This window comes from Lactobacillus kimbladii (assembly GCF_014323605.1).
GTDB classification, from domain to species: Bacteria; Bacillota; Bacilli; order Lactobacillales; family Lactobacillaceae; genus Lactobacillus; species Lactobacillus kimbladii_B.
In genome coordinates this window covers 112,456-227,798 of the sequence record NZ_SCMB01000001.1, presented here as the reverse complement: position 1 = coordinate 227,798, position 115,343 = coordinate 112,456, and the positions used below count along the sequence as shown (strand labels likewise).

The following is a 115,343-nucleotide window of genomic DNA, read 5'->3' as shown; positions in this document are numbered from 1 at the left end:
TTAAAAGAATTGACGACAAAAAGAAAGTCATTGTGGCAGAGCCAGGTTCGTTAATAGCGCACACCGATTTTGACCGCTTTTAGTTTATAAGATGATATACTAAAATATAATAATAATCTAGGAAAATAAAAGAGGCTAAAATTAATGAAAAAGTTTGTAATTGTTCTGGCAGCGGGCAAGGGGACCCGGATGAAATCAAAATTGTACAAGGTTTTACATCAAGTATGCGGCAAGTCAATGGTCGAATACGTTGTTGAAGCAGCGCAAGCAATAAAACCAGACAAAATAGTTACAATTGTGGGTAATGGTGCAGAAGAAGTTAAAAAGGTTCTTGCTGATAAGTCTGAGTTTGTTTTACAAAAAAAGCAACTTGGTACAGGTGATGCCGTTTTAACTGCTGCAGATGAGCTAGCAGCAGAAAAGGGTGCTACTTTAGTAATTACGGGTGATACACCATTATTTACAAGCCAAACTTTTCAAAAATTATTTAATTACCATCAAAGCAAAGGCAATGCTGCTACTGTTTTGACCGCTCAAGCTCCAAATCCTTATGGTTATGGTCGCATTATTCGAGACGATCAAGATAATGTTTTAAGAATTGTTGAACAAAAAGATGGTACACCAAGTGAATTAAAAATCGACGAAATCAATACCGGTGTTTTTTGTTTTGACAATCAGTTGTTATTTAGTGCATTAAAAAAGGTCGATAATCATAATGCTCAAGGAGAATATTATTTAACTGATGTGCTGGAAATTTTGCGTAATGAAGGTCAAAGAATTGGTGCATACAAAATGCCAGATTTCAGCGAGAGCCTGGGAGTTAATGATCGATCAGCTTTGACTCAAGCTACCAAAATTATGCAAAAAAGGATTAATAAAATGCATATGGCAAATGGTGTAACTTTCATTGATCCTGATACGGCTTATATTGATGTGGATGTTAAAATTGGCTGTGATACGCAGATTGAAGGCAATGTCGTAATTAAAGGCAATACTGAAATTGGGAGCGACTGTTTAATAACTTCTGGCTCCAGGATTATTGATTCCAAAGTTGGTAACAATGTTACTGTAACTTCTTCAACAGTTGAACAAGCTGAGATGGATGAATTTTCAGATGTTGGCCCTAATTCCCATTTGCGCCCTAAAGCAATCCTAAGAAAGGGTGTCCATATCGGAAACTTTGTAGAAATTAAAAATGCTGAAATTGGTGAAAATTCTAAAGTAGGTCATTTGACTTATATCGGGGATGCTACTTTGGGTAAAGATGTTAATGTTGGCTGTGGCACTATTTTTGCTAATTATGACGGCGTGAAAAAAGATCATACTAACGTGGGTGATCGTGCGTTCATTGGCTCTGGTGCTACTTTAGTTGCACCAGTTAATATTGCTGACCACGCTTTTGTGGCAGCAGATTCGACAATAACTAAAGATGTAGCCAAATATGATATGGCGATTGCTCGCGGTCGTCAGGTAAATAAACCAGATTACTGGCATAAATTGCCCCTATCTAATGATCCTGACTGGAAATAAAAAAGAACTAAAAATGAGCTGGAAGATTTTCCAGCTCATTTTATTTGCAGCATAACTAAAAAAATAGCTCCAGAGTTTTAAACTTCTGGAGCTATTGATGTAAAATTAATTATTTAAAATTAGCTTTTTTAACAAACTTATTTTTAGCAATAATATAGTATTGCTTGTTGTTTATTTTGACAGGATCGCCATAAGTTTTAACTGCTTTACCTTTCTTCAAACCTTTTTTACTAATTCGATTGCCATGTTGACTATAAATATAAGCGTTACGCCTTAATTTGATCTTTTTGGAATCTATATTAGCAGCAGAGATGAATAGACCATCTTCCAGTTCGTAGAATGACCTGCCATTAATCGATTGCTTGTTAGCGGTATTTACACTTGAACCAACAAGAATTACTAACTTATTGGCACGTTTTCCTTGCTTATCATACAAATATGAATTGTGCATAATTTCTTTTTCGACCACTGGATGTGGCTTTTCAGTAATCGGAGCTGTGGTAACAGTAGCAACAGATGCTTTTTGGACTGCAATATTTGCGGCTTTAACAAAACGGTTTTGAGCAATAATAAAGTACTTCTTGCCCCGAATGGTTACTGCACTGCCATACGTATTAATATTATTGCCTTTTCTTAACACACTAGCTTTCTTAATCCGTTTGCCATGTTTATTGTAAACATAAGCATTATGTTTTAATTTTCGACTGGTTGAAACTACGTTGCTAGTAGCAACATAGTAGACTTGGTTCTTATTGCCCCTATCAACCAGAATGTAATAGTGTTTCCCATTAATTACTTTTGTACCGTACGAAGTAATGATTGAACCGGCACCAAGGACAACCTTATTTACACGCTTGCCATTTTCATCATATAGGTAGGCATTGTGCATTAAAGCCAATTCTTCGCTATGGCTTAAATCAAGTTCTGGTTCTTCTTTTTCTTCTTTGTCAGCAGTATTAATCGGGTTGGGGTTGAATGGAGCAGGGGCAGAACTAGTATTAATGCTATTGCTATGGTTATCATCATTTTCTTGACTATTGTCGTTACTATCAAGAATATGGTTAATTGTATCAGAATCTGTACTATCGAGATAAAGTTGATTAATTGCATCATCACGGAGTTTAGTAATGGTTTTACTATCATTAACTTCAGGCTGATTAATAGCATCTTTAGCAGTATTCATATCAGTATCAATTTGGTTAATAATAGTTTTCTTTTCCTGCTCAGTGTAATTGCTAGAGGACTGAATTTCACTTTTAGCTGCTTTTTGTGCCTCCGCTAGAGCCCAAGCAGCGATTGCCTTTTCACCGGCTAATTCTGTTACAGCGAGTTTATCCGCGTTGGCAGGATCATTGAGAGCATTTTTAGCATTTTCGTATGCTTGATCAACGCTAGTGGTGTTTGCTTTATCCTTAAACCTGTCTGTAAGAGCTTTAACAGCGGAATCATAGGCAGCTTTCAGTCTTTCTTTTTGCACTTTGCTATTGTTGTTTAAGACATCGTCAAGCTCTTTACTATCGCTTACAATAATACTGCTTATTCTGTCAACTGCATCCTTTCTAGCAGTTTCTATTCCGGTTGAATCTTGAACTTGAGCAATAGTGCCCGTTTGATCCGAGTTGGCTTTAGCTGCTTCTTGGTCAATGAGGTCTTTTATTGCCTGTTTTTCAGTATCAGTATAATCACTACTGTCCTGATGTATTAATTTATCAACTTGGTTTTTAGCGTTAGTAGCGGTGTCAATTACTGAACCTTTAGCTATTTCTTTTTCAGCTGCAATCTTATCAGCTGCAATATCTGCAGGTGAATCACCATTGACACGTGAATGCTCCTGATAGGCTTTATCAACGCTGGTGGTATCGGCATTTTCACCAAACTTGTCTTTTAGTTCAGCAACTGCTTTTTGGTGTTTATCAGCCAAATCGTTATTTGCTTCTGCTTTAAGTAAACTAATGGATTCATTTTTAGCAGCATTACCGGCGCTGTCAATATCAGCTTTGGCAGTTTCTGTGATTTTATCAATTTGGTTCTTTTTGTCAGTTGTATCGCCTTTAGGAGCATTAACTGCATCAATTTTATCCTTAGCCTTTTGGCTATCATTTTTAATTTGCTCTTTCAGCCGGTCTTTTGATTCAGTAGATAATTTATCATTACCGTCAATTTCCTTAGTAACTTTATCAGCTTCTTCGTCAATGTCAGCTTTAGCATTTTCCTTATTGATAATAGTCATAGCCTCATCATAAGCAGCACTGACAGTCTGGATATTTAGAGCTTCATCAATAGTTTTTATTTGTTCATCAATGTGATCTTGCACTTCTTGAGCCAGTTTATCTTTTAATCTGTCTTTTAATGTCTTGTAGGCGTTTTTGATGCCAGTCACGCCATCAGCACCTGCAAAAGCATTTTTTTGCTCATCATTAAACCATTCTGGTTCAGTGCCGGTCTCAGGTTTAGTTAACAGACGATCAATGTTTTGACCAATGGTTGCTTCATCTGGGATGTTGCTAATTGCTTTAGTCTTTTCTATATCCTGGAAACTCTGTTGATAAGCATCATCAATTGCAGCTTTAGCTGCCTTCTTCTGCTTGGCAGTTAATTGAGACTGATCAATTATATTATGGGCCTTAGTTTGTTTATCCTTTAGAATACCTTCAGCTTTTGTCTTTTGACCAGCTAGGGCGGCTTGATCTTTAATGGCACTGAACTTGTCAACTGCTTGATCTCGTTTGCCATTTATTTGGTCTTTAGGCTCTGTTTCAGATTGTTGAACAGAATTAATGTCAGTTTTTGCTTGTTCAACAATAGTTTTAATCTGGTCTTTCTGCTTTTGCTGATCCTCTGGTGACAAACCTGATTTTTCTATTGCGTCATTTGCTTCTTTTTGAGCTTGTTCGATCTGAGAGATTGCCTCTTGTTTAGCTTTGACTATTTCTGCTTTTTCTTGCGCAACTTGGAAAATACGGTCGATTTCTTTTTTACCGAAATTAGGAATTTCATCCTGTTGAGCTTTACCTTGTTGGGCATTTTGAGCTTGTGCTAGTGCATTTTCGTAAGTATTATCAAGTTTAACATCCGCAATCTTATCTATAGTTCTATTGACGGCTTCATCAAGTTGCTTTTGCAGTCCTTCAATTTGGTCTTGCTCTAGATTAGTTGCCACACTGGCAATTTCCCCTTTATTTTTAAGGTATTCCTTAAACTTGTTAATCAGAGTATTCTTTTCCGCAGTCAGTTGACTAGGCAACTTGGCCTGATCAATATTTGTTTTGGCATCTTGTTCTAACTGGGACAGCTTATCACTTGTACCGGCATAAATTAAACTAATAAAGTTATTTAAAACTCGTTCAATATCATTATATCCGCTAGTGACATCATTACCGGCTAAGTCTAAACCATCAATATCAGTTTTGGCACTTGCAGCATATTCTTTCAGACCCTTAACTATTTGATTTTTATTATCAAAGTCATCACCTAATTTGCTAATTGTGGTAATGCCTTCATTTGCACCTGTTTGAATTTGCGTAATAGTGTTTTGCTTATTATTTCTAGCGGCAATAATATTAGCAGCAGCTTTCTTTTGCTCTTGGTCTATTTGGGCTTTCATTTTTTCAGCGACAGCTCTGTCTTCAGTTTTATCAGCTTTAGCTTTAGCGCTAGTGGCAGCAATTTGTAGATCGTTTAGAGCTTTAGTTAAGGCTTCTTCTTTATCAATATCACTGCCAATGTTGTTAAGAGTAGTCTCACTTTTACTTCTGGCATCATTGATTTTATCTTGAGCAGTTGCAGCAGAAATCTTGGTTTTAACAGTGCTTAAAGCTGCGCTAATAGCATTGCTTAATTCGTCAACCTGATTTTGATCAAGTTTATTTTGCAGCAAGTCATCGTTTAAGCGTTGATTCAATTTTTTCGCTTGTTCAACCAGTTTATTGTATGCGACATTTTGTTCTTGCAGTAAAGCAACATTATTCTGGGCATTTTGCACCATACCATTAATTGCACCTTCACCTGCTGTCTTAGCTTTTTCAACTTCAGCTGGAGTTTGCGCTTGATTAATATTTTGGATAGCCGTTTCTTTATTTGAATTAATTTGTTCAATCAATTTGGCTTTTTCTTCGTCACTTAAGGCTGACTGGTCAATGCTATTGATATCATTCTTAGCTGTTTCGACAATATCTTCTAAATATTTATTGGCATTATTCTTAGCAGCTTGTAATTGGGCAGCACTCAAAGCTTTGTCAATGTTAATAATTCCAGTATTCTTAGCAGAATCTATATCGGTTTCAGTTTGTTGACCATTAACTTGGTTAACAGCTAAATTTTTAGCATCCGTTGCCTGACTCTTATATTTGTCCTTTTCCTCGTCGCTTAAACCTGCAATTTGGTCAATTTGAGATAAGATTCCCAGGACATCAGGATTATTAGTTTGACCGTTGAGTTCTTCAGTAAGCTTTTTGATAGCAGCAGCTTTAGCCTGTTTAATTTCCTGAGCATATTTATCATCTGCAGTAGACTTAATAGCTTTTATCTGCTTAATAGCAGTATCTTTAATGTCCAAGACTGAATTACTTTCTTCGGCCGCATCAATGGCTGAATTAGCAGTATCAATAATTGAATCAACGCTATCTTGATCTGCCTTATCTTTCAGGCTATTCTTGACTTCGTTTGCGGCATCTTTAATAGCTTTTCTAGCTTGCGCTTTGGTAATTGCCAAGTTGCCGCTGGCTTCAGCTTTATTAATGGCAGTAATAGTATCGGTAGTTACTTTATTGACGTCATTTTTGGTTTTGACGTTTTGTAATTTGTTGATAGCATCAGCAGCAGCCTGATTAATATCTGTGATTGCCTGATTATATCGGGATTTAGCATCAGCCTGTTCTTCTTCGCTCAGCGAATTATAGGAGGAATTCAACCTATTAATTGCTTCAAGAGCAGCGTTTTTTATAGTTTTTTCGCTGTTATTTTTGGCCTCTGCCAAATCTGCAGCAGTAGCATCTGCTATTACTTGGTCAATAGCATTTTTGCCGTCGCCTTTAGCTTGGTCAACTGCATCATTAGTCTTTTGCAACTCTATATTTTGCTTAGCCTTATCCCGTTCGTCATTTATTTTTGAGATAGTCTCGGTCTTATCAGCATCAGACATTGAAGACTGATTAACGTTGTCAATTGCTTGTGTAGCAATTTTATCAATTTCGTTCTTGGCGTTATTAATATTGGTATCAAGGCTTTGAGCATCGCGGATTACCTTACGCATGTTATCGTTGCCTGTTTGCTTTTCAGTATCAACTTGATCAATAGGAGCATTCTTAACTTTGTTAACTGCATCATTGTAGTAATCGTTTAACTGCTTAATTAGCCCGTCTTTTGTACTACTATTGACATTTTGTAAACCTGAAATTTTATCGTTTACATCGTTGTAAACGCTCAATAATTCTTTCAGGGCAGCATTTCTAGTTGACTGGAGGGCTACTTTATCGCGAATTTTATTTAAGGCCTCGCGACTAGCATTAGCTGCTGCAGCAATTTCTTCCTTAGTCGTGGCATTTTGAATATTAGTTTTTGCTGTCGTTAATGCTGTAGCAATTTCTCCATAATAGTTATTCTTTTCCTGACCGGAAAGGTTAGGATTTTGTTCGATATCCGCACGAATTGTTTCAGCTAAAGAAATTAGTCCATTATCTTGGTTAGTTAATGCCTCATTTTTTTGTTGCTCTAAGAATTTTGCTTCTTCGCTTGCAATACTGCCAGCAACATTAGCCATAGCAGCAACGCCGTCATCTCTATCTTTAACTACTTGGTCAATGGTAAAGTCATTATAAACCTTGCTGGTTGCTGTTTCGTAGAAGCCATTAATCTTACTTGTTAAGGCGTCTTTTTGCTCGCTATTAATTTTATTATCTTCAAAAGCCTGATTGATAGTGGCTAAGTCCTTTTCTCTCTCGGCTTGCAAAGCTTTATTTGCTTGAGATTTAGCGACTGCCAATTGAGCAGCTGCCAAGTCCTTGTTGATCCTATCTTTAGCAGCTTGCTTGGCAGAATTAATACCATCAGTGTCTTTAGCTGCATTAATATCTGCCTTGGCATTAGCTAAGTCTTTAGCAATCAGTTCTTTAAAATGTTGTTTATCTTCTGGGCTTAAATCGGAGTCAGCAAAGCCATCAATTTTGTCTTTAGCTGCTTGAGCTGCATTTTCAATTTCTGTAATTGCAGTTTTGTGTTGTTGATCTAAATTATTCGTAGCAGCGTTCGCGGCATTATTCTGATAGTCTGTAATATTTTTAATAGCATTGTCTCGATCTGTTTCAATTGCATTTTCATCTTCGTCTTGAGAAACATTGGCAATCCCTTTATCGGCTGCAGCGTTAATTAGATCTTGATACTTAGTACTATCTGCATCACTCAGGTTCTTATTGCCCTTAATTTCAGCAATTGCTTTGTCTCTAGCAGTTTGAATATCCGTAATAGCTTGATTGCGTTGGCCCTTGATGTTCTGTTCGTTAAGCAAATCGTTTAATGCAGCAGTACCTTCTTTGGTAGCTTTGTCAATGTCTGCTGGAGTTTCTCCGTTATCAATACGGTCGTAATATCCCTGATCTCCAGTAAGCAAATCATTGGCTTTATTTACAGCTTCATCTTTATTTTTAGCCGTTAAGTTAGGGTTATTTTGAATTTTAGCTATAACATCTTTTTTGATTGCTTCTAGTTGGTTTTTAGCAGCAGTTTTATAGGCGTCTAAAACATTCTTTTTACCATCAATGATGTCTTGTTTAATATCGGTAAGTGAGTCATGGCTATCAATCGTGTTGGCAGCATTAGTGACCGCGTTATCAATATTAGTTTCTTGGTCAACCCCTAAATTACTTTTTGCTTCATCTGCGTCTTGTTTAACTTGCGCTTTAGCAGCCGTCTTATAAGCGTCTAAAACATTCTTTTTACCGTTAATAATGTCTTGTTTAATATCAGTAGCAGAATTGTGACTGTCAATCGTGTTACCGGCATTGGTGACTGCGTCATCAATATTAGTTTCTTTAGTTACTCCTAAGTTGGTCTTAGCAGTATCTGCATCTGCATTAACTTGTGCTTTAGCATCTTCTTTAAAAGCGTTTAAAATATTATCCTTTGTCGATTTTAGTATTTGGGTAATATTTTGGCTACTGGCAGCATTATCTTCAATTTTATTAATTGCACTTAATGCATCTGCCATAGCTGTCTCGGCATTGTCTACTTTGCCGAGGACATTTTCATAGCCTTTGGTATAACCAACAATTTCTGATTTAGCAGCAGCTTTATTGATTAAACTTTCAGCAGCAGCTTTTCTCTTATTGATAATTTCGTCATCATCAGTGCCGTAAATAGATTTACTGGTATCACCAGTTGTAGTTGTCGTATCAGCAACCACTTGCTCTATTTCATCAAAATATTGTTTTTGTTCATCTTCAGATAAACCAGAGTTTTTAATCCGCTCTTTAGCTTGGGCAGCTGCTTCTTTAATATCTTTTGCTGCCTGGTCTTTTTGCTTACCGGTATGGGTACCCTTAATATGATCAAGACCCTTATTAACGTCTTCTTTCGGATTATTGCTGCTAATAATATCTTTAATTGCCTGATTTAAGGCATTTTGAATGTCTTCTTTATCATCTGCATGCTGCGTAATTTGTTCTTTAGCAGCATCTTCTAAAGTTTTGACGGCAGCAATAGTATCCTGAACGCCTTGAATTGCATCTTTTGCTTCTTTTTGATGGTTGTCGATAGCTTTTTCATTATCGTCTTGATCAAGATCACCTTCGGTAGCAACGATTTCTTTTGGTCGCTTTAGCCGATCTTTTAAGCCGGTAATCAATTCGTCAACTGGCGATTGGACGTTGTCATCTTTAGCAGCTTCAGCAATAGCATTTTCCACGTTTGAAATTGCTTGCTTGATATCTGTTCTGGCATTTTCACGATAATCTTTACCAATTTGGTTGATGGCATCAATCCCGTCACTTACAACCTGATCGAGGTTAGTAGCGTTTGTTTCGGGAGCATCAACAGTGCTTATTGCCTTATCTTTTGCTGCATTTATTTTTTCTGACTGTGAAGGAAACTTAGAAATTTGTTCTTTAGCCTGGCTATCTAACTTATCTTTTGCATCCTTTTTGGTATTTTCATACTCTGCTTGACCTTTAGCCGTTTGTGCAGCCTTTTCTATCAAGTCTAAAACGGTCTTTTTTCTATTATTTACTTCGCTAATCGCAGTCTTGGAAGGTTGCACCCCGTAAACTGATTTGCCGGAATCATAATTGCTGTCCGTACTATTTGCAGCATACTTAGCGGCTTTATTCAGTGCGTCAGTAAATGCTTTTTCCTGATCTGCAGTCAAATTATTTGGCTTATCGGCTTTAGCTTTGTTAATGGCATCTTTAATTGCCTGAGCTGCTTCTTGTTGTATTGCACTAAATGGTTTAATTCCCAGACTAACTGTAGTAGGGCGAACGCCACTGGCAACGTCTAACGGACTGTATTCAATAAAGTTCGCATGTGGAGTTAGTTGAATTGTAGCGTCTTTAGCCATTTTAGTGGTGATTTCAGCAGGAATAGTAATGGTAAAGGTGCCGTCTGGAGCTACTTTAGCGGCAAATTTTGTTGGTAAAAATGCCAAATCATTTGCTTCACCGCGATAAGTATCAACTGTCTCAGCGTATGGATTAGCTATTGTGGAATCAATAACAGCTTGACCATTTTTGTATACACCACTATCTTTAAACCTGGCTAAAACATAGGCTTCAGTACCACCGGGTAAGACATTCTTAAAAAAGTTATCACTATCAGGACCATCTTTTGCAGGATCATAGTATAATACATGACCTTTGACTAGTTTTGAACCATCTTCTTGACTGGTTACTGTCACATCTTCTGGGTCTATGTCTAAGAACCCACTTTGATTAGCCGGCGTAAATCTGATATTATTGTAGCCTGGATTATCCTTGCTGGAAAAAGTTGCTTCGACGATAGCCCGAAAGAGCTGGTCATACCTTTGATGATTGTACTTTTGCAGCAATTTCTGGAAGTTTTCAGGCGCTTTATTGAGAATAGCATTAAGCTGTGGACTATCTTTTTTGGCTTTTTCTAAGTCGAAGATTCTTTGACCGTTTAAAACTTCCAAATTGTTAACTGCAACAGTTTTAGCGGTTTTTTCAACTTGTAAGACATGGAAAGGCGGTAGCACTATATTGTTGTTGCTATCAACTGATCCATTCAAAAGATCACTAAGGTTTAAGTATTGACGAACATTTGTCACGGTAATTTTGTTTTCACCGATAATACTGGTGCGGTCGTTGTTGTTCAGATGAGCATCTAAAACAAGAGATGTTGGGTTATTGACAATCAATTGCCCGGTGTTTGCCACATCAACCAGCTTTATTGCACCTGTACCGGCATTACCAACTAATTGAATTTCAAAACCACCGTTTTGGACATTGGCTGTACCATCAATTTGCACTAGCGAACCAGTATAATTGCCCATGTTTTGCCCAGTAATCTTGAGAGCACCGCCGGAGTTAATGGCAAAGTCACCCCCAATATAAATCAAATTTTGTTTATCTCTTGTAGAAATATTACCATTTGTGTTGACGTTAATAATGCCGCCTCTACCAATATTAACTTTTGATTTGGCATTATCTAGGTAAATAGCTCTGGCTTGACCGTTATTTTGTTTGCCCGCATAATTAATTCCTTCACTTTGTCCGATGTTAATGTTCACCTGACCATGAACAGTTACTTGTGCATCATCACTAATAAAGATGGCACTGACTGGATTGCCGTGTTCACTGTTATTAGCATCATTTGTGCCGTCGTACGTTTTAAGTGGGGTTAGGTTAACAACTGCTCCTTCTTCAACATTTAAGGAGTTGCCTTCTCCTCTCATTTCAATCAAGGTGCCGCCAAATGTTGAACCGTCAAAGTGGCAACCCGCTTTAAAAGTAATGCTATTATTGCTATTGGTAAATTCTAAAAGTTGCTGATTGCTACCATCAAATAACCAACCGACACTACTTGGAATTTTGACAGTTTCCGCGTGAATTTGTCCTTCAAAAATAATATCGGTATTATTTCTGGTAAAGACTAACTGTGAACCATAAAAGATAATATTTCTAAAAGTAACTCTAGCTTTTTGGTCTCTATTCATATTAGAGGTATTAATGACACCATAATAGTCAGTACTCTTCAGTATCAGGTTTTCGTAAGTCATATCTAAAGAAGAATTACTGGCAAGAGCGGGATCGATACCCTTAAAGTCAAGAGTGTACTTCGCATTACCAGCAGACTTAATTAATAATTTTCTGCCTTGAAAGTTGGAGTGGCGTTTGTTTTTGTCAGCACTAATATTATTGGTGATATCGATCTCGCTTACACTACTATCTGTTAGAGCACTAATAAAGTCCTTCCAGTTACCTACGCTTCTTTTTTCGCCAACATCTCTTAAATCTCTGTTGGTGATTTTAGTAGTTAAGCTGTCTTGCTTTTGTTCGGTTTGATCCCTATCTGCAGTATCAACTGCGGTAGGATCAGCCGTTTTATTTTGGCCGCTCTGCTCATTATCGTTTTGCACATTGTCAGTGACAGAATTCTGCTTGTCATCTTTAACCGCATTGATGTCTTCGCTGTCCGTTTTGGCCTCTGCATTACTTTGCTCACTATTGCTGCTATTTTCCCTTAAAAAAGAACTTAAGCCAGAAAACGTTCCTAAATTGGGTTCGCTTTCTGACTTAGTGGTTTTGGTTATATTATTAGTAGCAGTAGTTGAATTTTGAGCAGCATCATCCCTAGGGGTGGGAGTGGGAGTTGCCTGAGCATCAATTTTTGCTGTTACTTTTGACTTTTTGCTTATTTGTTGGGGTGGAATAACAGTATCAGCACTAACTGTTTTACTGCTAAGTCCTAGGTAAGTAAAGCCAAGCAATACTGAGGCAGCGCCAATACTCAATTTACGAATTGAGAAATGGTCTTGCTTAGCTTGCATTGCCATTTTTTTCACCCGTTCATTGTTATTATTCTTTCCTAACATACAAATGTCCTTTCTTATTTTCAACTACTATACAATTATCAATTTAATAGATGCCTATATAAATGTCAATTATTGCGATTATAATATCATTAGTTTATAAATTAAAAACTTAAAGAAATTAAACTGAGTAAAAATTTATATATAGTGTAAAAATAAGCGCAAACAAGGTGATGAATTTATGCTAGCAGAGAAGCTAATAATGAAATTGATATTATAAAATAAATTTAATGTAAGTATATATGTATATAGTATTTTAAGTATATTGCATTTTTAAATCTCAAATCTTTTAAAAAACAGAAGCAAAATATAAAAGCTAATTGAATGAAAAACTTATAGTTTAGTTTTAAAAAATTTTGCAGTTTTTTTACATTTATGCAAGAGTATTAAGAAAAGGTTAGCAATGCTTTACTTTATTTGTATCAGCCATTTTTTAGTATACAATATTATGTATTGATAGAATTTTTATAAATAACGAGGTAGAGAAGCAAAATGAACTTTAGTCATAAATTTATGATGGTATCGGCTGCTGCGTTAATTGGTGTCAGCCCTGTAATAGGAGCAGGTCAATTTACTGTTGTGCAAGCGGCTGACAAGGTTTCAACTAAGAAAAACAACAATTCAAAGCAAAATACGATTAAGTTAAGTCATAATGCGTATGTTTATGACAAAAATGGTAAAAGGTTAAAGACTTATATGGGTAGTGCTAAGAATACAAAAATTGGTAAAGGCATCACCTTGACATTTAGTGAGAAAGTTACAATTAAAAATAAGGAATATTATAATTTGGGTGGCAATGCTTACGTTAAGGCAGCCAATGTTGGCTATGTCAATGGCAAGAAGGTTGTAAAACCTGCAGCTAAAGCGAAAGCCAAGATAAAGCATAATGCCTACATTTATGATGCAAAAGGTAAAACCGAGAAAAAGAAGATAAAAAAGGGGCAAACAGTTACAGTTGACCAGCTTATTTATATCGGCAAAAAGTTGTTTTACAGAATCAGCGGTCAAAGCAACCAGTTTATTAAGGCAGCTAATGTTGGAAAAACGACAGGTGCTAAGTTAAAGCCAGTTAATAAAAAGCCAAGTAAAGATGATAATTCACCAAGTGACAACCAGAACGATCCTACTGTGATCACATTAAGTCATAATGCTTATATTTATGATGGCAATGGTCATTCGACTAAAACTTTGATTAGAAAAGACGAAAAGATTACAGTTGATCAACTTAAATATATCGGCAAAAAGCTGTTTTATCGTATTAAAGACGATAACTTCCCTGGCGAAGAGCAATGGGTTAAGAAAAATAACGTCGGTATAGTTTCTGGCAAACAATTGCAGCCGACAAATTCTAAGCCAGAAGATGATACGGATATCACAATAATTACTTTGGCACGCACTACTAATGTATATAACAGCAAAGGTGTGGCTCAACCAACAAAAACTTTTGCTAAAGGTCACAGAGCACGAGTTACCGAATTAAGGTACATTTGGGTAAAAGATGATAATAAGGCTGAATTATTCTACAAATTACAAAGTGACAAGAATGGTTATATTAAACAAGACGATATTAGTAAAGTTAGTGGTGTTAAACTTACGCCAGTCAATACTCCTGATACAGCTAAAGATGAAACAGTTACTGCTGGTTCAACTGATAAAAAGAGCTTACAAGACTTGTTAGCTCAAGATGCGGCAGTTAAAGCAAGTGATTCATATAAACTTTCTGCCAAAGTTCTGCGTAGTGCTTATGATTCGGCCATTTCAACTGGTAGTCAAGTTAATACAGCTATTGCGACTGTAGCGCAAGTTAGTGATACAGTAAACCAAATAAATAATGCGAAGGCTGCTCTAAATGGCAAAAAAGTTGTCGTTAGTGATTTAAAAAATTTGACTATCAATGAATCTAATGAAATAGTTGATTTGGTTGCCAGTGTAAACGGCGTTGATAAAAGTGCAGTTCAGTTTAGCAACAATAATACAGTTTTGACTGTTACAAGTGCTAATGGTTTCCAGCAAACTTTAAATATTTCAGACTATGTTGCAACAAATAATTAGTGCTCTGGCATTTCAAAATAAGACGACATCTTTTGGAGATGTCGTTTTTCTATATGATTTTGTAGTGAATTAGTTAGGTACTTCATTTACTAAAACCATTTTTATGTAATATTATTGAAACGTTTCAAATAAATGAAATGAGGTTAGGAAATGGTAAAAAAGATTTTCACGAAAAAACTTTTTGTAGGTCAGCTCTACATCTAGTATGCAAACTGATGTAGCTGTCAAAAAGGGAGATAAGGAAAGTCAGTTTATGACGTTCATAGAGCAAAAGATGGCAGTTCAATTAAGGTATAGATATTGATAAATATCACCGCTATCCAAAAGATCTGGATATATTTATTGATTTAGGGATTAATTGCTATCGTTTCCAAACCTCTTGAAGTAGGGTTAATCTTTTAGGAGATGGTAATTTTATGCCATTCAGTTATTATCAAAGTTCAACAATGTAGTTTATGTGTGCAAGCAGGTATGCTGTACCATGTAATTATCAAAAGAGAATGATTAGGCCTATAGATACAGTGCATTTTGCAACGACTAAAAAGAATTAAGACACGATTATTGGGCATTAAACCATATGTTTAATCAGGTGAATTATGAAAATCAGTTACTTATTAACTAAATGCAGACTTAATTTATTATAAATTAGGAGATGAATATTATGTTATCAAATTCCAGTCAAACTATAGAAAATGAACAAACTATCAGAGATTACTTTAACTCTTGGATTAAAAAAGATTTTTCTAATCTTGATAGTTGGTTTAACCAGGATGTCTATTACCGTGAATGCTATGGCGCTACTTATGAAGGGTTAGATGAGTTAAAAGCCTATATTAATTCGAAGTCTAAAGAGCAGACAGTTTTAAAATGGGATATTTTTAAAATTGAACAAACTGATACTGGTAAATTTGTTGTTACTTGGTATTTTGATGCTGTAGAAAAAGAGGAATATTGCTTCGATGGGGTGTCACTAATAGAGTTTACTGGGAATAAGATAAAGAAGGTTGTGGAATATTCAACTAAACATGAAATCTTTCGTCCATTTAAAGAAAAAATCTAAATCAAAGTCTTTCTCATTGAGGGTGACAAACAATAGATGCATCTTTTTATTAAATAATAATTAAAAAGATGCATTTTATTAGTAAAAAAATATGGTATATACCATTTTGATCACCTGACTAATATCGGTTAGAGAATATTGAACTATATTGGTGTAGACCAAAGCCATAAAACGTACAGCATCAACAATTCCCGACTGCAAAAAGGTAAACGGTTCCATCTGCTATGGTATAATGCAAGTGTAGTGAAATATTAGTAGGAGGAATTATTATGAATGCTATAATTAGCTGGCTAAACAAGCATCTCGTTCCTGTTGCAGTTAAGATCGGTTCTGTTCGCTGGCTTGTTGCATTGCGTGATGCCTTTATCTCAATTATGCCGATTATGTTGGCTGGTTCAGTAGCTAGTGTCTTAAATGCTATCTTTAGGGATGTTCCCACTAACCTAGGATGGACGGGCGTTGTTAACTCAATGCAATGGCTTATCAATATCAATGCGTTGGTATGGACAGGTTCTACTGCAATTTTAGGCCTGCTGTTTGCCTTTACATTTGGCTATCACATGTGTGTTCAATATAAAGTTGAACCGATCGCAGGGGGCTTGCTGACATTAGGTACCTTTATCATGAGCTTGCCTCAGAGCTTTTCAGCTGACTTAAAAAATGTTCTTACCAAGGGTGATATAAAAACCTTAACTGCTGCTAATATGGCTGTTAATGGTAAGAATATTAGTGCTTGGGGCTGGTTCAATTTTAATAAGTACTTTGGTGCTTACGGCTTCTTTACCATAATGATTATGGGTGCTATTTCTGTTGCAGTTTACATTGCTTTAGTTAAGAGACATATTACTATTAAAATGCCTGACAGTGTTCCACCCGCAGTTTCCAATGCCTTTACAGGTATTATTCCTGCAACTGCTGGTTTGTTCGTTGTTGGTATTATTAACTATCTATTCAGTCTTAGAAATACAACGGTGATTGACTTAATTGCCAAAACAATTCAAGAGCCGTTAATGAAGATGGGCCAAGGTTATGGTTCATTATTACTCATAGTGTTCCTAGTTCAACTATTTTGGTTCTTTGGTATTCATGGCACCAATGTCTTGGCTCCGGTCACAGAAAGTATTTGGACTACCGCATTGATTGCCAATACTAATGCCCATAAGATGCAAAAGGCATTACCGTATATGTGGACTAGAAGTGACTTTGACCTTTATGTTTGGATCGGTGGTGCAGGTTCAACTCTGTTACTTATTTTAGCCGTTCTTGCTTTTTCAAAGCGTGAAGATGAACGTGCCGTTGCTAAGATTTCACTTGTACCTGGGATCTTCAACATTAATGAACCTATGATGTTTGGTATGCCAATCGTTTTAAACCCAATTTACATTATTCCATTTGTTCTTGCTCCATTAGTTATGGTATCAATTGCATATGGTGCCTTAAGTCTTGGCTTGGTAAACAGAGTTGCCGTACAGACAACCTGGGCAATGCCGCCATTCCTTAATGCTATCATTGCTACTATTGACTGGCGTTCAGTTATTTTACAAATTGTCAATATGGTCGTTGGTTTCTTGATTTATGTGCCATTTGTAATTGCTTCTAATAACGTGGACCCTCAAAAAGTTAATAAAGTTTAAGGAGCAATAATTTTATGAAACAGTTGGGTATTTCACTTTATCCTGAGCAAAGTACATTTGAGCGGGATAAAGAGTATATGGATTTGGCTCATAAGTATGGTTACAGGAGAATTTTCACCTCACTTTTGCAGTTAAAAAGTGCAAGTGGTGAAGATATACTTGCAAAATTAAAAAAAGATGTTGCTTATGCAAACGATTTGGGTTTTAAAACTGTAGTCGATATTAATCCCGTTTTGTTTAAAGACCTAAAAATTGATTATAATGATCTAGTTTTCTTTCATGATCTCGGAGTCTGGGGCTTGCGGTTAGATGAGGGCTTTAGTGGCATGGAAGAAGCTGCCATGACTCGTAATCAATATGGACTCAAGATTGAACTGAATATGAGTCGGGGTACAAATTGTCTTGACAGTATTATGGCTTATGATCCGGAGAATGATAACCTAATTGGTTGTCATAACTTTTATCCACAAGAATATACGGGTTTAAGTGAAAAGATTTTTAATGAATATTCACAAAAGTATCGTGATTATGGATTGCATACTGCTGCGTTTATTTCATCTAAAAATGCTAAATTTGGTCCGTGGCCTGTTCATGAAGGGCTTCCAACAATGGAGAGCGATCGTAAGCGCAATATTTTTAGTCAGGTTACTCACTTACGCTTGAGCAAAATGATTGATGACATTATTATTGGCAACGCTTTTGCCAGTGAAGATGAGTTAGCTGCTGCAGCAAATGCTTTTAACAGTTCATTTCCTACTTTAGAAATCGATTTTGAAGATGATGTTTTACCAATTGAGCAAACGATTTGCTTAAAAGAGCCTCATTTGTATCGCGGTGATGCTTCTGCATTTCTGTTACGCGACACGCAGCCTCGTGTTGTTTATGCTAAAGAAGATATTCCAGCTCATAATAATGACAAAGCTTCTTTTGCAAGAGGAGATATAGTTGTTGTTAATGATAAATACCCGAGGTATAAAGGAGAGCTTCAAATTGTTTTAACACCGTTTGCTAATGATGGCAGACGTAATCTTGTAGGACACTTACATCCCGATGACTTAGACTTGTTAAAATCTATTGAACCTTGGAGTACGTTTATATTGCAAAAAAGTTAATTACATTGACTTAATTATTAAAAGTCGTGGACACTAATCCACGACTTTTTTAGTTACTCATAATCTCCGTATATATAATATAATAATGACTGTAAGTGATTTCACATGTCAAGGAAAAAATAAATGGAATGAAAAAGATTGGATTTAGCATTAACGGTGTACCAAATATCATAAGCTTGGAAATTCCAAATAATGCTTATACATTGCTTGGTACGCTTCCGTTGTTAGAATAGCAATCAAAATGGCAAAGATAATTCCACGTCCATCCCAATAACTAATATCTGCAAAGTTTCAGTAAAGCCAAGTTTTTTAGGATCAAAAACTAACAAAAAAATCCTGCTAAATAAAACATAATAGGTAATAGAGGATTTTCTTTGTAATGCTGGCATAAAAAGTAGGTAATATCTACGCAAATAAAAACAGACATTGCGCTCATCGAAACGGAACTTAACCAAGAAAGTGTTAAAGCATTCGTTTGAACAAAGTGAGCCAAAGCTATTAATAAGCCATCTAGTGTAAAGGTACCTAACACTCAGTTGTTAGCATAATTATCAACATTCCGCATGGCAATTTTAGTTTCAACCGTTTCATCTATAACATCAATTGGAGAATAACTATGAACAATGCCTATTTGTCCCTGAAATTTTTTCTGACCAAATTTTGAATGGCTAATTCATTTGCATGCATTATGTTAAAGCCGCAAGTGATCGTGTATTACAAATCATGCTCAGTTGGCAGATAGTTGCCGATAAAATAGCTACTGACAGTAAACCATTTGGGTTCGTTAAAAGTTGTCCAGAGTTTAATCTTGTCACCAAAAGCTTTAAAACAAACTTCAGCTGGGCAAAAGCACGTTGGTGTCGAGATTGAACCAGCCACCAACTACTGTGGCAGATCCCAGTGTAAAGTGACACAAAGGCGTTATGTCATTTTTAAGGCAACAATTAATTAGTTTATTGTAAAACTCAATTCCTTTCGGACTAATATCCCCGGCACGATTTTTGATAATGCGTGGCCAAGACAAAGAAAAACGGTATGCATTTTGACCACCATCTTTCATCATTTTGATATCCTCTTCAAAATGATGATAATGATCGCTAGCTACATCACCGTTTTCTAAATTATTTTCATGTAAATAATGATCCCACATGGATTCAGCCTTATCATCAACATTCCATGCACCATCACACTAATAGGATGCTGTAGCGCTACCAAAAGGAAGTTACTATTCATATAGCTAAAATAACTGGTGAAAATATTTTTTATTTGCAAGAGTAAAAGCTGAATATGTGAAGTACTTAAATTTGACAGTCATTTTTTCAAACAGTATCAACTGTTATTTTGGTATTCACTGGAGTTTAGCTAAAAACTTATATAATTTACTTCATAAACTAAGATTCAGGGCTTGAATGTCGTTCGTTAAAGTTGAATAATAATATCAGAAGTAACTTTTTCAGACAACTTTTGGTAAAATAATAAGTTGTTAACAATTTTAATACGGAGGAAATTATGTCTTATAAAGACAATATGATGTTGTTTGCCCTCAATTCCAATGTTCCGCTGGCGGAAAAAATTGCACAGCGGGTGGGGGTACCCCTGAGTAAGTCCAGTGTTCAACGCTTTAGCGATGGTGAAATTCAAATTAACATTGACGAATCTGTCCGGGGTAAAGATGTCTATTTGATTCAGTCAACCAGTGTACCGGTTAATGATAACCTAATGGAATTATTAATCATGATTGATGCTGTGCGTCGTGCCAGTGCTCAAACAATTAATATCGTGATTCCTTATTATGGTTATGCTCGCCAAGATCGTAAGACTAGACCACGTGAACCAATCACTGCTAAGTTAGTTGCTGACATGTTACAAGAAGCTGGAGCTACCAGGGTCTTGTCACTTGATTTACATGCACCACAAATTCAAGGATTCTTTGATATCCCTGTTGACAACTTAATGGGTGCACCACTACTTGCTGATTACTTTTTGAGAAACAATTTGCAAAAAGATGCTGTTGTCGTTTCACCTGATCATGGTGGCGTAACGCGTGCTCGCAAGTTAGCAGAGTTCTTAAAAACGCCAATTGCCATTGTTGATAAACGCCGTCCACGTGCCAATGTTTCTGAAGTAATGAACATCATTGGCAATGTCAAGGGTAAACGTGCAATCATTATTGATGACATGATTGATACTGCGGGTACGATTACTCTAGCTGCCCAAGCTTTAATAGATGCTGGGGCAACTGAAGTTTATGCCAGTGCTACGCACGCAGTTTTATCAGGACCTGCTATTCAAAGATTGAATGATTCTCCGATTAAAAATCTGGTTCTAACTGATTCTATTAATCAACCAGTAGAAAAGAAATTGGAAAAAACTCTTCTGGTATCTGTTGGTCCGCTTATTGGGGATGCAATTAAATGCATTCAAAAACATGAACCACTTAGTCCATTGTTTAACACCAGATATGAAAAAGATAAACATTAATTGAATACAGAATTTACTAAGATCTGCTTAACTTAAGCAGATCTTTTAGTTTGGCAGAATTACCACTTAGTCAGCTTTATTGACCCCTTAGTGAAATTCTATTGCATTTAAAATAAAATTAAAGTTTAATAAAAACATACCAAAGATGAAAGGATAAAAGAGCAATGTCACTTAAAGAACTTTTTAAAACCAATATTTTTCGTGGTGTTTTTATTTTAATAATTTTCTTATGTTATGCCGTTTGTGGAACATTGGCAACATACCTTTTTAAATATGCAATCAATGATTTAACCAAAGGCAATTGGGATAGATTTGTATTTTGGTTAGTCATTGATTTTACTGTCTCAATCCTTACTGTTTTGTCCTTACCACTGGGAACCTTTTTATTTAATAAGCAAGTTCAAGAATGCTTACATAATATTCGTTCTCAAATAATGCGGCGGTATTACAATTCTGGCGGTTATAAGGTATCAGAAATACAAAATGAGTTAGGCAATAATCTCAAGATTTTAACAGACGATTATGCTACGCCTTGGATTCAAATTTGGACCAACTTGTTAAGTCTTATCTTCGCAATTGGTACATTGATAACTCTTCACTGGTCATTAATTTTATTTGTTGCTGTAGCGGCAATTATTGTGTTGACTCTACCTAAAATTATGACAAAAAAGTTATCTAATTCCACAGCCGCAGCAGCCAAGAAAAACGCACAGCTTTTAAATACAATTGAAAATTGGTTTTCTGGTTTAAGTGAATTGCGCAGATACAGTGCAAGTGGCCGATTAGATAGAGCACTTGGTCAAGATAGTCGGAAACTGGCAGAAGCCAATGTTTATAGAAAAAAAGTACAAGGGATCTCGATTAGTATTAACGGCTTAGGTAATGCTATTGGTCAAATTGGGTCAAGTTTATTCAGTGGACTACTATTTTTTAATCATATAATCACTTTGGGTGATTGGTTTATAACAGGTAGCTTTGCTTCGACCATTTTTAATGGTCTCTGGGAAGTTATCAACGCAATGACGCAAATGAGATCAACCAAAAAGTTACGTCAGGAAATTGCTGATTTAACAAAACCAATACCTGAAAAAAAGCCTGGAACGGTTGTTTATGGTGTTGAATGTCACAATTTGAAAGTGCAATATCAAAATGGAGAAAGTATATCTTATCCTGATTTTACTATTAAGAAAGGCGATAAGGTCTTACTTTCAGGAGATTCAGGCACAGGTAAGTCAACTCTATTCAAAGTCCTGCTGGGACAACTTAAGCCCAAAACTGGTGAGGTCTACTTTACTGCTCAAGACGGGACTAAAATTCCGCCTCAGCAAGCTCGACTAGGTTACATAGCACAAGATGCAACGCTCTTTCCTGATACTATTGCAAATAATATTACGATGTTTAACAGTAAACTGGTTGGCAAACTAAAAGAAGCTGTCCAAAAAGTTCAGTTGGTACCAGATTTAGCAAAGTTTCCAAATCAAATTAATACAACGGTTGATTTAGATCAAGGCAATTTATCAGGTGGACAAAGACAAAAAGTAGTTTTAGCCAGGGCTGAAATTCATGATGAACCATTTTTGTTACTTGATGAAGCAACTAGTGCAGTTGATAGTAAATCTACCAGTGAAATAATTGGCAATTTGCTCGATACCGATAAAACACTTTTAATGATTGCACATAACTTCAGTCCGAAACTAAAAGACAAGTTTGATTATCAAATCAATTTAAAATCAAATAAAAAATCAGGTAATCAAAATGACAATTAAAGAATTTTATAGGATAAATCCTTTACGCTTTATTGTTTTACTTTTAATCAATATTGGTTTATATGCACTGCCAATTCTTGGTACTGTACTCAGTATTATAGAAACTACGGCAATTCAACAAGGCAATTTTAAAATATTTTTAATTATTAATGTATGTGCTTTTGTATGTTTAATGGCAGATTATCTACTGCAAGGGCTGTCACAATATATTTTGTCTCAGCAGGAAGAGCAATATAATGTTGCAATCAGGGATAAAACCACTAAACATTTTTATGCAGATCAAAAAGACCATGCAGTAGCACAAGTTCAAAACCGGTTAACGAATGATATAGTTCAAAGTCAGCAAAATTATATTACTCCTTTTTTTAGCTTAATTGGGGGAGTAGTCATTATAGTTTCTACCATTATATTATTGGTTTCATTACATTGGAGTTTGCTTGTTACCATATCAATAATGGTACTAATCTCCTTAATTTTGCCAAAGCTGTTGGAGAAGCCCTTGCAAAATTCAATGATTCAAGTTTCTAAGACCAACCAAAAATATCTAGATTGCCTGGAGAAATGGCTTAATGGACTTGCAGAAATACAACGCTATTTTAGTGGTGCAAAATTATTTAAGGTAACGAGTAAAGCTGCTAAAAATTTAGAAGATGCTAATGTTAAACAGAATGGTGCTATGCAACTACTAACCGTAATAAATGGCCTAGTATCGGCAATTTTCTCTTTGATTTTATTTTCATTAGCTGGTTATTTGTTTCAACAAAAACTAGTTGTGTTTGGTGCCATTACCGGAGTGGGCAACTGCCAATCATATTTGAGACAGGGAATTCAGATTATAGTAACCTCTTATGGGAAAATGAAGGGGTCCGAAACTCTAAATAAAGAAATTGCTAAAACAGCGACACCAGTAGAAAAGGTGCAAACTACAAAAAAGGTAAGACCAGTCGCTATTAGCACTCACAATCTTAATTTAAAATTTCCCAATGGTGAAAGGTTGCAGTTTCCTGATATTAATATTGAACAAGGTGAAAAAATACTGTTGACTGGAGATTCAGGGGCTGGCAAATCAACATTGTTTAAACTTATTTTAGGACAAATCAAGCCAAGTTCTGGACAAATCATATTCAAAGATAAAGATGGTTCAAGGATTAATCCAGATATGAGTAAAATTGGCTATATTCCGCAAGACCCTGTGCTTTTTCCGGTAAGTATTGCTGATAACATGACTATGTTTTTCGATAAATTAAAAAGTGCACTGCCACAATTAGTTGAAAAAGTTCAACTTGCTGGCGATATTGCCAAGTTTGATGATGGTTTAGAACAAAAAATCGATTTAAACAAATTGAATATTTCTGGTGGTCAAAGACAAAAGATTGTTCTAGTACGAGCTTTAGTCCATCAAAGTGAAATTTTTTTGATTGATGAAGGAACCAGTGCTATTGACCAGCAAGCGACAATGCAAATTTTGCGGGAAATCACATCGAGTTCTGCTACAGTAATCTTTATTGCACACAGCTTTAATGATCAGATGAAAGAAATGTTTGACAGAGAAATTCACTTAACGAAAACATAAAGCAATAAAAAGGAGGTAAGATATTATGACAATTAAGGACTTTTATAAGCAAAACCCTTTGCGCTTCATGATACTAATTTTGATTACCGTTTTAGAGTGGACTTTACCAATTGTAACTACACAATTAATTATGCTTGAAACCACAGCAATTCAGCAACAGAAATTCCAACAGTTTTTAATTATAAATGTCATTTCATTTATGCCTTTCCTATTTCAATATATAATACAAGGACTGCATGCGTTCCTTCTGTCAAAACAACAAGAGGAATTTAATTTTCATATCAGAAAAAGATCTGTATCTCACTTTTATGCGGATCAAAAAGAGCATTCTGTTGCCCAGATTCAAAATCGATTAACAAATGACCTGAATCAGAGCCAAGAAAATTATTTTGCACCATTTTTTAGTCTAATTGGTGGTGTTATTAATTTAGTATCTGTAGTTGTTCTGCTTATTTCATTACACTGGAGTTTACTTCTCACAATTATTTTGATGGTGGCTATTTCGTTAGTGTTACCAAAATTATTAGAAAAGCCACTACAAAATTCAATGACCAAGATATCAAAGAGTAATAATCAATATCTCGATTGCTTAGAAAAGTGGCTTAATGGCCTTGAAGAACTACAACGTTATTTTGCCGGAGGAAAACTATTTAAAGTAACTAATGATGCAGCTAAAGAGCTAGAAGATGCTTATGTCAAGCAAAATGGGGTTTCGCAATTACTAAGTATAATTAATGGATTGGTATCAGTTTCTTTTTCATTAATTTTATTCTTACTAGCGGGTTATTTGTTCCAAGCTAAAATAGTAGCATTTGGTGCAATCACTGGAGTAGGCAATTGTAATTTCTACTTAAGGCAAAGTATTCAAATCATAGTTAGTCGCTATGGACAAATAAAGGGCTCCAAAACTTTAAATCAGGAGATTGCTCAAACGGCTGCGCCAGTTAAAAAAGAGCAAGCTGAAGAAGTAGCAATTCCAGCATCACTTAGTACCCATGATCTTAGCTTGCAATTTCCTAATGGTGAAAGCCTAATTTTTCCAGACATTAATATTAAGTCAGGTGAAAAAGTGCTTCTGACTGGTGATTCTGGAGCTGGGAAATCAACCTTGTTTAAACTCATTCTAGGAGAAATCAAACCAACTTCAGGGCAAATTATTTTTAAAGACAAAGATGGTGCTGTGGTTAACCCAGATATGAGTAAAATTGGCTATATTCCCCAAGATCCTGTACTTTTTCCGGTAAGTATTGCTGACAACATGACGATGTTTGTAGACAAATTAAAGAGCGCTTTACCGTCATTGGTTGAAAAAGTACAATTAGCAGGTGATATTGCCAAATTTGATGAAGGATTAAATCAAAAAATCGATTTGAACAAGTTAAATATCTCAGGAGGACAAAGACAAAAAATTGTTCTGGTGCGGGCTTTAGTTCATCAAAGTGAAATAATTTTGATTGATGAAGGAACTAGTGCAATCGATCAGCAAGCTACTATGCAAATCTTGCATGAAGTTAAGTCTACTCCTGCTACCGTTATTTTTATCGCTCACAGTTTTAATGAACAAATGAAACAGCTTTTCGACAGAGAAATTCATTTGGTCAAAAAAGTTAAAGATTGAAAAGAATTATACTTTTAACTTAAATCATAACAAAAGTCGTAAAAGCAGCTGAATCAGCGATTCAGCTGCTTTTACGACTTTTGTTTTCTCAAGTATCGCAAAGTGCCATTTTTAATGTAACGCTGAAATTTTTGGTATAACGGATCAAAAATTTGGGGTTCATCGCTATTTGACATCATGATTTTAGGAAAGAAGAAGCGTTCATCACCTTGCAATGTACCATTCAATGAACGTACAAGAGGACTCAAATGTGATAATTCGATTAATTGCCCATCGTCTTGCATAATTTCAATTTGACTGTTAGCATTTTTACCAGTCGGTTTATAAGCATCATAAGGTTCATCAAAAGCTGAATTGGTATCGGTGTAATAATTTGGATCAAAACCAGCCTGTTTGATTAAATCTTTTAATTTTGGCAGCAGATTTTTGGTTTCTGGATTGATACAAACACTGGCTAAAGGTTTTCTGAAGAGATAGCGCCTAGTTAAATCAGATAGAATTGGATCGCTGGCTTTTGTCCACATTGAAAAATTAGTTTCCATTACGCCATCATCTAGCTCCAAGTAATCATCAAGCGTCCAGTCATTAGCCAGAAATTTTGCTAAACTAGGAGTAACTGGCAAATTCCCTTGTTTGTAAATGATTTTGGCTCTTTCAAGCAAATGCTGTAAAATAACTTCCATCGAACGACCGACTCTGTGGAAATAAACCTGTTGATACATTTGATAACGAGAAACAATATAATCTTCAACAGCATGCATTCCCGCCATTGTAAAGCAAATTCCCTCACTATATGGGCGAATTTCTTGCAAAATTCTAGATAAATCGAACTTTCCATAAGTAACTCCAGTGAAGTAAGCATCGCGTTGCAAGTAGTCCATTCTATCGGCATCTGCTTGACTAGAAATCATTTTGACTACTTGTGGGTTAGGGTAAGTTTTAGCAATAACGCTGGCTACAAGACCTGGAAAATTTGGTGAAACTGTCCGCAGGACTTGATTAATTTCTGTGTTTGAGTCAGTGATAATCTTTTGACCAATTTTTTCATGGTTTGTATCAAAAAGATGTTCGAAAGTATGTGAATACGGTCCATGTCCAATATCATGGAGAAGTGCAGCACATTCGACTAATAATCTGTTATTATCGTCCCATAGACCATCACCAGGCCTGTGTGATGGATATTTTTTTGCAAAAATATTGCAAATTCTGCGAGTTAATTCATAAACGCCCAGATTATGTTCAAAACGTGTGTGTGTTGCACCAGGGAAAACATATGCAATGGGACCAAGTTGCTTAATTCTGCGCATTCTTTGAAAATCCTGGGTTTTCAGGATATCAAGTATAACTTTGTCTTCAATGTGGATGTACTCGTGAACTGGATCTCTTAAAACTACTTCTTTTTTAAGTTTAATGTTATGAAAATTTGGCATATGAAACCTTCTAAGATAGCTGAATTAATTTGATATTACTTACTTAATTATAGCAAACTTAAGAGTTTTAGTTTAATATCATTGTTCTTTTGCTTTTTTTTATTAAAATTAAATAATAAGTTTTGCCAGTTTTGGCAAATGTGCTCATAATTATAATGGCATAAATAACAATAAAGAGATAGGTGATTAAATGAACTATATAGGCAAAAAACTAAAAAGTTTACGCCAAGAGTTAGGATTGACGCAAACAGAAATGGCAGCTGACGTCATTTCTGTTTCATTTTATTCTAAAGTAGAACGAGGCCTAAATGATATCGGGACAAATGACTTTCTAAAAATTTTGCAAAAACATGATGTTGATCCGAAAGATTTTTTCAATGACTATGAAAATAAAAAAGAAAGTAAGAAAAAGTTGATTATTCTGATAAACAAATTCATGAAAGTAGCTTACACAGAAAATAATTATGAAATGACAAAAATTATTAAAGATTTTGAAAAAATTAACCCACAAACTCCGTTTGTTAAATTTTCGATTATGCTTGCTAAGCTAATTGTCAAAACTCAGGATAAATCAGGTTTAAAAAAATTAACTAGTGACCAAAAAAATAGTATTAGAAATTTAATTTTTAAAGAAAGCTATAGTGATGAAGAATATTATAGAATTATACTTATTGCCAACTTAATGCAGGTATACAGCGTAGATGAAGCTACTTTTTTTGTTAAAAATATTATAAGACGTTATCAAAATATAAATAAACTAGATAAAAAAATTGAAGTTGCTTTAAGTGTTTTACTTATTAATTATGTAGATTGGTGCTTTAAGAAAAATAAATTTGATTTATGTAAAGAGCCTCTAAATTATATAAAACAGATGCCTAACAATATAGAGCTGGCCTTTTCTAAAATTTTGGGACTTTATTTTGCAGAGTTAATTGGTGGAAATAAGGAAAAAGGTGAAAATATCAAAGAAGTTTTATATGAATCTGGCTATAAATCAATAGTCAAAAGAATGTAAAAAATATTTCAAATATGAAAACTTAAATACTTGCAGATGCATATGTTATAAAATGGATTTAAAAATAAATTAGTGAGAAATTTGAAGGGAGGGAAGATCATGAATCTTTTAAGAGGATTAATTATAATAATGCCGGATCCGTAACGGATAAAAATAAATAATTTTGAAAGCTAATTTTGCTACAGTTTGGGTGAGATTAGCTTTTTTGTGTACACTATTTTGTGAAATAAAATTAAGTACGTTTAATAACTTTTCTTAATTATTTAGTTACCTTACTCACAATATCTGAATTTAGAATTATAATTAAGTTGTCTATATCAGAGACTTTTATATGGAGTCTTAGTAATGAATAATGAACACAATTTTAAATGGGATGCTGTTTATGATGTGATAGTTTTAAGTTTTGGTGGAGCTGGTGCCACATCTGCCAGGTTTGCGGCAGACAGTGGTGCTAAAGTTTTATTAGTCGACCACAGTGCGCCAGAAGGTCATGAGGGTGGTAATACACGCTATGCTGGCCAAATGGTGGGGGCTGGTACAGATTATGAAGCTTTAAAAAAGTACCATGAAAATTTGGCGGCACCTTTGAAGCCAGACAAAGAACCATTCATCAATTTAATTGAAGGAATGGCTAATATGAGTGAATATTTTGAAAAATATTTAGGTGTTAAACCAGTTAGCATGAAGAAATTGCTGGCTGGGACTCCTTCGACCAAATATGTGACCGAATATCCTGAATTGCCTTATGTTGATTACTTAGTTCATAATGGCACAAGTGATGCTGCTTTGTGGAAACTTTTACGCCAAAAAGTACTAGATCGTTCAGAAAAAATTACTGTTTGGTACAGTAGTCCAGCTAAACATTTGATCCAAGATGGTGGTTCAAAAATTGTTTTAGGTGCTCAAATTGAACGAGATCATGTCTTACGCAACATTAAAGCAAATAACGGCGTAGTTTTGGCTGTCGGTGGTTTTGAAAATAATAAGGGAATGATCCAGACGTTTTTACAGTCTTCTTATTTGTCACCAATTGGTTCTCTGTACAATAAGGGTGATGGCATTAAAATGTTGGAAGAAGTAAATGCGCAGTTGTGGAATATGCGGTCATTTGAATCACTTGGTCAATTTCATGGCCTTTCACCAAGGCAAAAAGAAGGCATTCGTTCGACATATGCTCTAAATGTTTTTTGGTTAGAAATAGCAAAAGGTAGTGCAATCGTTGTTGGTGAAGATGGTAGTCGTTACTTCAATGAAGCAGAACTAAATCGACATGGTCATATTTATAATCATGGTGATTGGGTAGTGCCGTTGAATCAAAACCATCCGTATATGATTTTTGACCAGGAAAAATATGAAGAACTTCTAAATGAACCAGATGATGGTCTTAAAGTGCCTCATTTCTTGGATAATATTATTAAGGCTAATTCAATTGCTGATTTGGCTTCAGCAATTGGCAAGGATCCAGAAGTTTTGTCTCAAACAATTTCAGAGTTCAATTTTATGGCGCAACAAGGAAAAGACTATGCTTATCACCGCGATCCTGCTACTCTGCGTGCGTTTAGTCAAAATGGGCCATTTTATGCAATTGCCTTGAGACAAAATATGCTTAATACTCAAGGTGGCGGCCGGCGTGACGGTCATGCTCAAGTACTAGATCCAAATGGGACTCCAATCCCACATTTATTTGAAGCAGGAGAATTAGGTTCACCATTTGTTAATAAATATACTACTGGTGGTAATATTGCAGATTGTTTAATTTCTGGTAAAATCGCTGGAGAAAATGCTGCTGTTGCTAAACAGGATATGTCTAGAATCGGTACAGCGGATCTAAATAGTGCACCAATTAATGATAATTTTGTTGCTTCAAGTGATGAAGGCGCTCAAAAATTCAAAGTTGGCCCTAATCAATATTTAGGATATAGTAATCAAGGCATGGGTGATGGCGTGGTTGTCAGAACCACCTTGGATGAATCAGGCAAGATTGCGGATGTCGAAATTTTGAAGCAAACTGAAAGTGATGACTACGGCTCAAAAGCGGTTAAAGAGTTACCTCAAAAAATGGTTGAGCAAAACACCTACGATGTCGACGCTGTTTCTGGAGCATCAGAAACCAGCAGAGCAATAAAAGAAGCTTTCAAAGATTCTTTAAATAAGGCAGAGAGAAAGTAATAGATTTTCAAACGCACCTGTAAAATGCATTATTTGCAAGTGTGTTTGTTATACTAAAGGCTATAACTGTTTAAGGCAATATACATTTTTAAAAGACGAAGAGGTTTCGTCTTTTTTGTTTGCTAAAAATTTCTTACTTTCGTGACCTCGCCAGCATTAAAACTTTTTAAACCTGTTTCAGTTTCTAAAACTAAATTTGCCTGTTGCGTTAAGTCTGTCACCTTTCCTTGTATTATTTGTTTGCCCACTCGCAATACTACCTCATGATTCATTAGTGCCAGCTTCTTTTTGTATTTAGGTAAAAAATTGCTTTGATCAAAATGAGGAATAAATTCTAATAAATTTTCTGTAATTTGTGCGATAAATTGACAAATTTGCTTTTCACTAGGGATTTTTGTTAGTAAGTTGCCAGCTGTTTTTAATTCATTATGCAAATGATCCTGGTAAAGATTGCAGCCAATCCCAATAATGGCAACTTGGGGCTGTGATACTTCAACCAAAATACCAGCTATTTTTTTACCTTTAAAAAGCAGATCATTCACCCATTTGAATTGAGTATCTAGATGAAATACCTCTTTAATAGCCAAATACAGTTGCCATGCAATACCTGTAGTTAATAATCCTTGATTCTGCCAGTTCAATTGCGGCACTTCGATAACTAGTGATAGATAAATACCTCCTTTTTGTGAAATAAAGTGCCGACTTTGTTTACCATAGCCGGAAGTTTGCTCATCACTTCCGTATAGCACGGGACCTGAATATCCCTTAGCAGCTAGTTTTTGTTTTGCATACAAGTTTGTGGAATCGATGCTTTCCCACCAATTAATTTCTAGTTGAAATTTGTTCAACAATATTTTGAGATATTCTTGTTTTTTTGAACTATTCATTAATAATCTATCCTTATACCCAATTAAATTTGTAAAAATACTTTGATATTCAAACTATTTGTTTTTAGAGTTTTTTAAAAAATACTTGCCTTGATAACGCAAATAAACTAATATTGCAAAAAGGAGTTTGACATTTAGTAAATAATACCATATCATACTCTAATAATTTATTTTGAATATAAAAGTATTTAAAGGAGATGCTAAATGTTGGTATAAAGCGAGATTATTTGAAATAAAAATTTAAATTATAGCTTTATATATATTTATAAATTAGTATCAAGAGTTTATTAGTACAGTTTATATAGTTGAGTAAGAGGTGATGCTATTGGAGATAAGTTTAAAACGCATCAATAATCTTTTGTCTACAGTTTATTCGGATATTATGAAAGTCGAAGAACGTGAATTGCGAAAAAGTGAATTTAAAGACATTTCACTAAGAGAATTACATGCAATCGATGCGATAACTATGTATGAACACAAGACCAGTTCCCAAGTAGCAAGTGAATTGATGGTAACAGCAGGTTCGCTGTCAACAATGGTCAATAATTTGGTGCGAAAGGGCTATGTCATGCGAATAAACGGTGAAGATGACAGGAGGATAATCCGACTGGGCTTAACTAGTCGGGGTCGTTTAATTTATCGGGCGCACGATTCATTTCACCGCCATATGGTAAAAAAGTTTATTGCAGGCTTTGATAATGAACAGGTGGCAATTATTGAACGTGCTCTGTTGAACCTGCGTGCTTTTCTTGAATTTCCGGCCCGAATTGACTATAAAAGGAGCGTTAACTGATGAGCTTAAGAATTAGTCAAACTGCTCATTACGTTCCCTCTAAGGTAATTACCAATGATGACTTAGCGCAGATAATGACTACCTCAGATGAATGGATCTCTTCAAGGACAGGAATTAAAGAAAGACATGTAGTTCAAGGTGAACAGACTTCGGATTTGGCTTTAACTGTTGCTCAACAGCTTTTACAAAAAGCTGATCTCAAGCCTGAACAATTAGATTTTATTATTGTGGCAACTATGTCGCCTGATTATCTGACACCTTCAATTGCAGCAATTGTGCAGGGGAAACTGCACGCTGGCAAAGCATTGGCATTTGATATTAATGCAGCTTGTTCTGGTTTTATTTATGCTTTGGCAATTGCAGATAAATTGCTAGCTGGATCCTATCAACGAGGATTAGTTATCGGAGCAGAAGTTTTGTCAAAGTTGATAGATTGGCAAGAGCGTTCAACTGCTGTTCTCTTTGGGGATGGCAGTGGTGGCGTGTTAGTTGAAAAAAGTTCTAAAGCAGAAGGAATAGTTGCTGAAGATTTGGCAGCTTTTGGAGAATTGGGAGCAAAATTAACCGCAGGGTACCAACCTTTATGTTCACCGTATAGTTCGGATAAGATTGCAAAACACAAGAAATACTTTGAGATGGATGGTAGAGCTGTTTATGACTTTGCTACTCATGAAGTACCTAATTCGATTAGGCGGGTTTTAGTTAAAGCAAACTGGAAAAAAGATGATGTGCAGTGGTTTTTGCTCCATCAAGCAAATGGACGCATTATTTCCGCAATAGCAAAGCATCTAAATATTCCGGAAGAAAAATTTTTGGAAAATATAGCCAAATATGGCAATACTTCTGCTGCCAGTGTGCCAATACTGCTGGATGAAGCAGTTAATTCTGGCATCATTAAGCGCAATCAAAAACTGATTTTAAGTGGCTTTGGCGGTGGTCTGACGGCTGCCAGCATTGCCTTAAATTTTTAAAAACAATAAAGATAATTTATTTAGAAAGAGAAATCAAATGACTGAAGAAGAAATTTTTAACAAAGTAAAAGAAATTATCGTTGCACAAACCGGAGAAGACGAAAGTGCTGTCACAGCCCAATCCAATATAAAAGACGATTTAAATGCTGACAGTCTTGACGTGTTTGAAGTGATTAATGAACTAGAAGATGAATTTGACATCAAGATTGAAAGTGAAGAAGGTATTGAAACGGTTCAGGATTTAGTTGATTTTGTTAAAAAACAACTGGCAGCGAAAGAAGGTTAACAAATGGAATTAAGTCCATTTATGAAAAAACTGGGTCTTAAATACCCAATTTTTCAAGGAGGCATGGCCTGGGTTGCAGATGGCAAGCTGGCTGCTGCAGTTTCAAATGCTGGTGGCTTAGGAATTATTGGTTCAGGCAATGCTCCGGGAAAAGTGGTGGCTGACGAGATTGAATCAGCTAAATCACTAACCAAAAAGCCTTTTGGTGTAAATGTGATGCTGCTTTCACCTTATGCAGATGAAGTGGTCAAGGTGATTTTGGCCAATAAAGACAGTGTTGCAGTTGTGACAACTGGAGCAGGCAATCCGGCAAAATACATAGAAAAATTAAAAGATGCTGGTATTAAAGTGATACCAGTTGTTGGTTCTGTTGCCTTGGCTAGAATGATGGAACGTGTAGGTGTTGACGCTGTTGTAGCCGAAGGGATGGAATCAGGGGGTCATATCGGAAAATTAACAACGATGGCCCTTGTACCACAAGTTGTAGATGCAGTTAAAATTCCCGTAATTGCAGCTGGAGGAATAGGCGATGGTCGCGGTATGGCTGCTGCATTCATGTTGGGTGCTGAGGGCGTGCAAATGGGCACTCGTTTTTTAGTAGCAACTGAATCAAAGATACATCCCAATTATAAAAAAGCTGTTTTACGTGCCAAAGATGCCAGTACTTTAGTCACTGGTGAATATGCGGGCCATCCTTTACGGGTGTTAAAAAATAAGATGGCTAAAACATATATTGGACTTGAAAAAGAAGAAGCATTAAAGCCACATCCTGATTACGACAAGTTGGAAGAACTGGGAACTGGTAGTCTGCGAAGAGCAGTAATTGAAGGCGATGCCGAAACCGGTTCATTTATGGCCGGAGAAATTGCAGGTATGGTAAAAAAGGAACAACCTGCTGCTGAAATTCTGGCTGAAGTTTATAGTCAGGCGGATAAATTGCTAAATGGGGAAAGATAGGCAAAATGATTTGTTTACTATTTAGCGGTCAAGGTGCTCAAAAAACTGGTATGACATATGATTTATTTCAAACTGAACCGCACTACCGCAAGATCGTTGCTACAGCAAGCAATATATTACATTTGGACTTGGCAGAATTATTATTTGATCCAAAAAAGGCAAATGAGCTGGCGCAAACGCGTTATGCCCAACCCGCTATTTTGACAATGAGTTACGGCTTGTACCAAATTATTAGCGAAAATGCTGATTTTAAAAAATTAGGTATCGGACTTAGCCTGGGTGAATATAGCGGTCTTGCCTGTGCTGACTACTTAGAATTTAAGTCAGCACTTCGTTTGATAAAAAGACGCGGTGAGCTTATGCAACAAGCAAGCAGTCAAAATCCAGGAATTATGGTGGCTGTCATGAAGAGTTCTTTAGCAAATGTTGAATTAGCTATCAAAGATGCCCAAAAAATAGGTCTGATTGGGATAGCAAATGTTAACACTCCTAATCAAATTGTTGTTGGTGGTGAAAAAGATGCAGTTCAAAATTTGCGTGAACAACTTGAAAAAGACGGTGCGCGTGTAGTTCCACTAAAAGTAAGCGGTGCTTTTCACACACCATTAATGAAATCAATTCAAGCAGCTTTGAAAACTGAATTGAACAAAGTTGATTGGCATAATGGCACTTTTCCAATTTATAGCACTACGACCCAAAAAGAGTTTGCACCTGACAACCTTGTTTCGACTTTAACGGAGCAGCTAGTTTCGACTACCTATTTTGCAAAAACTTTGGCTCAGCATAGTCAAGATATAACTGCGGTTGTTGAATTAGGACCAGGTAAAACTTTGCTTTCTTTTGCACGAAAAATTCTTAAAGGAATTCCAACTTATCAAACAGATAGCGTGGCCAATATGCAAGAAACAGTTTCTGCTTTAAAGGAGTTTAATTCATGAAGTTAAAAGATAGTGTGGTCTTGGTTACTGGTAGTTCACGCGGTATTGGTCTGGCAATTGCTCAAGCTTTTGCCAAACAGGGAGCAAAAATAGTTTTAAATGCCCGTAAACCAATTAGTTCTGAAGTCATTAGTCAGTTTGAAAAAGATCATGTTGAAGTGATGGATATTAGTGCCGATGTAACAAAAGAAGAAGATGTAAAAGAAATGATTGCGAAAATTATCAATCATTTTGAGCATCTGGATGTTGTGGTCAATAATGCCGGTATTGTCAAAGACGGACTGCTTAATCGCATGTCTAAAGCAGACTTTCAAAGTGTAGTTAACACCAATTTGATTGGCACCTTTAATGTCATTAAACAGTCACTGAGACCGATGTATAAGCAGAGAAACGGCTGTTTTATTAACTTAGCGAGTGTAGTTGGTTTGACAGGTAACATTGGTCAAGCTAATTATGCTGCTAGTAAAGCAGGAATTATTGGCTTAACTAAATCTGTTGCTAAAGAAGCAGCGCTGCGCAATTTGCGCTGTAACGCCATTGCTCCAGGGATGATTGATACACAAATGACCAGAAGTCTCAGTGAAAAGATCCAGCAACAATTAGTTAAGGAAATTCCACTGAAACGATTAGGCCAAATTGAAGAAATAGCACAAACCGCAGTTTTTTTAGCTCAAAATGACTATATTACTGGTCAGACGATAACCGTAGACGGCGGATTGACAATGCAGTAAGGAGTAAGTAATGACAAGAGTAGTAGTTACAGGTTTGGGTGCCTTAACACCTATTGGTAATGACGTTGCCAGTTTTGAAGCTGGACTCAATAGTCAAAAAATTGGTTTTGAGCCGATCACTTATTTTGATGCTGATTCAAGTGGGGTCACTCTGGCTGGGCAACTGGACAATTTTGACCCATTGCTTTTTTTAACTAAAAAAGATACTAAACGCATGGATGCATTCACACTATACGCTATGTATTCAACGGCACAAGCCATGGAACAAGCAGGAATTGATGAGAAAAATACCAATAGTGAACGTTTTGGCGTAATTTGGGGCACAGGAATTGGCGGACTAACTACCATCCAGGAACAAGTCATTAAATGGCACGAAAAAGGTCTGGATCGAGTGTCGCCAATGTTTATTCCGACTTCAATTGCTAACATGGCAGCAGGCAATATTTCTATTCGTTATCATGCTCAAGGAATCAGTACCACAATTGTGACTGCCTGTGCTTCGAGTACAAATGCAATCGGTGAAGCTTTCAGACAGATAAAAGATGGCTATGCTGATGTCATGATTGCCGGTGGCTCAGAAGCTGCAATCAATGAAAGTGGAATAGCCGGTTTTGCTGCAATTTCAACATTGTCCACGACAACGGATCCTGAAAAAGCAAGTATTCCCTTTGATCAAAATCGTAACGGTTTTGTGATGGGAGAAGGTGCAGGCTCTCTTGTTTTAGAATCGCTAGAACATGCTCAAAGTCGTGGCGCACATATTTTAGGTGAAATTGTCGGTTATGGGACTAGTTCCGATGCATACCATATTACGTCTCCTGATCCTAGTGGCAGCCAGGCTGCAAGAGCAATGGAACTGGCTCTTAGTGAAGCTCAAGTAAGCCCTGAGCAAGTGGGCTATATCAATGCTCATGGGACAAGTACCAAAGCAAATGATTGGGCTGAGTCTAAAGCAATTAATCAGGTTTTTGGTCAGAATAGCAATGTACTTGTTTCAAGTACTAAAAGCATGACAGGTCATTTACTAGGTGCAGCAGGGGCTATTGAAGTCATTGCCACAATTTTGGCCCTTAATTCAGAATTATTGCCGATTAATGTAGGAGTAACCCAGCAAGATCCTGACTGTAAAGTTAATTTGGTCAACAAACAAAATTGTCAACAAAAAATAGATTATGCCATCAGCAATTCATTTGGTTTTGGTGGACATAATGCGGTGATTGCATTAAAAAGGTGGGATGATTAAATGACTTTTGAAGAAATTGAAAAATTGATCGCAGAAATTAATCAAAGTGATATCACCAAACTGGATTTGGACTTTAAAGGTGGCCATATTAAGATTGACAAAAGTCAAGCTACACCGGTAGAAATTAGTGAAGAAAGGTCAAGTGGTCAACCAGCTGCTAAAGAGACGCATGCAACTGCTCATCAACCACTTGGCAAGATAGCTGCACCTAAGGAGAAAACTTTAAAAATTAAGGCACCACTTGTTGGCATAGTTTATTTACAAGCAAGTCCAAAAAAACCTCAATATAAAAAGCCGGGTGATCATGTCAATAAAGGTGATGTGGTGTGCGTTATTGAAGCAATGAAAATGATGACTGAAATTAAAAGCGACTTTACAGGTACTATTGATAAAATTTTAGTTACAAATGAACAAGTGGTTGAATATGATCAACCACTGATAACGGTTATTCCAGAATGAAGGAAGCAAATATGAGTGAACCAAAAAAGTTTCATACTTTAGATAGCGTGCAGATTCAGGCTATTTTGCCTCACCGGTTCCCAATGTTGTTAATTGATCAGGTCTTAGATTATGAGCCCGGTAAATATGCTGTTGCTCAAAAAAGCACCACAATTAATGAAAGCTATTTTCAGGGACATTTTCCGGGTAATCCAGTAATGCCGGGTGTTTTGATAACTGAGGCTTTAGCACAAACTGGTGCAGTTGCGTTGTTGACGATGCCAGAATTTAAAGGAAAAACTGTCTATTTTGGTGGTATCAAGAATGCTCGCTTTAGAACAATGGTTAAGCCGGGAGATACCTTGAATTTAACAGTTAAGTTGGATAAGTTGCGTGGAAATGCTGGGATTGGCGAGGCCAAAGCAACTGTTAAAGATAAAGTTGCCTGTACTGCCCAGTTAATATTTGCAATTCAGTAAAGTGTGACATTATGTTTAAAAAAATTTTGATAGCGAATCGTGGAGAAATAGCTATAAGGATAATTCGGGCTTTACGCGAAATGGGAATTAAGTCGGTTGCTGTTTATTCGACGGCCGATAAACATGCCCAACATGTTAAAGAAGCTGATGAGGCAATATGTATTGGTTCTCCCCAACCGGCCGATTCGTATTTAAATATGCAAAATATTGTCAGTGCGGCTGTCTTAACTGGAGCAGATGCAATTCATCCAGGATACGGTTTTTTATCAGAGAATCCTGAATTTGCTCAAATGTGTGAAGAATGCCACCTGGTTTTTATTGGTCCCAAGTCAAAAACCATTTCTTTAATGGGAAATAAAGCTAATGCCCGGGAAATGATGCGCAAGAATAATATACCTGTTATTCCTGGAAGTGATGGGATTGTTAAAAATGCTGCAGCTGCAGTGAAAATTGCAAATAAAGTGGGCTACCCCGTAATGCTCAAAGCTGTTGCCGGTGGTGGCGGAAAAGGAATAAGACGTGTGACTCAAGCTGCTGACTTAACAGAAGCATTTAACCAGGCACAAGAAGAAGCCAGAATTTCTTTTGGAGACGACAGAATGTATCTGGAAAAAATTATTTCACCAGCCAAACACGTTGAAGTACAGATTATGGCTGACAAATCCGGACATGTGGTGGCACTTCCCGAAAGAGATTGCTCAATGCAACGCAACCAGCAAAAAGTGATTGAAGAAACACCTTGTTCACAAATCAGTGCAAAAGAAAGAGACTATTTGCAACAGATAACTGTTAAAGCAATAAAGGCAATAAATTATGAAAATGTCGGTACTATCGAATTTTTAATGGATCCTGACCATCATTTCTATTTTATGGAGATGAATACTAGGATTCAGGTTGAACATTCAATTACTGAAGAAGTTGCTCAGATTGATCTCGTTAAAGAACAGGTTAATATTGCTGCAGGCAAAGATCTGAGCATATCTCAAGAAGATGTGCATGTCCACGGTGCTGCAATTGAAGCTCGCATTAATGCAGAGGATCCTAGCAAAAATTTTTGCCCCCAGGCTGGTAAGATCGCAAAAATGGTATTGCCTAGTGGACTGGGTATTAGGATTGAAAGTGGAGTTAACAGTGGGGATACCGTTTCACCATTTTATGATTCGATGATTGTTAAAATTATTGCACATGCAGCTAACAGGCAAATGGCAATTAAGCGTTTGATTGATGCACTAACAGAATTTGAGATTAAAGGTTTAGTTACTAACCGAGATTTTTTGATTGCTTTGCTTAACGATGATAAATTTCAGACCGGTACATATTTAACAACGTATATAGATCAAGAATTTTTACCCGATTATCTTTGGCAACTAAGACATAATGAAAAGGAAGCGCAGGTTAATGGCAATTAGATTTGCAAGTCATCCCCACAGTGCATTAAAAAAGTATCAGGAAAATGTTCCTAAAGGTATTTTTAGGATTTGCCCTAAATGTGGCAGTAAATTTTATTTTCATCGTGCTGGTAAATATCAGCTGTGCCCTAATTGTGGCTACGGTTTTCGGGTAACTGCCAGAGCTCGCTTGAAAATGCTGACAAAGGACTTTACGGAATGGGATGCAGATTTAGCGACTACTGATCCACTCGATTTTCCAGATTATCAGGCTACAATTAAAAAAATGCAGTCCAAAACTAAACTTAAGGATGCGGTTTTGACCGGTCAAGCCAATATTGCCGGTTACGAAACTGCTTTGGGTATTATGGATCCGGTGTTTATAATGGGCAGTCTAGGAACAGCCACTGGTGAGCGAATAACTCGCTTGTTTGAACAAGCAACCACCAAGAAATTACCTGTTGTTTTGTTCACTGCTTCAGGTGGTGCCAGAATGCAAGAGGGAATTCATTCACTAATGCAAATGGCTAAAATCTCACAGGCAGTTAATGACCATCGCGCAGCACATTTGCTTTATGTCAGCGTAATTATGGATCCAACAACTGGTGGTGTCACTGCCAGTTTTGCTTCGCAGGCAGACATTATTTTAGCTGAGCCTAAAGCTTTATTAGGTTTTGCCGGACGCAGAGTCATTGAACAGACTATTAATAAGAAACTGCCACCGGATTTTCAGACAGTTGAGAATGCTTACCAAAATGGCTTTATTGATAGTATTGTCCCTCGTGATGAACAGGTAGCCAAACTTGGTCAGATACTTAAAATTTTTGCTGCAGAAAAATGGGAGGCTCAAGTTCATGGCGAATGACAAAATTTTAGCCATCATGGATGGGGCAAGAAGTGACCATAAAAGTAACATGCATCGTCTGGTAATCCAACTGTTTCCCGATTTTTTTGAAATGCACGGAGACCGTACAAGTAGTGACGATGCCGCCATAATCGCGGGTTTTGCAACTATAAATGATATGAGTGTCTGCGTTATTGCAACTAATAAGGGCCAAGAATTAAAAGAGCGCATGGCAACTAATTTTGGCAGTCCCTTGCCCCAAGGTTATCGCAAAGCACTGCGGGTAATGAAAACAGCTGCCAAAATGAGTATTCCCATTGTCACTCTTATCAATACGCCTGGTGCATATCCAGGAGCAGAAGTTGAAAAGAATGGTCAAGGACAGGTTATTGCTGCTAATATTAGTGAGATGTTGCAGTTAAAGGTACCAATTCTAACTATTATTATTGGTGAAGCCGGCTCAGGTGGAGCGTTGGCCTTGGCTTGCAGTGATGAAGTCTGGATGCTGGAACACAGCATGTATACAGTTTTGTCACCTGAAGGATTTGCTTCAATTATGTGGAAAGATGCTAAACTAGCCACAAAAGCTGCAGAAATAATGCACATTGAACCTGAATGGTTAAAGAAACAGGGCATAGTTGAACGGGTTTTGCCTGAACAAGTTTTAGAAAACCAAGCAGAGGGACTAAAAGAATTAATAGGACAAAAACTAAAAACATTTCAAATTGAAAATTTGGTAGATTTACTAGATAAAAGACATGTAAGATACCGCAAGTTCTAAAAGAATTTAACCTAATTAATAAAAAATATATTGCTTTAAATATTTAATTAGTTTTTAATTAAAATAGAATTTTAACAGAACTAGCGCGAAACGAGAAAAATTATGCTAGAGAAAAAACCATACTTATTGTCACGCTTAGTTAGTGGCTTGGGCAACTCGCTTTATGGCATGGTTTTTATTTGGTGGATCCAAATTCAAACCAAAAGTTCAACTATGGTTGGCATTACTAATGCTATTTTCACAATAACTGCTGCTCTTTCTATTTTTTACGGTCCTTTTATTGACAGTCACTCTTTCAAGAAAACGAGCATCTATTCTATGGTGATTCAAGTAATCTTACTGTTTATGCTTACAGCTGTGATTATTTATTTTAGCCAAAGTTATATTTTAGCCATTATTATTGCTGGATTACTATCAATTTGTGATGAATTTTTTAACCCTGCTGATCGCGCTATTTTAAAAGAATCTATTCTGGATGAAACAGAAATGACCAGTATTATTTCCAAGATTAATATCGTGGATCAACTGGTAAATGTTGGTGGTTCTGCACTTTCTGGTGCATTATTGGCTTTTATGGCAAGCGGAGACATTATTTTAGCTTGTGCCTGCTTGAGTTTACTAGGGCTGTTATTGTTAATTGCAGCTCTGAGAAAAATACCTGTTCATAATGCAGTTAAAGAAAAAGAAAGTCAGACTGAAGGCTTAACTAAATATTGGCAAAAAATTTTAAGCGGCTACAGTTACATTAAGAAAAACGTCTTTTTATTGCACTATCTTTGGTCTGGCTTGCTTTATTCGTTTGCACAACCAGCAATGATTTTAATTTTACCGCGTATAGCCGCAAAAGCGGGACAGCCGGCACTTTATAGTACTTTCTACATATGCATACTGGCGGGAATAATACTGGGAGCCTTAATAGCCGGAAAAATGAAAGCAAGAATTATAACAGTTGGCTGGGCTTGGACTATTAGCGCCATACCGCTTATTTTGATGTTGTTTTCTTTAAAAAACATGGTACTTTTTGGTATTTTGCTTTTTCTTTTTGGTCCTGCTACCAGTATTCATAACGTTCTTGCAGAATCTGTCATTCAGACTTCCACAGCAGATAATTATTTGGGGCGGGTTTTAACCACAATCAGAACTTTTGCCAATATTGGTGGACCCGTTTCGTCAGTTGTTTCTGGCATAATTCTTGATCATGTTGGTGAAAAATTTATTATTGTTCTTTGTGCGAGCTTAATTATCATAGGCGGCACAAATATTTTGCTGGCAATACCCAAAAAAACTAATTAAAGTAATTGCTGGCTTAAAAAAATAATTTGATTTATAATATTTTTTGCTAAAATTAAATGAAAAATCAAGACATATTTGTCAATCAACATGGTTGGCTTTTTTATTTCAAAGAATCAAGTATATGACTAAAGTAAAAATTGATTTTACTAGCAAAATAACCCAAGGCAAAGATAGTGAAACTTTCAAGAAAACAGCTGATGGCGAATTAGTTGAATCTGCCGGCAATACCAGAGTTTCATATTTGGAAGATGGCAAAATTCCCGTTAAGATATTAATTAAAGTAGGTAATGTGATTATTAGGCGGGGAACTGACAGAAATAACTACTCACAACTCCATTTTGTCGTTGGCGAACGTAAAGACTGTCGCTATGTGGCACAAGGCTATCAAATGGATCTCAAAAGTACGACTGAATTTATTAAATTTTTCCCTAAAAATGATGGTTCAAGAGAACTTCAGATTGAATATAACCTATATAGTGGTCTATACTTAATAGGTAACTATGCCGTCACATTGATTTTTACTTGAACGCCTAGTAAAATAAGAAAGACTGTTTAAGAGAGAGGAATACATTGTGGGATTAAACGACTTTAAAAATAAAAATCGCAATGAATTATCAATGATTGAAGTTGCTCGCGCAATTTTAGAAGATAACAATAAGAGAATGGCTTTTGCAGATATTGTTAATGCAGTGCAAAAGTACTTAGGCGTCAGCGATGAAGAAATAAGGGAACGTTTGCCCCAATTCTACACTGACATGAATACCGATGGTGAATTCATTTCGATGGGTGAAAATGTGTGGGCTCTTCGTTCATGGTTTCCTTATGAATCTGTAGATGAAGAGGTTAATCACCCTGAAGACGAGGATGAAGAAGATACTCGGACACACCATAAAAAAGTTAATGCCTTTTTAGCAAGTGCTACAGGTAGCGATGATATCATTGACTATGATAATGATGATCCGGAAGACGAAGACTTGGATGCCACTGCTGATGACGAGCCGGATGATTTTGATGATGACGATGAATATGTCAATACCGATGATGACGATGATGAAGACTTGCCAGATGGCATTGAGGGTCAGTTGTCTGAATTGAATGATGATGACGACGAAGATGACGATGAATAATTTTCTTGACTTTGTCTCCCAAAATAGATAGTATTTTATTTGGGCACGTTATGTGCGTTTAAGCTCCCGTATGGGAGCTTTTTTATTTTTGATTATTCTTATTTTTTGCAAAGGAGTTTGGGCTAATGACAAAATATATCTTCGTTACTGGCGGTGTCGTTTCTTCACTAGGTAAGGGCATCACTGCCTCTAGCTTAGGTCGATTACTAAAAAACCGCGGTTTAAAGGTGACAATGCAAAAGTTTGATCCGTATATTAACATTGACCCCGGAACAATGAATCCTTATCAACATGGGGAAGTGTTTGTCACTGATGATGGTACTGAGGCGGACCTTGATTTAGGACACTACGAAAGAATCGTTGACGTACGCACCAGCAAATATTCGAATGTTACTACCGGTAAAATTTATAAAGAAGTACTGGAAAAAGAGCGGCGCGGGGACTACCACGGTGCAACTGTTCAGGTCATTCCCCATATTACAGACATGATTAAGCAAAAAATTATGCGTGCTGGTCTGACTACTGATTCAGACGTTGTTATTTCAGAAATTGGCGGTACTGTTGGTGATATCGAATCAACTCCTTTTATGGAAGCTATCAGACAGATGCGACGTGAAGTTGGTGAAGAAAATGTCATGTACATTCACTGTACTTTAGTACCTTACCTGCATGCAGCCCAAGAAATGAAAACAAAGCCGACACAACATTCAGTCGCTGAACTGCGTAGTATTGGAATTCAACCTAATATGTTGGTGTTACGTGCTGAAATGCCAATTGATCAGGAGCATAAGGATAAAATTTCCAATTTCACTGATGTGCCAGTTGATCGTATTATTGAATCAATTAATGCACCATCACTTTTTGACTTGCCATTAGCTTTTCAAAAGCAGGGGATGGATCAAAAGGTCTGTGATTTTCTCCATATTAAGAGTCCTAAGGATGAAGCTGATATGGCTGAATGGCAAAGGCTTGATGACCGGGTTAAAAATTTACAACACACTACCACGATTACTCTTGTTGGTAAGTATGTTGAACTTGAGGATGCCTATATTTCCGTTACAGACGCCTTGAAGCATGCTGGTTATGCCTACAATACTGATGTCAAAATTAATAAAGTGCAGGCAGAAGACGTGACTGAAGATAATATTGCCGACTTTATGAAAGATTCTGATGGTTTAATCGTTCCTGGTGGTTTTGGTTCACGCGGTTTTGAGGGAATGATTACAGCAATTAAATATGCTCGGGAAAACGATATTCCGTTTTTAGGAGTTTGCCTGGGGATGCAGATGGCGACTGTCGAGTTTGCGCGTGACGTTTTAGGGTATAAGGACGCTAATACCACCGAAGCAGATCCTAAGACTAAGCATAATGTAATTGACATTATGGCTGACAAACGTGATGAAGAAAATATTGGCGGAACCTTGCGTTTAGGTCTTTATCCAGCAACCTTGAAGAAGGGGACAAAGACTGCTGCTGCGTATGATAATCAAGATGTCATTCAGGAGCGTCACCGTCACCGGTACGAGTTTAATAATGAATATCGTGAAGCATTTGAAAAAGCAGGAATGACTTTTGCCGGAGTATCACCAGATAACCACTTAGTTGAAATTATTGAATTGACTAAAAACAAATTCTTCATTGCTGCACAATATCACCCTGAATTTTTGAGCCGACCACAAAGGCCGGAAGGATTATATAAAGCATTTATTGGTGCTGCATGTGGTCTTCCTGAAGAAAAGCTTTAATTGGCAAAGTTGAATAATACAAAAACCAGATTTTTGGGTGAGGGAAGGCAAAGGTCTTCTCTTGTTTTTTCTGTTAAATTCCTATAACATTATTATGACTAAACGAAATAGAAAAGGATTTTTTCGCCAATGAAGCAAATGATAATTCATGGTGGAAAGCCCCTGCAAGGTGATGTCTGGATCGGTGGTGCCAAAAACTCGACTGTTGCTTTAATTCCAGCATCAATATTGTCGCGTACACCAGTAACTTTGGAAGGTGTTCCAAGGATTGCAGATGTTGACAACTTAATGGATCTGCTCAGTGAAATGGATGTTGTGAGTGACTTTCACAATACAACATTGCGTATCAATCCAGAACACATTAAGATGAGCCCATTGCCAAGTGGTAAAATCAAGAGTTTGCGTGCATCCTATTATTTTATGGGTGCACTTCTTGGCCGTTTTGGTAAGGCTGTTGTGGGCTTCCCTGGTGGAGATGATATTGGTCCCCGCCCCATAGATCAACATATTAAGGGATTTGAAGCCTTAGGCGCATGTGTAAAAAATGAGAATGATCAAATAAAAATCACTTCCCCTGCAGAGGGACTTCATGGTGCTACTATTCATTTAGCAATGCCTTCTGTAGGTGCAACAATGAATATAATAATGGCATCAGTAACTGCTCAAGGACAAACTATTATTGATAATGCGGCTAAAGAACCTGAAATAATTGATTTAGCTACTTTTTTAAATAATATGGGTGCAGTCATTAGAGGTGCCGGGACCGATTCTATTAGGATTGAAGGCGTTGAACGTCTTGAAGCCAAGACTCCTCATACAATTATTCCGGATCGAATCGAAGCTGGCACTTATATTTCTCTTGCTGGTTGTATTGGTAACGGCATCTGTATTCACAATATTATTGAAGAACACCTTGATTCTTACTTAGCTAAAGTAGAAGAAATGGGTGTGGTAATTGATGCCACAGAGGATTCGCTTTTTGTTTATCCAGCCGGTGATTTGAAAATGACGCAAATTCGCACCGCATCTTATCCCGGATTTGCGACAGATTTGCAGCAGCCGGTGACTCCGCTTTTGCTTTCCGCCAAGTCTGGTGAAGGTGTCATCATTGACCAAATCTATCCCAAAAGAATTGGACACATTGAGCAATTACGCAAGATGGGTGCGGATATTAAGGTTGAGGACAATATTATTTTGGTTCATCCTACTGCTAAACTTCATGGTACTACGGTTTCTGCTGGAGAAATTCGTGCAGGAGCTTGTTTAATGATAGCAGGTTTGATGGCGGATGGTACAACCGTTATCAACAATGCTGGCAATATTTTACGAGGCTATGATCGCGTTCAAGAAAAACTACGTTTGCTGGGGGCAAACGTAAAAATTCAGGATGTGCCTAATGAATAATTTAATGGTAACTGAATAATAATTGAGTGGGCTAATCATAATGATTAGCCTTTTTGTTTATATTTTAAAATTATAAAAAGTACTTTATTTTTTCTTTTGTAATAAAAACGTAATATAATTACATTATTATTACTAAAGATGAAATAATGAGGTATAAAAATGAAAAAGTACTTTCAGAAATTTTCTAAAACTGTCATAGCTGCGGCTTTGCTAAGCCTTCCTGTCGGAGCAGTTTTTTCTGTAAACAATGTTGGAGCAAAAACTGTTACAAGCGCAGAAAAACTCTTTCACTATTCTAAAAAGACTTTGTCCAAAAAGTTTGCTAAGGTCGGTTATGTTTTTAAACTAACTGATGCCACAAAGGGAGCCTTATATAAGTCTACTGGTAAACCCTATAGTACTAAAGTCATTAAAAAGATTGTAAAGAACAATACACTTTTTAAAGTTAAAAAAGTTAGGCCAATTCATAATGGCATGTTTGTTGATTTAGTTTCAAAAGATGGTAAATATAAGGGTTCTACTACATATCTAACTGGTATATATAACAAAAATACAGAAGATGAAAAGCTGAAACCTTTGGTGCAGGCAGAGCTGGATGTTACGACAGCTAGAGATAATAATAAGCCAACTACAGAACTATTAGCTAAAGCTGAAACATTAGCTAATGAATTGACAGGACACGAAAAGAAAATCGCACTGACATCTATCAAAGAACTAAAAGAATTCGTTAAGTATGGGACTATGGGAGAAATACCAGTGCTATTAATTGGAAAGTATCCTGATTAATTAAAGGAATAGATCAAGTATAGAATTATGTGGTAATACAGCTACTACTGATTGAAAATTGTTCAAAGACTTAATATAGATAAGATAAATAATATAGTTTAAGTAAAATATAAAGCCTGAAGTATGATTGCTTCAGGCTTTTTTAGTAAATAGCTATTTTAATAAGGCTTGCAGGAAGGCGCACTTTTTCTTGAGAAAAATTTTTTAGATCTAGATTGAGAGTTATAATAAAAAAGTAATTAAAATGGAAGGTCAATTAAGGAGATATAAATGTTACTAGGATCAATTGAGGCTGGCGGTACAAAATTTGTATGTGCGGTCGGTAATGAGAATTATCAAATAAAGGATCAAACAACTTTTCCCACTACTACACCGGAGGAAACTTTACAAAAAACAGTTGATTATTTTAAGCAGTTTGATGTTGATGCAATCGGAATTGCGTCTTTTGGACCAATTGAAATACGGAAAACGGCACCTAATTATGGTTTCATTACTGATACCCCCAAAAAAGGTTGGAGCAATACTGACTTTGTCGGATTTTTGACAAAAACAATTAAAGTACCAGTTTTCTTTACTACTGATGTTAATGGTTCTGCTTTTGGCGAATACGTGATGTCACAGTTATCAAATGAAGATGTTGATTCACTTGTTTACTATACGATTGGCACTGGTGTCGGCGGCGGAGCTATTATTAATGGTAAATTAGTGGGTTCTTTAGGTCATCCCGAAATGGGGCATGTTAAAGTTAAACGCCATCCAGACGACTTGAATTTTGCTGGAGTTTGTCCTTTTCATAAAGATTGCTTGGAAGGCTTAGTTTCAGGCCCCACTTTTGAAGCACGCCTCAATAAATCTGGTAAGGATGTGCCGCTTTCTGATCCTGTTTGGGACATTATGAGTTATTATGTGGCACAGGCTGCCTTACAAGTTACCTTGATCTTACGCCCGGACAAAATTGTCTTTGGCGGTGGCGTTACCAGTGAAAAGTTTCTAGAAAAAGTACGGTGTGATTTTGCGACATTATTGAATAATTATGTGCACGTGCCACCATTAGAGCAATACATTACCATGCCAGAAATCAGTAATAATGGTTCTGCGACTGTTGGTGACTTTGCTTTGGCAAAAAGATTACTAAGAGAATAATCCATATAATCTTTTAAAAATCTTTTGAAATAAATATAGCATTAGAAAATTGATTAACAAAAAAGCGTTGAGTTTGTTCTCAGCGCTTTTTAATAAATAACTATGTTCTATGAATTTTTGAATTTGACCCTTATGAAAACGAACCTTTTACAATAGGGCGATTTAATAATTATTAGTCTAATAGGTCAAACTTAAGTGTTGCTAGATTATGACCTTCATTGACCATGTTACCCAGTAGTTCAATAGTGTTGTTGTAAACTTGATCAGCCATCTTTTGGTTAGCCTCAGTTAATAAATCTTCAGCTTCTTTACCTGAAAGACCAACTGCCTTTTTATCAGTTTCATGTTGAATGAAGTGACATTGGGCCAATGATTTTTGCTCAAAGTCATTTTCTAGTTCACCGTAGACCTTAAAGTTAGTGTCACCTAATTGTGCTGTTAATTTGTTCAACCAGAAAATTTTATTCAAATCGAACTTTGGACCAGTCTGGAAGCTGGCTGGAGTGTCATTAACGTTGGTATAGAATGGGACAAAGCTGTTAAAGGTATTTGGACCAAAGCAAAGCCATTGCACACCAGCAATCTCCTCTGGAACATCATTTCTAACTTGCAAAATATGGGTTTCAAAGTTACGGTTTAATGCAATTGGACGGTAAGTTTTCTTTTGCTCAGGGGTACCCTGATCACCGTATGGATCAAATGGGGTATCTTGATAGTGTGAACTTTCAACAAAACAAATATCCTCAATACTAATTTTGCGGTTAGCGTGGCAAATGAATGGTTGGTCTTGATCACTTGGCTTACCACCAAATTCTGGATCAAAGTAATTGTGAACAAACCAAGCACGAGGGTTGTTGTAGTGTGCGTCTTTGATAGTTGAACTACCAAAGATATGACGCATGTTGTAACCTTCACGGTCAGGATTTAAATGGTATTCCTTGATTAAGTCTTCTAAGGTATCATCTGCCAAGAAACCATCTTTACCAAAGTGGAATTCATCGATATTCAAACGGTTAGGAGCAACAACGTAGGCGTCATCAGGGATGCGGCGTGCAATCCAGTGGTGGCCACCAATAGTTTCCAGGTACCAAACTTCATCGTGGTCGGCAAAAGCCATACCGTTCATTTCGTAAGTACCGTATTTTTCCAGCAAATAACCGATGCGCTTAACGCCATCAAGAGCACTGTGGATATAAGGCAATGTTAAAGTAACAAAGTCTTCTTCTCCCAGACCACCGTGCACAAGAAGAGGATCAATCCCTTGTATACGTGCATTTGTAGTAATAGTTTCAGTAGCAGTCATTGCCACGTTTTCTGAGTTAATTCCGGCCGCAGCCCAGATGCCGCTTTCGCCAGAAACATCAGGTGCACTGGTATAACGTAAAGGCTTTTCTGCTAAATCTGCATCATCAATCTTTTGGTGACTAATGACACTTTCATAGTGCTTAGGTTGCTTTTCAGGGGTAATAAGTTCAAACCCTTCAGGAATTATTTCACGGCCACCGTCTTCACTTCTGGCAATCATGGCTGAACCGTCAATGGTGGCATTTTTACCGACAAGAATAGTCGTACATTCTGCTTTTTTCATTTAATCTTTCCTTTCAAAATTACTTAACCTATATTGTATTAAAAAAGGCGGGCTGTTTGCAAAAAAATGAGTAAACTTAAACCTAAATTATTATTACTTTTGACAACTATTGCTTCTAACTAAATTCTAATTTAGGATTGACGAAAAATGTAAAAGTTGATTTACTAAAATAGTCAAATATGTTTGACAGGAGAGTGAACTAGTGAAAAATAGAATTGCTCAATTGCGTAAAAAGCAGAGGTACTCACAGGCTCAGTTAGCCGCAGCTGCTCATGTTACTCGGCAAACAATCAACGCCATTGAAAATGATAAGTATGACCCATCTTTAGGACACGCTTTTCATTTGGCGCAGATATTAAGGGTAACGGTTGACGAATTGTTCTTATATGAAGGCGAAAAAAATGATTAATACAAAGAAGAATATTATTTATGGTACGTTTTCATACTGCTACCTCAATTGGCAAGAAAATCGAGTGAATTATGAATTATAGAAAGCCTAAAGACTAAAAGAGATATACATATGGAAACTAAGGAAATTTTACAAAAAAAATTAAAAGCGAACTTAACCCAAATAACGCATCAGTCATTAAACAGCACCTTTTTTGGTTATAGTGAAATTTATAAACAAGTGATTTTTGTTAAAGTCTTTGCACAAGCAGGAAAATTTTTAACTGAAAAAGCTGTTAACCAGCAAATAAATACTCGGGTATTAGACTCTTTTGCTATCAAACAGACGCAACAATTTGTTTTGGTCATGAAAGATTTGACACCAACTGATGTTAAAGGACAAATTACCCCTGATTTAGCATTTAAGATGGGAACACAGTTAGCTCGTTTTCACCGAAACGTAAAACCTTTTTTCTGGCATATATCTTAATAATCAATTGTTTGAGAAAGCAAAATCGGATAGCAATAGCTTGCAGAATGAAGAAATTAAAAGCAGATTGCTGCAAGTGTTAGCTTTATTTACAGCGCAAAAAGCGGATATTGAAAAAGACTTGATAGCACATGCAACTACAGTTTTACATGGGGATGTAGGTTTACGTAATTATAAAATTGTTGCTGGGCATCTTCGTTTAATTGATTTTGAGAGAGCTCGTATGGGGGTTAATTATCTGGATTTTATTAAGCTTTTTTACCAGGATTTTGGTTTAAAGAAAGAATTGATTGTTTCTTTTGTAAAAGGATATGAAAAGTGTGGTGAAAAAATTGCAGTCACTCCAGTGACACAGGTCTTTCTCATTTTTATTACAGCAATTGGGATTATGAAATATACTGAAAAAATTGAGGATAAGCCATTTAAGGAAATTGGTGAACAAATGCTGGCAACTTGTTTTTCATTTTTAGGCGTCAGAAAGAAAAATAGCGACAATGCTAGCATGACTGCTTTGATATTTACAAATTAAAAAAGTATCTTCTTAACAGGAAGATACTTTTTTGGTGCAAACAAAATTGTCTCAAGGGTAAAAACAATTTTATTTACATGATATTTGCAGTTTGAGTTTTTTGTTTTGCCTTTCTATCACCTCCTTTAAGTAAGAAATTCAGAATAGTAGCTGACAAGCTGGTAATTACGATCCCATTACTTAGAAATAATTGGACAGTAGCCGGCAGGTTTTTGAAAAATTGGGGATAAATAGTAACGCCGAGTCCAAGTCCCACTGAGATGGCAATAATTAAGACATTATTATTGTCACTGAGATCAACTTTAGTTAAAGTCTTAATGCCCTGAACAGCAATCATAGTAAACATGACCAGCATGGCACCACCCAAAACTGGGGTAGGAATGATTGTTACCATTGCGCCAATTTTAGGCAACAAACCCATAGCCATGAGTAATCCGCCGGCCCAATAAATCGGACGCTTGGTTTTAATACCGGATAATTGCAAAAGACCAACATTTTGAGAGAAAGTAGTGTAAGGAAACGCATTGAATAAACCGCCAAAAATTTGGGCGATACCTTCTGCACGATAACCTTTTTTCAAGTCTTCTTCGGTTACGTCATGGTGCAAAAGATCACCAATGGCAAAGAATACTCCGGTAGACTCAACCATTGACACTAAAGCAATAATGATCATTGTCAGGCTGGAAGACCATTCAAATTTCGGCACTCCAAAATAGAATAGTTGAGGTAAGTGGAACCAGGATGCTTCCATGACTGGAGTGAAGGAAACGAGTCCCATGCAAGCGGCAATGACAGTTCCGGCAACAAGACCGATTAAAACTGAAATTGATCTGATGAATCCTTTAGCCCAAATTTCTAATGCCAAGATAATGAACATGGTGCAAAAAGCCAGAAGGAGATTTTGACCACTGCCAAAACTTTTAGCAGCAGAATTGCCGCCACCCATATTTTGGATTGCGACCGGAACGAGGGTTAAGCCAATAGTGGTGATTAAGGTCCCTGTTACGACAGGTGGAAAGAATTTTTTGATTTTAGCAAAAACGCCTGAGATTAAAACGACAAAAATGCCGGCAACTATAATGGCACCATACATGTCGTTAATTGAGAATTTCTGCCCAATCATTTGCAAGGGGGCAACTGCTTGAATGGCGCAACCTAAAATGACTGGGAAGCCAATACCAAAGTACTTATTGCGCATTAATTGCAAAAGTGTCGCAAGGCCGCACATGAAAATGTCAATTGAAACTAGATAGGTCATTTGTGCAGGGGAAAATTTTAGTGCATTACCAATTAGAAGGGGTACAGCGACTGCCCCGGAATACATTGCTAATAAGTGCTGTAAACCTAAAACCGCTGCTTTTTGCTGGCTAACTTCTTTTTCTGCCATTATTTTTCCCCACAAAACGTACTTGACTATTGGTCAAACTAGCGATTTCTGCCAATGCTTCAAGGTGATACCCGTGATCTTTAATCCACTCGCTGCCACCTTGAAATGTTTTAGCAACTACGATACCGACACCAGTTACCTCAGCACCAGCTTGGTTAGCAATATTGATCATGCCTTTCACTGCTTCGCCATTTGCTAGAAAATCATCGATAATTAACAGGTGGTCATCTTTGTGCAGGAACTTTTGTTCAACGCAAATCTGATTGGTAACTTTTTTAGTGTAAGAATAAACATCTGCCCAATAAACCGCGTCATTCAGTGTTGCAGGCTTTTTCTTGCGAGCAAAGACCATTGGTACATGTAATTCATATGCTGTCATTATTCCAGGGGCAATTCCGGAAGCTTCGCAGGTCAACACTTTTGTGACACCACTATCCTTAAATAGTTGACTAAATTCTTCTCCGACTTTCTTCATTAGTTCGGGATCTACCTGATGATTTAGAAATGAGTTGATTTTTAAAACGTTACCGGGTAAAACTTCTCCGTCACTGCGAATCCGGTCTTCTAATAATTTCACTTTTTCCTCCTTCATCACAAAAGGGCTTTTTCTACCAAAACTATGGTAAAAAAAGCCCTTTAAAGCAGCAAATAGCCGCACAAAATGCTATATTATCCATAGTTCAGAATTTACGGTTCTGAGTAGAAACTGCCGACCTCATTACGGCAATATATAGATATTTATTTTCCTGTTGCAAGCATTGTAACAGAGTCGCATAATATGTGCAAGACCAATTTTAAAAGTAAATCTCGAATTATTTATATGATTACTTTTAAAAATATTCGTGAACTAATAGTGCTACGCTAAAAAATTGTTGACCACTGAACTATTTCTTAGTAAAGTTGATATTGTATTAAATAAGGTTAGTAAAGGAGCTTGGATGTCGTTGAAAAAGAATATTAGTGATTTTGATGAGATTATTGTGCTTGATTTTGGCAGTCAATATAATCAACTAATAACGAGGCGGTTGCGGGACTTTGGGATTTATTCCGAGTTGTTGCCGCATGATATTAGTATGGACCAAATAAGGCAGATTAATCCCAAGGGCATTATTTTTTCAGGTGGGCCCAACAGTATTTATGACCAAAACGCTTTGAAAGTAGATCCTGCAATTTTTAAATTGGGCATTCCTATCTTAGGCATTTGTTACGGGATGCAACTAATGGCTTCTTATTTAAACGGCAAGGTTGAAAAAGCGGATAATTCTGAATACGGTCGTGCCGACATTGAAGTTGAAGATACTAACTCCGTTTTATTTGCTGGGTTGCCCAAAGATGAATACGTGTGGATGAGTCATGGTGATTTGGTTACTGGTGCGCCTGCTAGCTTTGAAACGGTTGCTTCAAGTAAAAATTGCCCGATTGCCGCTATTGCTAACGATCAAGCCAAAATGTATGGTATTCAGTTCCATGCGGAAGTGCGCAATACGCAATATGGTCTTGATATTTTGCGTAATTTTGCCTTTAAAGTCTGCGGCGCTAAAGCTGATTGGTCAATGACAGATTTTATTGACTTGCAAATTTCTGAAATTAGAAAAACTGTGAAGGATAAGAAAGTAATTCTGGGACTATCAGGTGGAGTAGACTCCAGTGTCACGGCGACACTTTTGCACAAAGCAATTGGCAATCAGCTGACAGCTATTTTTGTGGATCACGGTATGTTGCGCAAAAATGAAGGCGATGAAGTTATGGCTGCCTTGAACCGTGATTTAGGCGTTAACATTATTCGTGTAAATGCCCAAGAGCGCTTTTTAAATAAACTGAAAGGTGTCACCGACCCTGAGCAAAAGCGGAAAATCATTGGCAAAGAGTTTATTGAGGTGTTTGCGGACGAAGCAAAGAAAATTAAAGATGTGGACTTTTTAGCCCAAGGCACCCTGTACACCGATGTGATTGAAAGCGGCACAAATACTGCCCAGACAATCAAGTCGCACCATAACGTTGGTGGGTTACCTAAAGATCTGAATTTTAAATTAATTGAACCTTTGCGCAAGTTATTTAAGGATGAAGTGCGTGAACTGGGTGAAAAATTAGGCATTCCGCATGATTTGGTTTGGCGTCAGCCATTCCCAGGACCTGGTCTTGGCATTCGCGTTATTGGCGAAGTAACTGAGGATAAACTCAAACTGGTGCGTGACAGTGATGCAATTTTGCGGGATGAAATTAAAAAGGCTGGTTTACAGGAAAAAGTATGGCAATACTTTACCGTTTTGCCCGGTATCAAATCCGTGGGCGTGATGGGTGACGGTCGCACTTACGACTATACTATTGGTATTCGTGCAGTTACATCAATTGATGGAATGACCGCTGATTTTGCTCGCTTGCCATGGGATGTTTTGCAAAAGATTTCAACGCGTATTGTTGATGAAGTGCCAAACATTAACCGTGTAGTCTATGATGTCACCAGTAAGCCACCTTCAACGATTGAGTGGGAATAAGACTCTATGAGTTAAAGCTAGAAAGGAAATTTAAAAGTATTTAAAAGCTTATTAAAAAAACTATGATTACCTTCTAAGCAAGATAGAAAAATTCTAGTGAGTACTAGAATTTTTTTGTTAAGCGTTTTTGTAAAGTATATAATCTAAATTATAGATTATGTATTTTATTAGGAATGTAAAAAAGTTCTAATTGAGGGAAATTACACATATAAAGATTGTAAATAGTATGGTGGAGGATATAAATTTGGCCACTTTTGATGAATTAATAAAACAAATTAATGATAATCTTGATCAACAACGAGATCGCGGAACAGCGTTTGAAAAGATGGTGGTTTCGTATTTAAAAAATGAGCCCGTTTATAAGCATAAGTTTGAAAGTGTATGGCTGTTAAACGAAGTTCCAGATAAATTTCATATTCCGAAAAAAGATTTAGGTGTTGACATTGTTGCTAAAGATTATGAAGGTAAGCTAACTGCAGTTCAGGCTAAGTTTTATAAAGGTAAGGTTGGCAAAGAAACTATAAATTCTTTTTTAGCTGAAACGGGTAAAGACTATTATTCTGCAGGAATCTTAGTGTCAACTTCCAATGAGCTCAATAAAAATGCAGAAGCCGCTATGCAATTTATGACCAAACCAATAACTATTATTGGCCTGAATCAACTTAAAAATGCAAATATTAATTGGCAGAAATTTTCATTTGCTAAGGAAAATAATGATTTATCTAATAAAATAGTTAAAAAACCGCGTCAATATCAAAAAGAAGCGGTTGAAAAGGCAATTACTTATTTTAAAAATCATAGTCGTGGCAAATTGATTATGGCACCAGGAACAGGAAAAACCTTTACCAGTTTAAAAATCACCGAAGCTTTGATGCAAGACCAGCATAAAACTAAGTTCAATGTTTTGTATTTGGTACCTAGTATTCAACTCTTATCTCAAACTTTATTTAGTTGGAATGATGATGTTTCGGAGAATATTCATATTACCTCATTGTCAGTCGTCTCAGATCGCAAGGCTAATCAAAGAAAAAATAATAATGAGGACGATTTTGGCGCTAAAGACATTGGTTTTGAGCCAACCACTAATGTTGAAGAGTTAATGGCTCATTATAAGCAATTACAGCAACTTGATTTAGGTCGCAATATGACTGTTGTTTTTAGTACCTATCAATCAATTGATGTTATTAAGAATGCTCAAGAAAAAGGTTATCCTGAATTTGATTTGATTATTGCCGATGAAGCTCATAGAACTACTGGAGCTACTAAATTGGGTGATGATACAGCTTTCACTGAGGTACATTCAAACAATAATGTTAAAGGTAAACTACGTCTTTATCAAACTGCTACTCCTAGAATTTACGATCAAAATTCTAAGAAAAAAGCAGAGCAAAATAGCATTGTTGTATCATCAATGGATGATGAAAGATTTTATGGTAAAGAAATTTATCGTTTAGGTTTTGGTGATGCTGTTACACAGGGTTATTTATCAGATTACAAAGTAATGGTTCTTGCAACTAATAAAAACTATATTGACAAAAATATGGTACAAATGTTAGCTCGTGATAATAAAATAGAGCCTAATGATATTGGCAAAATCATAGGTGTTTGGAATGCAATGGTTAAACGAGATGGCTTAACTGGTGAAATTCAAGGTAAACCAATGAAGAGAGCAATAGCTTTCACTGATAAGATTAAAAATTCGAAAATCATCGCTAATGAGTTTGAAACTGTTGTTAATGAATATTTAGCCCCGAATGCTACTAATAGCTATCGAATTGATGTTCATCACGTTGATGGTGGTTTAAATGCCTTGCAAAAAGAAGATGAGATTAACTGGTTAGCTGATGAAAAGATTGAAGAAAATCATGCGCGTGTTCTTTCAAATGTTCGTTTTTTAACTGAAGGAATTGATGTTCCTAACTTAGATGGCATTATTTTCTTTAGTCCTAAAAAATCTCAAATTGATATAGTTCAAGCTGTTGGCCGAATTATGCGTAAATATGAAGGTAAGGAATATGGTTATATAATTTTACCAATTGTGGTTTCTGACATAAGTAATCCCAACTTAGCTTTAAATAATAATAAAGAATATAAAGCGGTATGGCAGGTATTGAACGCTTTACGCTCTACAGATGAAAGATTTGAAGCGGAAGTTAATAAGCTTGATTTAAATAAGAAAAAATCTGGAAGAATTAATTTTATTGGAGTCAATTCAAGTCCCGATAATGATGTGAAAGAAGACGAAAGCTATGATCATGGACATGAGCAGCTATCATTAGCTTTAGCTAAAGAATGGAAAGAAATGGGTGATGCATTTTACGGCAAAGTAGTTCAGCATGTAGGTGATAGACGCTATTTAGAGGATTGGTCTGAAGATGTTGCTGATATTGCTAAGAAGTATATTCTTCAAATTAATGGTTTAATCGCTAATGACTCCGGAGCTAAAGCAGCTTTTGATAAGTTTCTTACTAGTCTCCAATACAATATTAATGATTCAATAAACCAAGAACAAGCCATTCAAATGTTGGCACAGCATCTAATTACTGAGCCTGTATTTGATGCTTTATTTGGCGATTATAGTTTTGTACAAAATAATGTTGTCTCAAGATCAATTAATGATGTGATTTCAGCTTTCAAAATATTCGGTTTTGCAAAAGAAACTGAAAAGCTAAAGCCATTTTATGATTCAATTAAATCACGCGCTTCAGGAATTGATAATGCAGCTGGAAAACAAAAATTGATTGTTGCATTATACGAAACTTTTTTTAAAAAAGGGTTTAAAAAGACAACCGAGGCAATGGGAATTGTATTTACTCCAATTGAAGTAGTTGATTTTATTATTAATTCAGTTGATGATGCTTTAAAGAAATATTTTAATAAGTCATTAGCCGATGAGAATGTTCACATTCTTGATCCATTTGTTGGCACAGGAACGTTTATTACACGGACTTTACAATATTTCAAAGAGCAAATGGATCAAGGAAAAATTAGTTATGATGATATCTTGCGCAAATATATGCATGAACTTCATGCTAATGAAATTGTTCTATTGAGCTATTATATTGCCGCAATTAATATTGAAGCTGTATTTGATGAAGTAAATGGTCCAGATCATGGCTATGTACCATTTGATGGAATTGTTTTGACTGATACATTTGAAAGTACGGAACGCGAAGGCGTATTAGATGATGATATGTTTGATGATAATGATCACCGGTTAAAAGAACAAATGAGGCAGCCAATTACTGTAATAATGTCTAATCCACCGTACTCTGCTGGACAAAAAAATCAAAATGATGACAATCAGAATGTACATTATCCTAAGTTAGATAAAAAAATTCAACAAATATATGTTGCTAATAGTAGTTCAGGCTATAGTAAAGGCACCTATGATACCTATATCAAAGCCTTTAGATGGGCAAGCGATCGAATTAATGATAAGGGAATTATTGGTTTTATAACGAACGGAAGTTTTCTTGACAGCAGTAGTACTGATGGCTTTCGGGCCTCTCTATATAAGGAGTTTAACTATCTTTATATTTTTAATTTAAGAGGTAATGCTAGAACCTCTGGTGAAAAGCGTCGTCAAGAAAAAGATAATATTTTTGGGCAAGGTACTAGAACTCCTATTGCTATTAGTATTCTAATAAAAGATGGATCTGATAATCATCAAATTTTTTATCATGATATTGGAGACTATTTAAGCCGAAAAGAAAAGCTTAATATAATTAAGAAGTTTGGTACTATTTTAAATCCAAACATTGATTGGGATAAAATTGAACCAGATAACAATAATGATTGGATCAATAGGAAAGATCCAAATTATCAAAAATATACATGGATTTCGGATGATAATAACTCTTTAAAAGGAGTATTTATTACCCATGCACTAGGTATAGTTAGTAATCGAGATATGTGGGTGTATGGATACTCAGCTGAAAAAGTCTATGAAAATGTAAAAAAACTAATTGATAATTATAATAATGAATTAACTAACTTTGAAAACTGTAAAAATAAGAAAAATTTTCAACTAAACCGTGATACACATAAAATTAAATGGACAAGAAAGTTAGAAAGAAATTTTTATAATTTTTGTAAGATAGATCCTGATAAAAGTAAAATTCGAACGATTATGTATAGACCATTTACAAAAAAATTCTTGTATTATGACCGTAATTTGGTTGAAGAAACTAGACTTTATTATAATCATTTTGGTGAAAGCAATCTAGTAATATTTACAACTGGCCGGAGTTCATCAAAAGCTTTTTCAGTCTTAGTTACAAATTTAATTCCAGATATGCAGGCAATGATGAATGGTCAGGGCTTTATGCGTTACGATAATTCAGATAAAATTGATGAATTAATACCTAATAAAGATAATGTAAATAAAGCTTTTGCTGATAAAATTGGCTTTTCACTTGATGACACTTTTGCTTATGTTTATGGCTTGTTAAATTCAAAGGAATATCAAGAAAAGTATGCTAATGACTTAAAGAAAGATTTAGCGCGTATTCCAATTGTTAAAAATAAAGAAAAATACGTTGAAATTGGTAAGAAACTAATGGATCTTCATCTTAATTATGAAGAAGTAAATGTTTATGACAAAGTAGAAATTATTTATAATGGTGAATATGATTATAAAGTTAAGAAAATGAAGTTTGCCAAAAAGCACAATAATAAAGGTAAAATGGTTAATGATAAAACCACGATTATTTTTAACGACAGTATTACAATATCCAACATTCCAGATAAAGCATATGAATATGTAGTTAATGGACGTTCAGCAATTGAATGGATTATGGACCAATATCAAATTAAAACTGATGAAAAATCTGGTATTACAGATGACCCTAACGACTTTAGTGATGATCCAAAATATATTTTTAATTTGCTTTTGCGTATCATCAATGTGTCAGTGCAAACAGTTGATTTGATTAATGAATTACCACGTTTTGAAGTTGATGAATAGAAATAGGGTAGTGTAATCTATTACACTACTTTTTATTTAGCTTTTTCCTTTGCAATATTCATTGATTAGTGAATTTATAATTTTGTCGGTTATTTTTCAGAATATTTATTCGATTTTTATACTGAAAAGCTCAATTTTAGAATAATGCTAATATCTAAAGGTAGATTAATTTTTAAAGCACATAAATTTTATACTATAATGATAATTTATTAAATTATAGTTAAGCAAAGATAAATAAAAAAGTTAGTATACTATTTTTGATTTTAAATTTTTATATGTTGGTTTTTGAGAAAAGGAGCAGCAAATATGACAAAAAACACATTGTTTCAACATGGGACTATGCAAATGTTGGTTGAAGGTCTACTGGAAGGTACTTTACAGCTGTCAGAATTGTTAAAACACGGCAATATCGGCATAGGAACCGGTGATGGCGTTGATGGTGAATTAGTTATATTAGACGGTGTCGGTTACAAAATAGATGTTAGTGGTCCGGCTGTGAAACTGCCAGATGACTTTAAAGTGACTTATGCAGATGTTAGTTTTGCTGATTATCACAAATTCAAAAGCTACCAAAGTGTCGATTTGGCGGAAATGCTAAAAGATGTTCTAACCAAAAATAATGCTCAAAATCAATTTTTCGCAATATTGACTAAAGGCGTTTTCCAAAAAATTCGTACAAGATCTTCTAAAAAATCACATAAGCCATATCCGTCTCTGGGAAAAATTGCTGAAAATCAGGTTGAATTCGAGACTGAAAATATAACTGGAACAATGATTACTTATTACACACCAACAGTTTTTCAAGGCGTTGGGGTATCGGGATTTCACAATCATTTTTTGGCAGACGATTTAAGCTTTGGTGGTCATGTTTTGGCAGCTACGATGAAAAATGTAACAGTTAGCGTTCAGCCAATAGAAAACTTGGAATTGCATTTGCCAGTTGATAATCAGGATTTTTTAAATGCCAATTTAAGTGACACCAGTAAGTTGGATAATGTTATTTCGAAGTCGGAATAATATATTTTGAAAGTAAATTCTTATTGTTATTATGCGTTTTATTAAATTATAATGATTTATATAATTTAAATTTATTTTTAAAATGGTGTAAAAATGTTTTGTGAACAATGTAGATTAAGCCAAGAAATAAACGCTCTTAGCCGATATTTAATATTTGAAAATTTAAGGTCAGAAATTAGCGAAGATTTTGGAGAACATTTTTTTAAAATACAGGATAAATATTTAATCTCAAATACTAAATATATGTGTGATAGGTGTAAAACGGAGCTAAACAAAAATGAATGGATATACATTAATGAAGAGGAGTTGTTTGAAGAATTGGGTCGTCTTGTAGCTATGTCATTACCAGAATTTGAATTGTTTGATGGAAGTGACAACGATATGATAATAGCAGATGTCAATGAAACATATAAAGACGATGAAATAATGAGGGACAAAATTTGTGATGAAGTTTCTGATGGAAATCTCTTAATTAATGTTATTAAAGAGCAACTAGATTTTTGTTGCGATGATTTACTGCCTGAAATTAAAGATGAAATAATTAATTATTTGAAGCAAAATCATATTTTAAGTGATTTTGATGATATGCATACGAGGGTATTGACTAAAAGTGATATAGAATTTACAAATAGAAATTTTTATAAAGATTATGATGAGGACGTATCTTTTTCGCTAAATAAATCAATTGAATATATAAATAGTTTGAACATGGAAGAATTGGATATTCTCAAGAAAGATATTAATAATGATAAATTTTTGGAAAACAATAGAGTTTTTAAAAACCTCAGAATAGCAATTCAACATCTATCGGAAAGCCATATAGGCACTTATATTAGTAGAGGCAAATTTTATCGTGCAAGATCTATGAGTGAGAATAATTCTTCAAAATTAAAGAGATTAAATGCAGAACAGTTAAAAAAAGATGCACTCACACCACCATTAGGTATACCCTCTCAGGGAAGATGGAATAAAGGTGGAAAACCTACAGCATTATATATTTCAAATGAGTATTCGCAATTGCCAAGAGAAATTAATTTTAATTATGCAAATCAAAAAAATAAATTAGTTATTTTTTGCTTGGAAACTTATAAAAAACGTTTTTTATTACCTGTTTCTTTATTGTTAGAAGATTCTAAATTATATAAAAAAGTTTCTGAGCCAGTTAATAAAAATGATAAAAAAAGCTATAAGCAGCAATATGTTTTATCAAATTTACTGGGTAAGATTATATTAAATAGCGGATATGATGGGATAATATATGATCCAATAGGAAGTAATGATAAAGAAGCTCCTTTGAATTTTGCTCTTTTCAATCATGATGTAACAAATTTAGAAGAATTTAAAGATATAAAAATAAATGGTTACTTTATTTGTAATAATTAAGACATAATATTTTTTAGATAGGTATGTTTGAAATTGCTGTAGGTTTTGAGTAAAGTATTAAATTGTTAATTTTAAAAATTATATTATATAAATTTAATAAAATTGATTTAGCATAAAATGAAAGACGCAAGCACATGACATTAAAGGTACTGATTGGCTCTAATAAACAACGAGCAATTTTTATTATCTTACTTTATTTTATTTTTGCTGTTACCGGCTCACTTGATCAGTATTTTTTTCAATTTGTAGTTAATAGATTAAGCGTCGGCAATTTGCCAGTTTACATTCGCTGGCAATTAATTGAATTTATCCCGGTAGTTTGTGGTGTATTTATTCTGCCTTTAGCAACTTACCTTTTTAACGCACAGATTCAGGAATATCTTGATCAATTAAGAGGGCAAATGGTAGATCATTTTTATACTGAAAACGATGCGACAGTCGCGCAAATGCAGAATTATCTGCAAAGCAATCTCGATACTTTAACCAGCGATTTTGCTCTGCCGTGGGTTAATGTTCTTAGTAATTTATTTATCATCTTGCTTTCTGCTGGCGTCCTTTTTAGCTTAAATTGGTCTTTTGTTTTACTAACTGCAATTTTTGTTCTAATAGATTTAAGCTTGCCCAAAATAATGGCGCGCATGACTTCAGAGGCAAGTAGAAAAGTGATGAAAAATACTAGCACTTTTTTAACTGGTATCGGTGAATGGATCAATGGTTTAAATGAACTGCGGCGGTATCATGCTTGGACGATCTTAAATAAAGAAATGAGCAGCTACGCTGAGAAGTTGGAAAAGTCTAAAGTCAATCAAATCAATAAAAACTGTGCTTCTAATACAATTAATGGAATTGGTAATACTTTAGGACAAATGTCGATCGCCTTTTTAGCGGGTATCCTATTTTTAACTGGTCAAATAAAAATTGGGGCGGCATTAGCTTCGACTTCTTTTGCTTTTGGTATCTTTTCAGCTGTATCCTCTATTACAAGTGCTGCCGTCAAGATTAAATCCACTAAAAATATCAATCAAACTACGGCTAGCCTGATTTCTAACACTGAATCAAGACAAAAAGGTTCATCTACTCAAATTGCCCAAATTGAAATTAAAAATTTGGCGCTTAAATATCCTAATGGTCCAATAATTAAATATCCCGATTTTGTGGTCAATAAGGGTGAAAAAGTTTTGCTTGCAGGCGAAAGCGGAACAGGCAAGTCAACACTCTTTCAAGCTCTTTTGGGTAAGATCAAGCCCTATCAAGGGCAAATTATTTTTAGAAATAAAGCAGGGCAAGCTTTTCAACCAAATTTAAATTGTATCAGTTACATTGCTCAAGATCCGCAATTGTTTCCAGGAACAATTGCGGAAAATATCGTGATGTTTCACCAGCAGTTGTTGGATCAAGTACCTAATTTAATTAATAAAGTGCAATTGCAGAGCGACATTGCGAGATTTCCCCAAGGGACTGATACCCAAGTTGATTTGGATAAGAATAATTTATCCGGTGGTCAAAGACAAAAGATTATCCTTGCCAGATCAGAAGTTTTCGCTGATGAAATTATTTTGCTGGACGAAGCGACAAGTGCCATTGATAGTAAAGCAACTAAGCAAATTATTGCTGAACTTGTTCACACTAATAAGACTGTGATCATGATTGCTCATAATCTTAATTCTGAAGTTAAAAATATGTTTGATAAAACGATTCGGTTAGCAAGCCAGAAGGAGAACCACAATGACTTTTAAAAACTTCTTTCATACCAATCGAATTCGTTTCATATCTATGGTGCTTTTTAGCCTCTTACAACCTTTGGTTTTAATTGGCGCATCATACTTAAATATGTGGGAATTTACCGCCTTGCGCCAACATGACGGTCAAGCGTGGCTGTTAATCATTGCTTTTACTACGTTAGCTTATCTCTCATCGTATGCTTTTGACTGGGGCTCTGAATATTTATTGACACGACAAATTCAAGAATTTAATCACACGTTAAGAAGCAAAATGGTAAGTCATATCTACCATGACCGTAAAAATTATCAAACTTCGCAAGTTAAAAATCGTCTGACCAATGATCTTAATACGGTTAACAATCAGTCTTTTAACTTGATTCCGGTCATTTGCAATTTTCTGGGCTATGTTATTTTCTCAGTAATTGCCTTGCTGACGATGCACTGGAGTTTGTTGTTGCTCATCTTAATTTCGGTAGCAGTTTCCCTTGTTTTACCTAAAATAATTGAAAAGCCGCTGCAAAGAGCTACGGAGAAAGTATCTCATCAAAATAGGCAGTATTTGGATCTGATTGAAAAATGGCTAAGCGGTATTGCTGAACTAGAGCGGTATCTTGCTGGCGATAAATTAACTAGCGTAATGCATAAAGGTGCACGCGACTTAGAAAAAGCCAACCTCAAGCAGACACAGGAACAACAAGTTCTGTCCATTATTACCAATGGTGTTGCGCAAATTATGATCCTGATATTGTTCGTCTGGACGGGTATTTTAATTAAAAGCGGACTAGTCACGTTTGGTGCGATTGCGGTTATCGGTAATTTTAGCCACTATATTTCGCTGGCAATCGAATACTTGCCATTCTATTTTGGCTTAATTAAGGGCAGTAAAACTTTAAGAAATAAAGTCACAGCAGCGACTTTGTCAGTAAAAACTGATGGGCAAAACTTAGTGGCACCTTTTGCTTTTAGTACAAAAGATTTGGCAATTAGTTTTCCTAATGGTGAAACTCTAAAGTTCCCTGATATCACTGTCAATTATGGCGAAAAAATTTTGCTATCAGGTGACAGCGGTGCAGGCAAGTCAACTTTATTTAAGCTGCTTTTAGGGATTTTGCCACCGAGTTCGGGGAAAATAGCATTTAAAGATCAAGAGGGAAAAGTGATTAAACCTGATTTAGCTAAAATTGGCTACATTGCCCAAGATCCTGTTTTATTTCCCAGCACCATTAAAGACAATATTACGATGTTTGATCCTCGGTTAAATCAACTAGCCGAACCTGCTGCTCTAGCAGTAGGGTTGGGCCCAGATATTGCCAAGTTTTCTAATGGCTTGAATACAGAAATAAACTTGCAAAAACTAAATGTTTCTGGCGGTCAAAGGCAAAAAATTATTTTGGCGCGCGCGCAGATACATGACAGTAAGATTCTGTTAATTGATGAAGGCACAAGTGCAATTGATCAGGAGGGAACCAGAGCAATCCTGCAAGAACTTCTTAAATTGCCGGGCACTGTCATTTTCATCGCCCATAATTTCGATGAAAAACTGCAAAGTTTATTTGACCGCGAGATTCATTTAAGTAAATAGTGATAGTTAAAAGGCGTTAATCAAATTTTTGATTAACACCTTTTATTTTCATGTCTTATTTTTAGCTTTTTGTGTTTCTTCTATGTTCACTTATTATATATTGTGCTTCAAATTTGGTTTTTATTAGTATGATTAATTTAAATTAAAAAGGTTGGTGTTAATTATGCTAATAGAAACTCAGGAATTAACTAAAAAATTTGGTAAAAAAATTGCAGTGAATAAAGCAAATATTCAAATTAAAGAGGGACAGCTTGTTGCTTATTTAGGAACAAATGGTGCGGGTAAATCTACCACGATTAATATGCTAACCGGATTATTAAAGCCTACTTCAGGTGTCATTTCATATGCGGCAGATTTGAAAATAGGCTTAGTTTTTCAGAATAGCATTTTAGATAACGAGTTAACAGTTAAAGATAATCTTTATTTAAGAGCAAAGATGTACCCCAAATTTTCACAGGAATGGCTTGAACAATTAATTGACTTAATCGGCATTAAAAACTTTTTAAAGCAAAAGTTTGGCACTTTATCAGGTGGTCAAAAAAGAAGGGTAGATATAGCCCGTGCGTTGATAAGTAAACCGAATTTACTGTTTCTAGACGAACCAACTACAGGGCTTGATATTCAAACGAGAAATGCTATTTGGGAATTGTTAACCAAACTGCAACAACAACAAGAACTCACTATTTTTTTGACAACGCATTATTTAGAAGAAGCTGAAAATGCTGATCAAATGTATATTCTTGAAAATGGTCAAATCTTAGCCAGTGGTTCTGCGGCAACGATCAAGAATGAATTTGCTCCTAATAAATTAATACTTACTGTTGATAACATTCAGGCCTTGAACACTAATCAAAAAGTTATTCGGCTTAATCGTAAGCAAGTTGAAATTGATGCTCTATCGGCTCAAGAAACCGTTGAATTATTAAAAAACAATCAGGAAAATATCGCTGACTTTACTTATTCTAAAGGAACTATCAATGATGCATTTTTGCAGATAACTGGGAAGGAGATACAATAAATGGTTGCTTTATTTCGCAGAAATTTAAAAATCTATTTTTCTAACATTACTGGTGTAATTATGTCATGCCTCGGTGCACTGATATCTTTCTTTATTTATATTGGCTTTTTGCAAAACAATCTAGAAAAAAGTTGGCAAAATTTACCACATGTTACTAAAATATTAGATTTGTGGATGATAGCCGGTATTGTTGCAGTTTCTGGTATTACTACGGCTTTTCAAGCTCTTGGCCAGCAAGTTACTGATCAAGAAACTCATGCTGTTGCCGATTTTCAACTGACGGGTTTATCACAATTCAAACAGAATCTTGCATATGTTTTGAGCGGGGTAGTAGTTAGCTTTCTTATGCAAATAATTACATTTATTGTGATGGCTGCGTATTTTGCACTGGTAGATAAAGTAAGAATTCCGCAAGAAGCATACCTACCTGGGCTTGTATTTATTTTCATGGGTGCAATTGCAGCGACTTTACTCGATGAGATAATTGTGCTGTTCATGCATTCCAGTACTACTTTTAGCCGATTTTCTACTGTTTTAGGTGCCGCTGCCGGTTTCGCGGTTGCGACTTATTTACCATATGGTATATTGGTTTCTGGAGCACAAAATTTGGTAAAATTAGTACCAAGTAGTTATGAGGCAGCTGCTCTAAGAGGCTTTTTACTTAAACCGACATTAGCTACTCTCCCCACTAATGTAAAACGGCATTTAATTAATTATTTAGGGATACAGTTCAAAATTAATAGTAACAGGCTAAATAATATGCTTGTTTTGCTATTAATGATTGCAATACTAATTTTAGTGATTATTATGCTTTCGCTTATCACTGATAGAAGGCGCAATAAGTAAAGTGAAGATTGAATTTAAGACAGATTCTGCTTTAAACAAAGAAGACATTGAAGTTGAAATTAAGGCAGCTCAAAAAAGTGAAGTAGTTGATAATTTAATAGATTATTTGCATAAATTCGGCGAAAAGAAATATCATCTTTTACCAATTAAGGTAGAAGACCGCATAGTCACAATTAAACCTACTGAGATTATTAAAGTAGAAATCCAAACAACAGATATCACATTTTATACTACTAAAGACATAATAAAAACCACTGGTCGCTTATATCAGGTACTTGAAAAATTGGGTGATGGGTTTATTCAGGTTTCTAAACATGGCATTATCAATATTAATTTTCTGGAATCGATAGAAGTAGGCTTTGAAGGAAATATGATCGCACTTTTAAAAAATAATTTAAAAGCTGACGTTTCCAGATTATATTTGCCGGCATTAAAAAAAGAATTGGGGCTATAAAAATGAGGAAATTAAGTAATTTCATTAACTATTTCTTTACCGGTGTGGGCTTTGGTGCAGCTACTTATTTGATCATACTGACTTTTGCTTCTCCTAGTATTCCTACCCGTTTAGGTGTTATTTCTGTTTTTATTATTTCAGGGTTAATAGGAATTTTATCAATGATTTTTGCAATGGATGTACCAACTGCTATTGCCTTTAGTGTTCATATCATAGGCACATTTTTGCTGGTGTTATTAATGTGCTGGATAAATAAGTGGCCGATTAATTTTTGGTTGGTTGGTGTCTTTGTCTTAGTTTATATCGTTATTTGGCTGATCGTTATTCTGTCGCAAGTACACACGGTGAATAAAATCAATTCTAGAATTAAAAAAAGAAATTCTAAAAAATAAATAATTTTGAAATATATAAAAGCCTTGGAATAGAAAAAAACTCCAAGGCTATATTTTTTATCTCTATAAAAGTCTTTAATACAGTTTTTAATACTTGAATTAAGTTCGATTTTTCTTTTGCACATAAACATAAACCGGCCAGCCACTAAGGGTCAGTAAAATACCTGTAAGTGACAAAAGTGGCTGGGTTAACGTTGTGGTAACAACAATGAATAAAGCACCACAAATTCCTAGAATCGGCGGAATGGGATACCAGGGAGTTTTATACGGTCGTAAAAGATCTGGTTGTTTTTTACGTAAGATAAGGACACCTAAAAATAATAATATTGAAAAAATCCAGGAAACATAAACCAGCATGTTGGTTAATGAATCAAATGTACCAGAAAAAATCATAATGGTTGCAATTACGCATTCAAAAATCATGCTGTTGGTAGGCACAATAGTTTTAGAATTTAATTTGCTGAAAAAGTTTGCAGCTGGCAATTTCTTTTCTTTGCCTAAAACATAAGGCATTCTGGATCCCAAAAGAAGGTGGCCATTAATGGCACCAAACACTGAAACTAAAATACCTGTAGCAACCAAAGTACCCCCCACACTACCAAATAATTTTTTGGCGGTAAGTAGAGCTGTTGTCTGATTACCTACAACTTTTGACCAGGGAATAACTCTAACGTAACTCCAATTAAGAAGAGTGTAAATGATCGTTACTCCAAAAAGTCCCCAAATAATAGCTTGGGCTAAAGTTTTTGCGGGATTTTTGATTTCACTTGCTAAGTTGCCGATACTTAACCAACCATCATAAGCAAAAAGCACAGCTAAAAGAGCTTGTCCGAAGGCCATAGCTCCCGAAGCAGATGCTATTTTAGGCGCTGGGGCACCTGCTAGCTGATTAGGTCCACTATAAAACAAAGCAAAGATTATTATTGCAGCAATCGGCAATAGTTTGATAACTAAAGTTATTTTTTGTACCTGACCACTCAATTTTGATCCGATCCAATTGATCAAAAGAATTGCCAGCATCACGATTAGAGCAATCACTGTAGTAGATAAGTCTTTAAAATGCGGTATTTCTTTTAGTTGGGTCGCAAATACGATTGAAAGTGCAGCGATATTTGCCGGATAATAGACGATTATTAGCGACCAGCCAAACAAAAAGGCAACTTTGGGACCATATATTTCTTCCAGATATCTGACGGGTCCACCATCTTTGGGATATATTGACGCTAACTCAGCTATGCTTAATCCTGCCATTAGAGTAATGAAACCGGCAAATGGCCACACTATGATACTTAGCCAGGCATTGTGAGTTAAAGCTGAAATGTTAGCAATTTTGAAAAAAGCACCGCCACCAATCATGGTGCCCATGACAGTGGCTAGAGCGGCGAAAAAGTTTAGTTGTCTTTTCATATTTTTACCTTACTTAAATTGAATGATAAAAGTAATTATATGCTTTGATAGACAAAATTAAAAGATGATGATTTGAAAATTAAAAAAACTTTTTCTGAAAGCGTTACGCAGTATTTGCTAATTTATATTTACATAACCCATTTGATCGGGTAAAATAAACATGACTATCGGATAGTTATTACTAATGATTATTAAGTAAGCTAAACCTGTTTGTCACACAATTTAAATCATCAATTTGGTTCTTGTGTGCAAGCAGGTTTTTATTTTTTATTGAAAGGAGGAGAATTGAGTGTTTATTAAGCGTGGGATCAACAATAATGTTTCTTTTGTAGTCGACGACAAAGGTAAAGAATTAATTGTTACAGGAAGAGGAATAGCTTTCGGAAAACATGTTGGCGATGAAGTTGATGAAAGCAAAATAGAATATTATTTTCCAGTATTACCTCAAGAGATCTCCTCAGCTATGGCAAAATTGTTGGTTAATATACCAATTGAATATTATGCAATTGCTAATGACATAGTTGACAAGGCAAAATCAAAGTTAAAACAGGAGTTAAATCAAAGTCTAATCGTAGCTTTAACTGATCATATTTACAGAGCAGTTGAGCAGGCTAAAAAGGGCATAAAAATTTCGAATCCATTGATTTTAGATATAAAAAGGATTTACCCTCAAGAGTTTGAAGTTGGTCTTTTTGGCATCAAATTAATTCGTAATATGACTGGTTGCATTTTGGCTGAAGACGAAGCAGCCACAATTGCTTTACATGTAGTGAACAGTGAGTTGGAAAATAAGGGAGATTTTAACGGTTATCGTGTAGTTGAGATAGTTCATTGGGTTACGAATTACGTTTTTGATTATTTTAAGATCGATTTTGCTGAGAAAGCAGATCCACTGTATTATCAGCGCTTTGATACTCATGTTCGTTTTTTTGCTCAAAGAATTTTAGATAATGATTATAAAGAAAATGACGTTAATTCTTCTCTGCTAGTTGTTTTCTCTGATAAACAATATCAAAGGGAAAAAGATTGTGTGAAAAGTCTCAGTGATGACTTTGCTCAAAAATTTGGCATCACCATTTATCAGGAAGAACGCGCCTATTTAGTACTTCATATTCACAATATGTTGAAAAACATAATCTCAAAGGAGAAATAAAATGGGAAAATATACCTCATTGAGTAAATTTATAGTAAAAAACATCGGTGGAAAGGACAATGTTGTCTCATTAATTCATTGTTTTACCCGATTGCGTTTTGTTTTAAAAGATGAAAGCAAGGCGAATACCGAAGCCCTTAAAGGAAACGAAGAAATAGTTGACGTGATCCAGGCTAACGGGCAATATCAAATAGTGATTGGCATGCACGTAGAATCAGTTTTTGACGAGATTAACAGCCTCTACCACTTTAGCGGAGGAGAAACTGTAGCAGACGAAGAGGCCCTGAAAGAAGATACGAAACTAATTGATAAAAAACAGTCCTTATGGGATAAAGCAGTAGACCTTTTATCTGGTATCTTTGTGCCGATCTTGGGCGTTTTATGTGCAAGCGGTATGGTTAAGGGACTACTGGCAATTTTGACTACAGCGGGTGTCTTAAAGAATACAGATGGCACATATATTATATTGTATGCTATTGGAGATGCATTATTTTATTTCTTCCCAGTATTTTTAGCGGTTACTGCTGGTAAAAAATTTCATGTTGATCAAATGACCTCGCTTGTTATTGGTACGGCAATTATTTATCCTACTTTGATACAGGCAATGTCAGGAAAAGCTGCAGCAACAGTTTTGTCGGGTACGATATTTCAAACTAAGGCTTATTTAACTTTCTTACATATACCTGTTTTGTTAAATAACTATACTTCGACTGTCATTCCTATTATCCTTGCAGTTTGGGCAGCATCTTATGTCCAACGTTTTGCTAAAAAAATCAGTCCGGCATCCGTGGCAAATTTTCTTGTACCATTAATAACCATATTGGTGATTGTGCCACTAACTTTATTAGTAGTTGGTCCAGTATCAATTTGGTTGTCAGATATTATTGCTTGGATTGTAAAAGAGTTATATAAACTTAGTCCAATCTTATTAGGTGCCTTTATTGGAGGAATGTGGCAAATATTAGTAATCTTTGGCGTGCACAATGCCATTATCCCAATAGTACTGAACAATTTAGCCACACAAAAATTTGATGTTATTTTTGCCGCCAATATAGCCTGTCCTTTTACTCAGCTTGCAGCGCTTTGTGCACTGGCTTTGATCCTTAAAGATACTAAGCAGAAGCGCAATACTATTGCTTCAATTTTTCCAGCAATTTTTGGGATTACTGAGCCGGCAATTTATGGTGTTACTTTGCCACTGAAAAAACCATTTTTCATTAGTTGTATTTCTTCAGCTATTGGTGGTATTTTAGCAATGTTAATGGGAGTTAAATTTTATCAAATGGGTGGACAAGGTATATTCGCTTTCCCTTGCTTCCTTTCTCCTAATGCTACTAATTTTTCCGATATTATTAGTGCAGTGATAGTAGTATTAATTTCCATGGCAATTTCATTTTGCTTAACCCTCATTTTTTGCAAACCAAAAAAGCAAACAAATAATATTTAAGAAAAGGAGCATTGCAAATGACCGAAATAAATTTAAAGGGCAATCCATTCTACTTGAAAGATGAGCAGATTGATAATATTGAACTGCTCATGTCTAAGATGACAGTCAGAGAAAAAGTGGGCCAATTATTTTGCTTATTGGGCAATTATTCAACCGAACAAGAAATAAAAGAGGTTATTGAGAACTATCGGCCTGGTGGCATGATGTTTCGTCCGCAAAAGAGTTCTAGCATTCAGGCCTTGCAGCGTTATATTCAGGAAGTTTCCCCAATACCGCTCTTGCTTGGAGCCAACCTTGAATCTGGTGGAGACGGCATAGGTACTGATGGGACATTTTACGGCAGGCAAATTGAAGTAGCGGCTTCTAATGATAAAAAGAATGCATACCGCTTAGGATTAATTTCTGCTCGTGAAGGCGCCGCTGTGGGATGTAATTGGTCATTTGCTCCAGTAGTAGATTTTAATAAAAATTTTGCTAACCCGATCATAAACGTTAGAACATACGGTGATAATCCTGATACTGTCATATCAATGGCCCAGGAATATATGAAAGCATGCCAAAGTTCAGGTATGGCAGTCGCAATTAAGCATTTCCCAGGAGACGGCGTTGATGACCGCGACCAGCATCTTCTGACATCAGTTAACTCACTAAGCGTTTCTGATTGGGATAAAACATATGGCAGGATCTACCAGGCAATGATTGATAATGGAGCACTGACGTTAATGGCCGGTCACATTTATCAACCTGCTTATACCAGATACTTTAATCCAGATGTGAAAGATGAAGATATTTATCCTGGTTCTCTATCATACGAATTGCTTCATGATTTATTAAGAGAGAAACTAGGATTTAATGGTTTGATTTCAAGTGATGCTACTAACATGGCCGGTTTTAGTTCACAAGGAAAAAGAGCAGAGCTGTTGCCTCAAGCAATTAATGCTGGTTGTGACATGCTTTTATTTACCAGAGACTTGGAAGAAGATTTTAATTTTGTACTTGATGCAGTGAACGAGGGCGTAATATCAACAGACAGATTGAATGATGCTGTTACTAGAGTATTAGCTACAAAAGAAGCATTGCACTTATTTTTAAAGCAAAGAAATAATACTTTGGTTCCTGAAAAAGAGGCTTTAAAAGTTTTAAAATGTCCAGAACATGTTAAATGGGCTAAAGAATTAGCAGATGAGTCAATTACTTTAGTTAAAGATAAGCAAGATGTTCTACCTTTAACATTGCAGAAAAACAAGAAGATTCTGGTTTTCGTTATAGGTGATGTTGTCAGTGCTAGTGGCAAACCTCCTGTTTCAAGTATTTTTATTACAAGACTAAAAGATGAAGGATTTAATGTAACTGTGTTTGATCCTGAAAATGAAGATTTAAAGAATTTAATGGTTAATGGATCAGTCAGAGAACTAAAAGCCAGGTTTGATACTGTAATATATTTTGCTAATGTTAAAACAGCCAGCAATCAAACAACCGTCAGGTTAAATTGGCTTAAGCCAATGGGCTATAACGTTCCTTGGTTTGTACATGAAATCCCTACTATTTTTATTTCAATCGCTAATCCATATCACTTGCAGGATGTTCCAATGGTAAAAACTTATATCAATGCTTATACCGCAAATGAATATGTTCCAGCAATTTTAGTAGATAAGTTGCTAGGCAAATCTCCATTTAAAGGTAAGAGTCCAGTTAATGCATTCTGCACTTATTGGGATACACATATCTAGGGAGGGAAATATGCTTAATTTTTTCAAGAGAAATGAAACTATTTATTCCCCATGTTCAGGTCTTTTTAAAACAATTGCTGAAGTTAATGATGAATTGTTTGCCTCTAAAAAAATGGGTGATGGTTTTGCGGTAGTTCCTGCGGATACGGAGATTTATTCTCCAATTACGGGAGTTATAACTATGTTGGCTCCAAGCAAACATGCTATTGGCATTGAAAGTAAAAATGGAACAGAAATAATGATACACATGGGCATTGACACCGTTGAGCTTAACGGAACCCCTTTTACCATTAAAGTAAAGAAGGGTGATAAGGTCAAAAGAGGTCAGTTACTTGCTAATTTCGATTTAAAGCGGACAAAAGAGGCGGGCAAGGAGACCGACGTAATTGTGATTATTTTGAATAATAAGAATATTGATTTTGACCAAACTAATATGGGTCAGGTTAATTCACAAACAGTGATTGGATCTTTGCCTAAATAGATATTTTAGGAGATATACATTAATAAAATTAATAACACATTTGAGGGTAATTTCAAATGTGTTATTATTTTTGGTAGAAATAAGTTATTTGAAAGTTAAGCTAATTAAGAGGTTTTAAAGTTTAAATGAATAAAGTTACAGTTATTGGCAGTATTAATTTAGATACTAATTTGCGCGTTAAACAAATGGCCAGACCAGGTGAAACTGTTCATGCGTCAGAACATTATTCAGCCGCGGGTGGAAAAGGCGCAAATCAGGCGGTGGCTGCGGCAAGATCAGGATGTGAAGTTAGCTTTATTGGTGGTGTAGGTGACGATGCACCGGGAAAAGAAATGCTGGGCTTACTCAAAAGTGAAGGCATTAATACCCAGGGTATTATCACAGCTAAAAAAGAATCAACTGGACAAGCATTTATTACAGTAGATGATAGTGGTCAGAATTCAATTACTATTTATGCTGGTGCAAATTATGCTTTTGGCCCGGCTGAAGTTGTGCAGAATCAGGATTTGATTAAAGATTCTGATTTTCTTATCGCACAGTTTGAAACCCCACTTGCTGCAACAATTAAAGGGTTCGAAATTGCTCATGAGGCAGGGGTAAAAACAATTTTGAATCCAGCTCCTGGAATGGCTGAAATCCCTGCTGATTTGTTAAAGCTTACTGATATCATTACTCCAAATGAAACAGAAGCTGAAACTATCACTGGGATTAAGGTGACTGATGAAAAAACTGCGCAAATGGCTGCTGCCAAGCTACATGATCAGGGCGTAAAAACGGTCATTATTACAATCGGTGCTAAAGGAGCATTTTACGACTATCAAAATCAAAGAGAGCTGGTTCCGGCTTTTAAAGTCAAGGCTGTTGATACTACAGCAGCCGGAGATACTTTTATTGGTGCAATGACAAGTTTATTGCGGCCAGATTTTTCTAACTTAAGAGACGCAGTTCTTTTTGCTAATAAAGCTTCATCAATTACTGTGCAAAAATATGGTGCTCAACCTTCAATACCTTATGCAAAAGATATCAAACTTGGTAACTAATGTCTGATTTTGAATTTTAGTTTCAGAAATTAAGAATGCTTTATTTAATGTTTTTAGAGTATTTTTTGCTGTCTTATCTTAGTATAATGATGATGTATTCAAAAAGTTTGTTGAAATATTTTAACAGGTTTAAAAAGAAAGGCACTTATTATGACAACAAAAATAGGTATTATTGGTGATGGTCACGTTGGTTGTACCGTTGCCCATGAATTGATTATTTCAGATTTAGTGGATGATTTGGTAATGATCGATGTAAATGAGGGTAAGGTAAACGCTGATGCCATTGATTTTGAAGATGCAATGGCCAACCTGCCATATCATACCAACATCATTGTTAATGATTACGAAGCATTGAAAGATGCTGACATTGTGATTAGTACATTAGGGAAAATATCATTAGAAACAAAGGGTGATCGGTTCCAAGAACTTGAATATAATAAAAAGCAATTAAGTCCGATTACAGAATCTATCAAAAATAGTGGCTTTAACGGTATTCTGATTGTTATTTCCAACCCAGTAGATGCAATAACCAGTCTTTATCAGCAATTAACTGGTTTACCCAAAGAACATGTTTTGGGCACTGGTACTTTACTTGATACAGCAAGAATGAAAAAAGTTGTTGCTAAAAAGTTTAATGTTGATCCTCGTTCTGTGAGTGGTTTTGCATTGGGTGAACATGGCGATACTCAGTTTACAGCCTGGTCAACAGTAAAAGTATTTGAACAGCCATTAACTGAATTGGCTAAAAATGAATCATGGCAGCCAAGTGACTTAGAAGATGAAATCAAATTTGGTGGTCAAAATGTGTTTATGGGCAAGCATTACACTAATTATGGGGTTTCGGCTGCTGCGGTGAGAATAGTGCGGGCCGTTTTAACAGATTCACGGACAGAATTACCAGTATCAAGTTACCAAGAAAAGTATGGTACTTACATGTCTTATCCTGCAATTGTTGGTCGAAAAGGCATAGTTCACAAAATTAATTTACAGCTAACTCCAGCTGAAGAAAAATTGTTGGAAAAATCTGCTGCAGCAATTAAAGAAAAGTCACAGTCTTAAGAAGATTAAATAAATAGACCAAACGCGTTTAATCAAGCGCGTTTTTTATTAGCCCAAAGATAGAAAATGAGAGTAATATTAAGCAAAGTTATTGACAAAAAGTAAGTAAAAGCATAGCATAAGAAGCACTGATAGATGTTTTAGAAAGAAGTGCAGTTAATGAAACAAATGCAAAGACTGGAAAAGAAATGTATTTCATTAGATCATTTGCAAAATATTTGTTTCTTTTAGTATTCGCACTCAAATTTAAAACAATAAGTATTTAGGACCTGCGAATAAAGTATCCGCAGGCCTTTTGTTTTGTTAGAACTACTGTGACAAATAATGAGACTTCTGAGTCCATTTAAGTACTGCAGGGGGAGGTTAAAAATGAGCTGGCAAATTATTAATCAAAGTTTGCCTATTTTTGCAAAAGCTTTTCAACTGACTATCTGGTTGTCTGCTGTTGGCATAATTTTTTCTATTGTAGTGGGAGTTTTCTGCAGTTTAATCCAATATTTTAAAGTACCAATTTTGAGTCAACTAATAACAGCTTATGTAGAGTTAGCAAGAAATACACCTTTATTAATTCAATTGTTTTTCCTATACTATGCTTTTCCAGTTATTGGACTAAAAATGTCAGCCCAAACTTGCGGCATTATTGGTCTGGTATTTCTTGGTGGAGCATATATGGCTGAAGGTTTTACAGGAGGTTTTGCTGGGGTCAGTGCCACTCAGATTGATGATGGTAAAGCTTTAGGGATGAATAATCTGCAATTGGCCCGTTATGTTGTCTTTCCGCAAGGCTTTGCGCTAAGTATGCCTGCCTTAACAGCAAACATTATATTCCTGATTAAAGAGACTTCCATTTTTTCAGTAATTGCTATTCCTGAATTAACCAATACAGCTCTGGACCTAATTGGAATGTATTACCGGACAAATGAGTATTTGCTAATTTTGGTGATTGCCTACGCAATTATTTTAATTCCAATTATTTTACTTTTAAATTATTTAGAAAGGAAGGTACGTTATGGCACATTCGGCGATTAATGTTTTCTTTAGCGGCAACAACTTTAGCAGAATTTTACAAGGCTTGTGGACTTCTGTTTGGATTGCAGGTGTTAGTTTGGTTATTGGTCTTGTTTTAGGTACATTCCTAGGCGTATTGCGCACCTTACCCAATAAAATAATTCGGTTTATTTTGCGGCTATATCTGGAATTTTTCAGGATAGTTCCCACGATCGTACTATTATTTTTGTTCTACTATATTTTACCGCGCAGTTTTCACATCAATTGGCCTGCCAGTTGGATGGCAGTTTTGGCCTTTGCCCTATGGGTTGCTGCTGAGTTTAGTGATATCGTTCGTGGAGCAATAGAATCAGTTCCTATTGCTCAAAAAGAATCAGGCTTAGCTTTGGGCTTAAGCAAAGTGCAGCTTTTTCGCTACGTTTTATTGCCCCAAGCCGTGCAGCTTGAGTTACCGGCAACTATTAATCTGGCTACAAGAGTAATTAAAACTACCTCTTTATTAATGATGATCAGTATTATGGATGTCATCGCGATTGGACAACAGATTATTGAAGCTAATAACCAAAAATATCCGACAGTTGTATTTTGGATTTACGGTTTGATTTTCTTTTTATATTTCTTAATAGATTATCCGTTATCAGTATGGTCTAAACGGCTAGCAGCAAGGCAGGACAGGTGAGATAAATGACAAAAGAAGTTTTACGCGTTGAACATCTAAACAAGTTTTATGGTGATTGGCAAGCTTTACATGATATTAGTTTTACTCTGCATCAAGGTGAAGTTTTGACATTATTAGGTCCTTCCGGTTCTGGTAAAAGTACTTTAATTAGGTGCTTAAACGGCTTGGAAGATTTTAAAAGTGGCTCGCTCTATTTTAAAGGACAAAAGATTGAAACCGATGCGAAAAATTGGCAGGCTTTACGTCAAAAAATAGGCATGGTTTTTCAAAGTTATGATTTGTTTCCTAACTTTACCGTGCTTGAAAATGTTTTGCTGGCACCGGTAAAAGTACAAAAAAGATCTGAGGAAGAAGTCAAAAAAGAGGCTCTGCAACTGTTAAAACGCGTAGGATTGGAAAAATACGTTGATTCTTATCCTCGTGAATTGTCTGGTGGACAAAAACAAAGAATTGCAATCGTCAGAGCGTTGGCAATGCACCCCGAAGTAATGCTGTTTGATGAGGTTACCGCTTCTCTTGATCCAGAAATGGTTCGAGGTGTTTTACAGATTATGACTGATTTATCACGTGTTGATCATATGACAATGATTATCGTAACTCACGAAATGAACTTTGCACGCCAAATAGCAGATCAGGTTTTATTTCTAGAAGAGGGCAAAATTTTGGAAAATACACCTGGTAAAGAGTTTTTTGAACATCCCCAAACAGATCGTGCTCGTGATTTCTTGACTAGTATGGACTTTTAAGGAGTAAATAATGAAGAAAAATAAAAGCAGAAATATTATTATTGGTGTTTTAGTAGTTTTAATTATTGCAGTTGCCGCATTTTTTGGTATCAAGTCATCAAAAAATAATAGCAGTAATGCCAATGAAAGCAGCGTGAGTGCGATTAAAAAGCGGGACGTTTTACGAGTTGCCGTATTTGGTGATTTGCCTCCTTATGGTTGGGTTGATAATCATGGCAACCGTGTTGGTTATGATGTCCTTCTTGCACGTCAAATGGCTAAGGATTTGGGTGTTAAAGTGAAATTTACCCAGGTTAATGCGAATAATCGCGTAGATACTCTTAATTCAAATAAAGCCGATATTGTTTTAGCTAACTTCACAGAAACACCTGAGCGTAAACAAGTTGTTGATTTTGCTAAGGCATACATGAAGGTATCAGTTGGAGTTATTTCTCCTAAGAATGCACCAATTACAAGCACTTCTCAGCTAAAGGGTAAAAACTTGATTGTCAACAAGGGCACAACCGCAGAAAATTACTTTACCAAAAAGGGCGGTGTAGACTTATTGAAATTTGACTCCAAAACGCAGCAATTCAACGCTTTTAAAAACAAACGTGCTGCTGCTTTAGCTGATGATAATTCATATCTTTATGCTTGGGTAAAGAAGAATCCTAATTACACTGTTGGAATTAAAAATATTGGCCCTAATCAATTCATTTCTCCTGCGGTTAAAAAGGGTAACAAGTCTCTTTTAAATTGGACGAATAAAGAAATTACTAAATTGGCAAATAAAAAATTCTTTACTACTGATTACAATAAAGAACTCAAACCATACTTTGGCAAAGAAGTTAAGCCGAGCGACATTGTTTTAAATTGATGCAGCTGCTATAATAAATAAGTCTTGAATTTTGCCTTTAAAGATGATAAGGTATTAAACGTTAATCGATTAATCTATGACTTGAAATAGGAGTCATGGCAAAGGAGTAATAAATATGAAACAAGATATTCATCCAGATTACCAACAAGTAGTCTTTATGGATTCAGCAACTGGTGCTAAGTTTGTTGCTGGCTCAACATTAAAGCCAAAAGAAACAGTGGATTATGAAGGTAAAACTTACCCACTAGTTCGGGTTGAAATTACTTCAGATTCTCACCCATTTTACACTGGCAAGCAAAAGTTTGCTCAGGCCGATGGTCGAATCGAAAAGTTCAACAAGAAGTATGGCATGAACAACAAGTAATATCTTCAATCTGGTGGAAGGCAGTCCCATTGGGGCTGCTTTTTTATGTAAAGCATAATTGTTATACTACTTAAATAAGGAGTATAATTAGTACTTTAGCAAAAAACTCTTTTCGGCTAGGAGATAAAAAGATGAAAATGCAACTGGCAGAGATAGCCAAAGCAATAAATTCAAAGTGTGAAGGCAATGACCAGACCGTTATTACTTCTGTTGCCTTTGATTCTAGAAAAATCGCTGCAGGCGGCTTATTTGTACCGCTAAAGGGCGATAGAGACGGTCATGATTATATCAATAGTGCAATTAGCAATGGGGCAAGTGCTACATTGTGGCAAAAGGGCCACCCTAATAAACCTGATAGTATCGCAGTTTTAGAAGTTGATGATCCGTTAACTAGCATGCAGCAACTGGCACAGTACTACTTGAATAAGGTTAATCCCACTGTTGTTGGTATTACTGGATCAAATGGTAAAACTACTACTAAAGATATGACGGCAGCTGTTTTAGCGAAGAGATTTAATGTTCATAAAACTGATGCCAACTTTAATAATGAAATTGGCGTTCCCATGACTATTTTAGACATGAAACCAAATACAGAAATTTTGGTTTTAGAAATGGGTATGGATCATGCTGGACAACTGCATCAACTAAGTGAATTGACCCATCCGGACGTTACAGTTATTACGATGATTGGCGAAGCTCACATTGAATTTTTAGGTTCACGTGCAGCAATTGCCGATGCTAAAATGGAAATTACCGACTTTTTACGTGAAGATGGCGAACTAATATATAACGGGGATGAACCACTTTTGCGTGAAAGGGCAGCTAAAATAGTTCAAAATAAAGTTACCTTTGGTTTTGCCAAAAATGATACAGTCTATGCGACAGGCTATCGTAGCTACAAGCATCATGCGACTTTTACGATTAATAACTCTGATCATAAATTTACTATTCCGATGATTGGCAAACACAATGTTTCTAACGCACTTTCTGCTCTTTGTGTTGGCAGGCATTTTGGTGAAAGTGATGAAGAAATAGCTACTGCTTTGGAAAAATTTACTCCGACAGCTGACAGAATGGAATGGGAAAAAGGCGACGTTGGAGAAGACATCATGAGTGATGTCTATAATTCCAATCCGACTGCTGTACGTGCTGTAATTACCAGTTTTGGTCAAATTCAGGTACCTGCAGGTAGTCGGCGAATCGCTGTTCTGGGTGATATGTTAGAATTAGGGCACAGGTCAGCTGATCTTCATGCAGGTCTAGCAGATTGTCTTGATCCCCAAGTGATTAATGAAGTTTATTTATATGGTACAGAAATGGCGCATTTGGCAGCTGCGCTTAAGGAAAGTTATCAGCCTAAAAACTTGCATTATTACCCACAAGATCAGATGCAACGATTGATTGCAGATTTAAAAAATGATATTAAGCCGAACGACATTGTTGTTTTGAAAGGCTCCCACGGGATGCACCTGGAAAAAGTAGTAGAACGGCTTAGATAAGGAGAATTTAGTGAAATTTTCAGAATTAGGATTAAAAGATGAGCTTTTAAAAGCGATTAAGCGTTCAGGCTTCGAAGAAGCAACACCGATTCAGGAACAGACAATTCCTCTAGCCTTAGCAGGCAAGGATGTAATTGGACAAGCTCAAACCGGTACTGGTAAGACTGCAGCGTTTGCGCTTCCTATCTTACAAAATTTAGATAAACATAATAAGGTTATTCAAGCATTGATTATTGAGCCTACACGTGAGCTTGCTATTCAAACTCAAGAAGAACTTTTCAGGCTGGGGCGCGATGAAAATGCTCGTGTACAGGTTGTATATGGCGGTGCTGATATTGGTCGGCAAATTCGTTCCCTTAAGAACCATGTGCCTGCAATTTTAGTAGGTACACCGGGACGTTTACTTGATCATTTAAAACGCAAGACTATTAATTTAGAAAATGTTAATACCATTGTTTTAGATGAAGCTGATGAAATGTTAGACATGGGTTTCATCCAAGACATTGAAAGTATTTTGAGTTACGTTAAGAACCGTAAACAGACCTTGTTATTTAGTGCCACAATGCCAAAACCAATTTTGAACATTAGTGAAAAATTCATGAACAATCCTGAAATTGTGCGCATTAAGACTAAAGAATTAACTGCTGACTTAATTGACCAGTATTTTGTGCGTGCTAAAGATTCAGAAAAATTTGACATCATGTGTCGCTTGATTGATGTTGAAAGTCCTGATTTGGCAGTGGTTTTTGTCAGAACTAAACGGCGCGTTGACGAGGTTACCAGGGGCTTACAGGCACGTGGTTATAATGCCGCAGGGATTCATGGCGATTTATCACAGGCGCGTAGAATTACTGTGTTAAAAAGATTCCGTGCCGGAAAATTGGATATTTTAGTGGCGACTGATGTAGCTGCACGTGGTCTGGATATTTCCGGTGTAACACATGTATACAATTACGATATACCACAAGATCCAGATTCTTATGTTCACCGTATTGGTCGTACAGGCCGTGCTGGTCAAAATGGCAGTTCCATAACTTTTGTTACGCCAAATGAAATTGGCTATATGAGGACAATTGAGCAGTTAACTAAGAAGAAGATGACGCCATTACGTCCACCATCTGATGATCAGGCTTTGCGTGGTCAACTTAAGGTTGCTAAGTCTAAGATTGAAGATCTAATGAAAGAGGATTTAACAAAATATACTGATGACGCAAATGAATTGTTGGAAAATTATTCAGCTGTCGATTTGGTGTCCGCCTTTTTGAAGAACTTGTCTAAGGACTCTTCGAATGTAGAGGTTAAAATTAGCTCTGAAAAACCTCTTCCTTATAAAGGTAGCGGTCGCGGTGGTCGTGGCCGTTATAGTCGCGGTAAAAGCAGTCGTGGTGGCTATCGCGGTGACCGCAGTCGCGGGCGTGGCAATTACCGTGGAGGGCATTCACGCCGTTCTGGTAATGGCAAAAACTTCGTTATTAAAAATAAAAAAGGTTAACGTTTTTACTAAAAAAGAGTTGTGGCAATTTACAACTCTTTTTTAGTATTATATTTTTGATATTAAGAGGAAAACAAAATGATCGTTGGAGTCGGTATTGATGCTGTTGAAGTTGGACGTGTAGAAAAAATTATTGCTAAAGGAGATAATTTTGCTCGTAAAGTATTAACTCCTAAGGAGTTTGAGCAGTACCAAAAACTCTCAGGCAGACGTAAAGCCGAATATTTGGGAGGTCGCTTTTCTATCAAGGAATCCTTTGTCAAAGCTATTGGAACAGGTTTCGGCAAAGGTATAGGCTTGCAAGATATAGAAACATTGTGGGATGAATTAGGGCACCCCATAACAACATCGACTAAGTTTAACGGCAAGATTTTCCCCAGTATTACTCATGATAGACATGAAATAGTTACATTAATTGTTTTGGAGAAATAAAATGGTTCCTGGAATTCATAGACCTGCAGCGGTATATGTTGATTTAGCTGCAATCAGACAGAATATAAAAGAAGAAATTAAACATTTAAGACCTGAACAAAAGTTGTTTGCTGTAGTTAAAGCAAATGCCTATGGTCATGGGGCAGTACGAATAGCTCGAGAAGCAGTCAAAGTCGGAGTCAGCGGGTTTTGCGTTGCTATTTTAGATGAAGCCTTAGAACTAAGACAAGCTGGGATAGTCCAGCCAATTTTAGTTTTGGGGGTGACTCCTGAAAAGTACGCTTCGCTAGCAGCTGTCAATGGTATTTCTTTGGCAGTTCCTGATTTAAAATGGCTGCAAGAAGCTGAACCAGAACTAAGTCAGAACCATCTGCAATTAAAAATACATCTGGCGGTCGATTCTGGCATGGGACGCATTGGCTTTAGCGAGGATGAAGAATTTATTGCTGCAAACGATTTTTTATTGAATAATCCGAATTTTAACGTTGAAGGGATGTTCACACATTTTGCTTCTGCAGACAGCAGCGATGATTCATACTTTCAGAGCCAAGTTGACCGATTTGATCATTTTAAAAGTTTGTTGAAATTAAAGCCAAGATGGATTCACGTTGATAACACTGCAGCCAGTGTGTTTGATAAGAAAGTTCACAGTGATTTGGTGCGTTTTGGTATTGGTATTTATGGCTTAAATCCTTCATCAAATCCGACAAGTCCTGATTTAAAGACCGTAATCAAATTAAAACCGGCACTGTCCTTCGTTAGTGAGCTGGTGCAGGTTCATACCATTCATAAGGGACAGGGAGTGGGTTATGGATCTACATACATTGCTGATAAGGATCAAATTATTGGTACAGTACCAGTTGGATATGCTGATGGCTTTATTCGTAAATTTCAAGGCTTCAAAATTAAGGTGGGTTCTGAGTATTGTCCCATAGTTGGTCGAGTGTGCATGGATCAACTGATGGTGCAATTGCCTTATGAAATGCCTGTGGGAACAAAAGTAGTTTTGATTTCAAATGACCCAGATGCACCAAACAGTATCAAAAAAGCAGCAGATTATGTTGACACTATTCATTATGAAGTTGCCTGTTTACTGGATGATCGTTTGCCGCGGAAATACTATAATTAATGATAGGCAAGCAAAAAGCACATCAAGCTGATGTGCTTTTTATAATGATGATATTTAATTGTTATCTTCTTGATTGATATAAACACCAGGATTTTCATCGCTCATCAGTGTCATTCCAGCTTGAAGATCCTCAATTTCAGCAACTACATAACTTTTACGTTCAAGCCGCCTAACAATTTCTTTTAAGGTATCTTCAGTAAGTCCTGCCGGTAATGTAAACAAGATACGTCTCACAGCATTGTTTGTTTCACCAGCTGTAGATGCGTCAAGACTCATTACACCAGCTATGGCACAAAACTTACTGATGATTTTAGTCATCTTTGCCAGATTTCCTTGTGAATCATCAGTTAAAACAGTAAGTACGTAGGACCCTGTTTTTATGTTCCAAGCCTCTGATAACATACCAAGTAATTTCGAGTGAGTTAGAATGCCATAAAATTTATTTTCTTCATCTAAAACCGAAATGTAAGGTAAATCCTTAATTGTGAAGAAAACTTTAAAAAATGGTGAATTAACCTTGATAGTTTTCGTAGCATTTTTTAATAAATACGTAACTGGCAGGCTCATGTCCTTACCTTGAGATTTATGGCGGTAAATGTGCATTTTATAAATATTACCGCGGAAAATAGTGCCGGTATCATCTAAAATCGGTACACATCTAAACCCAGAATCCTCCAGAATTTTTAATGCTTCTTCAAGCGTAGCGTGTTCGTTAACTGTAGTTAAATAATCTTTTTTTCTAACTAAAGATTTGATAAGCATGAAACTGCCTCCGTTGTAAAAATAATCCCAACAATTATATCATAAACAAATCAGGGATTAAATAAATATGAAAGGAAAATAACTATTCAGATAGATTTTAGCACTTGCGGTACAATTTAAAAAGCTAAATTAGTTAATGAAATCAAAGTGTAATAGTCTTTGAAAAAATTAAATCTGTTGATTGTGCTATCATTATTACGATAAAAAATAAGGGGAAATTAGATGAAAATTATAGCAGGACTAGGCAATCCAGGTAAAAAATATGATGGAACAAAACATAACACCGGTTTTATGGCCTTAGACCATTATTTACAAGAAAATAACTTAAGCATTGAAAGAGAAAAGTTCGAAGGAAAGTATACGAAGCAAAAGATCGCTGGCGCTGATGTTATCTTGCTGGAACCACAAACTTTTATGAATGATTCAGGAAGATCTGTTGCGCAATTTGCCCGCTTTTTTAAAGTAGATCCACAGGATATTTTGATTATTCATGATGATATGGACATGCCTTTAGGGAAAATCCGCATCCGTGCAAATGGCAAATCTGGGGGTCATAATGGTATTAAAAGTATTATACGTGATCTGGGCACTAACGACTTTAACAGGCTGAAAATTGGTATTAGACATCCAAATAATGTTACAGAAGCCAGCGTCGTTTCATGGGTTTTATCACAATTTAATACTGAGCAAAAAAAGTTGATGGATGAAGCTTTTATGACTGCAAGTAAAGTTATAGCTGACTTTATTGCTGGAAAAAGCTCACAGTATTTAATGAACAAATATAATTAAAGATGCGTTTAACAAATATTATAGAAAAAGATCATGATCTGATAAATTTTATTTCCAATATTAGCAAAGTAAAAAATTCTTTAATCACCGGAGCAAATGCCGGTGCTTTTGACCTGCTCTTATGCCAAATAGTAAAGACTTTGAGTAAGCCGTTAATTTTGCTGGAGGAAAACGAAAATAAAGCGCAAAAAATTTACAGTGAATTAGATGCTCTTATGCCTGAGGAGAGTGTACAAATTTTTCCGATTGACGCATCAATTGCAACTCAAACTGCTGTCACTTCACCTGACGAATTAAGCAGCCGCATTCAAGCACTTAATTTTTTACTAAGTCAAAAACCGGGCATTGTTGTTGCTACGCCACAAGCATTGCAATACAAGTTGTCTGCTCCGGAAAAATATGAGGCAGCAAGACGCAAATTCGCTCCAGAGAATGAATATGACCTGGCTGAACTGACCAGCTGGCTTATGCAAGTGGGGTTTCAACGCGAAAATCTGGTCGCTAAACCAGGAGAGTTTGCGTTAAGAGGAGACATTTTAGACATTTATCCTCTTGATAGAGAAAATCCAGTTAGAGTTGAATTTTTTGGTGACGAAATTGATACCATTAAGGAATTTGATCTAGCTAGTCAACGTAGTCAAAAACAAATTGACCAATTAGTTGTAACTGCCGCCCAAGATCGAGTTTTTTCAGCTAATAATTTTAAACAAGCAGCAAAAAAGATAAGAAAAGCTATAGCAGATTCTCCTGCACCTGAAAAAGATGTTAATAATCATTTTGCAGAATCCCTAGATGATTTGGAGAATGGGTCTTTACCGCAAAATTACGCTTTTTTGGCAGATTTTTTAATAGCTGAACCTAAAAATTTATTAGATTATTTGTCAGATTCAGGAGTAGTAATGCTGGATGACTGGCCTTTAATTGAGCAGTCTGTTAAGTCTGTCGATGAACAAAACGCAGGTTTCATTGACGATGAATTGAAAACTGGAGCAATGATCCCGGGACAAGAATTGCGCAGTGACTTTCATAAAAATTGGTCACAAGACAAACATAATCATATTTATTTTTCATTATTTCAGCGCAGTATCGGCCGTATAAAACTAGGACAGTTATTTGATTGGCAGACTAGAGAGCCTCAGCAATTTTTCAGCCAAATGCCTTTGATCAAGTCTGAAATAGAGTCATATCAGAAAAAAAGTCAGACAGTTATTTTACAGGCCGATAACAACAAAAGGGCTAAACAAATTAGTCAAACAATGGCTGAGTTCGGCATGGATGTCCCTGTTGTACAGTCAAACGACTTAATGGAAAATCAAACTCAAATTTGCGTTGGCGGTTTTGCCAGTGGCTTTAGTTTGCCTAATAATAATCTAGTTTATTTAACTGAGCGAGAACTTTTTAATAAGGTATCTCACCATAGTCGACGAATTAAAACTATGGAGAATGCTCAAAGATTGCGGAGTTACACTGAACTAAAGCCAGGAGATTATGTTGTTCATGTTAATCACGGAATTGGACGCTTTGAAGGAATAAAAACGTTAGAAAACAATGGTGTAAAAAGAGATTATATTACCATTACTTACCAGCATGGTGATCAGTTATTTGTTCCAGCAGATCAGCTAAAACTGGTGCAAAAGTATGTTTCTTCAGAGGGCAAGAGGCCACACGTCAATAAACTTGGTGGTAGTGAGTGGGCCAAGACAAAAAGCAGGGTACAATCTAAAGTTGAAGATATAGCCGATGAACTAATTGATTTGTATGCAAAAAGAGAATCAGAAAAGGGGTTTGCTTTTTCAAAGGACGATGACCTGCAGCGACAATTTGAAGATGCTTTTCCTTATGTTGAAACGCCTGATCAGCTGCGCTCAATTAAAGAAATTAAGCACGACATGGAGCAGGAAAAACCGATGGATCGTTTGCTTGTGGGGGATGTAGGCTTTGGAAAAACAGAAGTTGCTTTAAGAGCAGCGTTTAAGGCAATAGAAGATAACAAGCAAGTGGCTTTTTTAGTACCTACAACAATCTTGGCGCAACAGCATTATGAAACGATTCAGGACAGGTTTAAAAATTTTCCCGTTAATTATGCTGTACTTTCCCGTTTTCAAACCCCTACTGAAGCTAAAAAGATAACGGAAGACTTGAAAGAAGGCAAGATTGACTTAGTGGTAGGTACGCACCGTTTGCTTTCAAAAGATGTAAAATTCAAAGATTTAGGCTTGCTCATTGTTGATGAAGAACAAAGATTTGGCGTGAAGCATAAAGAAAGGCTAAAAGAACTGAAAGCAAATATTGATGTTTTAACCTTGACTGCAACACCAATTCCACGGACTTTGCACATGTCAATGATTGGCGTACGAGACTTGTCAGTCATGGAAACCCCACCATCTAATCGTTATCCTATTCAAACCTACGTGATGGAACAAATACCGAGTGTAATTAAGGAAGCTTGTATGAGGGAAATTGCGCGCGGTGGTCAAGTTTTTTACCTGCATAACCATATCGGTGACATCGATGACGTAGTAACAGAATTAGAGAATCTAATGCCAAGTGCTAGAATTGTTAGTGTCCACGGCCGTATGAGCAAAAATCAAATGGAAGATATTCTGTATCGGTTTTTAAACAGAGAATTTGATATTTTAGTTACCACAACAATCATCGAAACTGGTATTGATATGCCTAATGTCAATACTATGTTGATTGAAAATGCAGATCACTATGGTTTAAGTCAGCTGTATCAATTACGTGGCAGAATCGGACGCAGTGCTCGTTTAGCATATGCTTATTTTTTATACCAACCTAATAAAGTTTTAACTGAGGTCGGTGAAAAAAGGTTGGATGCTATTCGCGATTTTACTGAACTGGGTTCTGGTTTTAAAATTGCCATGCGAGATTTATCAATCCGTGGAGCTGGCAATATGTTGGGAGCACAGCAGCATGGCTTTATTGACAGCGTAGGTTACGATTTGTATTCTCAAATGCTGTCTGATGCAATTAAAAACCGTAAAAGTAAAAAGAAAGTCAAAAAGAGTAATGCTGAAATCAATTTAGGACTCGAAGCATATATTCCTGATGACTACATTAGCGACCAGGAGGAAAAAATAGAGTTTTATAAAAAGATCAAAACGGCTGGTACAGATGATATTGAACAAATTCAAGATGAATTAATTGATCGTTTTGGCAATTATCCTGAGCCGGTAGAAAATCTGCTAGCTGTTTCACAGCTAAAGGCTGAAGCAGATTTGGCTCAAGCACGCAACATTACTAAAGTTAATGATCATGAAGTAAAAGTTGAGTTTGCTAAAGAAGCATCTAGTGAATTGCAGGGACCAAATATTTTCAAAGCTCTAGAACATGTATCATATAAGGTTAAAATCAGTCTCTCTCCAGTTAAGAGAATAGTTGTATTGCTGGAATTACCCGAAAACATAAATCACCGGCAACTATTTGCTAATTTAGTAACATTTATGTCAGCAGTCAGTGATATCATACAAAAATAAGGAGAAAGAAATGAGAATTGATAAATTTTTAAAAGTTTCAAGATTAGTTAAAAGGCGTCCAATAGCTAAAGAAATGGCAGATCAAGGTCGAATCAAGGTAAATGACCATGTAGTAAAATCCAGCTACGATGTTAAAATTGGAGATATTATTGAAGTTGGATATGGCTCGAAAGAAGTCAAAGCAAAAGTCTGCGCTATTAAAGAAACTACGAAAAAAGCCGAAGCAAGTGAACTATACGAATTGATAAATTAGTTTTATCTTTAATGACATTTATAAGTGGTCTTGTTATAATTAAAATAGCATTTGTTTTGGTAATAGAGGTCAAAATTATGAACGGTCCACGGATATATAATTCACTTAGTCCAGAAGAGCAGGTTGCTCGTCTGAAACGTAAACAGGAAAAAAGAGAAAAAGAAGTACATCGTGTTAGGCGAAATCGTATTATCGCAGTTTTTGTAGCTATTTTCGCATTTTTAGGAGTACAAATTGGAGTTACTCATGCTCAAACTGAGCATATTAATAGTCAAGTACAAACTTCTAAAAAGGCTCTTAAAAAAATAAACAATCAAAAGCAGGTTTTGATAACAAAAAGAAACGATTTGAAAGATCCTGATTACGTGGCTAAACTAGTGCGGTTCAAGTTTTTGTATTCTAAACCAAACGAAACAATTTACAATTTACCTGAAGGAAAAAATAATAATTAATGAAATACCAAGTTGGACAGAGAGTGACAGGAACTATTAATAACATTAATGACTTAGGCATTTTTGTTACGCTTTCTCATCATAAGACGGGGTTAGTTCACCATAGTGATTTTGGCAATAATTGGCTGCGTGAAAAGAATAATTATCATATTGGTGAACAGATACGACTAGTAATTATTCATAACTATAAAGGTAAAATTGGACTCTCTAAAATGAGAGTTAATGATCCCGATTTAATTGATCATACTAATTCTTTTTCAGACACTAAAAAAGCTGATTTTACCAGAGTATTGTCTACAACAGTATCTGATGCTAAAAAAGAAATCAAAAAATTAGAAAAAGATTTGATTAGTTATGCAAATTGATAACTTTTTTAAAGAAAATCATTTGCCATTAACCGGTAAAACCCTTGTTGTTGCAGTTAGTGGAGGACCAGATTCTTTGGCTTTACTCGATCTGCTTTATCAAATAAAGAAACGATATCATTTTAAGTTGATATCAGCCCATTTAGACCACCAGCTCAGACCAGATTCTTTGGAAGAGGAAAAAGTGATCTCTGTGTACTGCGTGAATAAAGGCATTCAGTCAGTTAACGGAATTTGGCCTCAAAATTTACATCCTGCTACTGGGATAGAAGCTGCTGCCAGAAAGTACCGCTATAATTTTTTGGTAAAAGTGATGCAGCAACATCAGGGCGATTACTTATTAACAGCACATCATATGGATGATTTGCTTGAGAATATTTTGCTCAAGTTTATACGCTCTGGTAATCCTAACGAAATGAATAGTTTAAGGGCAGTTGGCAAAGTTCAAGGCATGACTTTATTAAGGCCACTTTTAAGTGAGAAAAAAGAGGACTTATTGTTATACGACCAGAAACGACAAATATCTTACGTGATTGACAAGACTAACAACGAAGATGACACTCTGCGAAATAAGCTGCGCCACCATGTAATTCCTTTGCTCAAAAAAGAAAACAAGCAAGTAGGTCAAAATGCTCTTAGGTTTAGCGAACAAGTTAGTTTGTTAACTGCAATAGCAAATAACAGTTTTGCTCAGTTAAAGCAACCGGAACCATTTTTAGGTATAGCTTACCGTTTGCATATAAGCACATTAGAAGGTTTGACCAGTGATGAGAAATGTGCTTTTTGGCAGAACTTTATTTGGCATAAATGGCATGAGCGCGTTAATAAGAATTTAGCCAATTTCACTTTAGTTGTGTATCAAGGCTTTTTTTATCTTTTTAATGAATTACCTTCTTTACCAATATTCCAAAAAGTCGATGTGGGTCAAAAGTTTTCTTTTAATAATCGTAAATTTTTGATTTCACTAAAGCCAGAAAAATCCCAAAAATTAATTGGCCAATTTGTTGCAGAAAATCAAAAACAAATTAGGGTAGGTCCAATCAAACCTGGGACGAAATTGTTACTGAAAAATGGCAATCATACAAAGAGTAAGAAGAAATTTGCTCAAAGTAGTATTCCAAATATATTGCGCCCCTATTGCTTAACTATTTATGTTGGTGATAAAGTCGTTTTTATTGAAAAAACGTATTCTAATCAGTTGGTCAGTTCAAATGATACGAATTACTTTTTGTACGAAGACATTTAATAAGAAATTTTAAATTATTAGAGCACAATCTAAATTTGTGATAAACTTTTATTCGTATATCTCTAGAAACTTTGTGGAGGTTTTTTATGAAAAATAACCGGAATCGGCTGTTTTCAAATGGTCTTTTCTATATAGTTGTTTTCCTCTTGCTATTAGGAGGAATCAACTGGGCACTTGGGGGATCAGATAATTCTGGTAGCAGTGAAAATATTAGCTACTCCGAATTTGTCAGTGATTTGCGCAAAGGAAAAGTTAAGAATTTTAACGTTCAGCCTGCAAATGGTGTTTATACTGTTTCAGGCAGTTATAAGGAAACACAGGAAAGTAAAAGCCAGTCAAAAAACAGTTTTGACTTTTTTAACGGCAATTCAGGATCAAAAGTCTCGCGTTTTTCAACTACAATGTTGCAAAACGATTCGAGCGTTTCTAATGTGCAAGAATTAGCTCAGAAGAGCGGCACTAAGATGACGACTCAAGGGGAGTCACAGTCTGGAAACTGGATTTCTACAATTGTGATGCTTGTACCGACTATTCTCTTCATCGTTATGCTTTGGATGATGGTTAGCCAAAGTGGCGGTGGCCGAGGTGGCAACGGTGGCATTATGAACTTTGGTCGCTCTCACGTTAAACCTGAGGATCCAAAGAAAAATAAAGTTCGTTTTTCCGATGTTGCTGGTGAAGAAGAAGAGAAGCAGGAATTAGTAGAAGTGGTTGAATTCTTAAAGAATCCAGCTAAATTTACCAAACTTGGTGCTAAAATTCCTTCTGGGGTTTTACTTGAGGGTCCTCCGGGTACTGGTAAAACATTGCTTGCTCGTGCCGTAGCAGGAGAAGCAAATGTACCTTTCTTCTCAATTTCAGGTTCTGACTTTGTTGAAATGTTTGTTGGTGTTGGTGCTAGTCGTGTACGTGACCTATTTACTAATGCCAAGAAAAATGCTCCAAGTATTATTTTTATTGACGAAATTGATGCCATTGGTCGCAGACGTGGTGGCAACGCTAGTGGCGGTGGCAATGATGAACGTGAGCAAACTTTAAATCAGTTGTTAGTTGAAATGGACGGTTTTGAAGGTAATGAAGGAGTAATTGTTATTGCGGCTACTAACCGTTCCGATGTCCTGGATCCAGCCTTGCTTCGTCCTGGTAGATTCGACAGAAAAATCTTGGTTGGAACTCCTGATGTGCGCGGTCGTGAAGCTATTTTACGTGTTCATGCCAAGAATATGCCATTGGCTGATGATGTTGACTTAAAGGAAATTGCTCGCCAGACGCCAGGTTTTGTCGGTGCAGACTTGGCTAACTTACTTAACGAAGCCGCCCTTCTTGCGGCAAGACGCAATGGTACAAATATTACTGCTGCAGATTTGGATGAAGCAGAAGATCGTGTTATTGCCGGTCCTGCTAAGAGAAATAGCTTGATTTCTCAAAAAGAAAGACGTCGAGTTGCTTTCCATGAAGCAGGTCACTCTATTTGCGGGTTAGTTTTAAGTGATTCAAGAACAGTTCGTAAAGTAACTATTGTGCCTCATGGCAGAACAGGTGGTTATAACTTGATGTTGCCTAAAGATGACCAGTTCCTGTTAACTAAGAAACAGTTAATGGAACAAATCGTTGGCTTAATGGGTGGACGTGCTGGTGAAGAAGTAGTAGTTGGTGATCAATCAACTGGTGCTTCTAACGACTTCGAGCAAGCAACACAAATTGCTCACAGTATGGTAGTTAATTATGGAATGACAGACTCATTAGGTATGGTAGAACTGGAAAAAGAAGGCGAAACCAATCCGTACGGCTTTAAACCTTATAGTGAGGCAACTTCTGCTAAAATTGATGAAGCAGTTAAGAAGTTACTTGACGAAGCTCACGCTAAAGCAGTTGAGATTGTGAAAAATAATCGCGAAAAACATCGCATTATTGCTGAAGCTTTGCTTAAGTATGAAACTCTAGATGAGAAGCAGATTATGTCCCTCTACACTACAGGCAAGATGCCAGAAAAAACTGAGCAGGAATATCCTAGCGAATCGAAGGCTTCAACTTATGAAGAGGCTAAAGCTGCTGCTGAAAAGAAAGAGAATCATTCTCAGAAAAAGAATATCGTAAATTCTGAAAAAGCACAGGAAGAAAGAGATAACTCTTTAGAATCACCTGCACAAAAGAACGAAGAAGCAGAGGAAAGTAATCCTGAGAATCCGGAAAAGAATGAATTTCCAAAAGAATCAGAGCTAGATAAAGAAGAAAAAGAGCATGAGTTAAATTCTTCAGAATCTAAAAATGAAGATTCTACCGGAAAGCAAAATTCTAATGATACTGATCAGTCACCTAGTGAAAATGATCATCCTCAAGAGTAATATTTAATAGGGCCTACAATTAGGCTCTATTTTTTTAGGAGAATAAAATGAATGATTATTTAATCAAAGCAATTGATAAATCGAAAAACTTACGTCTGTTAACAATAACTGCAAAAGGTTTGGTTCAAGAGGCACAAACTCGTCATGATACTTGGTCAGCTTCTTCTGCCGTTCTTGGACGTAGTTTACTTGCAGGGGTTTTACTAGCTGGCGCGGAACTTACCGATATGGAAGAACTGACTATCAGACTATTAGGTAATGGACCTGTAGGTTCTACGATTGTGACGGCTAAATCAGATTTAACTGTTAAGGGTTATGTTAAAAATCCTCACATTGCATTACCACCAAAAAAGAATGGTCATATTGACGTTAAAAAAGCAGTTGGCGAAGGGTGGCTTGAAGTAACTAAAGACTTGGGCTTAAAGGAACCATATACGGGTCAAGTACCTATTGTTTCCGGTGAAATTGCTGAAGATATTGCCTATTATTTAACAAAATCAGAACAAATACCTTCCGCTGTTGGTTTATCTGTATTTGTCAACCCTAATAATACTATCGGTGAAGCAAGTGGATTCATGCTGCAAGCATTGCCTGGTGCTTCAGACCAATTAATTACGAAAACTATTGATAGAATCAACAATTTACCTGCACTTTCTACAGCCTTTCTAGATGGCCTGACTCCTGAAAAATTAGCAGCCATGATTTTAGGCGATGACTGTAAGATTTTAGAAAAAGATGAAGTTGCTTTCAAGTGTGATTGTTCTAAAGAAAAGTATGGTGAGATTTTAGGAACAATGAAAAAAAGTCAAATAGAAGCCATGATAAAAGAAGATCACGGAGCAGAGCTGACTTGTAGTTTTTGTGGCAATAAGTACCATTATTCTGAAGATGATTTAAAAACTATTTTGTCTAAAATTAAATAATAAGTTATCGTCATATTAGTGATAAGTATGTTTTGATTTATTTTAGTTAGAATTTTGAGAGGAAAGAAAATTGGTTGGGAAATATCTACGACAGGTAATTAATAGAATTGGAATACCAAAAATAGCACTTTTTTGCGTGTTTCTTTTTCTTGCCTATGCCGTGTATTTTGCACAACCGTATTTGATTACTGAATTATTTCAGGCCCATTTAAGCACAAATTGTCAAATATTATTAGTACTCGCCCTGGCTGTCTCTTTGATGATGATGCCGTTAATAAATAGTTGTAATAATTCATTTATTCAGGCTGTAAGAAAGTTTTCTAAACAAATTTTATGGGAGTCAGTTGTTAATAAGCCTTTTAGCTACTTTTCTGATAAACCAGTGGGAAAGGTTCAAAGCTACATTAAAGATGTTTCATTTGCATGTCGAGAGTTGGAGCAATCCGGACTAGGAGTTGTAGTGCAAATGTCTGTTATGCTTATTATGTACACAATAATGTTAAGTATACAAAATATCTTTGTGGGTTTTTTATATTTATTTTTCTTTGTTAGTTATATGTTGATTTCGGTGTGGATGGCGCGAAAAAATAGGGATAATGTTGCAGCATCATTAAAAAGTGCTTCAAAAGTCAATGAATATATCATTGATTATTACAGTAACATAGAAACGATTTTAGCAACTAATTCTAAAGACTTTGAAGAACAGAATATGGATAAAATCTTGAATGATGAACAAAACACTTTTATCAAAGTTCAAAAAATTACTAACGAAGCTTCTCTGTTCCAGCAATTTTTAATTGTGATTTTGGCATGCATTATTACGGTTTTAGGGCAATTTTTAATTGGCACTAAAGAAAATCAGGCACTCTCTTTGATCCTGATTCTGTTATATTCTATTGTTAATTTGTCTGGTTTTGGCACCCAGTATTTAGCGATTGAAGAATTTCTCAACAGAATTCGTTCTGGTCTGTCGGAACTGGAATACGGGAAAAATGCGGCTAAAAATTTGTCAGCTTTTAAGTTTGATCAAAATGCAAAAACAATTGCTTTTAAGCAAATCAGCTATTCCTATAAAAATAAGCAAGACGTTTTCCAAAATTTGGATTTAGAATTTAAAAAAGGAAAAATGACCGCATTAGTAGGACCAAATGGAACTGGTAAAAGTACTATGCTTAAACTCTTGACAGGTTTTTATCAACCACAATCCGGGCAAATTATTTTGCCTTTTGCCAAGCAGCCGAAATTATTATATTTACCTCAGAGTGCTCAATTATTTAATCGCTCAATTATGGCTAACATTTGTTATCCAAATAATAAAGTTGCAATTGAAGAAGTCTTCAAATTGATTGAAGAAATCAATTTAAAAACATTGATTCATACTGAAAAGGACTTAACAGCTAAGACACCTGGAGATTTTAAAAATAAAATTTCTGGTGGCGAAAAGCAAAAAATTTTATTTTTAAGGGCAATTGTATCAAAACCACAAATAATACTGCTAGATGAATTTACCAGTAATTTAGATGAAAATACAATCACTATTGTTTACCAAATGATAAAAAAATATTTACCGAATGCTACAATTATTAGTGTTGTACACCGTTTTGCAGAATTGAAATATTATGATGAGGTTGTTAATCTTAAAAAAGACTAACTTAAGTTTCAACCAAATAGCATTATAGTTCATAGGTTTTTTAAGATTAAAGATGCGGTCAGTACCAATTTTGCTATAATGAAAGAGATGAATGAAAAGAAAAGGAGAAAATTAAATGCTGAATGTGTATATTGTTCGTCACGGCCAAACAGATACTAATAAAACTTTTGGTATTAACGGGTCAGGAACAAATCTACCACTGAATGAAAAAGGTAAAAAACAGGCAGAAAACTTAAGAGACAGTTTTGACATTAATAAAATTGATTGTGTATATAGCAGCCCTTTAAAAAGAGCCCGTGAAACTGCAGAAATTTTAAACCATGGCAAGCATGAAATTATTGTTGATGACAGATTATCTGAAATGAATTACGGCAACTGGGATGGTCAAGATGTACATGATATAATTGCTAAATATCCGCAAGTATTTGATGAATTAGGCTATTTTAAAGAAAATTATAGTGATTATTGTTCAGGAGAAACTTACCAACATTTGGCAGATAGATTAATGGATTTCTGGCATGACTTAATCAATAATCACAAAGACGAGTCAGTTTTATTAGTCTTTCACGGAACAGCTTCACGTTCATTGGTTCAGAATGTTTTAGGCATCCCCAAAATAACTTTGGTTGGTGAAATACAAAATGCTGGTGTAATTAACATTTCAGTTGATGAAGCTAGCCAAAAACCGTTTTTGCGTTATTATAATAGAGTTGCACCTGGAAAATTTTTTATCGAAAAGTAATTAAAGATTTATATAGATATCAAGGGTTAACTTTTTGTTACGAAAAGTACCATGAATTTTGCTTATAGAATCCTTTTTGTTAAGATATTATGGTGTTTTGAAAGGGTGATTTAGTGGATAACAGTTGGAAAATTCGTGATATAACTATTCCCAATCGTGTTGTGGTGGCGCCAATGGCTGGAGTGTCAAATTCTGCCTTTAGAATGATTTGTAAGGAATTTGGGGCTGGTTTAGTTGTCTGTGAAATGATCTCAGATCATGGCATTATTTATCGTAATAAGAAAACTATGTCAATGATGAAGGTTAACCCGCAAGAACATCCTATGAGTATTCAAATATTTGGTGGAACAGAGGATACTCTTCTTGAAGCAGCACAATATATTGACCAACATACTGCTGCTGATATTATTGATATTAATATGGGATGTCCGGTTCCTAAAGTAACCAAAACAGATGCGGGCTCTAAATGGCTGCTTGATTCTAATAAAATTTACCAAATGGTACATAAAGTTGTCCAAAATGTGCAAAAACCAGTTTCTGTCAAAATGCGCATTGGCTGGGATCGCAAGCATATTTTTGCAGTAGAAAATGCTTTAGCTGCTCAGGAAGCCGGTGCCAGCATGATCGCAATGCATGGCAGAACCCGTAAGCAAATGTACATGGGAGAAGCTGATTGGGAAACGTTGCACGATGTAGCTCAAGTGCTTGACATTCCTTTTGTGGCTAACGGTGATATAACGACGCCGGAATTAGCTAAAAAAGCTTTGGATGAGATTGGATCAACTGCAGTTATGATAGGTCGGGCAGCCTTGGGCAATCCCTGGATAGTTAAAAATATGGTGCACTATTTAGAAACCGGTGAGAAACTCAAACCGCAGACTGTCCGTGAAAAGGTTGCTACAGCTAAACACCAATTAAAAGGTTTAGTTGAATTAAAAGGGGAAAAGATTGCAGTTCCTGAATTTCGCCAGCAAGCTGCCTATTATTTAAAGGGAGTTCCCCGTTCTGCCCGTACTCGTGCTAAAATAAATGAGGTTTGGACAGCACAAGAAGTTTATGATTTGCTTGATAATTTTGTTGAAGACTATGAAAAAAGACAAAAGCAAGAGGCTGCCAGAAGTGAAGTTAAATAATAATGGAGGAAATATAATTGGCTAAAAATGAAATGAATGACCAATTAATTGTTCGACGCCAAAAATTAGATGAATTAAGAGAAAATGGCATCGAACCTTTTGGAATGAGAAAGTTTGATCGACAAGATTTAGCGCGGTCATTGAATGAAAAATACGCTAAAGATGACAAAGATGAACTGAATGAAGAATTGCCTAAGACTAAAATAGCAGGTAGAATGCTGGCTAAAAGAGGTAAGGGCAAAGTCGGTTTTGCGGATCTCTATGATCGAACAGGTAAAGTACAGATTTACGTTCGTAAAGATATTGTTGGCGAAGATAACTATAAGATCTTCAAGAAGTCAGATATTGGCGATTTCTTAGGTATTGACGGTGAAGTTATGAAAACTGACACGGGCGAATTGACAATCCGTGCTACTCATGTCACCTTTTTATCAAAAGCTTTGCGTCCTTTGCCTGAAAAATATCACGGCTTGAAAGATGTTGAACAAATTTACCGGCAACGCTATCTTGATTTAATTACTAATCGTGAAAGTTACGAGCGTTTTGTAAATCGAACTAAAATTATTCAGGCTATTCGTGACTATCTGAACAGCAAGGACTTCTTGGAAGTTGAAACTCCCGTTCTGCACAATATTCCAGGTGGTGCCGAAGCACGGCCATTTATTACTCATCATAACGCTTTAGATATTAACCTTTACATGAGAATTGCCCTTGAATTACCATTAAAGCGTTTAATTGTCGGTGATATGGAAAGAGTTTATGAAATCGGCCGTGTTTTCAGAAATGAGGGTATTGATACTCACCATAATCCAGAATTCACCGAACTTGAGACTTACTGTGCCTACTGGGATTTCCACGATGTCATGGATGAAGCTGAAGGCATTATTCGTGCGGCTGCCAAAGTCGTATCAGAAGATGGTAAAGTTACTTATCAGGGTACAAACATTGATTTAGGCAAACCTTTCCGTCGCGTTCATATGGTAGATATGATTAAAGAGAAGACTGGTGTTGATTTTTGGCAAAAGATGAGCGTTGAAGAAGCTACTAAGATTGCTGAAAACCACGATATTAAGGTTGAAAGCTTCTGGAAAGTGGGTCATATCATCAATGCTTTCTTTGAGAAATATTGTGAAGAAACAATTGTTGACCCAACATTTGTTTATGGTCATCCAGTTGAAATTTCACCATTGGCTAAGAAAAATGCCGATGATCCACGCTTCACTGATCGTTTTGAAATCTACATCATGGGCGAAGAATATGGTAATGCCTTTTCTGAATTAAATGATCCGGATGATCAGCGTGAACGTTTTGAAGCGCAAATGGCAGAACGTGAAGCCGGAAACGATGAAGCTGATATGATTGATGAAGATTATTTGCGTGCTATGGAGTACGGCATGCCGCCAACAGGTGGATTGGGTATCGGAATCGATAGATTGGTGATGCTTTTGACAGATGCACCTGCTATTAGGGACGTGTTACTTTTCCCAACTATGCGTCCTGAGAAGGTTGAAGATATTGATCGGGAAGTTAAAGAAGATCTGAAGAAAAAAAGTAATTAAAAATAAGACCATTAATTTGGTCTTATTTTTTGTTTAAATTGAAAATCCCATGTATTTGTTATAGTCAACGATTTTTTCAAGCAACTTATCTTGAACAGGCTTATTACCAGAAAAATAAAAATACCAGTTTTGCAGTAACTTAAACCAAGAACTTAGTCGAAACCAACTAATACGCTCGTCTTGATCAAGTTGATCATAGATTCGCTTGTTAAAGCAACTCACAAAAGAATTAAAATCACTAGCTGGTATTTTGCCAAAATAAACACCTTGGAAAAGGGCAAAAGCTATTCGTTGCTCTTCATCATCAATAAAGGGTCCTTGCATATTTTGAAAGATTGTTTCAATTATGGCAAAAATATCAGCAGTATTATTTGCCATAAAATCTGGATGACTAAAAGTGGAGCCTAGAAAGTCGCTACCATGAGCAATGCTATGAGCCCAGCCCTTATCTTTAACATATCCGCGAAAGTCTTTTTCTGCCTTCAAATACTCCAATTAAAAATAGTATTTCGTTCAGTTGTATCTAAAATAGAATATTTTTTATCGTCCTCTAAAATTAGAGAACCCAGTAATGCACTGAATGTTCTGAGAAAAACTAAATCATTTTCTGGCTGTTCGATACCCTTAAACAGACTTTTTGAATTGATAAAACTGGTAACAATCTTTGCTTTCTGTTCTGATATAAGTGAACTTTCAAGAAAACCACGAGCAAAAAGCGTATAAACAACATCATCACGAAGATGTGGGTCAAGATTTCCGATATTTTGCAACATATAGTCGATTTGACTATCTTTAAAAGTGATTTTTCCAGAATCTAAATTAACCAGTTTTTCCAGTTCTTTTTGCAATTTTGTAGCCTCTTTTCCACACTAATTATTTTAAAATTTAATATTTATGTATAACAGAATATTATCACTTATCAGAAATTATGTTTTAGAAATTTTCACAAGGCAATCTTTCCCGTTAGAATGCATATTTAAGCGATTTTTTTAATAAAAAAGGTTGCAAATTTAGTTTGGTTTGCTATAATAATATTTGTCTTGCGGAAGTAGTTCAGTGGTAGAACATCACCTTGCCATGGTGGGGGTCGCGGGTTCGAATCCCGTCTTCCGCTCTCAAGAAAAAGACTCACCGCTTTTGGTGAGTTTTTTTAATAAACGGGAAATAGCTCAGCTTGGTAGAGCGCTACGTTCGGGACGTAGAGGTCGCAGGTTCGAATCCTGTTTTCCCGATTATCCTTATCTCATACTTGTAATTTTAAACTTGCAAGTATGAGATTTTTTCATATTTTACAAAGTCAAGACCAAATATTTCTTAGCAATTTTAATTTACAATCATATAATTAATGTAAGAAAAGCAGACACTAGGGATCAAAAAAGATAGCTGAGTTTTAAGACTGAAAATAACATACTAATAAAAATTAATTATTAATTTTTGGTGAGAAGTTATTTTAGAAGAGTTTTAACTATGAACTGCATGAAAAAGAACCTTATTTACGGCATTTCGTTTTTTATTTTTGGATTTTGTTATAGTATATTTATTGACCTAAAAATTGTTTTTGCCAATAAAGTCGTCGAGAATTTAATTAGAATGATTGCCTATCTGCTTTTTGCCTTATTATTTGGCAAAATTATATCCTATTTAAAAACCAAATAATCTAATTACGTTGACTGTCTTTAGTAACAATATAACTATATAAGAATGTTAATTCGCATGATGTGTCTGTCTTTGATATAATGATTTCAAAGTTTTTTGACAGAAAAGTATGTTTCAAACAGAATATTTTACAAATTGTCAAAAAGGTTTATAGTGTATACACGTCATTTTTAAAGGTGGTGCAATGATGAAAAAATCTTATACAACCAGTGCAAATCAAGTATTAGAAATTGCACGTGAACAAGCACAGAATTTTCATCATCGTTTAATTGGTACTGAACACGTACTACTTGCGATGGTAATTGAATCTGATGGTGAAGCCGGCAAGAATTTGCGGGCCTGGGGTGCAACACCGAAAGCGATTCGTGAAGAAATTGAACGTTATACAGGCTATGGTTCAGCTGGCAAAACTAGTTACATGCAAATGTCACCCAGATTAAGCATGGTTTTGGCATATGCTGGCACTTTAGCAGAACGTGAGGGTTCCTCTAAGATTAGAACCTGCCATATTCTGTTAGGCATGGTGCTCAATGAACAAATATTGGCATCTGTAATCTTACGTAATTTAAATATTGATCTTGATGGTTTGCGTAATGACATTTTACACAGTTTAGGTGAAGACGAACAAGACATGGATAACAGTGATCAATCTGATGATAGTAGCTGGTCCAGTTTTAATGGCACTGAAGAAAGCACTAATAAAAATTCAAGTACGCCAACTCTTGATCAGGTTTCAGTTAATTTAAACGAACGAGCTGAAAATGGTGAAATAGATCCTGCTATTGGTCGAGATCGAGAAGTAGCTCGAGTTATTGAAATTTTATCCCGGCGAAATAAAAATAATCCAGTTTTAATTGGGGAACCAGGAGTTGGCAAAACCGCTGTTGCTGAAGCAATAGCAACTGCAATTGTTGCTAAAAAAGTTCCACACGATTTATTAAAAAAGCAAGTGGTATCACTTGATTTAGGTGGTCTTGTTGCCGGCACTAAATACCGTGGTGAATTTGAAGACCGAATGAAAAAAATCATTAAAGAAATCACTGCAAATGGCAATATCATTCTTTTTGTAGATGAAATGCATACTTTGATTGGAGCAGGTGGAGCTGAAGGATCAATTGATGCGGCTAATATTCTAAAGCCATCTTTAGCTAGAGGCGATATTCAAATGATCGGTGCCACAACTTTTGATGAATATCAAAAATATGTTGAAAAGGATCAAGCATTAGCACGTCGTTTTCAAATTGTACGATTGAATGAACCTTCTCGCACTGAAACGCTGGCAATTTTAAACGGACTGAAATCAAAATATGAAAAATTTCATCACGTAAAAATATCACAGTCTGCATTAGAAAATGCTGTTGATCTTTCAAGTCGATATATTTCTAATCGTTACTTACCGGATAAAGCAATCGATTTGATTGATGAGGCAAGTGCTGCTGTTAAAATTAAATCCGGTAAAGGCTCTAATAACCAGTTGCTGCAAATTAATGACCAAATTGAAAAAGTTATTAGTGAAAAAAATCATGCTGCTGTTAATCAGAACTTTGTCAAGGCTGCGCAACTCCAAGAAAGACAAAACAGTTTACAAAGAAGACAGGACGAATTAACAGCCAAATTTGATTTGGCAACTAACAAGGATGCTACAGTGCAAGCAGAAGATGTTGCAAAGGTAGTTTCAAATTGGACTGGTGTTCCGGTTACCCAGATGAATCGTGATGAAACCAAGCACTTAGCCAACCTGGAAAAAGACTTGCATAAGAGGATTATTGGTCAGGAAAAAGCTGTTTCTGCTGTCAGCCGAGCAGTTCGCCGTAGTCGCAGCGGCATTAAAGATGAAAATCGACCAATTGGTTCCTTCTTGTTTTTAGGACCGACAGGTGTTGGTAAAACTGAATTAGCAAAAGCAATTGCCGCAGCTATATTTGGTTCTGAAAACAATTTAATTAGAATTGATATGTCAGAATATATGGATCAAATTGCTAACAGCAAACTAATTGGTTCTGCTCCGGGATATGTAGGTTATGATGAAGGCGGTCAGTTGACTGAGCAAGTTCGTCGTCATCCATATTCTGTAATACTATTTGATGAAGTAGAAAAGGCGCATCCAGATGTATTTAATTTGCTGTTACAAGTTTTGGAAGATGGTTTTTTAACTGATTCCAAAGGACGTAAAATAGACTTTAAAAATACTATTATTATTATGACTTCTAATCTAGGATCCCGTTCACTATTTGAAACTAAGGCTGTAGGATTTAATGCTGATAATACTAGTCAAGTAAAATTACGTCAGGATCGGGTACGCGAAGCACTAAAGCAATTCTTTAGACCTGAGTTTTTGAATAGAATAGACGAAACAGTCATTTTTGATGAACTCAATCAAAAACAGTTACGTCAAATTGTTACTCTATTAACTCGTAAACTAATAGATCGTTTGCATAAACAAGGAGTTCAATTAAGAATTTCTCGTGCAGCACTCGATAAAATTGCAAAAGATGGTTATAATCCTGAAATGGGTGCAAGACCGCTGCGACGTGCAATTCAAAAGGATATTGAGGATGAAATTGCCACAATGTTAATCAAGGGTGATCTTAATAGTGGCGATATTCTTAAAATTGGTTGTAGTCATAATCATTTAAAATTTGATATTGATAAAGAAAATAACTTAGTAGGAGCGAAGTAAATTAATTGACACACTTGTAATAGTTTGTTATAGTAGTGCGTGATTAAAAGGCTGATTTTCAGGATTTTGCTGATCTATTGTCCAGCAAAATAATAATGGACAAAAACGACATTTGTTGTTTTTGTCTTTTTTATGCATAAAATTCCGGCTTTTTGAATTTGTAATCAAAATGTAATATTAGCTTTCTCTGACAGAAAGGGTGTTTTCTCCTTGTTAAACGGACACGTAGTGAATTTTGGCAAACATCGGACAAGACGTAGCTTTTCCCGCATTAAAGAAGTGCTGGACCTGCCTAATTTGACAGATGTTCAAACCGAATCATACCAATGGTTTTTGGATGAGGGTATTAAAGACGTTTTTGACGATATTATGCCAATTAGTGACTTTTCTGGTAAGCTTTCCCTGGAATATTTGGGTTATAAACTGCAAAAGCCAAAATATACTGTTGACGAAGCACGTGACCATGATGCAACTTATGCTGCTCCAATGCACGTGACTTTAAAATTAACCAATCAAAAAACCGGTGAAATCAAAACTCAGGATGTTTTCTTCGGTGATTTACCTTTAATGACTGAATCCGGTTCATTTATTATTAATGGTGCTGAAAGAGTTATCGTTTCTCAGCTGGTTAGATCTCCAAGCGTCTATTATTCTGGTGATTATGATAAAAATGGGCGTCAAATCTTTGGTACTACCGTAATTCCTAACCGTGGCGCCTGGCTTGAATATGAAACTGATGCTAAAAATGTATCTTATGTTCGTGTTGACCGTACTCGTAAACTGCCTCTGACAGTTTTAGTCAGAGCTCTTGGAATTGGTTCAGATGATGAAATTTTAGATGTTTTTGGTCAAAGTGATACATTACAATTTACTTTGGATAAGGATGTCCATAAAAACCCCGCTGATTCTAGAGTAGCAGAAGCATTAAAAGATATTTATGAACGTCTTCGCCCTGGTGAACCAAAAACAACTGATTCCTCAAGATCACTGCTTTATGCACGTTTCTTTGACCCACGTCGTTACGATTTAGCGCCTGTTGGTCGTTACAAAGTTAACAAAAAATTATCTTTAAAGAGTCGCTTATATGGTCAAACTTTGGCAGAAACGCTAGCAGATCCAGATACAGGTGAAATTATTGCTAAAAAGGGTACTGTTGTGACCCATGAAGTAATGGAGACACTTGAAAAGTATCTTGATCGTGATGACTTTAAGATGGTTACTTACCAGCCATCTCAAGAAGGCGTGTTACCTGATCCAATTAACGTACAGGAAATTAAAGTTTACTCCAAAGTAAATCCAGAACGCGTTGTCAAATTGATTTCTAATGGTCATATTGATAAGAAAGTTAAATATCTGACACCGGCTGACGTTCTGGCATCAATTAATTATTTCTTCCTATTACAAGATGAAATTGGTACAACCGATGATATTGATCACCTTGGTAACCGTCGTATTCGTCGTGTAGGCGAATTATTGCAGAATCAATTTAGAATTGGTTTGGCTCGTATGGAACGTGTTGTAAGAGAAAGAATGTCAATTCAGGATCCTTCAACCGTCACACCACAACAATTGATTAATATTAGGCCGATTGTTGCCAGCATCAAAGAGTTCTTTGGTTCATCACAATTGTCACAATTTATGGATCAGCATAACCCATTAGGAGAATTAACGCATAAGCGTCGTATGTCAGCTTTAGGGCCTGGTGGTTTAACTCGTGATCGTGCAGGATACGAAGTGCGTGATGTTCACTATACCCAATATGGTCGTTTATGTCCTATTGAAACTCCTGAAGGTCCAAACATTGGTTTGATTAACTCACTGGCTACATATGCGGTGATTAACAAATACGGTTTTATTGAGACACCATACCGTCGTGTTTCTTGGAAGACACACAAAGTTACTAACAAGATTGATTATCTTACAGCTGATGTTGAAGATAACTATATTATTGCTGGTGCTAATACTCCACTTAATCCAGACGGTTCATTTAAAGATGATCTTGTTTTAGCACGTCATAAAGAAGATAACGTCGAAGTCAGTCCAGATAAAATTGACTACATGGACGTTATTCCTAAGCAGGTTGTTTCGGTTGCTTCTGCATGTATTCCGTTTTTGGAAAACGATGACTCTAACCGTGCTTTGATGGGAGCTAACCAGCAAAGACAAGCTGCACCTTTGATTAATCCTCACAGTTCACTTGTGGGTACTGGTATGGAATATCGTGCGGCTCATGATTCTGGAGCTGCTGTTTTGGCAAAAGCTGCTGGTACCGTTGAATACGTTGATGCCAACACAATCAGAGTTAGACGTGATGACAGCACATTAGATAAATATACACTTGAAAAATATCGTCGTTCAAATAACTCGAAATCATACAACCAGACTCCAAACGTTAACTTGGGTGATAAAGTTGTAGAAGGTGAAGTTATTGCCAATGGTCCGACAATGGATCATGGTGAGCTGGCTCTTGGTCAAAACCCCGTTATCGCATTTATGACATGGAACATGTATAACTATGAAGATGCCATCATGCTTTCTGAACGGCTTGTTAAGGATGACGTTTATACTTCAATTAGTATTGAAGATTATGAATCAGAAGCTCGAGACACTAAGCTTGGCCCTGAAGAAATCACTCGTGAATTGCCAAATGTTGGTGAAGATGCACTTAAAGATCTTGATGGTCAAGGTATTGTCCGTGTAGGTGCTGAAGTACATGACGGAGATATTTTGGTTGGTAAAGTTACACCTAAAGGTGTTACTGAATTATCAGCAGAAGAGAGACTTCTTCATGCTATCTTTGGTGAAAAAGCACGCGAAGTTCGTGATACATCATTGCGTGTTCCTCACGGTGGTGGTGGTATTGTCCGCGATGTCAAAGTTTATACTAGAGAAAATGGTGATGAACTATCTCCTGGTGTTAATACATTAGTCCGTGTATATATTGCGCAAAAGAGAAAGATTCAAGTCGGGGATAAGATGTCTGGTCGTCACGGTAACAAAGGTACTGTTGCTGCAGTTGTTCCCGAAGAGGATATGCCATACTTGCCAGATGGTACTCCAGTAGACATTTGTTTGAACCCAATGGGTGTTCCTTCACGTATGAATATTGGTCAGCTTTTGGAATTGCACCTTGGTCGTGCTGCAGCTAATTTAGGTATTCATGTGGCAACACCAGTATTTGATGGTGCCAGCGAAGACGATGTTTGGGACACTGTTCATAAGGCTGGTATCGATAAAGATGGTAAAACTGTTCTTTATGATGGCCGCACAGGTGAGCCATTCCATAACCGTGTTTCTGTCGGTATCATGCATTATCTGAAATTAACTCACATGGTTGATGATAAGATTCATGCACGGTCAATTGGGCCTTACTCATTGGTTACTCAACAACCTCTTGGAGGTAAAGCACAATTTGGTGGTCAGCGTTTCGGTGAAATGGAAGTTTGGGCACTCGAAGCATACGGTGCAGCTTATACTTTGCAGGAAATATTGACATACAAATCAGACGATGTTGTTGGTCGTGTTAAAGCATATGAGGCAATTGTTAAAGGAGAAAGAATTCCTAAACCTGGTGTCCCAGAATCATTCCGCGTTCTTGTTAAAGAACTGCAATCACTAGGACTGGATATACGTGTTCTTGATATGAATCATAAAGAAATTGAATTGCGTGATATGGATGATGATTCAAATGAGCATTTGAATATCGACACCCTGTCCAAGATGGCGGAAGAGCAACAACGGAAGAAGTTAGCCGAAGAAACCGCTGATTCCGAAGATGATGAAACGGAGACAGAGGAATCTAATGTACCTATAGATCAATCAGACGATGATAATAAGATTTCTCAATAAGTAGGAGGTTAAACTTTTGATCGACGTAAATAAATTTGAAAGCATGCAAATTGGTCTTGCCTCTCCGAATAAAATTCGTAGCTGGTCATATGGTGAAGTCAAAAAGCCAGAAACTATTAATTACCGTACTTTAAAGCCAGAAAAAGACGGTTTGTTCGATGAAAGAATTTTTGGACCGACTAAAGATTGGTCATGTGCATGTGGTAAATATAAGGGTGTGAGATACCGTGGCATCGTTTGTGATCGCTGTGGTGTTGAAGTTACCTCCTCTAAAGTTAGAAGGGAGCGAATGGGTCATATTGAATTGGCTGCCCCAGTTACTCATATTTGGTACTTTAAAGGTATTCCATCAAGAATGGGACTTATTTTGGATATTTCTCCCAGACTTCTCGAAGAAGTTATCTATTTTGCGGCTTATATTGTAATTGATCCAGGCGATACTGACCTTGAATTTAAACAACTTTTGACGGAAGCTGAGTACCGTGAACAAAAGGCAAAATATGGCAATCGTTTTACCGCAAAAATGGGTGCAGAAGCAATTCGTGATTTACTCCGTAAGGTTGATTTGAATAAAGAAGTTACCGATTTAAAGAAAGAATTGGAAACTGCAACCGGTCAAAAACGGACTAGAGCAATCAGACGTCTTGATATTCTTGACGCCTTTAAAGATTCTGGTAACAAACCTGAATGGATGGTTATTGATGCTGTTCCGGTTATACCACCAGATTTAAGACCAATGGTCCAACTAGAAGGTGGTCGGTTTGCAACTTCTGATTTAAATGACTTATACCGTCGTGTTATCAACCGTAACAACAGGTTAAAGAGATTACTTGACTTAAATGCTCCTAATATTATTGTGCAAAATGAAAAACGGATGTTGCAAGAAGCCGTTGATGCATTGATTGATAATGGTCGTCGTGGTCGTTCTGTGGTTGGACCAGGTAATCGTCCACTTAAATCTTTATCACACATGCTTAAGGGTAAGCAGGGACGTTTCCGTCAAAACTTATTAGGTAAGCGTGTTGACTATTCAGGTCGTTCAGTTATTGATGTTTCACCAAAGCTTAAGTTCTATCAATGTGGTGTTCCTCGCCCGATGGCTCTAGAATTGTTCAAACCATTTGTAATGCACGAATTAGTTAAACGCAAGATTGCTACAAATATTAAGAGTGCTAAGCGTAAAATTGATCGTGAAGATGATGATGTCTGGGATGTACTTGAAGACGTGATTAAGGAAAGAACGGTATTATTAAACCGGGCTCCTACTTTACACCGTTTGAGTATCCAAGCTTTTGAACCTGTTTTAGTGCCGGGCAAATCAATTCGTCTGCACCCTCTTGCCTGTGAGGCTTACAATGCCGACTTTGATGGTGATCAGATGGCTATCCACGTGCCACTATCTGACGAAGCTGTTGCTGAATCACGGATGCTAATGCTGGCTGCTCACCATATTTTGGCTCCTAAGGACGGTAAGCCAATTGTTACTCCATCTCAAGATATAGTTTTGGGTAATTATTGGTTAACTCAAGCTGAAAAGGGTCGTGAAGGTGAAGGTATGATTTTCAACTCACCTGATGAAGCAACCGTTGCATATAATAATGGTGACATTCATTATCACACCATTATTGGAATGTCAGCTGACTCGATGCCAGAAAAGGCATGGCCAAAAGGTTATGAACATGGTATTTTTGTCACTACTTATGGTCGAATCATCTTCAATCAGATTTTCCCAGATGACTATTTTTATGTTAATGAGCCAACTGAAGAAAATTTAAATAACCCACTTGCTTCCAAGTATTTCTTGGAACCGGGCGAAGATATTCATGAAAAAATTGATAGTGTCGCAAGTGATTTGATTTCTACACCTTTTAAGAAATCATTCCTGTCTGATTCAATTGCTACAATTTATAAATATTATAAGGTTCAAAGAACGTCTGAATATCTTGATGACTTAAAGACTTTAGGTTATACCAGTTCAACTACTTCTGGTATTACAATCGGCATGACCGATGTTCCTGAAATTCAAGATAAAGATGAAAAAGTTGCTAAAGCCCATAAACAAGTTGATGTTGTGTCTAAACAGTTTAGACGTGGTTTAATCACTGAAGATGAGAGACACGACCGGGTAATTAGCATTTGGAATGATTGTAAAGATCAAGTTCAAGATGAAATTGCCCAGATTTATGACCCACGTAATCCTATTACTATCATGGCCGATTCAGGAGCTCGTGGTAACATTTCCAACTTTACACAACTTGCCGGTATGCGGGGCTTGATGGCTACACCAAACGGTGGATTGTTCGAAATTCCAGTTACTTCTAACTTTAAGGAAGGTTTGTCAGTTCTAGAATTATTCATGTCTACTCATGGTGCTCGTAAGGGAATGACCGATACCGCCTTAAAGACTGCTCAGTCTGGCTACTTGACTCGTCGTCTAGTAGACGTTGCACAGGATGTTATTATTCGTGATGATGACTGTGGGACTGACCGTGGCATTAATGTTCATGCAATTATGGAGGGTGACGAATTAATTGAACCGCTCTATGATCGTTTACTTGGTCGCTTTACTGCCGAAACAGTGAAGGATCCAAAGACTGGTGCTACAATTGTTGGTCGAAATGTCATGATGGATGAAAACTTAGCACATCAGATTTGTGATGCTGGTGTAACTAACGTGAAGATCCGTTCGATCCTAACTTGTGATACACCACATGGAGTTTGTCGCAAGTGTTACGGTATGAACCTTGCCACTGGAGAAGAAGTCGAAGTTGGTGAAGCAGTTGGTACAGTTGCTGCTCAATCTATCGGTGAACCTGGTACTCAGCTTACTTTACGTACTTTCCACAATGGTGGTGTTGCCGGTGCTGAAGATATTACGCAAGGTCTTCCTCGTGTGCAGGAATTGTTTGAAGCTCGTAATCCTAAGGGTCGTGCGATAATTTCTGAAGTAGATGGAGTAATTGATTCAATTCAGGAGAATCCTGCTGAACATACTCGTGAAATTACTGTTAAGGGTAGGATCGATACTAGAAGTTACAGCGTGCCTTATACTGCTTCGGTAGCTGTTGCTGAAGGTGACGAAGTTCATCGCGGTGACAAGTTGACTCTTGGATCTATAGATCCGAAAGAATTAATTCAGGTTACTGATACATTAACTACTGAAGAGTATATTTTGGTCGAAGTCCAAAAAGCATACAGGATGCAAGGTGTTGATATTTCAGATAAGCACGTTGAAGTATTAACTAGACAAATGTTGCAAAAAGTTCGTGTGCTCGATCCTGGAGAAACTGATCTTTTACCTGGTGAGGTAATGGATATCAATCAGTTTAAGGAACGTAACAAGGCTGTGATTATTTCTGGTGGTATTCCTGCAACTGCACAAAGTGTAATTTTAGGTATTACTAAAGCCGCTCTTGAAACCAACAGTTTCTTGTCAGCTGCTTCCTTCCAGGAAACAACTCGTGTTCTAACTGATGCTTCTATCAGAGGAAAGAATGATCCGCTACTTGGATTAAAAGAAAATGTTATTATTGGTAAGATAATTCCAGCTGGTACTGGTCTTCCGATTTATCGTGATATGGAACCTGAGTCAGATGTAAAGAAACCTAAATCTGTTTATTCAATTGCTGATATTGAGAAAAAGATGAAGGAAGCAGACCAAGCTAAGGAATCATAATCTAAATTAATTAAAAAAACTGTTCTGTTAGAAAATACTAACGGGACAGTTTTTTGCTTGAAATTTTATGAATTATTAGTGATATTTTTATTAGAAAATGTTATAATCAGAAAAATTATGAGGGGGGATGTAGAAGTTGAGAGAAAATGATTTTTCTTTAAAGAGACTTGTATTATTGGCATTACTAACAGCGATTAACGTTGTGGTTAGTCGAATTTTTATTATTCCTATGCCCTTGACTCATGGAAATATTAATTTATGTGAGGCGATTATTTATATAGTGGCGCTTTTATACGGTCCAATGGCCGGAGGCATAGTTGGAGGTCTTTCTGGATTTTTGCTTGATCTTCTTGGTGGATATGGACAGTTCATGTTATTTTCTCTTGTTGTCCATGGTTTAGAAGGTTTTTTTGTTGGTTTAGTCTTTAAATACTGGAATTTAAAAAATCAATTAGTCAAAGGTGCTGTCGCCGGAGCTATAGGAGTATTCTTTATGGTAGGTGGCTATTTTATCACTAATACAGTTCTTTATACTTGGGCTGCAGGACTTGCCAGTCTTTTTACCAATACAATTCAAGGAGTAGTCGGAGTTGTTATAGCCATAGTACTGCTGCCTAGTTTTCAAAACCTGATGGCAAGATATAACTAATACTTACGTGAAAAAATTATTTTTACTAGTTTATTAAAGCTGCTATTTCATTTTATATGGATCCCAGCTTTTTATTTGCACAAAAGTTGAATGATTAATCCAATATAAATAAAAGGAATAAAAGCAACAGGCTCCTTTTTGCTCATTTTACTGCCCAAAAAAACAATAAGCAGAGCTATTGAAGCAGTTAAAAAAGTTAAATTGGCGAATTGGGAGTTAAAGTAGAAAGATAAGATTAGGTAGACTATTAAGTCTCCACTACCACATTTTTTTCTAACTGTCTCAAAAAGAAAAAACAAAAAAATAGGTAAAAATTCTATGAGATCGGTAGTGTTAATTCTATAAAAATTATTCATTAAATGTTGAAGAGAAATAACAAATGCAGGCAGTACCAGCATAATATCGAATTCCTGAACCTGATAATCGCTGATAGCAGCTAGTAGAAGACTAAACAAAACAATCGCCGTACAAATGTCATGCATGCTGCTAAAATCAATTTTATAAAAAGCGAAACCGCCTAAAAATTCTGTTAAAAAATATTCACAGGGGATGTGAATTTTACAATAACGGCAACGACCTTTAAGTATTAAATAGGAAATTAAAGGTATTTCATCTAACAAGCACAGCTGTTGATTACAATTAGTGCATTTTGAGCGACTGAAGATAAAGTCTTCTTTGCCGAGTCTTTCGATAATTACACATGCATGAGAAGCTAGACATGTACCAATCAAAAAATTGCTGATTCCAAAAATCCATTTCATATTGTTTACCTCGCTTAAATCAAATACGCAAAAAATATCATCTGCTTTTCAATTAGTAAAAATAATTTGCTTTTTTGCGACAAGCGAGTACAATAGTCAATGTGTATTTTGATGATTATCTGGGACTTAAAAAAGAAACTCCTGGATGTGTGAACAAAATAATGAATTTTTTTAGGAGGAAAATTTAATGCCAACCATTAACCAATTGGTAAGAAAAGGCCGTCATACTAAGACGACTAAATCAAAGTCACCAGCTTTAAGCTATGGCTACAACAGTATGAAGAAAGAATTAGTAGCTAACCCAGCGCCCCAAATGCGTGGAGTTGCAACTCGTGTCGGCACTATGACACCAAAGAAGCCAAACTCAGCTTTGCGGAAGTATGCTCGTGTTCGTCTTTCTAACCTGATTGAAGTAACTGCTTATATTCCAGGTGAAGGCCATAATTTACAGGAACACTCTGTTGTGTTAATTCGTGGTGGTCGTGTAAAGGACCTTCCTGGTGTTCGTTACCATATTATTCGTGGTGCTCTTGATACTGCTGGTGTTGAAGGCAGAAAGCAAGGACGTTCCAAATACGGTGCCAAGAAAGATTAAGGAGGAGTTAAATAATGCCTAGAAAAGGACATGTAGCTAAAAGAGATATTTTAGCGGATCCAGTATATAATTCAAAGCTTGTAACTAAGTTGATCAACCACTTAATGATCGATGGTAAAAGAGCTAAGGCTTCATCCATTCTTTATGATGCTTTTGACATTGTTAAAGAAAAGACCGGCAAAGAGCCACTTGATGTTTTTGAAGAAGCTATGAATAATATTATGCCTGTTTTGGAAGTTAGAGCTCGCCGTATTGGTGGTTCAAACTA

At 36.1% G+C, this 115,343-nt stretch carries 89 protein-coding genes, 2 tRNA genes, 1 pseudogene and 1 riboswitch (2 of these 93 only partly in view); of the genes and pseudogenes, 80 read left to right on the top strand and 12 right to left on the bottom strand.

Translation table 11 applies throughout. The annotated features are described in order from the left end of the window. Both purR and glmU read left to right on the top strand, forming a co-directional pair. Window positions 1-83, top strand: partial view of a pur operon repressor gene (gene purR, locus ERK18_RS01155; protein WP_187153940.1) — the final stretch only. 748 nt of this gene lie to the left of the window's left edge; 83 of the gene's 831 nt are visible here — the last part of the coding sequence; the start codon falls outside the window, past its left edge; it ends in the stop codon at window positions 81-83. 61 nt (window positions 84-144) lie between these two features. Continuing rightward, window positions 145-1,530, top strand: a complete 1,386-nt coding sequence (gene glmU, locus ERK18_RS01150; RefSeq protein ID WP_187153939.1) for a bifunctional UDP-N-acetylglucosamine diphosphorylase/glucosamine-1-phosphate N-acetyltransferase GlmU — start codon at window positions 145-147, stop codon at window positions 1,528-1,530. A 109-nt stretch (window positions 1,531-1,639) separates the two neighbouring features. On the opposite strand, the gene ERK18_RS01145 is transcribed toward glmU, so the two are convergent. Continuing rightward, complete coding sequence (locus ERK18_RS01145; RefSeq protein ID WP_187153938.1) at window positions 1,640-12,571, bottom strand: SLAP domain-containing protein; 10,932 nt, start codon at window positions 12,569-12,571, stop codon at window positions 1,640-1,642. 489 nt (window positions 12,572-13,060) lie between these two features. Between ERK18_RS01145 and ERK18_RS01140 the strand changes: the two genes are divergently transcribed. From ERK18_RS01140 to ERK18_RS01120, 5 genes are all read left to right on the top strand, one after another. Further along, window positions 13,061-14,620 carry an SLAP domain-containing protein gene (locus ERK18_RS01140; RefSeq protein WP_187153937.1) on the top strand — a complete coding sequence of 520 codons (1,560 nt, stop codon included), beginning with the start codon at window positions 13,061-13,063 and terminating at the stop codon, window positions 14,618-14,620. Between the two features lie 293 nt (window positions 14,621-14,913). Further along, window positions 14,914-15,003, top strand: coding sequence for a family 1 glycosylhydrolase (locus ERK18_RS09595; protein WP_187154253.1), 90 nt, complete (start codon window positions 14,914-14,916; stop codon window positions 15,001-15,003). A 278-nt stretch (window positions 15,004-15,281) separates the two neighbouring features. Continuing rightward, window positions 15,282-15,680, top strand: coding sequence for a nuclear transport factor 2 family protein (locus ERK18_RS01130; RefSeq protein ID WP_187153936.1), 399 nt, complete (start codon window positions 15,282-15,284; stop codon window positions 15,678-15,680). Between the two features lie 269 nt (window positions 15,681-15,949). After that, entirely contained in the window at window positions 15,950-17,314 is a 1,365-nt protein-coding gene (locus tag ERK18_RS01125) for a PTS sugar transporter subunit IIC (RefSeq protein ID WP_187153935.1), read from the top strand. A 14-nt stretch (window positions 17,315-17,328) separates the two neighbouring features. Continuing rightward, window positions 17,329-18,426, top strand: coding sequence for a DUF871 domain-containing protein (locus ERK18_RS01120; protein ID WP_187153934.1), 1,098 nt, complete (start codon window positions 17,329-17,331; stop codon window positions 18,424-18,426). Window positions 18,427-19,140: 714 nt separating this feature from the next. On the opposite strand, the gene ERK18_RS09445 is transcribed toward ERK18_RS01120, so the two are convergent. Together ERK18_RS09445 and ERK18_RS09440 are read right to left on the bottom strand one after the other, a co-directional pair. Then, window positions 19,141-19,305 carry a family 1 glycosylhydrolase gene (locus ERK18_RS09445; RefSeq protein ID WP_315984341.1) on the bottom strand — a complete coding sequence of 55 codons (165 nt, stop codon included), beginning with the start codon at window positions 19,303-19,305 and terminating at the stop codon, window positions 19,141-19,143. Next, window positions 19,262-19,576: a family 1 glycosylhydrolase gene (locus tag ERK18_RS09440; RefSeq protein WP_261982400.1), complete on the bottom strand. Its 315-nt coding sequence runs from the start codon at window positions 19,574-19,576 to the stop codon at window positions 19,262-19,264. Before ERK18_RS09440 ends, ERK18_RS09445 begins: the two co-directional genes overlap by 44 nt. A 359-nt stretch (window positions 19,577-19,935) precedes the next feature. Between ERK18_RS09440 and ERK18_RS01110 the strand changes: the two genes are divergently transcribed. The 4 genes from ERK18_RS01110 (at window position 19,936) to ERK18_RS01095 (ending at window position 25,864) form a co-directional block, all read left to right on the top strand. Further along, on the top strand, window positions 19,936-20,907 hold the full coding sequence (locus tag ERK18_RS01110; RefSeq protein WP_046332547.1) for a ribose-phosphate diphosphokinase: 972 nt from the start codon (window positions 19,936-19,938) through the stop codon (window positions 20,905-20,907). Window positions 20,908-21,071: 164 nt separating this feature from the next. Beyond that, a complete protein-coding gene (locus tag ERK18_RS01105; RefSeq protein WP_187153933.1) occupies window positions 21,072-22,673 on the top strand; it encodes an ATP-binding cassette domain-containing protein in 1,602 nt (533 codons plus the stop codon). Then, on the top strand, window positions 22,663-24,246 hold the full coding sequence (locus tag ERK18_RS01100; protein WP_187153932.1) for an ATP-binding cassette domain-containing protein: 1,584 nt from the start codon (window positions 22,663-22,665) through the stop codon (window positions 24,244-24,246). The genes ERK18_RS01105 and ERK18_RS01100 overlap by 11 nt, the downstream gene beginning before the upstream one ends. A gap of 25 nt (window positions 24,247-24,271) precedes the next feature. Beyond that, a complete protein-coding gene (locus ERK18_RS01095; RefSeq protein ID WP_187153931.1) occupies window positions 24,272-25,864 on the top strand; it encodes an ATP-binding cassette domain-containing protein in 1,593 nt (530 codons plus the stop codon). A gap of 71 nt (window positions 25,865-25,935) precedes the next feature. On the opposite strand, the gene ERK18_RS01090 is transcribed toward ERK18_RS01095, so the two are convergent. Beyond that, the gene (locus ERK18_RS01090) at window positions 25,936-27,294 is read right to left on the bottom strand and encodes an HD domain-containing protein (RefSeq protein ID WP_187153930.1); all 1,359 of its coding nucleotides are present in this window, start codon (window positions 27,292-27,294) and stop codon (window positions 25,936-25,938) included. Window positions 27,295-27,484: 190 nt separating this feature from the next. Between ERK18_RS01090 and ERK18_RS01085 the strand changes: the two genes are divergently transcribed. After that, window positions 27,485-28,309: a helix-turn-helix domain-containing protein gene (locus ERK18_RS01085; RefSeq protein ID WP_187153929.1), complete on the top strand. Its 825-nt coding sequence runs from the start codon at window positions 27,485-27,487 to the stop codon at window positions 28,307-28,309. A 345-nt stretch (window positions 28,310-28,654) separates the two neighbouring features. Continuing rightward, window positions 28,655-30,478, top strand: a complete 1,824-nt coding sequence (locus ERK18_RS01080; protein WP_187153928.1) for an FAD-binding protein — start codon at window positions 28,655-28,657, stop codon at window positions 30,476-30,478. 122 nt (window positions 30,479-30,600) lie between these two features. Here the strand turns inward: ERK18_RS01080 and ERK18_RS01075 are convergent, their stop codons facing one another. Continuing rightward, entirely contained in the window at window positions 30,601-31,365 is a 765-nt protein-coding gene (locus ERK18_RS01075; protein ID WP_187153927.1) for a biotin--[acetyl-CoA-carboxylase] ligase, read from the bottom strand. A 382-nt stretch (window positions 31,366-31,747) separates the two neighbouring features. Between ERK18_RS01075 and ERK18_RS01070 the strand changes: the two genes are divergently transcribed. The 19 genes from ERK18_RS01070 to scrK all read left to right on the top strand — a co-directional run bounded on the left by ERK18_RS01070 (window position 31,748) and on the right by scrK (window position 48,712). Then, window positions 31,748-32,158, top strand: coding sequence for a MarR family winged helix-turn-helix transcriptional regulator (locus ERK18_RS01070; protein ID WP_390885847.1), 411 nt, complete (start codon window positions 31,748-31,750; stop codon window positions 32,156-32,158). Beyond that, window positions 32,155-33,129 (top strand): beta-ketoacyl-ACP synthase III, encoded by a 975-nt coding sequence (locus ERK18_RS01065; RefSeq protein WP_187154252.1) that lies wholly within the window; start codon window positions 32,155-32,157, stop codon window positions 33,127-33,129. The genes ERK18_RS01070 and ERK18_RS01065 overlap by 4 nt, the downstream gene beginning before the upstream one ends. A gap of 37 nt (window positions 33,130-33,166) precedes the next feature. Beyond that, on the top strand, window positions 33,167-33,415 hold the full coding sequence (locus tag ERK18_RS01060) for an acyl carrier protein (RefSeq protein ID WP_038523954.1): 249 nt from the start codon (window positions 33,167-33,169) through the stop codon (window positions 33,413-33,415). Between the two features lie 3 nt (window positions 33,416-33,418). Then, window positions 33,419-34,372, top strand: coding sequence for an enoyl-[acyl-carrier-protein] reductase FabK (gene fabK, locus ERK18_RS01055; protein WP_187153925.1), 954 nt, complete (start codon window positions 33,419-33,421; stop codon window positions 34,370-34,372). Between the two features lie 5 nt (window positions 34,373-34,377). Further along, window positions 34,378-35,310, top strand: coding sequence for an ACP S-malonyltransferase (locus ERK18_RS01050; RefSeq protein WP_187153924.1), 933 nt, complete (start codon window positions 34,378-34,380; stop codon window positions 35,308-35,310). Continuing rightward, window positions 35,307-36,041, top strand: coding sequence for a 3-oxoacyl-[acyl-carrier-protein] reductase (fabG, locus tag ERK18_RS01045; protein ID WP_187153923.1), 735 nt, complete (start codon window positions 35,307-35,309; stop codon window positions 36,039-36,041). The genes ERK18_RS01050 and fabG overlap by 4 nt, the downstream gene beginning before the upstream one ends. Before the next feature lie 10 nt (window positions 36,042-36,051). Continuing rightward, a complete protein-coding gene (fabF, locus tag ERK18_RS01040; protein ID WP_187153922.1) occupies window positions 36,052-37,284 on the top strand; it encodes a beta-ketoacyl-ACP synthase II in 1,233 nt (410 codons plus the stop codon). After that, window positions 37,285-37,743, top strand: a complete 459-nt coding sequence (gene accB / locus ERK18_RS01035; RefSeq protein ID WP_187153921.1) for an acetyl-CoA carboxylase biotin carboxyl carrier protein — start codon at window positions 37,285-37,287, stop codon at window positions 37,741-37,743. An 11-nt stretch (window positions 37,744-37,754) separates the two neighbouring features. Next, entirely contained in the window at window positions 37,755-38,201 is a 447-nt protein-coding gene (fabZ, locus tag ERK18_RS01030) for a 3-hydroxyacyl-ACP dehydratase FabZ (protein ID WP_187153920.1), read from the top strand. A gap of 11 nt (window positions 38,202-38,212) precedes the next feature. Continuing rightward, the gene (locus tag ERK18_RS01025; RefSeq protein WP_187153919.1) at window positions 38,213-39,610 is read left to right on the top strand and encodes an acetyl-CoA carboxylase biotin carboxylase subunit; all 1,398 of its coding nucleotides are present in this window, start codon (window positions 38,213-38,215) and stop codon (window positions 39,608-39,610) included. After that, window positions 39,600-40,454 (top strand): acetyl-CoA carboxylase carboxyltransferase subunit beta, encoded by an 855-nt coding sequence (locus ERK18_RS01020; RefSeq protein ID WP_187153918.1) that lies wholly within the window; start codon window positions 39,600-39,602, stop codon window positions 40,452-40,454. The genes ERK18_RS01025 and ERK18_RS01020 overlap by 11 nt, the downstream gene beginning before the upstream one ends. Continuing rightward, complete coding sequence (locus tag ERK18_RS01015) at window positions 40,444-41,214, top strand: acetyl-CoA carboxylase carboxyltransferase subunit alpha (RefSeq protein ID WP_187153917.1); 771 nt, start codon at window positions 40,444-40,446, stop codon at window positions 41,212-41,214. The genes ERK18_RS01020 and ERK18_RS01015 overlap by 11 nt, the downstream gene beginning before the upstream one ends. 102 nt (window positions 41,215-41,316) lie before the next feature. Further along, window positions 41,317-42,507, top strand: coding sequence for an MFS transporter (locus tag ERK18_RS01010; RefSeq protein ID WP_187153916.1), 1,191 nt, complete (start codon window positions 41,317-41,319; stop codon window positions 42,505-42,507). Window positions 42,508-42,628: 121 nt separating this feature from the next. Next, window positions 42,629-43,033 carry a YwiB family protein gene (locus ERK18_RS01005; protein ID WP_187153915.1) on the top strand — a complete coding sequence of 135 codons (405 nt, stop codon included), beginning with the start codon at window positions 42,629-42,631 and terminating at the stop codon, window positions 43,031-43,033. A 46-nt stretch (window positions 43,034-43,079) separates the two neighbouring features. After that, entirely contained in the window at window positions 43,080-43,634 is a 555-nt protein-coding gene (gene rpoE, locus ERK18_RS01000) for a DNA-directed RNA polymerase subunit delta (protein WP_187153914.1), read from the top strand. A 125-nt stretch (window positions 43,635-43,759) separates the two neighbouring features. Continuing rightward, window positions 43,760-45,379, top strand: coding sequence for a CTP synthase (locus ERK18_RS00995; protein ID WP_187153913.1), 1,620 nt, complete (start codon window positions 43,760-43,762; stop codon window positions 45,377-45,379). Window positions 45,380-45,508: 129 nt separating this feature from the next. Beyond that, window positions 45,509-46,783, top strand: coding sequence for a UDP-N-acetylglucosamine 1-carboxyvinyltransferase (locus ERK18_RS00990; protein ID WP_187153912.1), 1,275 nt, complete (start codon window positions 45,509-45,511; stop codon window positions 46,781-46,783). A gap of 159 nt (window positions 46,784-46,942) precedes the next feature. Then, entirely contained in the window at window positions 46,943-47,569 is a 627-nt protein-coding gene (locus ERK18_RS00985) for a hypothetical protein (RefSeq protein ID WP_187153911.1), read from the top strand. Between the two features lie 270 nt (window positions 47,570-47,839). Next, the gene (gene scrK, locus ERK18_RS00980; RefSeq protein ID WP_187153910.1) at window positions 47,840-48,712 is read left to right on the top strand and encodes a fructokinase ScrK; all 873 of its coding nucleotides are present in this window, start codon (window positions 47,840-47,842) and stop codon (window positions 48,710-48,712) included. A gap of 172 nt (window positions 48,713-48,884) precedes the next feature. On the opposite strand, the gene ERK18_RS00975 is transcribed toward scrK, so the two are convergent. Beyond that, the gene (locus ERK18_RS00975) at window positions 48,885-50,300 is read right to left on the bottom strand and encodes a C69 family dipeptidase (protein ID WP_187153909.1); all 1,416 of its coding nucleotides are present in this window, start codon (window positions 50,298-50,300) and stop codon (window positions 48,885-48,887) included. A 202-nt stretch (window positions 50,301-50,502) separates the two neighbouring features. On the opposite strand from ERK18_RS00975, the gene ERK18_RS00970 reads away from it, so the two are divergent. The 3 genes from ERK18_RS00970 to ERK18_RS00960 all read left to right on the top strand — a co-directional run bounded on the left by ERK18_RS00970 (window position 50,503) and on the right by ERK18_RS00960 (window position 51,706). Then, on the top strand, window positions 50,503-50,709 hold the full coding sequence (locus ERK18_RS00970; protein WP_187153908.1) for a helix-turn-helix transcriptional regulator: 207 nt from the start codon (window positions 50,503-50,505) through the stop codon (window positions 50,707-50,709). Window positions 50,710-50,820: 111 nt separating this feature from the next. After that, entirely contained in the window at window positions 50,821-51,177 is a 357-nt protein-coding gene (locus ERK18_RS00965; RefSeq protein ID WP_187153907.1) for a hypothetical protein, read from the top strand. 40 nt (window positions 51,178-51,217) lie between these two features. Next, complete coding sequence (locus ERK18_RS00960) at window positions 51,218-51,706, top strand: phosphotransferase family protein (RefSeq protein WP_187153906.1); 489 nt, start codon at window positions 51,218-51,220, stop codon at window positions 51,704-51,706. A gap of 73 nt (window positions 51,707-51,779) precedes the next feature. On the opposite strand, the gene ERK18_RS00955 is transcribed toward ERK18_RS00960, so the two are convergent. Both ERK18_RS00955 and ERK18_RS00950 read right to left on the bottom strand, forming a co-directional pair. Then, entirely contained in the window at window positions 51,780-53,093 is a 1,314-nt protein-coding gene (locus tag ERK18_RS00955; protein ID WP_187153905.1) for a nucleobase:cation symporter-2 family protein, read from the bottom strand. Further along, on the bottom strand, window positions 53,074-53,670 hold the full coding sequence (locus ERK18_RS00950) for a xanthine phosphoribosyltransferase (RefSeq protein WP_187153904.1): 597 nt from the start codon (window positions 53,668-53,670) through the stop codon (window positions 53,074-53,076). The genes ERK18_RS00955 and ERK18_RS00950 overlap by 20 nt, the downstream gene beginning before the upstream one ends. A gap of 79 nt (window positions 53,671-53,749) precedes the next feature. After that, window positions 53,750-53,847, bottom strand: a riboswitch (purine riboswitch). 190 nt (window positions 53,848-54,037) lie between these two features. Between ERK18_RS00950 and guaA the strand changes: the two genes are divergently transcribed. From guaA to ERK18_RS00900, 10 genes are all read left to right on the top strand, one after another. Continuing rightward, complete coding sequence (gene guaA / locus ERK18_RS00945; RefSeq protein WP_390885841.1) at window positions 54,038-55,588, top strand: glutamine-hydrolyzing GMP synthase; 1,551 nt, start codon at window positions 54,038-54,040, stop codon at window positions 55,586-55,588. Window positions 55,589-55,814: 226 nt separating this feature from the next. Further along, on the top strand, window positions 55,815-60,557 hold the full coding sequence (locus tag ERK18_RS00940; protein WP_187153902.1) for a type ISP restriction/modification enzyme: 4,743 nt from the start codon (window positions 55,815-55,817) through the stop codon (window positions 60,555-60,557). 306 nt (window positions 60,558-60,863) lie between these two features. Beyond that, entirely contained in the window at window positions 60,864-61,574 is a 711-nt protein-coding gene (gene budA / locus ERK18_RS00935) for an acetolactate decarboxylase (RefSeq protein WP_187153901.1), read from the top strand. A 93-nt stretch (window positions 61,575-61,667) separates the two neighbouring features. Further along, window positions 61,668-62,957: a hypothetical protein gene (locus tag ERK18_RS00930; protein ID WP_187153900.1), complete on the top strand. Its 1,290-nt coding sequence runs from the start codon at window positions 61,668-61,670 to the stop codon at window positions 62,955-62,957. 134 nt (window positions 62,958-63,091) lie between these two features. Next, the gene (locus ERK18_RS00925) at window positions 63,092-64,693 is read left to right on the top strand and encodes an ATP-binding cassette domain-containing protein (protein ID WP_187153899.1); all 1,602 of its coding nucleotides are present in this window, start codon (window positions 63,092-63,094) and stop codon (window positions 64,691-64,693) included. Next, the gene (locus ERK18_RS00920) at window positions 64,683-66,260 is read left to right on the top strand and encodes an ATP-binding cassette domain-containing protein (protein ID WP_187153898.1); all 1,578 of its coding nucleotides are present in this window, start codon (window positions 64,683-64,685) and stop codon (window positions 66,258-66,260) included. Before ERK18_RS00925 ends, ERK18_RS00920 begins: the two co-directional genes overlap by 11 nt. A 163-nt stretch (window positions 66,261-66,423) precedes the next feature. Then, complete coding sequence (locus tag ERK18_RS00915; RefSeq protein ID WP_187153897.1) at window positions 66,424-67,278, top strand: ABC transporter ATP-binding protein; 855 nt, start codon at window positions 66,424-66,426, stop codon at window positions 67,276-67,278. After that, a complete protein-coding gene (locus ERK18_RS00910) occupies window positions 67,279-68,124 on the top strand; it encodes an ABC transporter permease (protein ID WP_187153896.1) in 846 nt (281 codons plus the stop codon). Window position 68,125: 1 nt separating this feature from the next. Further along, window positions 68,126-68,578: a LytTR family DNA-binding domain-containing protein gene (locus ERK18_RS00905; protein ID WP_122052792.1), complete on the top strand. Its 453-nt coding sequence runs from the start codon at window positions 68,126-68,128 to the stop codon at window positions 68,576-68,578. Between the two features lie 2 nt (window positions 68,579-68,580). Then, window positions 68,581-68,970, top strand: coding sequence for a DUF3021 family protein (locus ERK18_RS00900; RefSeq protein WP_187153895.1), 390 nt, complete (start codon window positions 68,581-68,583; stop codon window positions 68,968-68,970). Window positions 68,971-69,069: 99 nt separating this feature from the next. Here the strand turns inward: ERK18_RS00900 and ERK18_RS00895 are convergent, their stop codons facing one another. After that, window positions 69,070-70,377 (bottom strand): APC family permease, encoded by a 1,308-nt coding sequence (locus ERK18_RS00895; protein ID WP_187153894.1) that lies wholly within the window; start codon window positions 70,375-70,377, stop codon window positions 69,070-69,072. A gap of 289 nt (window positions 70,378-70,666) precedes the next feature. Between ERK18_RS00895 and ERK18_RS00890 the strand changes: the two genes are divergently transcribed. The 15 genes from ERK18_RS00890 to alr all read left to right on the top strand — a co-directional run bounded on the left by ERK18_RS00890 (window position 70,667) and on the right by alr (window position 85,492). Then, window positions 70,667-71,530 (top strand): PRD domain-containing protein, encoded by an 864-nt coding sequence (locus ERK18_RS00890; protein ID WP_187153893.1) that lies wholly within the window; start codon window positions 70,667-70,669, stop codon window positions 71,528-71,530. A 1-nt stretch (window position 71,531) separates the two neighbouring features. Further along, the gene (locus ERK18_RS00885) at window positions 71,532-72,977 is read left to right on the top strand and encodes a PTS transporter subunit EIIC (RefSeq protein ID WP_187153892.1); all 1,446 of its coding nucleotides are present in this window, start codon (window positions 71,532-71,534) and stop codon (window positions 72,975-72,977) included. Window positions 72,978-72,994: 17 nt separating this feature from the next. Further along, window positions 72,995-74,707 (top strand): glycoside hydrolase family 3 protein, encoded by a 1,713-nt coding sequence (locus ERK18_RS00880; protein WP_187153891.1) that lies wholly within the window; start codon window positions 72,995-72,997, stop codon window positions 74,705-74,707. A gap of 10 nt (window positions 74,708-74,717) precedes the next feature. Beyond that, complete coding sequence (locus tag ERK18_RS00875; RefSeq protein WP_187153890.1) at window positions 74,718-75,188, top strand: PTS sugar transporter subunit IIA; 471 nt, start codon at window positions 74,718-74,720, stop codon at window positions 75,186-75,188. A gap of 125 nt (window positions 75,189-75,313) precedes the next feature. After that, window positions 75,314-76,228, top strand: a complete 915-nt coding sequence (gene rbsK / locus ERK18_RS00870) for a ribokinase (protein WP_187153889.1) — start codon at window positions 75,314-75,316, stop codon at window positions 76,226-76,228. 150 nt (window positions 76,229-76,378) lie between these two features. Beyond that, on the top strand, window positions 76,379-77,287 hold the full coding sequence (locus tag ERK18_RS00865; RefSeq protein WP_187153888.1) for an L-lactate dehydrogenase: 909 nt from the start codon (window positions 76,379-76,381) through the stop codon (window positions 77,285-77,287). Between the two features lie 369 nt (window positions 77,288-77,656). Beyond that, on the top strand, window positions 77,657-78,316 hold the full coding sequence (locus tag ERK18_RS00860; protein ID WP_187153887.1) for an amino acid ABC transporter permease: 660 nt from the start codon (window positions 77,657-77,659) through the stop codon (window positions 78,314-78,316). Continuing rightward, complete coding sequence (locus tag ERK18_RS00855) at window positions 78,297-78,974, top strand: amino acid ABC transporter permease (protein ID WP_187153886.1); 678 nt, start codon at window positions 78,297-78,299, stop codon at window positions 78,972-78,974. The genes ERK18_RS00860 and ERK18_RS00855 overlap by 20 nt, the downstream gene beginning before the upstream one ends. Before the next feature lie 5 nt (window positions 78,975-78,979). Then, window positions 78,980-79,720 carry an amino acid ABC transporter ATP-binding protein gene (locus ERK18_RS00850; protein WP_034981449.1) on the top strand — a complete coding sequence of 247 codons (741 nt, stop codon included), beginning with the start codon at window positions 78,980-78,982 and terminating at the stop codon, window positions 79,718-79,720. A gap of 10 nt (window positions 79,721-79,730) precedes the next feature. Next, window positions 79,731-80,576: a transporter substrate-binding domain-containing protein gene (locus tag ERK18_RS00845; RefSeq protein ID WP_187153885.1), complete on the top strand. Its 846-nt coding sequence runs from the start codon at window positions 79,731-79,733 to the stop codon at window positions 80,574-80,576. Window positions 80,577-80,691: 115 nt separating this feature from the next. After that, window positions 80,692-80,940 (top strand): type B 50S ribosomal protein L31, encoded by a 249-nt coding sequence (locus ERK18_RS00840; RefSeq protein ID WP_034981446.1) that lies wholly within the window; start codon window positions 80,692-80,694, stop codon window positions 80,938-80,940. A 131-nt stretch (window positions 80,941-81,071) separates the two neighbouring features. Beyond that, window positions 81,072-82,439, top strand: a complete 1,368-nt coding sequence (locus ERK18_RS00835; RefSeq protein ID WP_187153884.1) for a UDP-N-acetylmuramoyl-tripeptide--D-alanyl-D-alanine ligase — start codon at window positions 81,072-81,074, stop codon at window positions 82,437-82,439. A 10-nt stretch (window positions 82,440-82,449) separates the two neighbouring features. Next, window positions 82,450-83,931, top strand: coding sequence for a DEAD/DEAH box helicase (locus ERK18_RS00830; RefSeq protein ID WP_187153883.1), 1,482 nt, complete (start codon window positions 82,450-82,452; stop codon window positions 83,929-83,931). Between the two features lie 78 nt (window positions 83,932-84,009). After that, window positions 84,010-84,363 (top strand): holo-ACP synthase, encoded by a 354-nt coding sequence (acpS, locus tag ERK18_RS00825; protein WP_187153882.1) that lies wholly within the window; start codon window positions 84,010-84,012, stop codon window positions 84,361-84,363. Window position 84,364: 1 nt separating this feature from the next. Then, window positions 84,365-85,492 carry an alanine racemase gene (gene alr / locus ERK18_RS00820; RefSeq protein WP_187153881.1) on the top strand — a complete coding sequence of 376 codons (1,128 nt, stop codon included), beginning with the start codon at window positions 84,365-84,367 and terminating at the stop codon, window positions 85,490-85,492. Between the two features lie 54 nt (window positions 85,493-85,546). Here alr and cbpA read toward each other — a convergent pair whose 3' ends face one another. Further along, on the bottom strand, window positions 85,547-86,254 hold the full coding sequence (cbpA, locus tag ERK18_RS00815) for a cyclic di-AMP binding protein CbpA (RefSeq protein ID WP_034981438.1): 708 nt from the start codon (window positions 86,252-86,254) through the stop codon (window positions 85,547-85,549). A gap of 222 nt (window positions 86,255-86,476) precedes the next feature. On the opposite strand from cbpA, the gene pth reads away from it, so the two are divergent. The 12 genes from pth to lysS all read left to right on the top strand — a co-directional run bounded on the left by pth (window position 86,477) and on the right by lysS (window position 101,209). Continuing rightward, window positions 86,477-87,043 carry an aminoacyl-tRNA hydrolase gene (gene pth, locus ERK18_RS00810; protein ID WP_187153880.1) on the top strand — a complete coding sequence of 189 codons (567 nt, stop codon included), beginning with the start codon at window positions 86,477-86,479 and terminating at the stop codon, window positions 87,041-87,043. 2 nt (window positions 87,044-87,045) lie between these two features. Then, window positions 87,046-90,540, top strand: coding sequence for a transcription-repair coupling factor (mfd, locus tag ERK18_RS00805; protein WP_187153879.1), 3,495 nt, complete (start codon window positions 87,046-87,048; stop codon window positions 90,538-90,540). Window positions 90,541-90,550: 10 nt separating this feature from the next. Further along, window positions 90,551-90,793: an RNA-binding S4 domain-containing protein gene (locus ERK18_RS00800; protein ID WP_034981430.1), complete on the top strand. Its 243-nt coding sequence runs from the start codon at window positions 90,551-90,553 to the stop codon at window positions 90,791-90,793. A gap of 74 nt (window positions 90,794-90,867) precedes the next feature. Continuing rightward, window positions 90,868-91,245, top strand: coding sequence for a septum formation initiator family protein (locus ERK18_RS00795; RefSeq protein WP_187154251.1), 378 nt, complete (start codon window positions 90,868-90,870; stop codon window positions 91,243-91,245). Further along, entirely contained in the window at window positions 91,245-91,610 is a 366-nt protein-coding gene (locus ERK18_RS00790) for a S1 RNA-binding domain-containing protein (protein WP_109586607.1), read from the top strand. Before ERK18_RS00795 ends, ERK18_RS00790 begins: the two co-directional genes overlap by 1 nt. Continuing rightward, window positions 91,600-92,856: a tRNA lysidine(34) synthetase TilS gene (gene tilS, locus ERK18_RS00785; RefSeq protein ID WP_187153878.1), complete on the top strand. Its 1,257-nt coding sequence runs from the start codon at window positions 91,600-91,602 to the stop codon at window positions 92,854-92,856. Before ERK18_RS00790 ends, tilS begins: the two co-directional genes overlap by 11 nt. Window positions 92,857-92,942: 86 nt before the next feature. After that, the gene (gene ftsH / locus ERK18_RS00780; protein WP_187153877.1) at window positions 92,943-95,201 is read left to right on the top strand and encodes an ATP-dependent zinc metalloprotease FtsH; all 2,259 of its coding nucleotides are present in this window, start codon (window positions 92,943-92,945) and stop codon (window positions 95,199-95,201) included. A gap of 47 nt (window positions 95,202-95,248) precedes the next feature. Then, on the top strand, window positions 95,249-96,124 hold the full coding sequence (gene hslO / locus ERK18_RS00775) for an Hsp33 family molecular chaperone HslO (RefSeq protein ID WP_187153876.1): 876 nt from the start codon (window positions 95,249-95,251) through the stop codon (window positions 96,122-96,124). Between the two features lie 70 nt (window positions 96,125-96,194). Beyond that, window positions 96,195-97,775 carry an ATP-binding cassette domain-containing protein gene (locus ERK18_RS00770; RefSeq protein ID WP_187153875.1) on the top strand — a complete coding sequence of 527 codons (1,581 nt, stop codon included), beginning with the start codon at window positions 96,195-96,197 and terminating at the stop codon, window positions 97,773-97,775. 115 nt (window positions 97,776-97,890) lie between these two features. Continuing rightward, window positions 97,891-98,517, top strand: a complete 627-nt coding sequence (locus ERK18_RS00765) for a histidine phosphatase family protein (RefSeq protein ID WP_052726889.1) — start codon at window positions 97,891-97,893, stop codon at window positions 98,515-98,517. A 113-nt stretch (window positions 98,518-98,630) separates the two neighbouring features. Then, window positions 98,631-99,650 carry a tRNA dihydrouridine synthase DusB gene (gene dusB / locus ERK18_RS00760; RefSeq protein ID WP_187153874.1) on the top strand — a complete coding sequence of 340 codons (1,020 nt, stop codon included), beginning with the start codon at window positions 98,631-98,633 and terminating at the stop codon, window positions 99,648-99,650. A gap of 17 nt (window positions 99,651-99,667) precedes the next feature. Further along, the gene (lysS, locus tag ERK18_RS00755) at window positions 99,668-101,209 is read left to right on the top strand and encodes a lysine--tRNA ligase (protein WP_187153873.1); all 1,542 of its coding nucleotides are present in this window, start codon (window positions 99,668-99,670) and stop codon (window positions 101,207-101,209) included. Window positions 101,210-101,242: 33 nt separating this feature from the next. Here lysS and ERK18_RS09430 read toward each other — a convergent pair. After that, window positions 101,243-101,982: pseudogene (locus ERK18_RS09430) on the bottom strand (DUF2785 domain-containing protein). A 269-nt stretch (window positions 101,983-102,251) separates the two neighbouring features. Here ERK18_RS09430 and ERK18_RS00740 point away from each other — a divergent pair. The 6 genes from ERK18_RS00740 to ERK18_RS00715 all read left to right on the top strand — a co-directional run bounded on the left by ERK18_RS00740 (window position 102,252) and on the right by ERK18_RS00715 (window position 113,719). Then, a tRNA-Gly gene (locus tag ERK18_RS00740) sits at window positions 102,252-102,323 on the top strand. 44 nt (window positions 102,324-102,367) lie between these two features. Then, window positions 102,368-102,441, top strand: a tRNA-Pro gene (locus ERK18_RS00735). Between the two features lie 611 nt (window positions 102,442-103,052). Continuing rightward, window positions 103,053-105,545: an ATP-dependent Clp protease ATP-binding subunit gene (locus ERK18_RS00730; RefSeq protein WP_187153870.1), complete on the top strand. Its 2,493-nt coding sequence runs from the start codon at window positions 103,053-103,055 to the stop codon at window positions 105,543-105,545. Window positions 105,546-105,755: 210 nt separating this feature from the next. Next, window positions 105,756-109,394, top strand: a complete 3,639-nt coding sequence (gene rpoB / locus ERK18_RS00725) for a DNA-directed RNA polymerase subunit beta (protein ID WP_187153869.1) — start codon at window positions 105,756-105,758, stop codon at window positions 109,392-109,394. Window positions 109,395-109,410: 16 nt separating this feature from the next. Further along, entirely contained in the window at window positions 109,411-113,070 is a 3,660-nt protein-coding gene (gene rpoC / locus ERK18_RS00720; protein ID WP_187153868.1) for a DNA-directed RNA polymerase subunit beta', read from the top strand. A 136-nt stretch (window positions 113,071-113,206) separates the two neighbouring features. Next, window positions 113,207-113,719 (top strand): ECF transporter S component, encoded by a 513-nt coding sequence (locus ERK18_RS00715; protein ID WP_187153867.1) that lies wholly within the window; start codon window positions 113,207-113,209, stop codon window positions 113,717-113,719. A gap of 71 nt (window positions 113,720-113,790) precedes the next feature. Here ERK18_RS00715 and ERK18_RS00710 read toward each other — a convergent pair whose 3' ends face one another. Continuing rightward, the gene (locus ERK18_RS00710; RefSeq protein WP_187153866.1) at window positions 113,791-114,480 is read right to left on the bottom strand and encodes a prepilin peptidase; all 690 of its coding nucleotides are present in this window, start codon (window positions 114,478-114,480) and stop codon (window positions 113,791-113,793) included. 187 nt (window positions 114,481-114,667) lie between these two features. Here ERK18_RS00710 and rpsL point away from each other — a divergent pair, with 187 nt between their 5' ends. Together rpsL and rpsG are read left to right on the top strand one after the other, a co-directional pair. Then, the gene (gene rpsL, locus ERK18_RS00705) at window positions 114,668-115,075 is read left to right on the top strand and encodes a 30S ribosomal protein S12 (RefSeq protein WP_034980479.1); all 408 of its coding nucleotides are present in this window, start codon (window positions 114,668-114,670) and stop codon (window positions 115,073-115,075) included. 14 nt (window positions 115,076-115,089) lie between these two features. Then, window positions 115,090-115,343, top strand: partial view of a 30S ribosomal protein S7 gene (gene rpsG / locus ERK18_RS00700; protein WP_034980476.1) — the 5' portion only. 217 nt of this gene lie beyond the right edge of the window; 254 of the gene's 471 nt are visible here — the first part of the coding sequence; the start codon lies at window positions 115,090-115,092; its stop codon lies beyond the right edge, outside the window.

Coding starts and splice junctions, on each gene's coding strand:
- ERK18_RS00885 (WP_187153892.1), top strand. CDS start 71,532: ATGGGAAAATATACCTCATTGAGTAAATTTATAGTAAAAAACATCGGT.
- fabK (WP_187153925.1), top strand. CDS start 33,419: ATGGAATTAAGTCCATTTATGAAAAAACTGGGTCTTAAATACCCAATT.
- ERK18_RS01070 (WP_390885847.1), top strand. CDS start 31,748: ATGAAAGTCGAAGAACGTGAATTGCGAAAAAGTGAATTTAAAGACATT.
- ERK18_RS00865 (WP_187153888.1), top strand. CDS start 76,379: ATGACAACAAAAATAGGTATTATTGGTGATGGTCACGTTGGTTGTACC.
- ERK18_RS00845 (WP_187153885.1), top strand. CDS start 79,731: ATGAAGAAAAATAAAAGCAGAAATATTATTATTGGTGTTTTAGTAGTT.
- accB (WP_187153921.1), top strand. CDS start 37,285: ATGACTTTTGAAGAAATTGAAAAATTGATCGCAGAAATTAATCAAAGT.
- ERK18_RS00855 (WP_187153886.1), top strand. CDS start 78,297: ATGGCACATTCGGCGATTAATGTTTTCTTTAGCGGCAACAACTTTAGC.
- ERK18_RS01075 (WP_187153927.1), bottom strand. CDS start 31,365: ATGAATAGTTCAAAAAAACAAGAATATCTCAAAATATTGTTGAACAAA.
- ERK18_RS00940 (WP_187153902.1), top strand. CDS start 55,815: ATGGTGGAGGATATAAATTTGGCCACTTTTGATGAATTAATAAAACAA.
- ftsH (WP_187153877.1), top strand. CDS start 92,943: ATGAAAAATAACCGGAATCGGCTGTTTTCAAATGGTCTTTTCTATATA.
- ERK18_RS01085 (WP_187153929.1), top strand. CDS start 27,485: ATGAACTATATAGGCAAAAAACTAAAAAGTTTACGCCAAGAGTTAGGA.
- mfd (WP_187153879.1), top strand. CDS start 87,046: ATGCGTTTAACAAATATTATAGAAAAAGATCATGATCTGATAAATTTT.
- ERK18_RS00920 (WP_187153898.1), top strand. CDS start 64,683: ATGACTTTTAAAAACTTCTTTCATACCAATCGAATTCGTTTCATATCT.
- rpsL (WP_034980479.1), top strand. CDS start 114,668: ATGCCAACCATTAACCAATTGGTAAGAAAAGGCCGTCATACTAAGACG.
- ERK18_RS00790 (WP_109586607.1), top strand. CDS start 91,245: ATGAAATACCAAGTTGGACAGAGAGTGACAGGAACTATTAATAACATT.
- ERK18_RS00835 (WP_187153884.1), top strand. CDS start 81,072: ATGAAAATGCAACTGGCAGAGATAGCCAAAGCAATAAATTCAAAGTGT.
- ERK18_RS00985 (WP_187153911.1), top strand. CDS start 46,943: ATGAAAAAGTACTTTCAGAAATTTTCTAAAACTGTCATAGCTGCGGCT.
- ERK18_RS01140 (WP_187153937.1), top strand. CDS start 13,061: ATGAACTTTAGTCATAAATTTATGATGGTATCGGCTGCTGCGTTAATT.
- ERK18_RS00910 (WP_187153896.1), top strand. CDS start 67,279: ATGGTTGCTTTATTTCGCAGAAATTTAAAAATCTATTTTTCTAACATT.
- ERK18_RS01015 (WP_187153917.1), top strand. CDS start 40,444: ATGGCGAATGACAAAATTTTAGCCATCATGGATGGGGCAAGAAGTGAC.
- ERK18_RS01020 (WP_187153918.1), top strand. CDS start 39,600: ATGGCAATTAGATTTGCAAGTCATCCCCACAGTGCATTAAAAAAGTAT.
- scrK (WP_187153910.1), top strand. CDS start 47,840: ATGTTACTAGGATCAATTGAGGCTGGCGGTACAAAATTTGTATGTGCG.
- fabG (WP_187153923.1), top strand. CDS start 35,307: ATGAAGTTAAAAGATAGTGTGGTCTTGGTTACTGGTAGTTCACGCGGT.
- ERK18_RS01050 (WP_187153924.1), top strand. CDS start 34,378: ATGATTTGTTTACTATTTAGCGGTCAAGGTGCTCAAAAAACTGGTATG.
- ERK18_RS01120 (WP_187153934.1), top strand. CDS start 17,329: ATGAAACAGTTGGGTATTTCACTTTATCCTGAGCAAAGTACATTTGAG.
- ERK18_RS00990 (WP_187153912.1), top strand. CDS start 45,509: ATGAAGCAAATGATAATTCATGGTGGAAAGCCCCTGCAAGGTGATGTC.
- ERK18_RS01105 (WP_187153933.1), top strand. CDS start 21,072: ATGTCACTTAAAGAACTTTTTAAAACCAATATTTTTCGTGGTGTTTTT.
- ERK18_RS09440 (WP_261982400.1), bottom strand. CDS start 19,576: ATGTGGGATCATTATTTACATGAAAATAATTTAGAAAACGGTGATGTA.
- ERK18_RS00975 (WP_187153909.1), bottom strand. CDS start 50,300: ATGAAAAAAGCAGAATGTACGACTATTCTTGTCGGTAAAAATGCCACC.
- ERK18_RS01145 (WP_187153938.1), bottom strand. CDS start 12,571: ATGTTAGGAAAGAATAATAACAATGAACGGGTGAAAAAAATGGCAATG.
- ERK18_RS01090 (WP_187153930.1), bottom strand. CDS start 27,294: ATGCCAAATTTTCATAACATTAAACTTAAAAAAGAAGTAGTTTTAAGA.
- ERK18_RS00765 (WP_052726889.1), top strand. CDS start 97,891: ATGCTGAATGTGTATATTGTTCGTCACGGCCAAACAGATACTAATAAA.
- ERK18_RS00955 (WP_187153905.1), bottom strand. CDS start 53,093: ATGGCAGAAAAAGAAGTTAGCCAGCAAAAAGCAGCGGTTTTAGGTTTA.
- fabF (WP_187153922.1), top strand. CDS start 36,052: ATGACAAGAGTAGTAGTTACAGGTTTGGGTGCCTTAACACCTATTGGT.
- pth (WP_187153880.1), top strand. CDS start 86,477: ATGAAAATTATAGCAGGACTAGGCAATCCAGGTAAAAAATATGATGGA.
- alr (WP_187153881.1), top strand. CDS start 84,365: ATGGTTCCTGGAATTCATAGACCTGCAGCGGTATATGTTGATTTAGCT.
- ERK18_RS00800 (WP_034981430.1), top strand. CDS start 90,551: ATGAGAATTGATAAATTTTTAAAAGTTTCAAGATTAGTTAAAAGGCGT.
- ERK18_RS00995 (WP_187153913.1), top strand. CDS start 43,760: ATGACAAAATATATCTTCGTTACTGGCGGTGTCGTTTCTTCACTAGGT.
- glmU (WP_187153939.1), top strand. CDS start 145: ATGAAAAAGTTTGTAATTGTTCTGGCAGCGGGCAAGGGGACCCGGATG.
- hslO (WP_187153876.1), top strand. CDS start 95,249: ATGAATGATTATTTAATCAAAGCAATTGATAAATCGAAAAACTTACGT.
- ERK18_RS00860 (WP_187153887.1), top strand. CDS start 77,657: ATGAGCTGGCAAATTATTAATCAAAGTTTGCCTATTTTTGCAAAAGCT.
- ERK18_RS01005 (WP_187153915.1), top strand. CDS start 42,629: ATGACTAAAGTAAAAATTGATTTTACTAGCAAAATAACCCAAGGCAAA.
- ERK18_RS00850 (WP_034981449.1), top strand. CDS start 78,980: ATGACAAAAGAAGTTTTACGCGTTGAACATCTAAACAAGTTTTATGGT.
- rbsK (WP_187153889.1), top strand. CDS start 75,314: ATGAATAAAGTTACAGTTATTGGCAGTATTAATTTAGATACTAATTTG.
- ERK18_RS00900 (WP_187153895.1), top strand. CDS start 68,581: ATGAGGAAATTAAGTAATTTCATTAACTATTTCTTTACCGGTGTGGGC.
- ERK18_RS01130 (WP_187153936.1), top strand. CDS start 15,282: ATGTTATCAAATTCCAGTCAAACTATAGAAAATGAACAAACTATCAGA.
- tilS (WP_187153878.1), top strand. CDS start 91,600: ATGCAAATTGATAACTTTTTTAAAGAAAATCATTTGCCATTAACCGGT.
- cbpA (WP_034981438.1), bottom strand. CDS start 86,254: ATGCTTATCAAATCTTTAGTTAGAAAAAAAGATTATTTAACTACAGTT.
- ERK18_RS00930 (WP_187153900.1), top strand. CDS start 61,668: ATGTTTTGTGAACAATGTAGATTAAGCCAAGAAATAAACGCTCTTAGC.
- ERK18_RS01110 (WP_046332547.1), top strand. CDS start 19,936: ATGTCTTATAAAGACAATATGATGTTGTTTGCCCTCAATTCCAATGTT.
- acpS (WP_187153882.1), top strand. CDS start 84,010: ATGATCGTTGGAGTCGGTATTGATGCTGTTGAAGTTGGACGTGTAGAA.
- ERK18_RS01125 (WP_187153935.1), top strand. CDS start 15,950: ATGAATGCTATAATTAGCTGGCTAAACAAGCATCTCGTTCCTGTTGCA.
- ERK18_RS00925 (WP_187153899.1), top strand. CDS start 63,092: ATGACATTAAAGGTACTGATTGGCTCTAATAAACAACGAGCAATTTTT.
- ERK18_RS00730 (WP_187153870.1), top strand. CDS start 103,053: ATGAAAAAATCTTATACAACCAGTGCAAATCAAGTATTAGAAATTGCA.
- ERK18_RS00915 (WP_187153897.1), top strand. CDS start 66,424: ATGCTAATAGAAACTCAGGAATTAACTAAAAAATTTGGTAAAAAAATT.
- budA (WP_187153901.1), top strand. CDS start 60,864: ATGACAAAAAACACATTGTTTCAACATGGGACTATGCAAATGTTGGTT.
- ERK18_RS00710 (WP_187153866.1), bottom strand. CDS start 114,480: ATGAAATGGATTTTTGGAATCAGCAATTTTTTGATTGGTACATGTCTA.
- ERK18_RS01060 (WP_038523954.1), top strand. CDS start 33,167: ATGACTGAAGAAGAAATTTTTAACAAAGTAAAAGAAATTATCGTTGCA.
- ERK18_RS01095 (WP_187153931.1), top strand. CDS start 24,272: ATGACAATTAAGGACTTTTATAAGCAAAACCCTTTGCGCTTCATGATA.
- ERK18_RS01010 (WP_187153916.1), top strand. CDS start 41,317: ATGCTAGAGAAAAAACCATACTTATTGTCACGCTTAGTTAGTGGCTTG.
- ERK18_RS00875 (WP_187153890.1), top strand. CDS start 74,718: ATGCTTAATTTTTTCAAGAGAAATGAAACTATTTATTCCCCATGTTCA.
- ERK18_RS01025 (WP_187153919.1), top strand. CDS start 38,213: ATGTTTAAAAAAATTTTGATAGCGAATCGTGGAGAAATAGCTATAAGG.
- ERK18_RS00880 (WP_187153891.1), top strand. CDS start 72,995: ATGACCGAAATAAATTTAAAGGGCAATCCATTCTACTTGAAAGATGAG.
- fabZ (WP_187153920.1), top strand. CDS start 37,755: ATGAGTGAACCAAAAAAGTTTCATACTTTAGATAGCGTGCAGATTCAG.
- ERK18_RS00965 (WP_187153907.1), top strand. CDS start 50,821: ATGGAAACTAAGGAAATTTTACAAAAAAAATTAAAAGCGAACTTAACC.
- ERK18_RS01080 (WP_187153928.1), top strand. CDS start 28,655: ATGAATAATGAACACAATTTTAAATGGGATGCTGTTTATGATGTGATA.
- ERK18_RS00840 (WP_034981446.1), top strand. CDS start 80,692: ATGAAACAAGATATTCATCCAGATTACCAACAAGTAGTCTTTATGGAT.
- ERK18_RS00895 (WP_187153894.1), bottom strand. CDS start 70,377: ATGAAAAGACAACTAAACTTTTTCGCCGCTCTAGCCACTGTCATGGGC.
- ERK18_RS01100 (WP_187153932.1), top strand. CDS start 22,663: ATGACAATTAAAGAATTTTATAGGATAAATCCTTTACGCTTTATTGTT.